This is a genomic window from Mesorhizobium sp. WSM4983 (genome assembly GCF_029625765.1).
Classification (GTDB): domain Bacteria; phylum Pseudomonadota; class Alphaproteobacteria; order Rhizobiales; family Rhizobiaceae; genus Mesorhizobium.
The window spans coordinates 228402-342202 of sequence record NZ_JARTVM010000003.1; the positions used below are offsets into that span (position 1 = coordinate 228402).

At 64.9% G+C, this 113801-nt stretch carries 107 protein-coding genes and 1 tRNA gene (2 of these 108 cut by a window edge); 41 read left to right on the top strand and 67 right to left on the bottom strand.

The window, feature by feature from the left end; genetic code table 11:
* The 11 genes from P9254_RS11985 to P9254_RS12035 form a co-directional block, all read left to right on the top strand.
* A protein-coding gene (locus tag P9254_RS11985) for an HD domain-containing protein (protein ID WP_066996070.1) crosses the window boundary here: on the top strand, positions 1–87 show its 3' portion. 537 nt of this gene lie to the left of the window's left edge; 87 of the gene's 624 nt are visible here — the last part of the coding sequence; its start codon lies beyond the left edge, outside the window; it ends in the stop codon at positions 85–87.
* Between the two features lie 2 nt (positions 88–89).
* Positions 90–1217, top strand: coding sequence for a carnitine 3-dehydrogenase (locus tag P9254_RS11990; protein ID WP_127242082.1), 1128 nt, complete (start codon positions 90–92; stop codon positions 1215–1217).
* Between the two features lie 4 nt (positions 1218–1221).
* On the top strand, positions 1222–2385 hold the full coding sequence (locus P9254_RS11995; protein ID WP_278054922.1) for an acyl-CoA dehydrogenase family protein: 1164 nt from the start codon (positions 1222–1224) through the stop codon (positions 2383–2385).
* A gap of 64 nt (positions 2386–2449) precedes the next feature.
* Entirely contained in the window at positions 2450–4528 is a 2079-nt protein-coding gene (locus P9254_RS12000; protein ID WP_278054923.1) for an acetate--CoA ligase family protein, read from the top strand.
* Complete coding sequence (locus P9254_RS12005) at positions 4521–5303, top strand: carnitinyl-CoA dehydratase (RefSeq protein ID WP_278054925.1); 783 nt, start codon at positions 4521–4523, stop codon at positions 5301–5303. Before P9254_RS12000 ends, P9254_RS12005 begins: the two co-directional genes overlap by 8 nt.
* A gap of 216 nt (positions 5304–5519) precedes the next feature.
* Complete coding sequence (locus P9254_RS12010) at positions 5520–6461, top strand: alpha/beta hydrolase (protein WP_278054926.1); 942 nt, start codon at positions 5520–5522, stop codon at positions 6459–6461.
* A gap of 278 nt (positions 6462–6739) precedes the next feature.
* A complete protein-coding gene (locus P9254_RS12015; RefSeq protein WP_442920309.1) occupies positions 6740–9010 on the top strand; it encodes a hypothetical protein in 2271 nt (756 codons plus the stop codon).
* Positions 9007–12735, top strand: coding sequence for a DUF7929 domain-containing protein (locus tag P9254_RS12020; RefSeq protein WP_278054930.1), 3729 nt, complete (start codon positions 9007–9009; stop codon positions 12733–12735). The genes P9254_RS12015 and P9254_RS12020 overlap by 4 nt, the downstream gene beginning before the upstream one ends.
* A 200-nt stretch (positions 12736–12935) precedes the next feature.
* On the top strand, positions 12936–13649 hold the full coding sequence (rpe, locus tag P9254_RS12025; RefSeq protein WP_067324053.1) for a ribulose-phosphate 3-epimerase: 714 nt from the start codon (positions 12936–12938) through the stop codon (positions 13647–13649).
* Between the two features lie 221 nt (positions 13650–13870).
* A complete protein-coding gene (locus tag P9254_RS12030; RefSeq protein ID WP_067324052.1) occupies positions 13871–14614 on the top strand; it encodes a GntR family transcriptional regulator in 744 nt (247 codons plus the stop codon).
* Positions 14615–14675: 61 nt separating this feature from the next.
* Positions 14676–16202, top strand: coding sequence for a malonate--CoA ligase (locus tag P9254_RS12035; RefSeq protein ID WP_278052345.1), 1527 nt, complete (start codon positions 14676–14678; stop codon positions 16200–16202).
* A gap of 192 nt (positions 16203–16394) precedes the next feature.
* On the opposite strand, the gene nagA is transcribed toward P9254_RS12035, so the two are convergent.
* From nagA to P9254_RS12055, 4 genes are read right to left on the bottom strand one after another with little or no spacing between them, the layout of a single operon-like run.
* Positions 16395–17555: an N-acetylglucosamine-6-phosphate deacetylase gene (gene nagA / locus P9254_RS12040; protein ID WP_278052344.1), complete on the bottom strand. Its 1161-nt coding sequence runs from the start codon at positions 17553–17555 to the stop codon at positions 16395–16397.
* The gene (locus P9254_RS12045) at positions 17552–18583 is read right to left on the bottom strand and encodes an SIS domain-containing protein (RefSeq protein WP_278052343.1); all 1032 of its coding nucleotides are present in this window, start codon (positions 18581–18583) and stop codon (positions 17552–17554) included. Before P9254_RS12045 ends, nagA begins: the two co-directional genes overlap by 4 nt.
* On the bottom strand, positions 18580–19359 hold the full coding sequence (locus P9254_RS12050; protein WP_095799128.1) for a GntR family transcriptional regulator: 780 nt from the start codon (positions 19357–19359) through the stop codon (positions 18580–18582). Before P9254_RS12050 ends, P9254_RS12045 begins: the two co-directional genes overlap by 4 nt.
* Before the next feature lie 43 nt (positions 19360–19402).
* Complete coding sequence (locus tag P9254_RS12055) at positions 19403–20284, bottom strand: N-acetylglucosamine kinase (RefSeq protein WP_095799127.1); 882 nt, start codon at positions 20282–20284, stop codon at positions 19403–19405.
* A 201-nt stretch (positions 20285–20485) separates the two neighbouring features.
* Here P9254_RS12055 and P9254_RS12060 point away from each other — a divergent pair, with 201 nt between their 5' ends.
* From P9254_RS12060 to P9254_RS12085, 6 genes are all read left to right on the top strand, one after another.
* Entirely contained in the window at positions 20486–21394 is a 909-nt protein-coding gene (locus P9254_RS12060) for an N-acetylmuramic acid 6-phosphate etherase (RefSeq protein WP_278054935.1), read from the top strand.
* A 52-nt stretch (positions 21395–21446) separates the two neighbouring features.
* The gene (locus P9254_RS12065; RefSeq protein WP_067324040.1) at positions 21447–22706 is read left to right on the top strand and encodes an ABC transporter substrate-binding protein; all 1260 of its coding nucleotides are present in this window, start codon (positions 21447–21449) and stop codon (positions 22704–22706) included.
* A 229-nt stretch (positions 22707–22935) separates the two neighbouring features.
* On the top strand, positions 22936–23865 hold the full coding sequence (locus P9254_RS12070) for a carbohydrate ABC transporter permease (protein WP_095799125.1): 930 nt from the start codon (positions 22936–22938) through the stop codon (positions 23863–23865).
* An 8-nt stretch (positions 23866–23873) separates the two neighbouring features.
* Complete coding sequence (locus P9254_RS12075) at positions 23874–24713, top strand: carbohydrate ABC transporter permease (RefSeq protein ID WP_066996124.1); 840 nt, start codon at positions 23874–23876, stop codon at positions 24711–24713.
* Complete coding sequence (locus P9254_RS12080) at positions 24710–25771, top strand: Gfo/Idh/MocA family protein (RefSeq protein WP_278054937.1); 1062 nt, start codon at positions 24710–24712, stop codon at positions 25769–25771. Before P9254_RS12075 ends, P9254_RS12080 begins: the two co-directional genes overlap by 4 nt.
* Before the next feature lie 15 nt (positions 25772–25786).
* Positions 25787–26785 (top strand): ABC transporter ATP-binding protein, encoded by a 999-nt coding sequence (locus tag P9254_RS12085; protein ID WP_066996130.1) that lies wholly within the window; start codon positions 25787–25789, stop codon positions 26783–26785.
* 180 nt (positions 26786–26965) lie between these two features.
* Here P9254_RS12085 and P9254_RS12090 read toward each other — a convergent pair whose 3' ends face one another.
* The 5 genes from P9254_RS12090 to P9254_RS12110 form a co-directional block, all read right to left on the bottom strand.
* Entirely contained in the window at positions 26966–27811 is an 846-nt protein-coding gene (locus P9254_RS12090; RefSeq protein ID WP_095799123.1) for a fumarylacetoacetate hydrolase family protein, read from the bottom strand.
* A gap of 239 nt (positions 27812–28050) precedes the next feature.
* Complete coding sequence (locus tag P9254_RS12095; RefSeq protein ID WP_127240432.1) at positions 28051–28782, bottom strand: SDR family oxidoreductase; 732 nt, start codon at positions 28780–28782, stop codon at positions 28051–28053.
* Between the two features lie 201 nt (positions 28783–28983).
* Positions 28984–31359, bottom strand: a complete 2376-nt coding sequence (locus P9254_RS12100; RefSeq protein WP_127243147.1) for an aldehyde dehydrogenase family protein — start codon at positions 31357–31359, stop codon at positions 28984–28986.
* A gap of 166 nt (positions 31360–31525) precedes the next feature.
* Complete coding sequence (gene deoC, locus P9254_RS12105) at positions 31526–32575, bottom strand: deoxyribose-phosphate aldolase (RefSeq protein ID WP_095782195.1); 1050 nt, start codon at positions 32573–32575, stop codon at positions 31526–31528.
* A 140-nt stretch (positions 32576–32715) separates the two neighbouring features.
* A complete protein-coding gene (locus tag P9254_RS12110; RefSeq protein WP_095782194.1) occupies positions 32716–33543 on the bottom strand; it encodes a ferredoxin--NADP reductase in 828 nt (275 codons plus the stop codon).
* 219 nt (positions 33544–33762) lie between these two features.
* On the opposite strand from P9254_RS12110, the gene P9254_RS12115 reads away from it, so the two are divergent.
* Positions 33763–35835, top strand: a complete 2073-nt coding sequence (locus P9254_RS12115; protein ID WP_278052333.1) for a hydantoinase/oxoprolinase family protein — start codon at positions 33763–33765, stop codon at positions 35833–35835.
* A 2-nt stretch (positions 35836–35837) separates the two neighbouring features.
* Positions 35838–37544, top strand: coding sequence for a hydantoinase B/oxoprolinase family protein (locus P9254_RS12120; RefSeq protein ID WP_278054940.1), 1707 nt, complete (start codon positions 35838–35840; stop codon positions 37542–37544).
* Here P9254_RS12120 and P9254_RS12125 read toward each other — a convergent pair whose 3' ends face one another.
* From P9254_RS12125 to P9254_RS12150, 6 genes are read right to left on the bottom strand one after another with little or no spacing between them, the layout of a single operon-like run.
* Positions 37545–38006 carry a MarR family winged helix-turn-helix transcriptional regulator gene (locus P9254_RS12125; RefSeq protein WP_095825566.1) on the bottom strand — a complete coding sequence of 154 codons (462 nt, stop codon included), beginning with the start codon at positions 38004–38006 and terminating at the stop codon, positions 37545–37547.
* On the bottom strand, positions 38003–38587 hold the full coding sequence (locus tag P9254_RS12130) for an amino acid synthesis family protein (RefSeq protein WP_067324021.1): 585 nt from the start codon (positions 38585–38587) through the stop codon (positions 38003–38005). Before P9254_RS12130 ends, P9254_RS12125 begins: the two co-directional genes overlap by 4 nt.
* Positions 38580–39461: a UPF0280 family protein gene (locus P9254_RS12135; protein ID WP_278052328.1), complete on the bottom strand. Its 882-nt coding sequence runs from the start codon at positions 39459–39461 to the stop codon at positions 38580–38582. Before P9254_RS12135 ends, P9254_RS12130 begins: the two co-directional genes overlap by 8 nt.
* Positions 39461–41002 (bottom strand): 6-hydroxynicotinate reductase, encoded by a 1542-nt coding sequence (locus tag P9254_RS12140; RefSeq protein ID WP_278052327.1) that lies wholly within the window; start codon positions 41000–41002, stop codon positions 39461–39463. Before P9254_RS12140 ends, P9254_RS12135 begins: the two co-directional genes overlap by 1 nt.
* Positions 40999–43752 (bottom strand): molybdopterin-dependent oxidoreductase, encoded by a 2754-nt coding sequence (locus P9254_RS12145; RefSeq protein WP_278054943.1) that lies wholly within the window; start codon positions 43750–43752, stop codon positions 40999–41001. Before P9254_RS12145 ends, P9254_RS12140 begins: the two co-directional genes overlap by 4 nt.
* On the bottom strand, positions 43749–44606 hold the full coding sequence (locus P9254_RS12150) for an FAD binding domain-containing protein (RefSeq protein ID WP_278054945.1): 858 nt from the start codon (positions 44604–44606) through the stop codon (positions 43749–43751). The genes P9254_RS12145 and P9254_RS12150 overlap by 4 nt, the downstream gene beginning before the upstream one ends.
* 224 nt (positions 44607–44830) lie before the next feature.
* Here P9254_RS12150 and pncA point away from each other — a divergent pair, with 224 nt between their 5' ends.
* On the top strand, positions 44831–45445 hold the full coding sequence (pncA, locus tag P9254_RS12155) for a bifunctional nicotinamidase/pyrazinamidase (protein WP_095776932.1): 615 nt from the start codon (positions 44831–44833) through the stop codon (positions 45443–45445).
* A 58-nt stretch (positions 45446–45503) separates the two neighbouring features.
* Positions 45504–46904 (top strand): sodium:proton antiporter, encoded by a 1401-nt coding sequence (locus P9254_RS12160; RefSeq protein WP_278054947.1) that lies wholly within the window; start codon positions 45504–45506, stop codon positions 46902–46904.
* A gap of 90 nt (positions 46905–46994) precedes the next feature.
* Here the strand turns inward: P9254_RS12160 and P9254_RS12165 are convergent, their stop codons facing one another.
* The 8 genes from P9254_RS12165 to gcvA (P9254_RS12200) form a co-directional block, all read right to left on the bottom strand.
* Positions 46995–47723 (bottom strand): ABC transporter ATP-binding protein, encoded by a 729-nt coding sequence (locus tag P9254_RS12165; protein WP_278054949.1) that lies wholly within the window; start codon positions 47721–47723, stop codon positions 46995–46997.
* The gene (locus tag P9254_RS12170) at positions 47716–48444 is read right to left on the bottom strand and encodes an ABC transporter ATP-binding protein (protein ID WP_278054950.1); all 729 of its coding nucleotides are present in this window, start codon (positions 48442–48444) and stop codon (positions 47716–47718) included. The genes P9254_RS12165 and P9254_RS12170 overlap by 8 nt, the downstream gene beginning before the upstream one ends.
* Positions 48441–49403 carry a branched-chain amino acid ABC transporter permease gene (locus tag P9254_RS12175; RefSeq protein WP_095799110.1) on the bottom strand — a complete coding sequence of 321 codons (963 nt, stop codon included), beginning with the start codon at positions 49401–49403 and terminating at the stop codon, positions 48441–48443. Before P9254_RS12175 ends, P9254_RS12170 begins: the two co-directional genes overlap by 4 nt.
* Entirely contained in the window at positions 49400–50281 is an 882-nt protein-coding gene (locus P9254_RS12180) for a branched-chain amino acid ABC transporter permease (protein WP_127239957.1), read from the bottom strand. Before P9254_RS12180 ends, P9254_RS12175 begins: the two co-directional genes overlap by 4 nt.
* Before the next feature lie 107 nt (positions 50282–50388).
* Positions 50389–51693: an ABC transporter substrate-binding protein gene (locus P9254_RS12185; protein ID WP_278054953.1), complete on the bottom strand. Its 1305-nt coding sequence runs from the start codon at positions 51691–51693 to the stop codon at positions 50389–50391.
* A gap of 176 nt (positions 51694–51869) precedes the next feature.
* Positions 51870–53255, bottom strand: coding sequence for a hypothetical protein (locus tag P9254_RS12190; protein WP_442920310.1), 1386 nt, complete (start codon positions 53253–53255; stop codon positions 51870–51872).
* Positions 53256–53513: 258 nt separating this feature from the next.
* Positions 53514–54818 (bottom strand): nicotinate phosphoribosyltransferase, encoded by a 1305-nt coding sequence (pncB, locus tag P9254_RS12195; RefSeq protein WP_127216546.1) that lies wholly within the window; start codon positions 54816–54818, stop codon positions 53514–53516.
* A 294-nt stretch (positions 54819–55112) separates the two neighbouring features.
* Entirely contained in the window at positions 55113–56096 is a 984-nt protein-coding gene (gcvA, locus tag P9254_RS12200) for a transcriptional regulator GcvA (RefSeq protein WP_127216547.1), read from the bottom strand.
* A gap of 214 nt (positions 56097–56310) precedes the next feature.
* Between gcvA (P9254_RS12200) and speB the strand changes: the two genes are divergently transcribed.
* The 4 genes from speB (at position 56311) to P9254_RS12220 (ending at position 59753) form a co-directional block, all read left to right on the top strand.
* Positions 56311–57366 carry an agmatinase gene (gene speB, locus P9254_RS12205; protein ID WP_095782179.1) on the top strand — a complete coding sequence of 352 codons (1056 nt, stop codon included), beginning with the start codon at positions 56311–56313 and terminating at the stop codon, positions 57364–57366.
* Between the two features lie 188 nt (positions 57367–57554).
* A complete protein-coding gene (locus P9254_RS12210; RefSeq protein WP_278054955.1) occupies positions 57555–58355 on the top strand; it encodes a transporter substrate-binding domain-containing protein in 801 nt (266 codons plus the stop codon).
* A gap of 88 nt (positions 58356–58443) precedes the next feature.
* Positions 58444–59112 (top strand): amino acid ABC transporter permease, encoded by a 669-nt coding sequence (locus tag P9254_RS12215; RefSeq protein ID WP_067323995.1) that lies wholly within the window; start codon positions 58444–58446, stop codon positions 59110–59112.
* Positions 59109–59753: an amino acid ABC transporter permease gene (locus P9254_RS12220; protein ID WP_066999193.1), complete on the top strand. Its 645-nt coding sequence runs from the start codon at positions 59109–59111 to the stop codon at positions 59751–59753. Before P9254_RS12215 ends, P9254_RS12220 begins: the two co-directional genes overlap by 4 nt.
* Before the next feature lie 40 nt (positions 59754–59793).
* Here P9254_RS12220 and P9254_RS12225 read toward each other — a convergent pair whose 3' ends face one another.
* The 10 genes from P9254_RS12225 to gcvA (P9254_RS12270) all read right to left on the bottom strand — a co-directional run bounded on the left by P9254_RS12225 (position 59794) and on the right by gcvA (P9254_RS12270) (position 71514).
* The gene (locus tag P9254_RS12225) at positions 59794–61197 is read right to left on the bottom strand and encodes an MATE family efflux transporter (protein WP_278054960.1); all 1404 of its coding nucleotides are present in this window, start codon (positions 61195–61197) and stop codon (positions 59794–59796) included.
* 165 nt (positions 61198–61362) lie between these two features.
* A complete protein-coding gene (locus tag P9254_RS12230; RefSeq protein ID WP_095825551.1) occupies positions 61363–62949 on the bottom strand; it encodes an FGGY-family carbohydrate kinase in 1587 nt (528 codons plus the stop codon).
* Positions 62943–63626, bottom strand: a complete 684-nt coding sequence (locus P9254_RS12235) for an HAD family hydrolase (RefSeq protein ID WP_278054961.1) — start codon at positions 63624–63626, stop codon at positions 62943–62945. The genes P9254_RS12230 and P9254_RS12235 overlap by 7 nt, the downstream gene beginning before the upstream one ends.
* A 21-nt stretch (positions 63627–63647) precedes the next feature.
* Positions 63648–65126 (bottom strand): mannitol dehydrogenase family protein, encoded by a 1479-nt coding sequence (locus P9254_RS12240; RefSeq protein ID WP_278054962.1) that lies wholly within the window; start codon positions 65124–65126, stop codon positions 63648–63650.
* Between the two features lie 155 nt (positions 65127–65281).
* Complete coding sequence (locus P9254_RS12245; protein WP_278054963.1) at positions 65282–66052, bottom strand: L-iditol 2-dehydrogenase; 771 nt, start codon at positions 66050–66052, stop codon at positions 65282–65284.
* A complete protein-coding gene (locus P9254_RS12250; protein ID WP_066999175.1) occupies positions 66049–67053 on the bottom strand; it encodes an ABC transporter ATP-binding protein in 1005 nt (334 codons plus the stop codon). Before P9254_RS12250 ends, P9254_RS12245 begins: the two co-directional genes overlap by 4 nt.
* 35 nt (positions 67054–67088) lie before the next feature.
* Entirely contained in the window at positions 67089–67913 is an 825-nt protein-coding gene (locus tag P9254_RS12255) for a carbohydrate ABC transporter permease (protein WP_067323984.1), read from the bottom strand.
* Positions 67914–68122: 209 nt separating this feature from the next.
* Complete coding sequence (locus P9254_RS12260) at positions 68123–68995, bottom strand: carbohydrate ABC transporter permease (protein WP_067324684.1); 873 nt, start codon at positions 68993–68995, stop codon at positions 68123–68125.
* Positions 68996–69132: 137 nt separating this feature from the next.
* Positions 69133–70443 carry an ABC transporter substrate-binding protein gene (locus tag P9254_RS12265; protein WP_066999167.1) on the bottom strand — a complete coding sequence of 437 codons (1311 nt, stop codon included), beginning with the start codon at positions 70441–70443 and terminating at the stop codon, positions 69133–69135.
* Between the two features lie 162 nt (positions 70444–70605).
* The gene (gene gcvA, locus P9254_RS12270) at positions 70606–71514 is read right to left on the bottom strand and encodes a transcriptional regulator GcvA (RefSeq protein WP_066999164.1); all 909 of its coding nucleotides are present in this window, start codon (positions 71512–71514) and stop codon (positions 70606–70608) included.
* Positions 71515–71624: 110 nt separating this feature from the next.
* On the opposite strand from gcvA (P9254_RS12270), the gene P9254_RS12275 reads away from it, so the two are divergent.
* Positions 71625–71810, top strand: coding sequence for a hypothetical protein (locus P9254_RS12275; protein ID WP_095782167.1), 186 nt, complete (start codon positions 71625–71627; stop codon positions 71808–71810).
* Between the two features lie 63 nt (positions 71811–71873).
* Here P9254_RS12275 and P9254_RS12280 read toward each other — a convergent pair whose 3' ends face one another.
* A complete protein-coding gene (locus P9254_RS12280; RefSeq protein WP_095825547.1) occupies positions 71874–72833 on the bottom strand; it encodes a sugar-binding transcriptional regulator in 960 nt (319 codons plus the stop codon).
* A gap of 202 nt (positions 72834–73035) precedes the next feature.
* Between P9254_RS12280 and P9254_RS12285 the strand changes: the two genes are divergently transcribed.
* The gene (locus P9254_RS12285; RefSeq protein WP_278054967.1) at positions 73036–73668 is read left to right on the top strand and encodes an HAD family hydrolase; all 633 of its coding nucleotides are present in this window, start codon (positions 73036–73038) and stop codon (positions 73666–73668) included.
* Between the two features lie 196 nt (positions 73669–73864).
* Here the strand turns inward: P9254_RS12285 and P9254_RS12290 are convergent, their stop codons facing one another.
* The 7 genes from P9254_RS12290 to ureC form a co-directional block, all read right to left on the bottom strand.
* Positions 73865–74632, bottom strand: a complete 768-nt coding sequence (locus P9254_RS12290) for a class II aldolase and adducin N-terminal domain-containing protein (protein WP_127215806.1) — start codon at positions 74630–74632, stop codon at positions 73865–73867.
* Positions 74633–74698: 66 nt separating this feature from the next.
* Positions 74699–75331: an urease accessory protein UreG gene (gene ureG / locus P9254_RS12295; protein ID WP_127215807.1), complete on the bottom strand. Its 633-nt coding sequence runs from the start codon at positions 75329–75331 to the stop codon at positions 74699–74701.
* On the bottom strand, positions 75328–75768 hold the full coding sequence (locus P9254_RS12300; protein WP_127215808.1) for a DUF3995 domain-containing protein: 441 nt from the start codon (positions 75766–75768) through the stop codon (positions 75328–75330). Before P9254_RS12300 ends, ureG begins: the two co-directional genes overlap by 4 nt.
* Entirely contained in the window at positions 75765–76478 is a 714-nt protein-coding gene (locus P9254_RS12305; RefSeq protein ID WP_442920313.1) for an urease accessory protein UreF, read from the bottom strand. Before P9254_RS12305 ends, P9254_RS12300 begins: the two co-directional genes overlap by 4 nt.
* The gene (gene ureE / locus P9254_RS12310) at positions 76429–76998 is read right to left on the bottom strand and encodes an urease accessory protein UreE (protein WP_278054968.1); all 570 of its coding nucleotides are present in this window, start codon (positions 76996–76998) and stop codon (positions 76429–76431) included. The genes P9254_RS12305 and ureE overlap by 50 nt, the downstream gene beginning before the upstream one ends.
* Positions 76995–77600 (bottom strand): glutathione S-transferase family protein, encoded by a 606-nt coding sequence (locus tag P9254_RS12315; RefSeq protein ID WP_278054969.1) that lies wholly within the window; start codon positions 77598–77600, stop codon positions 76995–76997. The genes ureE and P9254_RS12315 overlap by 4 nt, the downstream gene beginning before the upstream one ends.
* A 107-nt stretch (positions 77601–77707) precedes the next feature.
* Positions 77708–79420 carry an urease subunit alpha gene (gene ureC, locus P9254_RS12320; RefSeq protein WP_442920311.1) on the bottom strand — a complete coding sequence of 571 codons (1713 nt, stop codon included), beginning with the start codon at positions 79418–79420 and terminating at the stop codon, positions 77708–77710.
* 167 nt (positions 79421–79587) lie between these two features.
* On the opposite strand from ureC, the gene P9254_RS12325 reads away from it, so the two are divergent.
* Positions 79588–79959, top strand: coding sequence for a hypothetical protein (locus P9254_RS12325; protein WP_278054970.1), 372 nt, complete (start codon positions 79588–79590; stop codon positions 79957–79959).
* 183 nt (positions 79960–80142) lie between these two features.
* On the top strand, positions 80143–80595 hold the full coding sequence (locus P9254_RS12330; protein WP_442920314.1) for a hypothetical protein: 453 nt from the start codon (positions 80143–80145) through the stop codon (positions 80593–80595).
* 20 nt (positions 80596–80615) lie between these two features.
* Here the strand turns inward: P9254_RS12330 and P9254_RS12335 are convergent, their stop codons facing one another.
* The 5 genes from P9254_RS12335 to P9254_RS12355 are packed head-to-tail and all read right to left on the bottom strand — an operon-like array spanning position 80616 to position 82996.
* On the bottom strand, positions 80616–80921 hold the full coding sequence (locus P9254_RS12335; protein WP_127247901.1) for an urease subunit beta: 306 nt from the start codon (positions 80919–80921) through the stop codon (positions 80616–80618).
* Between the two features lie 7 nt (positions 80922–80928).
* Positions 80929–81522, bottom strand: coding sequence for a HupE/UreJ family protein (locus P9254_RS12340; RefSeq protein ID WP_278054975.1), 594 nt, complete (start codon positions 81520–81522; stop codon positions 80929–80931).
* Positions 81523–81548: 26 nt separating this feature from the next.
* On the bottom strand, positions 81549–81803 hold the full coding sequence (locus P9254_RS12345; protein WP_066999128.1) for a DUF1272 domain-containing protein: 255 nt from the start codon (positions 81801–81803) through the stop codon (positions 81549–81551).
* A 10-nt stretch (positions 81804–81813) separates the two neighbouring features.
* Entirely contained in the window at positions 81814–82116 is a 303-nt protein-coding gene (locus P9254_RS12350) for an urease subunit gamma (protein WP_067323957.1), read from the bottom strand.
* Positions 82117–82153: 37 nt separating this feature from the next.
* Positions 82154–82996 (bottom strand): urease accessory protein UreD, encoded by an 843-nt coding sequence (locus tag P9254_RS12355; RefSeq protein WP_067324678.1) that lies wholly within the window; start codon positions 82994–82996, stop codon positions 82154–82156.
* 197 nt (positions 82997–83193) lie between these two features.
* On the opposite strand from P9254_RS12355, the gene P9254_RS12360 reads away from it, so the two are divergent.
* The 3 genes from P9254_RS12360 (at position 83194) to P9254_RS12370 (ending at position 85561) form a co-directional block, all read left to right on the top strand.
* Positions 83194–83448, top strand: a complete 255-nt coding sequence (locus P9254_RS12360) for an acyl carrier protein (RefSeq protein WP_040975089.1) — start codon at positions 83194–83196, stop codon at positions 83446–83448.
* A 4-nt stretch (positions 83449–83452) separates the two neighbouring features.
* Positions 83453–84661: a beta-ketoacyl-[acyl-carrier-protein] synthase family protein gene (locus tag P9254_RS12365; RefSeq protein ID WP_278054977.1), complete on the top strand. Its 1209-nt coding sequence runs from the start codon at positions 83453–83455 to the stop codon at positions 84659–84661.
* 195 nt (positions 84662–84856) lie between these two features.
* Positions 84857–85561 (top strand): glutathione S-transferase family protein, encoded by a 705-nt coding sequence (locus tag P9254_RS12370; RefSeq protein ID WP_095831909.1) that lies wholly within the window; start codon positions 84857–84859, stop codon positions 85559–85561.
* A 6-nt stretch (positions 85562–85567) separates the two neighbouring features.
* On the opposite strand, the gene P9254_RS12375 is transcribed toward P9254_RS12370, so the two are convergent.
* From P9254_RS12375 to P9254_RS12385, 3 genes are all read right to left on the bottom strand, one after another.
* Positions 85568–85873: a hypothetical protein gene (locus P9254_RS12375; protein ID WP_278054978.1), complete on the bottom strand. Its 306-nt coding sequence runs from the start codon at positions 85871–85873 to the stop codon at positions 85568–85570.
* 144 nt (positions 85874–86017) lie between these two features.
* The gene (locus P9254_RS12380) at positions 86018–86629 is read right to left on the bottom strand and encodes a nucleoside triphosphate hydrolase (RefSeq protein ID WP_095799084.1); all 612 of its coding nucleotides are present in this window, start codon (positions 86627–86629) and stop codon (positions 86018–86020) included.
* Positions 86630–86753: 124 nt separating this feature from the next.
* Positions 86754–87860: a hypothetical protein gene (locus P9254_RS12385; RefSeq protein WP_278054982.1), complete on the bottom strand. Its 1107-nt coding sequence runs from the start codon at positions 87858–87860 to the stop codon at positions 86754–86756.
* A gap of 283 nt (positions 87861–88143) precedes the next feature.
* Between P9254_RS12385 and P9254_RS12390 the strand changes: the two genes are divergently transcribed.
* The 3 genes from P9254_RS12390 (at position 88144) to P9254_RS12400 (ending at position 90841) form a co-directional block, all read left to right on the top strand.
* A complete protein-coding gene (locus P9254_RS12390) occupies positions 88144–89067 on the top strand; it encodes a D-alanyl-D-alanine carboxypeptidase family protein (RefSeq protein ID WP_278055209.1) in 924 nt (307 codons plus the stop codon).
* A gap of 515 nt (positions 89068–89582) precedes the next feature.
* Positions 89583–90509 carry a DUF1003 domain-containing protein gene (locus P9254_RS12395; RefSeq protein WP_095827255.1) on the top strand — a complete coding sequence of 309 codons (927 nt, stop codon included), beginning with the start codon at positions 89583–89585 and terminating at the stop codon, positions 90507–90509.
* Between the two features lie 255 nt (positions 90510–90764).
* A tRNA-Arg gene (locus P9254_RS12400) sits at positions 90765–90841 on the top strand.
* A 91-nt stretch (positions 90842–90932) separates the two neighbouring features.
* Here the strand turns inward: P9254_RS12400 and P9254_RS12405 are convergent.
* Positions 90933–91733 carry a class I SAM-dependent methyltransferase gene (locus P9254_RS12405; protein ID WP_278052264.1) on the bottom strand — a complete coding sequence of 267 codons (801 nt, stop codon included), beginning with the start codon at positions 91731–91733 and terminating at the stop codon, positions 90933–90935.
* A gap of 109 nt (positions 91734–91842) precedes the next feature.
* Between P9254_RS12405 and P9254_RS12410 the strand changes: the two genes are divergently transcribed.
* Positions 91843–92013 carry a hypothetical protein gene (locus P9254_RS12410; RefSeq protein ID WP_164746699.1) on the top strand — a complete coding sequence of 57 codons (171 nt, stop codon included), beginning with the start codon at positions 91843–91845 and terminating at the stop codon, positions 92011–92013.
* 197 nt (positions 92014–92210) lie between these two features.
* Here P9254_RS12410 and P9254_RS12415 read toward each other — a convergent pair whose 3' ends face one another.
* Both P9254_RS12415 and P9254_RS12420 read right to left on the bottom strand, forming a co-directional pair.
* Complete coding sequence (locus P9254_RS12415) at positions 92211–93341, bottom strand: NAD(P)H-dependent flavin oxidoreductase (protein WP_278054983.1); 1131 nt, start codon at positions 93339–93341, stop codon at positions 92211–92213.
* A gap of 20 nt (positions 93342–93361) precedes the next feature.
* Complete coding sequence (locus P9254_RS12420) at positions 93362–94477, bottom strand: LacI family DNA-binding transcriptional regulator (protein WP_067323938.1); 1116 nt, start codon at positions 94475–94477, stop codon at positions 93362–93364.
* Positions 94478–95019: 542 nt separating this feature from the next.
* On the opposite strand from P9254_RS12420, the gene P9254_RS12425 reads away from it, so the two are divergent.
* The 3 genes from P9254_RS12425 to P9254_RS12435 all read left to right on the top strand — a co-directional run bounded on the left by P9254_RS12425 (position 95020) and on the right by P9254_RS12435 (position 98661).
* Positions 95020–95982, top strand: coding sequence for a sugar-binding protein (locus tag P9254_RS12425; protein WP_067323936.1), 963 nt, complete (start codon positions 95020–95022; stop codon positions 95980–95982).
* A gap of 121 nt (positions 95983–96103) precedes the next feature.
* A complete protein-coding gene (locus tag P9254_RS12430) occupies positions 96104–97669 on the top strand; it encodes a sugar ABC transporter ATP-binding protein (RefSeq protein ID WP_278055210.1) in 1566 nt (521 codons plus the stop codon).
* Positions 97666–98661, top strand: coding sequence for an ABC transporter permease (locus P9254_RS12435; RefSeq protein WP_067323934.1), 996 nt, complete (start codon positions 97666–97668; stop codon positions 98659–98661). Before P9254_RS12430 ends, P9254_RS12435 begins: the two co-directional genes overlap by 4 nt.
* 142 nt (positions 98662–98803) lie before the next feature.
* Here P9254_RS12435 and phnN read toward each other — a convergent pair whose 3' ends face one another.
* The 9 genes from phnN to P9254_RS12480 form a co-directional block, all read right to left on the bottom strand.
* Complete coding sequence (phnN, locus tag P9254_RS12440; RefSeq protein WP_176478990.1) at positions 98804–99430, bottom strand: phosphonate metabolism protein/1,5-bisphosphokinase (PRPP-forming) PhnN; 627 nt, start codon at positions 99428–99430, stop codon at positions 98804–98806.
* Entirely contained in the window at positions 99427–100566 is a 1140-nt protein-coding gene (locus tag P9254_RS12445; protein WP_127324197.1) for an alpha-D-ribose 1-methylphosphonate 5-triphosphate diphosphatase, read from the bottom strand. Before P9254_RS12445 ends, phnN begins: the two co-directional genes overlap by 4 nt.
* A gap of 30 nt (positions 100567–100596) precedes the next feature.
* Positions 100597–101304: a DUF1045 domain-containing protein gene (locus P9254_RS12450; RefSeq protein WP_127240031.1), complete on the bottom strand. Its 708-nt coding sequence runs from the start codon at positions 101302–101304 to the stop codon at positions 100597–100599.
* 150 nt (positions 101305–101454) lie between these two features.
* Complete coding sequence (gene iolB, locus P9254_RS12455) at positions 101455–102267, bottom strand: 5-deoxy-glucuronate isomerase (RefSeq protein ID WP_127240032.1); 813 nt, start codon at positions 102265–102267, stop codon at positions 101455–101457.
* Positions 102268–102281: 14 nt separating this feature from the next.
* Positions 102282–102494: a hypothetical protein gene (locus tag P9254_RS12460; protein WP_067003268.1), complete on the bottom strand. Its 213-nt coding sequence runs from the start codon at positions 102492–102494 to the stop codon at positions 102282–102284.
* Between the two features lie 64 nt (positions 102495–102558).
* Positions 102559–103473, bottom strand: a complete 915-nt coding sequence (gene iolE / locus P9254_RS12465; RefSeq protein WP_095799076.1) for a myo-inosose-2 dehydratase — start codon at positions 103471–103473, stop codon at positions 102559–102561.
* Positions 103474–103647: 174 nt separating this feature from the next.
* On the bottom strand, positions 103648–105498 hold the full coding sequence (gene iolD / locus P9254_RS12470) for a 3D-(3,5/4)-trihydroxycyclohexane-1,2-dione acylhydrolase (decyclizing) (protein WP_278054985.1): 1851 nt from the start codon (positions 105496–105498) through the stop codon (positions 103648–103650).
* 51 nt (positions 105499–105549) lie between these two features.
* The gene (locus P9254_RS12475; RefSeq protein WP_278054986.1) at positions 105550–107484 is read right to left on the bottom strand and encodes a bifunctional 5-dehydro-2-deoxygluconokinase/5-dehydro-2-deoxyphosphogluconate aldolase; all 1935 of its coding nucleotides are present in this window, start codon (positions 107482–107484) and stop codon (positions 105550–105552) included.
* 155 nt (positions 107485–107639) lie between these two features.
* Positions 107640–108485 carry a MurR/RpiR family transcriptional regulator gene (locus P9254_RS12480; protein ID WP_067323921.1) on the bottom strand — a complete coding sequence of 282 codons (846 nt, stop codon included), beginning with the start codon at positions 108483–108485 and terminating at the stop codon, positions 107640–107642.
* A gap of 158 nt (positions 108486–108643) precedes the next feature.
* Here P9254_RS12480 and P9254_RS12485 point away from each other — a divergent pair, with 158 nt between their 5' ends.
* Complete coding sequence (locus tag P9254_RS12485; protein ID WP_278054987.1) at positions 108644–109753, top strand: Gfo/Idh/MocA family protein; 1110 nt, start codon at positions 108644–108646, stop codon at positions 109751–109753.
* Positions 109754–109765: 12 nt separating this feature from the next.
* On the opposite strand, the gene P9254_RS12490 is transcribed toward P9254_RS12485, so the two are convergent.
* Positions 109766–110467, bottom strand: coding sequence for a helix-turn-helix transcriptional regulator (locus P9254_RS12490; protein WP_095782142.1), 702 nt, complete (start codon positions 110465–110467; stop codon positions 109766–109768).
* A 127-nt stretch (positions 110468–110594) separates the two neighbouring features.
* Between P9254_RS12490 and P9254_RS12495 the strand changes: the two genes are divergently transcribed.
* The gene (locus P9254_RS12495; protein WP_278054988.1) at positions 110595–111230 is read left to right on the top strand and encodes a LysE family translocator; all 636 of its coding nucleotides are present in this window, start codon (positions 110595–110597) and stop codon (positions 111228–111230) included.
* A gap of 21 nt (positions 111231–111251) precedes the next feature.
* Here the strand turns inward: P9254_RS12495 and P9254_RS12500 are convergent, their stop codons facing one another.
* From P9254_RS12500 to P9254_RS12520, 5 genes are all read right to left on the bottom strand, one after another.
* Positions 111252–112343, bottom strand: coding sequence for a 3-deoxy-7-phosphoheptulonate synthase (locus tag P9254_RS12500; RefSeq protein WP_127240036.1), 1092 nt, complete (start codon positions 112341–112343; stop codon positions 111252–111254).
* A gap of 87 nt (positions 112344–112430) precedes the next feature.
* Positions 112431–112613: a hypothetical protein gene (locus P9254_RS12505; RefSeq protein WP_127240037.1), complete on the bottom strand. Its 183-nt coding sequence runs from the start codon at positions 112611–112613 to the stop codon at positions 112431–112433.
* 15 nt (positions 112614–112628) lie between these two features.
* On the bottom strand, positions 112629–113051 hold the full coding sequence (locus tag P9254_RS12510; RefSeq protein ID WP_127240038.1) for a type II toxin-antitoxin system VapC family toxin: 423 nt from the start codon (positions 113049–113051) through the stop codon (positions 112629–112631).
* On the bottom strand, positions 113048–113314 hold the full coding sequence (locus tag P9254_RS12515; protein WP_067323907.1) for a type II toxin-antitoxin system Phd/YefM family antitoxin: 267 nt from the start codon (positions 113312–113314) through the stop codon (positions 113048–113050). The genes P9254_RS12510 and P9254_RS12515 overlap by 4 nt, the downstream gene beginning before the upstream one ends.
* Positions 113315–113469: 155 nt before the next feature.
* Positions 113470–113801, bottom strand: the final stretch of a protein-coding gene (locus tag P9254_RS12520; RefSeq protein WP_095825527.1) for an SDR family oxidoreductase. It continues 463 nt past the right edge of the window; 332 of the gene's 795 nt are visible here — the last part of the coding sequence; its start codon lies beyond the right edge, outside the window; the stop codon is at positions 113470–113472.

Sequence of the window (113801 nt, forward strand, 5' to 3'; positions counted from 1 at the left end):
AAAGCTTACGACCCGGCCGTGATCCGCGCCGGCGAGCGCGTGCCGCTTTCCGATCCCGAAACAGCCAAGACCAGAACCGGAGCCTGACCATGAGCATCATCAACAAGGCGGCCGCCATCGGCGGCGGCGTCATCGGCGCCGGCTGGGTGGCGCGCCTGCTCTTGAACGGCATCGATGTTTCGATCTTCGATCCCGATCCCGAGGCGTCGCGCAAAGTCGGCGAGGTGATGAAGGGCGCACGCCGCGCCTACAAGCAGATGCTGCCCGGCGGCCTGCCCAAAGAAGGCAAGCTCACCTTCGCCAAGACGATCGGCGACGCAGTGGCGGATGCCGACTTCATCCAGGAGAGCGTGCCGGAGCGGCTCGACCTCAAGCACAAAGTGCTGGCCGAGATCGACGCCCATGCGCCGGCCAACTCCATAATCGGCTCCTCGACCTCCGGCATCAAGCCGACCGATATGCAGGTGGCGATGAAGAAGCACCCGGAGCGGCTGGTCGTCGGGCACCCGTTCAACCCGGTCTATCTTCTGCCTCTGGTCGAGATCGTCGGCGGCCAGCAGACTTTTCCCGAGGCGATCGAGGTCGCCAAGGAGATCTACGCCTCGATCGGCATGAAGCCGGTGGTGGTGCGCAAGGAAATCGAAGCCTTCGTCGGCGATCGCCTCCTGGAGGCCGCGTGGCGCGAGGCGCTGTGGCTGGTCAAGGACGGCATCTGCACCGTCGAGGAACTCGACGACATCATGCGCTATTCCTTCGGCCTGCGCTGGGCTCAAATGGGAATGTTCCAGGTCTACCGCGTCGCCGGCGGCGAAGCCGGCATGCGCCACTTCATGGCGCAGTTCGGACCTTGCCTGAAATGGCCGTGGACCAAGCTGATGGACGTGCCGGAGTTCAACGACGAGCTGGTCGACCTGATCGCCACGCAATCGGACGAGCAGGCAAACGGCCTGTCGATCCGCGAGCTGGAAAAGATCCGCGACGACAATCTGGTCGCCATTATGGAAGCGCTGTCGAAGCAGAACAAAGGCAAGGGCTGGGGCGCCGGCGCGCTTCACAAGGACTATACCAGGCAGCTGGCCAAGCTGGCGGCGAAGCCGGCCGCCAAGGCAGGCGACAAGGCAAAAGCCGCCAAGCCGGCGAAGAAGATGGCGAAGCCCGCAAAGGCCGAGAAGCCCACGAAGGCCGACAAGGCGAAAACAAGCAAGAAGAAGGGCTGAGGCGATGCATTTCGGTCTTTCAGAAGAACAAAAACTGATCGTCGAGACGACGCGTGCCTTCGTCGAGAACGAGCTTTACCCGCATGAGCGCGAGGTGGAACGCACCGGCGAACTGCGCCGCGAGCTGATCGACGAATTGAAGGCAAAGGCGATCGCGGCCGGGCTCTACGCCGCCAACATGCCGGCCGATGTCGGCGGCGCGGGCCTCGATACGGTGAGCTGGCTGCTGTACGAGAAGGAGCTTGGCCGCGCCAATTACGCGCTGCACTGGACCTGCGTGGCGCGTCCCTCGAACATCCTGCTCGCCGGAACGCCGGAGCAGCGTGACAAATATCTCTTCCCTTGCATCCGCGGCGAGAAGTGGGACTGCCTGGCGATGACCGAGCCCGGCGCCGGCTCCGACCTGCGCGGCATGAAGGCGACCGCGGTTCAGGACGGCTCGGACTGGGTGCTCAACGGCACCAAGCACTTCATCAGCCACGCCGACATCGCCGACTTTGCCATCGTATTCATGGCTTCGGGCGAAGAGGATTCGCCGCGCGGCAAGCGCAAGAAGATCACCGCCTTCTTCGTCGACAAGGGCACCAAAGGGTTCACGGTGCGCGACGGCTACCGCAACGTCTCGCATCGCGGCTACACCAACTCGATCCTCGAATTCGACGACTGCCGGCTGCCGGCTTCCCAGGTGCTCGGCGAAGTGCACAAGGGCTTCGAGGTGGCGAATTCATGGCTCGGCGCCACGCGCCTGCAGGTCGGCGCCACCTGCCTCGGCCGCGCAGAGCGCGCGCTTTCGCATGCCATCGAATATGCCGCGCAGCGCCAGCAGTTCGGCCAGCAGATCGGCAAATTCCAGGGTGTGTCGTTCAAGCTCGCCGATATGGCGACGGAATTGAAGGCCGCCGACCTGATGGTGTTCGAAGCCGGCTGGAAGTACGATCAGGGCACCGTCACCGATCAGGACATGGCGATGGCCAAGCTGAAGGCTACCGAGATGCTGGCTTTCGTCGCCGACGAGGCGATCCAGATCCATGGCGGCATGGGGCTGATGGACGACCTGCCGCTGGAGCGCATCTGGCGCGACGCGCGCGTCGAGCGCATCTGGGAAGGCACTTCGGAGATTCAGCGACATATTATTTCGCGGGCGTTGCTGCGCCCGTTCGGGGCTTAGAGCATGATCCGCCAAAACCGGGATCCGGTTTTGGCAACGATCGTGCTCAAATGAAAAGATGACCATGCATAAACTCGAACGTCTCCTGCGCCCGAAATCGATCGCCGTGTTCGGCGGGGCGCAGGCCGCCGCCGTCGTCGCGCAATCGATCAAGATGGGCTTTGCCGGCGAAATCTGGCCGGTGCACCCGACTAAAGACGAGGTCGCAGGCCGCAAGGCCTACCGTTCCGTCGCCGACTTGCCCGGCGCGCCGGACGCCGCCTTTGTCGGGGTCAACCGGCATCTCACCATCGAAGTGGTCAAGGCATTGGCCGAGCGCGGCGCCGGCGGCGCCGTCTGCTTTGCCGCCGGCTTCCTCGAGACCGAGGCCTATGACGAGGACGGCGAGCGGCTGCAGGCCGAGCTGGTCGCCGCCGCGGGTGAGATGCCGATCATCGGCCCGAACTGCTATGGCCTGATCAACTATGCCGACGGCGCGCTTTTGTGGCCCGATCAGCATGGCGGGATCAGACTGGCCGAGGGCGGCAAGGGCGTCGCCATCATCACTCAGTCGTCCAACATCGCCATCAACATGACGATGCAGAAGCGCGGTCTGCCGATCGCGTTCCTGATGACGGCCGGCAACCAGGCGCAGACCGGCCTTTCAGAAATGGCGCTCGGTCTGATCGAGGACGAGCGCGTCACGTCGCTTGGCCTGCACATCGAGGCCTTCGATTCCGTGGCCGGCTTCGAGCGATTGGCGGCGAGAGCCCGCGAGCTGAAGAAGCCGATCATCGCCATGAAGGTCGGCCGCTCGGAACAGGCGCGGCAGGCGACGGTTTCCCATACCGCGTCGCTTGCCGGTTCGGATGCCGCCTCGGGCGCGTTCCTGAAGCGGCTGGGCATCGCGCGCGTCGATTCCATACCGGCCTTCATCGAGGCGTTGAAGCTCTTGCACATCACCGGGCCGCTGCCCGGCTACAGACTGTCGTCGATGAGCTGCTCGGGCGGCGAAGCCTCCGTGATGGCCGACAGCGCGGAAGGACGCTGGGTGCATTTCCCGACGCTAAGCGCCGAGCATCGCGCGCATGTCAAATCGACGCTCGGGCCGCTGGTCGCGGTCGCCAATCCGCTCGACTACCACACCTTCATCTGGAACAACGAGCCGGCGATGACGGCCACCTTCACTGCCATGGTGTCGGGCGGCTTCGACCTCAACATGCTGGTGCTCGACTTCCCGCGCCCCGACCGCTGCTCGGACACCGACTGGTGGGCGACGCTGCGTGCCTTCGAGGCGGCGCTGAAGACCAACAGGGCGCAGGGCGCGATCGTCTCCTCGCTGCCGGAAAACCTGCCGGAGGAATATACCGCCGGGCTGATGGCGCGCGGCATGGTGCCCTTGTTCGGCATTTCGGAAGCGATGGACGCCGCCCAGGCCGCCGCCTTCATCGGCTGGGCCTGGCGCGAGCCGCAGGCGCAGCCGGTCGACACCACGGCGGCGGGCGCTTCCGACGGCGACCACGTCACGCCGGACGAAGCCGAGGCCAAAGCGCGTCTGATCGAGGCCGGGCTGCCGGTGCCGAAGGGCGAGCGAGCCTCGAACGCGGTCGAGGCGGTGATTGCGTCCATGGCGCTTGGTTTCCCGGTGGCGCTGAAGACGCTCGGCGTGACGCACAAGTCGGAGGTCGGCGCCGTGCGGCTGAACCTCAAGGACGCCGAATCCGTCAGCAATGCCGCGCATGACCTGTTGCCGCTCGGCACCGGGCTCTATGCCGAGCGCATGGTGCGCGACGGCATCGCCGAACTGATCGTCGGCTTCACCCGCGACCCGATGTTCGGCGCGGTGATGACGCTCGGCACCGGCGGCGTGCTGGTCGAGCTGCTGCGCGACAGCGTGACCCTGATGCTGCCGGCGACGCGCGACGACATCGAGGCGGCGCTGCGCGGCCTGAAGCTCTATCCGCTGCTGGAGGGCTATCGCGGCCGGCCCAAGGCCGACGTCCAGGCCGCCATCGACGCCATCGCCGGCATTGCCGACTTCGTGCAGAAGAATGAAGGCGAAATCGAAGAGCTCGACATCAACCCGCTGATCGTCTGCGCCGAAGGCAAGGGCGCCTGGATCGCCGACGCACTGCTGGTGCTTGGAGAAAAGAAGAATGGCTGACGTCATCACCACTCGCCGCGAAGGCACGATCCTGCAAGTCACGCTCGACCGGCCCAAGGCCAATGCCATCGACCTCAAGACCTCACGGCTGATGGGCGAGACGTTCAAGGCGTTCCGCGACGATCCCGGCTTGCGCGTCGCCATCGTCAAGACGGCCGGAGACAAGTTCTTCTGCGCCGGCTGGGACCTGAAGGCGGCTGCGGCCGGCGACGCGGTCGACGGCGACTACGGCGTCGGCGGCTTTGCCGGGCTGCAGGAACTGCGTGACCTCAACAAGCCGGTGATCGCCTGCGTCAACGGCATGGCGGTGGGCGGCGGCTTCGAGCTGGCGCTGTCCTGCGACCTGATCTACGCCTCTGACCATTCTTCCTTCGCGCTGCCCGAGATCCGCGCCGGCACGCTGGCCGACGCCGCGACGATCAAGCTGCCGAAACGCATTCCCTACCATATCGCCATGGACCTTCTCCTCACCGGCCGTTGGATGGATGTGGCGGAAGCGCATCGCTGGGGCCTGGTCAACGAGGTGCTGCCCAAGGAGAAGCTGGAGGACCGCGTCTGGGAAATCGCGCGGCTTTTGGCCAGCGGCCCGCCGCTGGTCTTCGCCGCGATCAAGGAGACGGCGCGCGTGGCCGAGGCGCTGACCTTCCAGGAGGCCATGAACAAGGTGACGCGCAGGCAACTGCCGACGGTCGATATCCTCTACGGCTCGGAGGACAATATGGAAGGCTTCCGCGCCTTTGCGGAGAAGCGCGATCCGGTGTGGAAGGGTAGATAGGCCGCAGACGATGGCGTTCCGTCACACCCCCCTCTGCCCTGCCGGGCATCTCCCCCGCAAGGGGGGAGATCGGATGTCACGGTCGCTTTCGCCAATTGCCAGCGTCGCAGGTGGATCGCCGGCGCCCAAGCTGCCAATCTCTCCCCCTGCGGGGGAGATGTCCGGCAGGACAGAGGGGGGTGCTCAGGCTCGACCTTCGCGATCGGCCCAAGCGCTATGACCGACTACAAGACCCTCATCGACGCCGAGACCTGGGCTTTCATCGAGAAGACCAATTCCTATTACCCGCCCGACACGATCGACTACACGATCGCAGAGCAGCGGGCGATCTACGACCGGATGTGCCGCGAGTTCTTCGCCGGCTATCCGCAAGGCGTGACGGTCGAAACGTCCGCCATCGCCACGCCGACCGCCAGCATCCCGATCCGCATCTATAGCAACGCGGAATCGAACAGCGCCGCAATGGTGCTCTATGTTCATGGCGGCGGATTCATCCTCGGCGGGCTGGACAGCCATGACGATGTCTGCGCCGAGCTGTGCGCCCGCACCGGCTACGAGGTGGTCTCGGTCGATTACCGGCTGGCGCCGGAACATCTGCATCCGGCCGCCTTCGACGACGTGCTAAGCGCCTTTGAATGGGCCGCCAAGACCTATGATTGCCCTGTCCTGCTTTGCGGCGACAGCGCCGGCGGAAACCTCTGCGCCGCCGTTGCCCACGCAACGCGCGGTCACATCAAGAAGCCGGCCGGCCAGGTGCTGATCTATCCCAGCCTCGGGGGCGACCGCTCGCGCGGCTCCTATGTGGCGCATGCTGACGCGCCGATGCTGACCCTGCGCGATATCGAATTCTACCTGAACATTCGCACCGGCGGCGTGGACCGGACCGGCGACATCACGCTGTCGCCGCTCGCCGACGCCGATTTCGCCTATCTCCCGGCGACGGTGCTGATCACTGCCCAATGCGACCCGCTGTCCTCAGACGGCGAGGCCTATCGCGACCGCGTCGTCGCGGCCGGCGGGTATGCCTACTGGTTCGAAGAACAGGGGCTGGTGCACAGCTATTTGAGAGCCCGGCATACGGTCGGTCGTGCTCGCGCGAGCTTCACCCGCATCGTCGAGGCGGTCTCCGTGCTCGGCAGAGGCGAGTGGATCTGGTGATTTTGCCAAAGCGCGTGGCGTCGAGAATTCAAGCGCCGCGCTTCGGGGCTGATGCCAAAATCGCTGCTCTCTTTTCGGCGACTTGCATGAGACGGGCAAAGACAGCTCTACCAGCCGGACGCCTAGAGCATTTCACCGTTTCACGGAAACGACGAAATGCTCGGGCTTGTTTGTTCTGACGCAATTCCGGACGGAAAACCGCTCACACTTTTTCTCGAATTGCTCTAGACCGGATTGAACCTTTCCGACTCAGCCTGCGACTGACGGCCAGGCGCCGCATGGCGCGGGCCGGAAAGGGAGCCCGTATGATCAGAAATCCAGAGCCGCGGTGGTCCGGGGAAGCAACAGGAGCTCGGCGCGATCATCGGCTTCGGGATGGAGACGACGCGCTCGGCTTTCGGCTGATTCCGTTGACCCTGCCAGGCACCCGGCGTATCGTGAACAGGCGGAAAACAGACAATTCTATCAGGGACGAACGAGCCGGAACGCTGCGACTTACCTTGTTTTGCGCGGCGAAATCGGAGGGTTCTTCCGACGACTTCGGGGGGAGCTCAATGTCTCGCGACCGCGGCTCGTTCGTGGCTTTTCGCGGCGGCGGTTTGCGCCGCGCGATCGTGACCACCAGCGGAATTCTTGCCCTGGCACTGGCCGCCGGCTTTTGCCTCGGCGGTGCGGCAAAGGCTCAGGAAGCCCAGATCACCTATCCGGGCTCGATGGCGGTGACCGGCTTCCCCGGCACGATCATCCCGGATTTCGGCTCTCCCGATTCCGAAAAGGGCGGCCTGCCGCCCGGCGTCGACCCGGTCGACGAAACCTTCATCGACACTTCGCAGGCCTCGTTGCGCATTTTCAACGTCTCGCAACTCGGCGGCCCAGCTTCGGGCCAGCTCGTCTACACGCCGCCGCCCTTCGAGGTGACAGCCGGCCAGATCGGCGAGGTCTTCGGCCTCACTTATGACGACGGCGTGCGCGATGGCGTGCCGTCGGGCATTCCGAACCTCTATACGGCGGCGACCTCGCTGCACGGCATCGAGATCGTCACGCCGGACGCCGACGAGGACGGGCGGCCTGAGCGACAGCGCCGCGGCGCCGCCGGCGCTGTCTTCATGAACGGCCAGTTCGGCATCGAAAATGGCGGCGGACCGGGCACCATCTGGAAGATCGACGGTATCTCGGGCGCCGTCTCGAAATTCGCCGACATCGACACCAACAGCGGGCCCGGCATCGGCAACCTCGCCTTCGATCCGACCCATCGTGAGTTCTTCGCTTCGGATCTCGATACCGGGCTCATCCACCGCATCGATATCGAGGGCAATCTGATCGACAGCTTCGACCATGGCGTTGCCGGGCGTCCCGCGCATGGGCTGGCCCCGGTCGCCGACGACGGCGCCGTGATGGACATCCACGATACTGCCTTCGATTCGGAAGACCCCCGAACCTGGGGCTATACGCAGGATGCGCGCCGCGTCTGGGCCGTCGCCTACCATGGCGGGCGGCTCTACTATTCCGTAGGCGAGAAAACCGAAATCTGGTCGGTCGGCATTGCAAGCGACGGGGGTTTTGGCCGCGATCCGCGCTGGGAACTGACGGTCAAGGCCGACCAAGATTATGCCGTCACCGATATCGCCTTCGACAATCAGGGTTTCATGTATCTTGCCCAGCGCGGCCCGGTCGAGAACCGCTACGATTACAGCCGCTTCGCCGATACCGGCAAAGGCGAGGTGATCCGCTACCAGCGCGAGGATCCGGACGATCCGGCAACGGAATCGGTCTGGGCCGAGGTGCCGCAGGAATATGCGGTCGGCTTCCCGCAGGGCAACCGGCAGTCGGCAGGCGGCGTCGACCTGCAATACCGCTACGACCCCGAAGGCAATCTTGACACCTCGGTCTGCACCGACACGGTCGTGAACACCGGCGACAAATTGCGCGACAATCCGGAGCTTGCCGAGCGCCTCGCCGCCGGCGGGCCGCTTGCCGTGCATGGCGTCCAGCTCACGCCAAGCAAGCTGGTCAAGCCGGTAAACGTGCCGCCCTTCGGCTCCTGGGTCGTCGACTTCGACGGCTATTTCGAAGACCCTGACGTCCAGGGCCATGTCGGCGACGTCAGGGTCTGGCGCCCCTGCGAGGGCCGCGCCGGCTATTATGAGGAAATCCCCGGCGGCTTCCTGCCTCCCGTCTATCCGCCGGACTTCCCTCCGCCCGGCAACCTGCCCCCATGCCTCGATGTCGAGGACGTGCAGTATTTCTGCACACCCCGCGGCCTCCGGGCCGACCTCTATCTCGATGACCACGCCGGCTTTGGCGGCGATTCGATCAAGGCTTTGTCCAAGACACCGGGCGTCGGGGTGACCTCACCCATGTCGCATGCGCCGGGCAAGCCCTACACGATCGGCATCATCGGCCATAATCCGGGCGACACCGTCAATGTCGGGCTCTGCTTCTACCGGAAGTCCGACCGGGACAAAGGCGGCTACTATCCTTGCTGCAAGGTGACGCTGCCGCTGAGGACGCCGGCCGTCGAGTGCGAAGTGCCGAGGAGGGACAGATGAGCGGTCTCGTCCTTTCCCGCCCTGCCCCGCGCAAAGCCGTCATGGGCACGATCATGAAACCCCTGTCATACGCCAGGCGCGGCGCGCGCTGGCTGATGGCGGCCGGTGTCGCGCTCGCCATGATGCCGGCAGTGCCGGCGCTTGCGCAGGACAAGGCACCGGCCGGCCAGATCGCCAACCCGGAAATCACGGCTGGATCGCGCGGCATCAATCCGGAGCTCGGGCGGATCATACCCTTCTTCACCAAGAAGGGTGGCCTAAGGGGCTGCGATAGTGTCGAATACGTCTTGAGCTTCGGCATCCATGGCGACCCGCAGGACTTCGACCGGCCAAGCGTGGCGGCCCTTCTGAAGGCGACAAGGCTCGACTTCAAGGACCAGTTGCCGCACGGCTTGCAGATCGTGAGCGTCGACCTCGTCGGCGACGGCACGGGCGCTTCCGGCGGACCGCTGCCCGCTGCTTCGATCAGCACATCGGCCGGCCCAAATGATACGGCAAGCGTTTCCAATTTCCGGATCAGCGCTTCGAACCTCGACGGCGTCGGCGCTGCCGACGAACGCGTGATCACTTTCCGGATCACGGCCAAGATAGACCATGCCGCCTTCGCCGCGCCGGCAACGGTCGATAACCAGGGTGAGATGAAGGTGGCCTTCAGGGGCGGCCCGGCAACCACGATCCCCTCGCAGGATCCGGACAAGCCCGACGACGCCGATTTCCTCACCGGCGTGAAGACCTCGATCACGATCGACCTGAGCAAGTGCAACCCGCCGCCTCCGCCTCCCAGCAAGGAATGCTTCAAGGTCGAACGCGGCACGGTCGACTGCGTGCCCGGCGGCGGCGCCTTCATCTATCACATGCCGGTCGGTCCGGAGATGGCCGGCAAATGGGTGCAGCTGTCGACGACGACACCCGGCATCACCATCGCCACCGACACCCAGCAGGTACCTGCCGGCGGCGGCGTGTTGAACTGGAAGATCATCGGCGCCTCGCCGGGCGAGGCCATCCATCTCGTCGTCACCGGCATCGACACCTATGCCGGGCCGAAGGAAGGCTGGGGACTTTGCTGCACGCAGGAGATCGACATCGACATTCCGCGTGATCTCAGGTGCCCGCCCCAAAAGCAGCCCGACCTCAAGGTGGAGAAGTGGGCAGAGGTGCCGCGCTGCACGATGTCCGGCGGCTGCGACTTCACCATCACGGTCACCAATGTCGGCGATGCGCCCTATAACGGCAAGATCGTGCTCGACGAGGTGACATTGCCGGCCGGGTCGGCGCTGTCGTCGGGACCGAACCCACCCTGGGTCTGCGCGCCCGGGACGACGCCGATGACCTGCACCCATCCGGCAACCACGCTCAACCCGGGCGCCTCCGCCGTCCTCAAGCTCGGCTTCAAGCCGGCCGGCGGCTGGCAGGGCAGCGTGCTGCGCAATTGCGCCGCCTATGACTACCAGGCGAGCGGCAAGCCGCTGTTCGGCAGCCAGCAGAACGATCGCGGCTGCGCCTCGATCCCGGTCTGCCGCCGTGGCGATCGCGATCCGCAATGCCAGCCTGCGGTCGAGAAGAAGGTCGACCTGCTGCTGAAGAAGCGCGCCCGCATGCCGGTCTGCACGCCGGACGGCATCTGCAGCTTCGTGATCGATATCATCAACAACGGCACCAGCACCTATCACGGGCCGCTGACCGTGATCGACACCTATCCGGGCGACGCGCCGACCTCCTCGGCCTTCGGGCCCAGCCCGCCATGGACCTGCTTGCCGAACGGCCCCGGCCAGTTCCGCTGCGACAATGCCGGCATCTCGCTGCCGCCGGGCGCCTCGACGCCCATCGTGGTCAAGGCGGTCATGCCGGCAAACTACCGGCCGGACACGGTCGAGAACTGCGCCGAGGTGAAGGCCATTGCCGGCGAGGTCGACCTCGCGAACAACAAGGCGTGCGCGACCGAGCGCATCCGCCGTCCGAATGGCGCCAAGCCCGGCCTGCGCATCACCAAGGCGTGCGAGAGCTCGCTGGCCGGTGCGTCTTCGGTATCCTGCCGCATCACCGTGACCAATGCCGGCACTGCTGCCCCCACCGGTCCGGTGCGGGTCAACGATGCCGCCACGCTGGTGTCGGGCGGCGCGCCGGTCGCTGTCCGGACCCTGACCCCGGACGGCGCCGACTGGAACTGCGGGCCAGTGCCCGCCAACATGCTGTCTTGCCAGATTGCCGGCGCCGTCATGACGCCCGGAACCAGCCGGCACTTCGACGTGACGGTCGGCGGCAATGACGCGTTCGAGAACTGCGCGCGCGGCTCTTTTGGGCCGGCGCCCCGCGACGACATCGTCTATCCGATCGGCCAGGCTTGCGCGAAGGGCGGTGGGGCCTCCATGATCCGCGTCGAGAAGACCGGCGACAGCGAATGCCAGCCAGGCGCGCCCTGCTCGTTCGAGATCACCATCACGAATGGGGGGCCGAATGCCTTCTCCGGTCCGGTCCGCATCGGCGATGCGGTCGGCATCGACGGTCTCGGCAGGCTGGAGGGTGTCAAGATCACCGCGATCGACCCGCCTTTCGGCTGCTCGCCGGAGCCGGCGACGCTGCCGGCGTCCTGCATCGCCAATCTGACGCTGGGCGCCGGCGAAAGCCATACGCATCATGTCACAGTGGTCCTTCCCGACGACGCGCGCCTTGCCACTCTGCGGGGTACGGTCAGCGGACAGAACTGCGTTGGGGTGCTCTCGCCAAACACGCCGGTGCAGGGCGGCGGCGATGTGCTGTCGCGCGCCCCAGCCAACGCGCAAGGCGACCGCGGCAGGGCCTATGCATGCCACCCCTTCACAATCAAGCGTGAGGTCAAGAACCAGTGTTCGGGCGGCATGGTGCTCAACTCGGCCGGCCGCTGCGCCTGCCCGGACGGCACCACATTCCGCAACGGTCAGTGCTCGTCCGGCGGCACCAAGCTTCTGCCGCTGCCAGTGCCGCAGCGCTGCGTCCTACCCAAGGGCCAGATCCGGACCGAGGACGGGCGCTGCGTCTGCCCGCGAGGCGCCGAGCTGGAAAACGGCAGATGCGTTCAGAGCGAGCAGCCGCAGGAGCCGCAGTGCACGCTGCGTCCCGGCCAGTACCGCGACCAGGACGGCAATTGCGTATGCCGGCGCGGCGAGCTGGTGAACGGCGTCTGCCGCGTCGCTCCGCCGAAATGCACTATCCGCGGCGCCGTGCCGACACCGGATGGCTGCGCCTGTCCCAAGGACACGCATGTCGACCGCGCCGCCAAGGCTTGCGTGCCCGACAGGCAGCAGCCGCCCAGCCAGTGCCGCATTCGTGGCCAGGTGCGCAATGCCGATGGCGATTGCGTCTGCCCGAGGGGGACGGCGTTGAAGGGCAAAGCCTGCGTGCCGGTCAGGAAGCCGCAAGCATGCTCCATCCGCGGCCAGTTCCTCAACAAACGCGGCGTCTGCGTGTGTCCACGCGGCACCGAAGTGATCGAAGGTAGATGCGGCAGGTTCGAAGACGCTGTATGCGCGCCGGGCTCGGAGATGATCGATGGCATGTGCCAGCCGATCATCAGGCGGCGCTGCCCGGTCGGAACGGCCGGCCGGTATCCGGATTGCTTCCCGATCCGCAGGCGGCCAGGCGTGGAGATCGATCCGGACCTGCTGCTCAATCCGAATATCCTGCAGCAGTTGGTGCCAAGAAGCCAACCAAGGCTGCAGCGGAACCCGGCGACTGACAACCTTCAGTAAGGCAGCCCATCACTACCGCGCCCGCGAACCCGCCGGAAAAATCCAGCGGGTTCTCTCCTTCCCGCATCGCAGCTCGCGTTTTGCGTGCCCGTCGAGCGAAGCGGAAAACACGCTTCCCCTTGGCCGGACGATGGTCTAGGCAGACCCGCGTGCCAGCGCGCAGCACAGAGCGCCGATGAGGATGCCGGGAGAAGCCTTTCATGAGCAAGAAGACCCTGATCGCACCATCGGTGCTGGCGTCGGACTTTTCGAAGCTCGGCGATGAGGTCGAAGCGGTCGCGGCGGCCGGAGCCGATTGGATCCATCTCGACGTGATGGACGGCCATTTCGTGCCCAACATCACTTTCGGCCCACCGGTGATCAAGGCGATCCGCAACCGGACAAAAACCTTCTTCGACTGCCATCTCATGATCGCGCCTGCCGACCCCTACCTGGCGGCCTTTGCCGAGGCCGGCTGCGACGGCATAACGGTCCATGCCGAGGCCGGCCCGCATCTCGACCGTTCGCTGCAAACCATCAAAGGTCTCGGCAAGAAGGCCGGTGTCTCGCTCAACCCGGCGACGCCGGAAACGGCGATCGAATATGTGCTCGACCGGCTCGACCTCATCCTGATCATGACCGTCAATCCCGGCTTCGGCGGCCAGGCTTTCATCCCGGCGATCGTCGACAAGGTGCGAAAGGTCAAGGCGCTGATCGGCGAGCGCCCGATCCGCATCGAGGTCGACGGCGGCATCTCGCCAGAAACGGCGCCGCTGGTGACGGCCGCCGGCGCCGGCGTGCTGGTGGCCGGCGCGGCCATTTTCAAAGGCGGCACAGTGGAAACCTATCGGGCAAATATCGAAGCGATCCGCTCAGCCGCCGACAAGGCCGTTAAAGACGTCGACAGTGCGTTCCTAGCAAAGCCGCCTCGCTAACTAAGGGCTGTTCAGTATACCGAGTTATGTCAAGTCTCCCACTGACGTCAGCCTTTTTTCAAGTGGATTTTACTTTATTCGATAATTGACCCCGCCTTGTCTTAAAGTACGAATATCGCCATCATACGTTTTTAGGCGGCAGTGCTCGGCTGTAAGATACATCGTATGAAATTGCTTGGCCGAGGGACCCTGCAAAACAGGGGCCGGCAACAGGAGTCAAATTGCCATACGGGAACGCCGATACGGGCGAAGGCAAGGGTGCCAAGAGCACGCTGGCCAGTTCGGTCTACCATCAGCTCCGCGAGGACTTGCTGCGGGGAGCTTTGGAAGCCGAGGGCAAGCTGCGCGTCGAATGGGTCGTTTCCCGGTATGGCGCCGGCGCTTCGCCGGTGCGCGAGGCGCTGAACCGTCTGGCCGCCGAGGGATTGCTCGGCCGCCACGACCAGCGCGGCTTCTTCGTGATGCCGGTCAACGCGGCCGAGCTGGAGGAGCTCACCCGCACGCGGTGCTGGCTGGAAGAACGCGCATTACGCGAATCCATTGCGCACCGAACGGCGGAATGGGAAGAACAGCTGGTGCTCGCCCTGCACCGCCTGGCGCGCGCCGAACGCCGCCGGCCCGATGACCCGGCAACCAACAATCCGGAATGGGAGAAGCTGCACCGCGCCTTTCATCGCGCGCTGATCTGCGCCTGCCGCTCGCATTGGCTGATCGGCTTTTGCGACCAGCTTTCCGACCAGGCCTCCCGCTACCGGCTGATCTCGCAGCGCGGCCCCGGCTCCGAACGCGACGACTTCGGCGAGCACCGGACGATTGCCGAGCGGACCATGGACGGCGACGCCGACGGCGCGGTCGAGGCCTTGCTCAGTCACTACCGCCTGACGGCGGAGATGTGCATGGCGCAGCTCAGCCCAGGCGACGGTCCGCGGGCTCGCGCAGGCAAGGCCGCGCGCGGTCGCAAATAGCTGCCCATCGCTGACAAATCTGATATTCGCTCTGGCCGAGCTTTCGACGCCAGGGGACGACATGACCAATCACCTGTTCGACGCGTTTCGCGCCAGCATGCCGGCGCCTGGCCAAGTGCTGATGGAGACGGGTGACGGGCGTTCGATTTCCTATGCCGACATGCTGGCGTGGTCCGCGCGGTTTGCGCACGCGCTGGTCGCCGCTGGTGTGCTGCCCGGCGATCGCGTCGCGGTGCAGGTGGAGAAGACCCCTGAAGCTTTGCTCCTCTATCTCGCCTGTCTGCGCGCCGGCGCCGTCTTCCTGCCGCTCAACACCGCCTATACGCTGCCGGAGCTCGACTATTTCTTCCGCGACGCGGAGCCGCGGCTGGTCGTGTGCGATCCGGAAAAGGTGAAGGATGTGCAACCGCTTGCCGCATCGGCGGCGGCGGCAACGCTGACGCTAGGCCGCGACGGACAGGGCACGCTTGCGGACCGTGCGGCGCTGCAGCCGGCGGATTTTGCGGATCTGGAGCGCGGCCCCGACGATCTTGCCGCCATCCTTTACACGTCTGGCACGACGGGCCGCTCCAAGGGCGCCATGCTCAGCCACGAGAACCTCGCCTCCAACGCGCGCGTGCTGGTGGATTACTGGCGCTTCAGCGGCGATGATGTGCTCATCCACGCGCTGCCGATCTTCCACACGCACGGCCTGTTCGTCGCGACCAACGTCATCCTGATGGCCGGCGCAAAAATGCTGTTCGAGCGGAAGTTCGACCCGGCCCGTGTGATTTCGCTTCTGCCGCGCGCGACCGCGCTGATGGGCGTGCCGACCTTCTATGTGCGGCTCCTGCAGCAGCAGGGCCTGACGAAGGATGCGGCCAGCCGCATGCGGCTGTTCATCTCTGGTTCGGCGCCGTTGCTTAGCGAGACGCATAATGCCTGGCGCGAGCGCACCGGCCACGCCATCCTCGAACGCTACGGCATGACCGAAACCAACATGAACACCTCCAACCCCTATGACGGCGAACGGCGCGCGGGCACGGTCGGCTTTCCGCTGCCGGGTGTCTCGCTGCGTGTCGCCGACCCCGAAAGCGGCAAGCCGCTAGCCCAGGGCGAGATCGGCATGATCGAGGTGAAGGGCCCGAACGTCTTTGCCGGCTATTGGCGGATGCCAGAGAAAACCAAGGCCGAATTCCGCGACGACGGCTTCTTCATCACCGGCGACCTCGGCCTGATCGATACCGGCGGCTATGTCCACATCGTCGGCCGCGGCAAGGACCTGATCATCTCGGGCGGCTACAACGTCTATCCCAAGGAAATCGAGAGCGAGATCGACGCGCTTGCCGGCGTTGCCGAAAGCGCGGTGATCGGGGTTGCGCATCCCGACTTCGGCGAAGGCGTCACGGCCGTCGTGGTGCGCAAGCCGGGCTCGGCAATCAGCGCAGCCGATATCGCCGACGCCATCGCCGGGCGGCTGGCCAAATACAAGCATCCAAAGCAGGTGATCTTCGTCGACGAATTGCCGCGCAACACGATGGGCAAGGTGCAGAAGAACGTTTTGCGCGAGGCGTTTAAGGATATCTACCAATCCAGGCCGCAGAGCTAGGACCAGTGCAAACGCCCGGTAGCTTCGCCATTTTGGGGCGGAGCAAGGAGCGAAGCGACGCGGGAAGACCCTAGGATCCATGCCTTAACGCCCAACGTTGCAACAATTACAGAATTCTGCACCGTTGCGCCCCACGGCAGAGGTCACGACAAGGATCCTCGGGTCAAGGCCGAGGATGACGAAGGAAGAGGCCTACGCCGCAAACACCTTCTCGCCGCCGATCCAGACATTCTTGACGTCCAGGTCTTCCGACAGCCCGACAATGTCCGCTGCGGTGCCGTTGGCGAAGCGGCCGAGGCGATGCGCCTGGCCGATCGCTTCGGCGGGATAGAGCGAGGCCATGCGGAGCGCCTCGTCGAGATCGAGCCCGACCACGCGATGGACAAAGCGCACGGCGGAAATCATGTCTAGATCGGCGCCGGCCAGCGTGCCGTCGGCAAGCCTGAGACTCCCGTCCTTGCGGTAGATGGTACGGCCGTTGAGGGTGAAGGATGTCATGTCGGTGCCGATCGTCGCCATGGCGTCGGTGACCAAAAGGATCTTGCCCGGGCCTTTCTTGGCATTGAGTGCAAGCGTCATGGTGCCGGGATGGACATGGATACCGTCCGCGATGATGCCAGCGTAGAAGCTGCCGGTGTCGATCGCCGCTCCGGCCAGTCCCGGCTCGCGATTGCCGATCTGGCTCATGGCATTGAAGAGATGGGTGACGACCGTGGCGCCGGCCTCGGCGAAGGCCGTTGCCGTGGCATAGCCGGTGTCGGAGTGGCCGAGGCTGACAACGATGCCGGCCGCGGCCAGCGCCGTGACCCGGGCCGGCTGGACCGATTCCGGTGCGACCGTGGTGAGCAGCACCGGCAAGCCCTGACGCGCCGCGACCAGCGCAGCCTGGTCAGCGTCCGTCATTGGCCGGATAAGAGCCGGATCATGCGCGCCCTTGCGCGCGACGGACAGATGCGGGCCTTCGAGATGCAGCCCAAGAAAAGCCGGCACCTTCTTCCGGGCGGCCTCGGCGCCGGCGTCGACCGCCGCGGCGGTGATCGCCGGCGTGTCGGTGATCAGCGTCGGCAGGAGCGCCGTGGTGCCGAAGGGCGCGTGCGCCCGGCAGATGGTCTCGATCGAGGCGACATCGGGATGGTCGTTGAGCATAACGCCTCCACCGCCATTGACCTGGATGTCGACGAAGCCGGGAACCAAGAGGCCGCCACCGGTCTCGACATGGGAGACGCCTGACGGCACGGCGCCGGCGGGCAGAATGGCCTCGACCACGCCGTCCTTGACGACAAGGGCCGTATCGTCGTGCCAGTCGGCCCCGTCGAAGATACGGGCGCCGGTGAGGGCGAAACGGTCGCTCATACGGTTTCCGTCACCTTGCGCAGATTGCGTGGCGCATCCGGATCGAGACCGCGATGGCGAGCGAAGGCCTCGACGAAGCCATAGAAGGACACGATCAGCGGCAGCGGATCGGTTAACGGATGGCCGGTTGCGACATACGACAGCAGCCCGGCTGCCTTCGCATTATCGGAGGTGACGAAAGCGGCCGCGCCTTTGGCCGTCAAGCTATCGGCGGCCTCGGTCACCGAAGGCTCCGACGCGTCCCGGGCAGCAAGCGCCAGGACCGGGAAGCCCGGCCCGACCAGCGCCAGCGGCCCATGCATGACCTCGGCGGCGCTATAGGCCTCGGCATGCATGGCGCAAGTTTCCTTGAATTTTAGCGCCGCCTCGCTGGCGATCGCGAAGGATGGGCCGCGGCCGAGGATGAACAGCGAGCGCGGCGTCTCGAGCGCCGTGGCGAGCGCCATCCAGTCGCAGGCGATCGCCTTGTCGAAATGCTCCGGCAGGCGGGCGAGCGCAGCAAGCAGCGCCTCATCGCCAGTGCTGTGCGCCATCAGCGCCAGGGCCGCGACGGCCGAATTGACGAAGGTCTTGGTGGCCGCGACGCTGCGCTCCGGGCCGGCGAGAATGTCGATGGCGTAATCCGAGGCGCGCGCCAGTGGCGAGTCGGCGGTGTTGGTGATGGCGACGGTGAGCGCGCCGCCGGTTCTCGCGGTTTCGGCCATAGCGACGATGTCGGGACTCTTGCCCGACTGCGAGATCGCCAGGCAAGCCGAGCCGCGCAGCCTCAGCTTCGCGCCATAGATGGAAGCGATCGACGGGCCGACGGAAGCGACGGCGAGGCCGGCCGTCAGCTCCACGGCATATTTCATGAAGGTGGCGGCATGGTCGGACGAGCCGCGCGCCACGGTGACGACGAAATGCGGATCGCGCTCGCGAAGGCCGCGGCCGGCCTCGGCCAGCACCTTGGCTGAGCCGTCCAGCAGGCGGGCGGTGGCCTGCGGGATCTCCTCGATCTCGCGCCGCATGTGGGTGGCGGTTGCGCTCATGGCCGGCTCTCCTCTCCCGGCCCGGTCAGCCGGAGTTCCGCGACGAAGTCATAGGCGTCGCCCCTGTAGATCGAGCGCGTGAACTCGATCACCTTGCCGCTCGCCAGATAGGAAATACGTTCGATGTGCAGGCCGGCAACCCCCGGCGGCACTTCGAGAAGGCGCGCGTCGCCGTCGCCGAGATTGGCGGCCGAAATGCGCTGCACGGCCCGCATCGGGCGGTTGCCGGTCAGTTCCAGCGCCGCGTAGAGCGAGGAGCCGATCGCTTCGGGGTCGGGAAGCACGCTCGCCGAAATCGCGGCGCGCTCGATCGCCAGCGGCGTGTCGTTGGCGATGCGCAGGCGCGCCACGCGCGCCACCAGCTCGCTCGACGACAGGCCGAGCACCATCATCTCGTCCGGCGAGGGCGCATAGAGGCCGCGGTCGAGCCAGGCCGAGCGCACGACCATGCCGCGGCGCGCCATATCCTCGGTGAAGGAGGTGAGCCGCGACAGCGACTGCTCGACACGTTCCATGCGCGGGGCGACAAAGGTGCCGGAGCCATGGCGCTGGACGAGGATGCCGCCCTTGACGAGATCCTGCACGGCCTTGCGCACAGTGACGCGCGAAATGTCGGCCTTGCTGGCTATATCGCGCTCTGAAGGCAGCGCGTCACCCGGCCCGATCAGGCCGCGATTGACCGCTTCCTCGATGCTTTTTCTCAGCTGCAGGTAAAGCGGCGCTCCGCTTTGCGAGGATTCTTTCAGCATAGCGAAGATCTGGTCGGCGGCGCTCATCGCGGCGCCTCCGGCAGCATGGCGAAGATCCGGTCGACGGCGCTCATCGGGCGCCTCCGGACTTGCCCGCGAAGATGCGCGCGGCCATCTGCACCGCGCCGCCGAGCGCGTCGTCAAGCGGGGCCTTCAGCAGCGCCTGATAGCGCCCCGACAGCCGCGGCGCGTAGAGCGGCGCCAGGCCGCCGAGCAGGCATAGCGGAGCATCGTCGGCGAGTTCGAGCGCGCCCAGCGAAGCCTCGACATCGGCAACCGCCTTATCGAGGATCCAATTGGCGACGAGATCGCCCTTTTCGGCATGCTCGAAGACTTTTGGGGCGAAACCGCCGAAGTCGCCGGGCTTGGCGTTGGTGGTGAACTCGACCACGTCCTCGGGATTGTTGCGGAAGACGGCAAGCATGGCATCCGTCAGCGGCGAGCCGGGGCGGATGCCGTCATAGGCAAGGAGCGTCTGCTCGAGCAGGTCGCGGCCGATACGGGCGCCGCTGCCCTGGTCGCCGACCTGGAAACCCCAGCCGCCGATGGCGCGCGACTTGCCCGCTTTGCGCGCCATATAGGCGGTGCCGGTGCCCAGGATCGCCATGGCGCCGTCGCCGGAGCCGACGGCGCCTTCGAGCGCGATCTCGGCATCGGTCTCGACGCGGCTTTTGCTGAACGGCAGGATCGCTTCCAGCTGCTGCCTGTAGGTGCCGACATTGGCTCCGGCGAGGCCGAGAATGGCAGGCGTCTCGGGGATCAGCTCCGGATCTTCACCGGCGGCCACGAAAGCCTGCCTTGCCGCCTCGACGATGTTTGCGCGCGCACCGGTAAGGTCGGTGCGGATATTGGCCGCGCCGCTCTTGGCGCGGCCAACGACAGCGCCGTCGGCGGTCGCAAGGGCCGCCCTGCAGCTTGTGCCGCCGCCATCGATGCCAAGCACGAATTTCACGCGATTTTCTCCTCGTCGCGGATAATACCAATAAAATACCAACAGCCAAGCGTTAATTTCGGGCTCAAAAAAGATTAAGGCGTATTTGATTGAAAGGACATGGAAATTTGTTCCCGACGCGCTCCGGAGCATGAAAACGCAATGAGAGATGTGGACAAGTGGTATTTTTTTGGTATTGTTCGATCAGTTGGAGGAAAGCGGATGGCCGAGACGCGCACGGAAGCGCTTCATCAGAACGCCGCGGGGCTGGATGTCCAGGCCCCGGACGCCATCCTTTCGTTCCTCGCCAATGCGCAAATCGAGGCCGCCAGGGCCGTGCACGGCGCCATTCCGGCCATTGCCGAGGCCGCCGAGCTTGTCGCCAGACAATTGAAGGGTGGAGGCAGGCTCGCCTACGCGGCAGCCGGCAGTTCCGGCCTCATGGCTGTCGCCGATGCGCTGGAACTTCCCGGCACATTCGGTATAGCGCGGGACCGCATCGCCATCCTGATCGCCGGCGGCGACGAGGCGTTCCGCACGCTTGCCGGCGGACCGGAAGACGATACCGAGGAAGCCGCGGCAGCCGTCGCGAATGCCAATATCGGCAAGGGCGACTGCCTGATCGCCATCTCGGCCAGTGGCTCGACGCCCTATGCCGTCCAGGCGATCGGCGATGCCCGGCGCCGGGGCGCGGCGACGATCGCGATCGCCAACAACAAGGGCGCGACGCTGTTCGGCGAGGCCGACGTCGCCATCCTGCTCGAGACGCCGCCGGAGCTGATCGCCGGCTCGACGCGCATGGGCGCGGGAACAGCACAGAAGATCGCGCTCAACATGCTCTCGACGCTCGCTGCCGTCCATCTCGGCCATGTGCATGACGGCTACATGGTCAACCTTGCCGCCGACAACATCAAGCTGCGTGACCGCGCGGTGCGCATGGTGGCCGCCATCAGCGGACGCAGCCGCGAAGACGCGGCGCGCCTGCTCGAAGAGAGCGGTGGCGGCGTCAAGACTGCCATTCTGCTCGCCGCGGGTGCTGCCAATGCCGATGCGGCCGAGAAGATACTGGAAAAAGCCGGCCAGAAGCTCAGGCCGGCGCTTTCCGCGATCGAGGGGAGCAAGGCGCGCTAGCCGCTGTTCTCATCAAAACCGAACCTGAAAAAGGTCAACAGGGAGACTGGACATGACGACCAAACTACTGACGGCACTTCTCATCGGCACGAGCATTCTCGGCACCACCGGGATGGCCCTCGCCGAAGACGTCACGCTCAATATCGAGAGCTGGCGCGGCGACGACCTGACCATCTGGAAGGACAAGCTGATCCCGGCCTTCGAAGCCAAGAACCCCGGCATCAAGGTGGTGTTCGCGCCCTCGGCGCCGACCGAGTATGACGCGGCACTCGGCGCCAAGCTCTCTGCCGGCTCGGCGGGCGACCTGATCACCTGCCGCCCCTTCGACAAGTCGCTTGAGCTGTTCAAGAAGGGCAACCTCGCCGACCTCTCGTCGCTGCCCGGCATGGACAACTTCTCTCCGGTCGCCAAGGCCGCCTGGCAGACCGACGACGGAAAGTCGAGCTTCTGCGTGCCGATGGCTTCGGTCATCCACGGCTTCATCTACAACAAGGACGCCTTCGACAAGCTCGGCCTCAAGGTGCCGACGACGAATGAAGAGTTCTACGCCGTGCTGGACAAGATCAAGGCGGACGGCACCTATATCCCGATGGCGATGGGCACGAAGGACCTCTGGGAAGCCGCGACCATGGGCTACCAGAACATCGGCCCGAACTACTGGAAGGGCGAGGAAGGGCGTCAGGCGCTGATCAAGGGCGAGCAGAAGCTGACCGATCCGCAGTGGGTTGAACCCTACAAGGAACTGGCCAAGTGGAAGCCCTATCTCGGCGACGGTTTCGAGGCGCAGACCTATCCGGACAGCCAGAACCTGTTCACGCTCGGCCGCGCCGCCATCTACCCGGCTGGCTCCTGGGAGATCGGCCTGTTCAACACCCAGGCGCAGTTCAAGATGGGCGCCTTCCCGCCGCCCGTGCAGAAGGCCGGTGACACCTGCTACATCTCCGACCACACCGATATCGGCATGGGCCTGAACGCAGCCTCGAAGCACCCGGAAGAAGCCAAGAAGTTCCTGTCCTGGGTCGCTTCGCCGGACTTCGCCAACATCTACGCCAATGCGTTGCCGGGCTTCTTCAGCCTGAACAACACCCCGGTGAAGATGGAGGACCCGCTGGCACAGGAATTCGTCTCCTGGCGCGGCAAGTGCAAGTCGACGATCCGCTCGACCTACCAGATCCTGTCGCGCGGCACGCCAAACCTCGAGAACGAGACCTGGGTCGAATCGGCCAACGTGATCAACGGCACCGACACGCCGGAAGCCGCGGCCAAGAAGCTGCAGGACGGCCTCGACAGCTGGTACAAGCCGGCGAAGTAAGACTTTAGCCATTCGAACCGGCCGGGCAGCTGCCCGGCCGGCCTTCGGACAGATCTAGATAGCGATTGTCGGCGCCGCCTCTCGGTCTTACCCTCACCCTTGCGGGAAGACGAAGCCGCACTGTCGCTGGCCTTGTCCCCCGCATCATGGGGACAGTCAGGCCGCCGTGCATCGAGGCATCAGCCAAGCACCATCGACCTGGAACCGAGAGACGGCGGGGACCGAACTCATGGCCGCACAAACACGACCCAAGAAACCGATCCGCTGGCATATCGGCGTCTTCCTGGCGCCGGCGGTGCTGGTCTACACGGCAGTCATGATCCTGCCGCTGTTCGGCACCCTGCAGCTTTCTCTGTTCCGCAACATCAACCAGGCGCAAGTGTTCGTCGGGTTCGACAATTTCCACAAGCTGTTCGGCGATCCCAACTGGTCGGTGAATTTCTGGAATGCGCTCAGGAACAATGTCTGGTTCTTCATCATCCACATGCTGGTGCAGAATCCGATCGGCATCCTCTTGGCGGCGCTGCTGTCCAGCCCGAGACTGCGGTTTGCCGCCTTCTATCGCACCGCGATCTTCGTGCCGACGATCCTGTCCTTCGTCATCGTCGGCTTCGCCTGGAAGCTGATCCTGTCGCCGATCTGGGGCGTGGCGCCGCACCTGCTCGACTTCGTTGGGCTGAAGAGCCTGTTCACGCCGTGGCTCGGCAAAGAGCAATATGCGCTCACCGCGCTCAGCCTCGTCTCGGTCTGGCAGTTCGTCGGCATCCCGATGATGCTGATCTATGCAGCACTTCTGTCGATCCCGGACGAGGTGATCGAGGCCGCCGAATGCGACGGCGTCACCGGTATGGCGCAGTTCTGGAAGATCAAGCTGCCGCTGATCCTGCCTTCGATCGGCATCATCTCGATCCTGACCTTCGTGGGCAATTTCAACGCTTTCGACCTGATCTACACCGCGCAAGGGGCGCTCGCCGGTCCGAATTATTCGACCGACATTCTCGGCACCTTCCTCTACCGCGCCTTCTTCGGTTTTCAGCTGCAGGTCGGCGATCCCAACATGGGTGCCGCGATCGCCACGATCATGTTCCTGATCATCCTCGCCGGCGTCTGCGTCTACCTGTTCCTCGTCCAGACGCGCCTGCGTCGCTATCAGTTCTGAGGCGAGCCATGAGCACCGCAACACATTCGCTTCCCCGCACCATCGGCGCCCATGCGGTCCTTTTGACCTACACGGTGATCGCGCTGTTCCCGGTGATCCTGGTCATCATGAACTCGTTCAAGTCGCGCGCCGGCATTTTTGGCGCGCCGCTGACGCCGCCAACGCCGAAAACCTTCGACCTGATCGGCTACACCACCGTGTTCGGCCAGGGCGACTTTCTGCATTATTTCCAGAACAGCCTCGTCGTCACGGTCGCCTCGCTGTTCTTCGTGCTTCTGTTCGGCGCCATGGCCGCTTTCGCACTGTCGGAATACCGCTTCCGCGGCAACACGATGATGGGGCTCTATCTCGCGCTCGGCATCATGATTCCGATCCGCCTCGGCACCGTCGCCATCCTGCAGCTGATGGTGGCGAGCGGGCTGGTCAACACGCTGACGGCGCTGATCCTGGTCTACACGGCGCAAGGCCTGCCGCTCGCCATCTTTATCCTGTCGGAGTTCATGAAGCAGGTGTCCGACGACCTGAAGAACGCCGGCAGGATCGACGGGCTGTCGGAGTACACGATCTTCTTCCGGCTGGTGCTGCCGCTGGTGCGCCCGTCGATGGCGACGGTCGCCGTCTTCACCATGATCCCGATCTGGAACGACCTGTGGTTCCCGCTGATCCTGGCGCCGTCGGAAGAGACCAAGACGGTGACGCTCGGCGCGCAGCTCTTCCTGGGCCAGTTCGTCACCAACTGGAACGCGATCCTGGCGGCGCTCTCGCTGGCGATCCTGCCGGTGCTGATCCTCTACGTCATCTTCTCGCGGCAGCTGATCCGCGGCATCACGTCAGGAGCCGTCAAGTGAGTGCAGAACAGCCTCTTCGCGTCGTCGTCGCCGGCCTTGGCAATATGGGCCGCAGCCATGCGCTGGCCTATCACACCAATCCGGGCTTCGAGATCGCCGCGCTCGTCAACCGTTCCGAGGTGCCGCTGCCGGATGGGCTCGCGGGCTATCGCATCAGGCGCTCCTTCGAGGATGTGCTGCGCGACGAGAAACCGGACGTCGCCGCCATCGCTACTTATTCCGACAGCCACGCCGACTATGCGGTGCGGGCGTTCGAGGCCGGCTGCCATGTCTTCGTCGAGAAGCCGCTGGCGACCACGGTGGCGGACGCCAGGCGCGTCGTCGATGCCGCCAAAGCCAACGGCAGGAAGCTGGTGATCGGCTATATCCTGCGCCACCATCCGTCCTGGATGCGGCTGATCGCCGAGGCGCGCAAGCTCGGCGGGCCATACGTATTCCGCATGAACCTCAACCAGCAGTCCTCCGGCCACAGCTGGGAAACGCACAAGCAGTTGATGCAGACCACCTCGCCGATCGTCGATTGCGGCGTGCATTATCTCGACGTGATGCTGCAGATCACCGACGCCAGACCGGTCGAGGTGCGCGGCATGGGCGTGCGGCTCAGCGATGAAGTGGCGCCCTCGATGTATAATTACGGTCACCTGCAGGTGCTGTTCGAAGACGGCTCGGTCGGCTGGTACGAGGCCGGCTGGGGACCGATGGTTTCGGAGACCGCCTTCTTCGTGAAGGACGTGATGTCGCCCAAAGGCTCTGTGTCGATCGTCATGAAGGAGGGCGTGAAGTCCGACGACATCGACACGCACACCAAGACGTCGACCATCCGCCTGCACAGCGCCGCGACCGGGCCGGACGGAAAGTTCATCAAAGAGGACGAGTTGCTGTCGATGGAAGGCGAGCCGGGGCACCAGGAACTCTGCGATCTTGAACAAGCCTTCCTGCTCAAGGCCATCCGCGAGGACATCGACTTGACCCGCCACATGGAGGACGCGGTGAAGTCGCTCGCCGTCTGCCTCGCCGCCGACCAGAGCGTGCACACCGGCGCGCCAATCAAACTCTAGAACAAGGACGAAGCCGTGGGCTCGCTGAACATCGAGAACGTGAAGAAGGCATTCGGGCCGGTCGAGGTGCTGAAGGGCATCGACCTCGAGGTCAATGACGGCGAATTCGTCGTCTTCGTCGGCCCGTCCGGCTGCGGAAAGTCGACGCTGCTGCGCGTGATCGCAGGGCTAGAGGATTCGACCTCCGGGCGCGTGGTGATCGACGGCGACGACGTCTCCGTCACGCCGCCGGCAAAACGCGGCATCGCCATGGTGTTCCAGACCTACGCGCTCTATCCGCATCTGACGGTGAAGAACAATATGGGGCTCGGCCTGAAACAGGCCGGCACGCCTTCGGCCGAGATCGAGCGCCGCATCAAGATCGCTTCCGCGATGCTGTCGCTCGAGCCCTATCTCGAGCGGCGGCCGGCGGAGCTGTCGGGCGGGCAGCGCCAGCGCGTCGCGATCGGCCGCGCCGTGGTGCGCGAGCCGAAGCTGTTTCTGTTCGACGAGCCGCTGTCCAATCTCGACGCGGCACTGCGCGTCAACACCAGGCTGGAGATCGCGCAGCTGCACCGACGGCTAAAGGCAACGATGATCTACGTCACGCACGACCAGGTCGAAGCGATGACGCTGGCCGACAAGATCGTCGTGCTCAATGCCGGCCGCATCGAGCAGATCGGCAGCCCGATGGAGCTCTACAATGCGCCGGCCAATGAATTCGTTGCCGGCTTCATCGGCTCGCCGAAGATGAATTTCATCGACGGCGCCAAGCTTGGCGAGACGGCGAAGACCGTCGGCGTGCGCCCGGAACATCTGACCGTCGATGCAAAATCCGGCGCCTGGAAGGGCACGGTGGTGCATGCAGAGCATCTCGGCGCCGACACCAATCTCTATCTCGACTGCGAGAAGGCCGGGCTGCTCACCGTGCGGATCTTCGGCGTCTACAATGCCGAACCGGGCGCGACGCTCTATGCAACGCCGGATCCGGCGAAGACGTATCGGTTCGGGGCAGATGGAAGGGTGTTGAAGTAGCGCCGGCCTCCCCTTCTCCCCTTGCGGGAGAAGGTGGATCGGGGCGCAGCGCCGAGACGGATGAGGGGTGCTCCAGCGGAGTGCGACGCTTACTTCTGCAACGCAGAGATCGTTCCAACACCCCTCATCGGCCGCTTCGCGGCCACCTTCTCCCACAAGGGGAGAAGGCGAGGTCTGCGCTTACTCGTCCGCCTTGAAGGTCTGCTTCTGCTGGCCCATGCCCTCGATGCCGAGCTCGACGACGTCGCCGGCCTTCAGGAACACCGGCGGCTTCATGCCCAGCCCGACGCCGGGCGGCGTTCCGGTGGAGATGATGTCGCCGGGATGCAGCGACATGAACTGGCTGAGATAGGAAACCAGATATTTCACGCCGTAGACCATCGTCTTGGTCGAGCCGTTCTGCATGGTCTTGCCGTTGACCGTCAGCCACATTTTGAGGTTCTGCGGGTCGGCGATCTCGTCCGTGGTCACCAGCCAGGGGCCGATCGGGCCAAAAGTGTCGCAGGACTTGCCCTTGGTCCACTGGCCTTGGCGCTCGGCCTGGAAGGCTCGCTCGGAAACGTCGTGCGCGACGCAATAGCCGGCAACATAATCCAGCGCGTCGTCCTCGCTGACATACTTCGCCGTCTTGCCGATGACGACGCCGAGCTCGACCTCCCAGTCGGTCTTGACCGAGCCGCGCGGGATGAGCACGTCGTCATCCGGCCCGACGATAGCCGAACTCGCCTTCATGAAGATGATCGGCTCCGGCGGCACGGTGGCGCCGGTCTCGGCAGCGTGGTCGGAATAGTTGAGGCCGATGCAGATGAATTTCCCCGTGCCGGCCACGCAGGCTCCGATGCGTGGGCTACCGGAAACAGCCGGCAGCGATTTCGGATCGAGCTTCGACAGCATCTCCAGCGAAGCCGGATGCAGCGCCGTGCCGGCGATGTCGGCGACATAGGCCGAAAGGTCGCGGATCGTGCCATCCTGATCGAGCAGGCCGGGACGCTCGCTTCCCATCTCGCCATAGCGCAGCAACTTCATCTTTTCTCTCCACCTTGCGGCCAAAGACCGATTTGCAAAACTTTCCGCCACGACCTCATGCGAAAATCGGGCGGACCCTAGCCATCAGCCTGGTACCCCGCAAGCGCGGACTCCACGCAGTAGGTCGGCAGGCTGGATTTTTCAGACTTTTCGATGCTTCCGATGAACGCGTAGCCCCGATCCGATCTTCCTGTTCGCCCACTAGCACTGCGAACCGCCCCCAATTTTCGAAACGGGCGTCAGATCGACCAGCCGCCATCAATATTGTAGGCCTGCCCCGAAGTGTAGGTGGCGCCCGCCAGATAGACGGCGAGATCGGCGATTTCTTCCGGCGTGCCCAGCCTTCCCATCGGCTGGCGGGCGATGAAGGCGGCGCGCGCCGCCTCATAATCGCCCTGCGCATGCATGCGGTCCTGCAGCGACGGGCTCTCGACCGTGCCCGGACAGATGGCGTTGCAGCGGATGCCCTTAGCCACATAGTCGGCGGCGACCGCCTTGGTCAGGCCGACGACCGCGGCCTTGGTCAGACCGTAGACGAAACGGTTCGGCACGCCCTTCTGCGAACTCGCCAGCGATGCCATGTTGATGATCGAGCCGTCGCCGCGCTCCAGCATGCCGGGCAGCACGGCGCGGATGGTGCGGATCATAGAGCGGACATTGAGATTCAGGGCGAAGTCGAGATCGACATCCGTCATTTCGAGGATCGAGCCCGAATGGACGAAGCCGGCGCAATTGAACAGAACATCGACCGGGCCGATCTCGGCGAAGGCCGATGTCACGGCTGCGTCATCGAGCACGTCGAGTTTGCGGGTTTTTATGCCGGAAGTCTTGCCGAGTTGGGCCAAAAGCTGCTCGTTGATGTCGGTGGCATGAACGGTGGCGCCGGCCTTGGTGAAAGCCAGCGCGCTCGCCCGCCCAATGCCTTGCGCCGCCGCGGTGATGACGACCACTTTGCCTGCCAGATCCGCCATGCTTCCCTCCGGTGTCGCAAGCTTTCTTAGTGGCGGCCAGACGGGATGCAATGTGCCAGGCGAGCCTGACCGCTATTCCGCAGGCCAATTGTTTTTTCTGGTTAAAGAACACATGCCGATGCGTCAAGCCTGGAAGCCTGCGGCAAACGCGCCGAATTTGCGGCGCGAGTGTCGTCAAACCAGACCCGGTCTGGAACGCGCTTAGTCGCCGTAAGGCACCCAGACGTTCTTGACCTCGATGGCGCGGCGCAGGACGGCCTCGCCAGCCGCCTCGCTCGATGTCCAGTCGAGGCTGCGGCCATTGCCGGTCCAGACGCGCTTGAGGTTGCCGATGGAATCGGCCTCCGCCTTGGCGCAGGTGTCGGCATCGGCAAACACCCAGAGCCCATCGACGTCGTCGTGCTTGGCCAGAACGCCGCAGAGCTCGGCGCTGCGGCCGGTGACGATATTGATGGCGCCGGCCGGAATGTCGGAATATTCGATGATCTGGTAGAGATCCGTGGCTAAAAGCGGGTGACGCTCGGACGGCACGGCCACCACGGCGTTGCCCATGGCGAGCGCCGGCGCCACCAGCGAGACGAAGTTGAGGAGCGGCTGATTGTCCGGCGCAACGATGCCGACGACGCCGACAGGCTCGTGCAGCGCAAGCGTCACGGCGCGGGCCGGCGGCTGGTGGACGCGGCCCTCGAACTTGTCGGTGAGGCCGGCATAGAGGAACAGCCGCTCGATGGACTGCTCTACCTCCTCGCGCGCTGCCTTCGCCGTCACGCCGGTGAGTTGGACAAGGCGTGCAGCGAACTCATCGGCACGGCCCGAAAGGTTTTCCGCGAAGTAGTAGAGCACCTGGCTGCGGTTGAAGGCCGTCGCGTCCGGCCAGGCCTTGCAGGCGCGCGCGGCGGCGACCGCGTCGCGGATATCCTTGCGGTTGCCAAGGCCGACTTCGCCGGCAAGCTTGCCCTTGGCGGTGGCGACGGTCAGCGAGTAGTTGCCGTCCGGACGCACCTGCTTGCCACCGATGAACAGCTTTGCCGTGCGGTCGATGGCCATACCGTCAGCCTGCTCGACGACCTGCGCCGAGCCGACTGCGGCCGGCTTGATGGCGGGGCCGACCGGCAGCTTGGCGGCAAGATATTCGAACATCCCTTCCCGTCCGCCTTCGCGACCGAAGCCGCTTTCGCGATAGCCGCCGAAGCCGCAGGCCGCATCGAACATGTTGGTGCCGTTGACCCAGACGACGCCCGCCTTCAATTGCGGCGCGACATGCAAAGCGAGATTGACGTTCTCGCTCCACACCGAAGCGGCAAGACCGTAACGCGTGTTGTTGGCTAGCTCGATCGCCTCCTCGGTGTTACGGAAGCTCATCGTCGCCAGCACCGGCCCGAACACCTCCTCCTGCGCCAGGATATTAGCCGGCGAAACAGAGGTGGCGAGCGTCGGCAAGTGATAGTAGCCCGTCGTCGGCAAGGCAGCGTCCGGCTGCCAGCAAGCGGCGCCCTGCCTGGCGCCCTCGGCGATCAGGCCCTTGACGCGGTCGAGCTGCGTGCGGTCGACCAGCGGCCCGATGTCGGTGTTCTTGTCGAGCGGGCTGCCGACGCGCAGGCGGCTCATCCTGACCTTGACCTTGGCGATGAAGGCCTCCGCGATGCCTTCCTGCACCAGGAGCCGCGAGCCGGCGCAGCAGACCTGGCCCTGGTTGAACCAAATGCCGTCGACCAGTCCCTCGACGGCGCTGTCGAGGTCGGCATCCTCGAAAACGACGAAGGCCGATTTGCCGCCGAGCTCCAGCGACAGCTTCTTGCCCGATCCGGCGGTTGCCTTGCGGATGATCTTGCCGACCTCGGAGGAACCGGTGAAGGCGATCTTCTGCACGCCCGGATGGTTGACGATGGCGGCACCCGCCTCCGGTCCGCCCTGAACGATGTTGACGACGCCTTTCGGCACGCCGGCGCGCTCGCAGATCTCGGCGAACAGTATGGCGGTGAGCGGCGTGAATTCGGCCGGCTTCAGCACCACCGTACAGCCGGCCGCGAGCGCGGGCGCGATCTTCCAGGCCAGCATCAGCAGCGGGAAGTTCCACGGAATGACCTGGCCGACGACGCCGACCGGCTTGTGGCCGGGAAAATCCTTCTCGAGCGTCTGCGCCCAGCCGGCATGATGGATGAAGTGGCGGATCGCCAGCGGCACGTCGATGTCGCGGCTCTCGCGGATCGGCTTGCCGTTGTCGATCGATTCCAACACCGCGAACAGGCGCTGATGGCGCTGCATGGCGCGGCCGATGGCATAGAGCACTTTGGCTCTGGCGTAGCCCGAGGATGCCGACCATTTCGGCAGCGCCTTTGCGGCCGCCGCAACCGCGGCGTCGATGTCGCCGGCGCCGGCATCCGAGATCTTCGCCAGCAGCTTGCCGGAGGACGGCTCGCTGGTATCGAAAGTCTTGCCGCTTGCCGCCGCCTTCCAGGCGCCGTCGATGAACAGCGCCCTGGAAAAATCGCGGCCGGCGAGCCAGGCGTCGGCCTCGTTGCGGGCTTCCGGCGCCGGGCCGTACTCCATGGCGCGATAACGTTCTAGGATGTTCATGGGGTCGCTCCTTTACCCTTCCCCGTGTGGGGAGGGTCGATCGGCGAAGCCGATCGGGGTGGGGGTAAATGGCTAATGGTTTGGTGCATGGATCAGGCAGATTTGTTTTTCGACCCCCACCCCGCCGCTTCGCGGCGACCCTCCCCGCAAGGGGGAGGGGGGTGGCTCACGCCATCGCGTGGCGATGGTTGGCCGAATAGTGGCCGGTCAAATGATGTTCGAGCTGGCGCTCGATGTCGGTGAGCAGGCTGGAGGCGCCGAAGCGGAACAGCTGCGGCTCGAGCCAGGGCCGGCCAAGCTCTTCCTTCATCAGCACCAGCCAGTCGAGCGAGACCTTCGCGGTGGAAATGCCGCCCGCCGGCTTGAAGCCGATCAGATAGCCGGTCTCCTCGAAATAGGCGCGGATGGCGCGCACCATGGCAAGCCCGACGGGAAGCGTGGCGTTGACGCTTTCCTTGCCGGTCGAGGTTTTTATGAAATCGGCGCCCGCCATCATCGCCACCATCGAGGCCAGCATGACGTTGCGCAGGGTGGCGAGATCGCCCGTGCCTAGGATGACCTTGAGATGGGCTTCGCCGCAGGCGGCGCGCATGGCGACGATCTCGTTGAACAGTTCGCGCCATTTGGCGCCGTAGACCAGCCCGCGCGGGATGACGACGTCGATCTCGTCGGCCCCGTCCTTCACCGAGGCCTCGATCTCCTGCAGGCGGGTCGAGAGCGGCGCAAGGCCGTGCGGGAACGCTGTGGAGACGGCCGCGACATGGATGCCTGTGCCACGCACCGCATCCACGGCCGTGGCCACGAAGGGATGGTAAACACAAACCGCCGCGGGGCGGATCGTTTCGTCGGCGATGCCGAGGCCCTCGACGATGTCCCGGCGCAGCGGATTGATCGCTTTGGCGCAGAGCCGGCGCACACGCTCGTCGGTGTCGTTGGAATTCAGCGTGGTCAGGTCCATGCAGGCGATCGCGCGCAGCAGCCAGGCGGCCTGGTTGTCGGCCTTGATCGAGCGCCGCTTGGTGAGGGTCGCGACGCGGCGCTCCAGCGCCGAGCGGTTGACGCTGCGCACGGATTCGAGGAAGCCGAGGTCCAGCTTCATGCCAGGATTGCGAGCAATGCCGTGCTCCAGCGGCATCGGCGTGTTGGCGGCGGCACGCGCCGGCAGCGGCATGATCTTGGACGCGCCTGCGCCGGCCTCGCGGATGGTGCTGCTCATCTCCTGCCCTTTCATTCAGCGACGTGCACTGAAGATAGCCCGCGAAGTTGTCCTTCACGAGTCCTTCAGTGGCTCATAGCGGAAAAAGGCGGCAAAAGCAGTAGGTTTTTGACCGCATGGTCAAAACACTAGGAGATGCCTCAGCCGACGAAGGCGCGCTCGACGACGAAGCTGGCGGGATGGCTGAGCGAGCCCTCCTCGAAGCCGAGGCTTTCGGCGAGCTCCTTGACGTCCTTCAGCATGTGCATCGAGCCGCAGATCATGATGCGGTCGGTCTCCGGATTGAGTTTGTCGATGCCGAGGTCGGAGTAAAACTTGCCCGAGCCGATCAGAGCCGTGATCCGGCCCATGCGCGCCGACTCCTCGCGGGTCGTCGAATTGTAGAGCGTGACACGCCCGCCGGTCAGCTCGCCGATCAGCGGATCGGTCTCGAGCGCAGCCACCAGTTCCTGGCCGTAGGTGAGCTCGGCGTTGTCGCGGCAGGTGTGGGTGAGGATCACCTGATCGAACTTCTCATAGGTGTCGGGGTCGCGCAGCAGGCTGGCGAAAGGCGCGATGCCGGTGCCGGTCGAGATCATGAACACGCGCTTTGCAGGCGTCAGCGCGTCGAGCACCAGCGTGCCGGTCGACTTCTGGCGCATGATGACGGTATCGCCGACCTCAATCTTCTGCAGCTCGGAGGTCAGAGGACCGTCCGGGACCTTGATCGAGAAGAATTCCAGCTCGTCGTCCCAGGCGGGGCTGGCAACGGAATAGGCGCGGAAGATCGGCTTCTCGGCATTGGGCAGACCGATCATGACGAACTCGCCGGAGCGGAAGCGCAGCGACTGCGGGCGGGTGATGCGGAACGAGAACAGGCGGTCGGTGTAATGCTTCACCGATACCACGGTCTCGGCATAGACATTGGCCGGGATCGGGAACTGCAGCGGCTTTGCGCCGGCAAGGTTCAACGCGGATGTCGTGTTCATCAACCCAACTTTCCGGCGCGGACGCGAGGCGCTGGCGCCAAACTTTCTCGTGCGCGCCCGAACGGTCAGGTTCCGACGTGCTCTCTGCACACTGCCAAGCGGTAAGCTCTTGTGTCCGGAATTTATTAGTATACAAATGATCTTCAGGTCAAGATGGCAGCGTAAAACGGCTTTCCAAACCGAGGCATATCCGTAGTCCTGGCATTTCGGGTTTCGGCAATGAATGAGAAATTTTCGGCGTCGGCGGGAAGCGTGGTTGCCGGCATCGATGTTGGGGGAACCTTCACCGATCTGCTTCTGATCGACGGCAAGGCCGGCGGCAAGGTGCACATCGCCAAGACCCCGACGACGGTGGAAAATCAGGCCTTCGGCGTGGTCGCCGCACTTGGCGCGACCGGCTTTCCGGTCGAGGGCATCGACCTCATCGTGCACGGCACGACGACCACCACAAATGCCGTGCTGGAGCGCCGGCTGGCCAGGACCGGCATGATCACGACGCGCGGCTTCCGCGACGTGATCGAGCTTGGACGGCGCACGCGGCCGCAAGCCTATGGCATGACGGGCACCTTCGTGCCGGTCATTCCGCGCGATCTGCGGCTCGAAGTTTCGGAGCGCGTCGAGGCGTCCGGCGCGGTTCGCCTGCCGCTCGACGCGGCCGAAATGCGCGATGCCGTGAAAAAGCTGCTCGACGCCGGCTGCGAGTCGCTCGTCATCCATTTCCTGCATTCCTACGCCAACCCCTCGCACGAGCGGCGCGCGGCCGAAATCGCGGCGGAGCTCTGGCCGAACGGCCACATCACGACCGGCCATGCGCTGCTTTCGGAGGCGCGCGAATTCGAACGCGGCGTGACGGCGGCGGTCAACGCCTCGGTGCAGCCGATCCTGGAGCGCTATGTCGAGCGGCTGCGCAAGGAGCTCGCGGCGAAAGGCTATGCGCGCGACTTCCTGATCATGAACGGCAATGGCGGCATGATCTCGGCCCGCTTCGTCACGCAGGAATCGGCAAAGACCGTCATGTCCGGTCCGGCTTCCGGCGTCATCGCCGCCGCTTACACGGGAAAGCGTGCTGGCTTCGCCAACTTGGTGACCTACGATATGGGCGGCACCTCGACCGACGTGGCGCTGATCCGCAACGCCGAGCCCGCGGTCTCGAACGAGATCGAGATCGAATATGCGATGCCGATCCATGTGCCGATGGTGGCGGTGCACACCGTCGGCGCCGGCGGCGGCTCGATCGCGCGCGTCGACGCCGCCGGCCTGATCCAGATCGGTCCGGAAAGCGCCGGTGCCAATCCCGGCCCGATCTGCTACGGGCGCGGCGGCACGGAACCCACCATCACGGATGCCAATCTGGTGCTCGGGCGGCTGGCGCCGAAGAAGCTGCTTGCGGTCGACAATCCGGTCACTGTCGAGCGCGTCACCGCAATCTTCGAAGACAGAATCGGCAGGCACACGGGCCTTTCCGGCGTCGAGGCGGCCGGTGCCATCTTGAGGCTCGGCAACATGAAGATGGCGGGCGCCATCCGCATGGTTTCGGTGTCGCGCGGTCACGACCCGCGCGATTTCGCGCTGTTCGCCTTCGGCGGCGCCGGCCCACTGCACGCGACGGCGCTGGCCCGAGAACTCGGCCTGCCGAAGGTAGTGGTGCCGGCACGCCCCGGCATTACCAACGCGCTCGGCTGCGTCGTCGCCGACCTCAGGCACGACTTCGTCAATACGGTCAACCAGCCGGTAGCGAGCCTCGACGAAGCAAAGCTTCGCGAGTTGTTGGAACGGCACCGAAACGAAGGCGAGGCGCTGATCGGCAAGGAAGCGGTGAAGCCCGATGCAATCCGCGTCACCCACTCCGCCGACATGCAATTCGTCGGCCAGACGCACATCATCAACGTGCCGCTGCCCTCATCCTCGGTTTCACGGGCGACGCTGCAGCAGCTGTTCGAAAAAGCCTATTTCGCGCGTTTCAAGGTCGAACTGCCGGAGATCCGCGCCAATCTCGTCAACCTCAACACCTCGGTGACGGGCGTGCGGCCGCAGATCGACCTGTCTCAGCTGATCGACCCGGCAGGACGCGCGGCGACGCTGGAGGAGGCGCGGCGCGAGATCCGGCCGGTCTGGTACAGCGGGCGCTGGCACGACACGCCGGTCTATGCGCGCGAAAGGCTGCCGCTCGACGCAGCAATCGAAGGGCCGGCGATCCTCGAGCAGATGGACGCCACCACCGTGCTTGAGCCCGGCGATCATGCGCGTTCGGACGCCGACGGCAACATCATCATCGACATCGGCGAGGCCTGACAATGGCAGTCGAAGGTGCAAAGCTCGACACGATCACGCTTTCGGTGCTGCAGGCCGCCTTGCAGCAAGTTTGCGACGAGATGGATTTGACGTTTTCCCGCGCCGCTTTCTCGCCGGTGATCGCCGAGGCCAATGACCGCTCCGACGGCATCTATTCCGCCGCCGACGGCTCGCTCATCGCGCAAGGCGGCCAGGGCCTGCCGGTATTCGTCGGCGTCATGCAGTATTCGACCAAGACGGTGATCGAGATGATCGCCGACGGGCGCTGCCTGGCCCCCGAGCCCGGCGACATCTACATCGTCAACGACCCCTATCTCGGCGGCACGCATCTGATGGACGTGCGCTTCGTCATGCCGGTCTACCGCGACGGCAAAATCTTCTGCTGGCTGTCCAACACCGGCCATTGGCCGGATATCGGCGGCGCGGTGCCTGGCGGCTTCTCGGCCTCGGCCACCGCCGTCGAACAGGAAGGTCTGCGGCTACCGCCGGTGAAGCTGTTCAAGAAAGGCCTGCTCGATCCCGAGATCTACGCCATCATCTGCTCCAACATCCGCGTCGCCGACCAGCGCATCGGCGACATCCGTGCGCAGGCTGCGGCACTGCTGATCGGCCAGGACAGGCTCAATGAAATCCTCGATCGTTACGGCGACGAAACCGTTATTGAGGCCATCGCCGAACTGCGCCGCCGCGCCGCCGAACAGATGCGCGCCTCGATCGCCGTCATCCCCGACGGCGTCTACCGCTCACAGGCTTTTGTCGATTCCGACGGCGTGGTGAACGAGCCGCTGACCATCAATCTCGCCGTCGAGAAGAGGGGCGACAGCCTGACCTTCGATTTCGCCGGCTCGTCAAAGCCCTGCGCGGGCCCGATGAACAGCGTGCTGGCGACGACGCTGTCGTCAGTCTACCTCGCCATGCGCCATATCTTCCCCGAAGTGCCGATCAGCGCCGGCGCGTTCGAGCCGCTCAATGTCAAGCGGCCGGAAGATACCTTCCTCGACGCCAAATATCCGCGGCCGGTCTCGGGCTGCGCGGCGGAGGTTTCGCAGCGCATCGCCGAGGCCGTGTTCGCGGCGATGGTGCAGGCCTTGCCGGAGAAGGTCACGGCGGCGCCCGCCGGTTCCAGCGGCAATTTCGCGCTCGGCGGCAACGACCCGGCGCGCGGCCGCGACTATGTCATGTACCAGATTTCGGGCGGCGGCTATGGCGGCAATGCGGGCCATGACGGCTTGAGCAATGGATGCTCGACCATCGGCATTTCGAAATCGCCGCCGGTCGAAATCATGGAGCAGGCGTTCCCGGTGCTCTACCGCCATTACGCGCTGCGCGAAGGCTCCGGCGGCGCCGGCAAACATCGCGGCGGCTTCGGGCTCGCCTACGAGGTCGAGATCCTGCGCGGTGAAGCCCGCGCGTCCTTCGTCATGGACCATGGCCGTTTCGGGCCGCAGGGCGCGCTTGGCGGCAGGGATGGCGCGCCAAACAGCGTGACCGTGTTCCGGGGCGGCGAAGCGCATGTGCCGCCGCATCTGTCGAAAGAGCAGGATATCGCGCTCAAGGCCGGCGACCGCGTGCGTGTCGGCACGCCCGGCGGCGGCGGCTATGGCGATCCGCGCGAGCGCGATCCGAAGCAGGTCGCCGAAGATGTCCGGCTCGGCTACTACACGGCCGAGCAGGCGCGGGAGATGTTCGGGGCCGATCCGGAGGTTTGATCAGGCCAACTTTGCCAGCAGCCGCAAGAAGGTCGCAGCCTCCTTGGCCGTGAGCGGCGCCAGCGTTTCCTCGGTGATGGTGCGCGCAAGCGGGATCAGCCGCTCGATCGCCTCGCGGCCTTCAGCCGTCAGATTGACCAGCAGCCGCCTCTTGTCCACCTCGTGCTTGGAAAGCTCGACCAGCCCGCGCGCCTTCAGCCGGTCGATGACGCCCTTTACGGTCGCGGCATCCATGGCGATCAGCGTGCCGAGCTGGTTCTGCGAGGTCTCGCCGATGTCGTAGAGCTTGGCGAGAGCGGCGAATTGCGGCGGCGTCAGATCGCCAATGTGGGAGGCGAAGATCGCCACATGGCGCTGATGCGCCTTGCGCAGGATGAAGCCGACCTGGTCCTGCAGATGGTAGTTGTTCTCGTCCAGCTCTTCGGCCTCGACCAGCCGCAGCAGATTGTCCTCGCCGCTCATCTCAAGCCGTCCCAAGCCTTGATGTCTCCGGCCGCAAGGCCGCCCATGCGGTTGTGGACGCGCGGGCCGCAGGTCATGGCGAGGCAGAACAAGATCTCGTCGAGACGCGGGCCGTCGCTGATGCCGACTTCCATCGCGTCGAAATGGCTGCGCACATAGGCAGCGTTGATGTGGCCGAGCGGAACATCGAGCCGTGCGCCGAAGGCGCCGACCTTCTTCGCCGACGGCACGATCGCCTTGGCGTCGCCGAGCCGCTCGCGCATGGCGTAGCCGCCGGGCACGTGCCAGAGCGCGCCGTGCTCCAGTTCGCCGGCACTGCCGACGATGGCGCCCTTGCCGTAACCGTCGATCTTTTTCACATCGCCGCCAAGCGCGGCGATCAGCCTGTCGGAAAGCAACAGCCCGAGCGGCTTCAGGTCCTCCATCGCGCCCTGCAGGTCCTCGACATAGCGACCGGCAAACGGGTTCTTGACCACGGCGAGAGCCGCGGCGCGCAGGCGCGGCTCCTTCGCCGCTGGGCCGCCGTCGTGGAAGATCTCTTCGGTCAGCACCGCGACCTTGCGGATCGGGAATTCAGGCATGGGCAGTTTCCTTCGCTTTATGCTTGTTGGGCGCAGCGAGCGCCACGGAGCCACTGATGCGGGTTTGGCCGGCAAGGAACAGCGCCGACGCGGCGATCAGGCCGCGCCGACGAAAATCTTCGGCGACGGCAAGGCCGTTATCCAGCGCCCGGGCCGCCTCGCCGGGCGCTAGCCCGCCGACGTCCTGCGTCACCAGCCGTTCGCCGAGATCGCTGTCGGGCGAAAGGTCCCGCGCGGGCACGCGATGAACCGCTGGATGCCCAGGCAGGTCGACCGCGTTGGCAATCAGCGTCGCCGCGGCATCCGCCTCGGCGCCGGTCCGCGCCAGCACGGTTACCGCGTCGGCGATGCCCAGCGAAAAGGAGCGGCCGCGCCAGCCACTGGTGGCGACACCGCGCACGCCGTCTTCGGCGCGGATCGTGATGCGGTCGGCCATGCCGTGCCCGGTGCCGGCGATCGCCAGCGTTATCGTGCCGCCCTTGCCGAGATGAATGGCGCTGTCGCCGCCATTGTTGACGTAGGCGCGCTCGAGCCGGCGTCCGGCGAGAAGCGCGGCCAGAACTTCGTCGGCTACCGAACCGGCAACGGCGGCCATCGGCGTGATGAAGCTTTCCGCGAGCGGTGCGACCGCGGCCTCCATGCGCCGCGCGGTCGGACCTGCAAAAACGCTCGGCGTCAAAGACGCCGGACGGCGCAATTCGGGAAGCTCCTCGACCAGTTCGGTCAGGATTGTCTGGAAGCGCGCGACGGCCTGCGCGCAGGCGGCGCGGCGTTCAGCTGCATCGCCAAAGGCCTCGACGATGAGGTCGATCGGCCCGTGATTGAGATGAAGCCGCCTGCCGTCGGCGAGCCAATGCGCCTGCGGACCGTTCATCAGTCGGCCCCATTGGCCGGGGTGCGGCGCAATTGCGCCAACGGCGGCCAGGGATTGCCGGCCGGCGCGCCGGCATTGCTGCGCGGATTAAGGTACTCGCCGCCTTTGGCGAGGATATCCTCGACGCTGCGGATTTCGTTCTCATAACCGCCGAGCCGGACGTAGTCGTCGCGGCGCATGGTGAATTCGATCGGCGCGACCAGCGCCGGCGTCGGCACATAGCCGAATGCGCCTTCCGGCACGCGGGTGACATCGACCATCAGGGTGATGCCGCCGCCCGGCCAGACATAGACCGGCGCGCCGCCGACCGTGACATAGGTCTTCAGGCCCTGAACCGAGCGGGTGAGATTGACCGGGTTTTCGGTGACGCCGGCGCGCAGCGAGCCGCCGGCGCCGCCGATGAAGAGCACGGTGCACAGGGCCGGCTCGCAATTGTCCTCGATCAGGCCGACGGATTTCTGCAGCCGCTCCGGGAACGGTTTTTCGACCGGTTTCAACTGATCGTCCAGTTCGTAGTAAGCGAACTGTTCGCCCGTGGTCGAGACCATCAGCAGCGACAGGCCGGGGCGAGCACCCTTCTTGGCGTTCCAATCGCCCAGGATCGACAGCGGATCGGAGATCGTCGTGCCGCCCCAGCCGAGACCGGGCTCCGAAACCTTGAAGTAGCGGCCGGGCGTCGAGCGGCGGCCGATGATCTTTATCCCGGTATCCTCCCAGCCCAATACCTTGCCGGCCTGATGTTCCGACACGACGCCGGTGATATGGTCGTCAACCACCACAACCTCGTCGACGAGCCCGCGCCATTGCGTGGCGAACATGCCGATGGTGGCCGAACCGCAGCCGACGCGCATGCGATGCTCGATCTTGCCGTCGATGACCGGCGCCTTGCCAGCCTCGACAATGACCGTCGCACCGCCGTCGATGGTGAGCTCGACCGGCTTCCTGTTGCAGAGGTTGAGAAGCGCGTGGCAAGTCGCGCGGCCTTCAGCCTTGGAGCCGCCGGTCAAGTGATGCACGCCGCCAAGCGACAGCATCTGCGAGCCATATTCGCCAGTGGTGACGTGGCCGATCGCCTCGCCTTCCGAGCGCACAGTCGCCGTCTCGTCGCCGATGTGGCGGTCCGTATCGATCTTCACCTTGACGCCGCAATAGGAGAAGATGCCCTCGGTGACGACGGTGACGAGATCGACGCCCTCGACCTCCTGGCTGACGATGAAAGGTGCGGGCTTGTAATCCGGGTAGGTGGTGCCGGCGCCGATCGCGGTGACAAAGCGGCGGCCGGTGTTGACCAGCTCGCCACCCCACTCCTCGCCCTCGGCGACGAATGGCACGACCGCGCCGCCGGTCTCGGCCGCGTGGTCGAGGATGGTCAGGGGATCCATGCGCACGATGCGCCCGCCGACATTGCCGTAGCGGTCGCAGGCGCCGGTGCGGCCGTCGGCGATGTAGCACATCACCGGACAGGCATCGCAGCGGATCTTCTCCGCCACCTGCTTCTCACCGGGATCGTGGGTTTCGAAACGTTCGGCAAGCTCGCTCATCGGCGCGCCTCCTTTTCGCGGATCGCCGCCAGGATGCGGCTCGGCGTCGCCGGGACTTTAGTGACCAGCACGCCGGTGGCATGTCGGATGGCGTTGAGGATCGCCGGCGCGGTCGGGATCAGCACATGTTCCCCCAAACCCTTGGCGCCGAAAGGTCCTTCCGGGTCCGGAACTTCCACCAATATGTGCTCAACCGGCGGCACGTCGCCGATGGTCGGGATGAGGTAGTCGTGCAGGTTCTCGGTGCGGCCGGGGATATATTCCTCCATCAGCGCCATGCCGATGCCTTGCGCGATGCCGCCCTCGATCTGCCCCTCGACCAGTACCGGGTTGATGGCCTTGCCGACATCATGCGCGGCGGTGATCTTGAGCAGCTTCACCGTGCCCAGCTTGAGATCGACCTCAAGCTCGGCGATCTGGGCGCCATAACCATAGACGGCGTAGGGCTTGCCCTGGCCCTTGGCGTCGAGCGGCAGCGTGGGCGGATCGTAGGTCTCTTCCGCGACGAACACCAAGCCATCGGCATCGATCTTCAGTGTACGCAGATCGATGCGTCGCGTCGCATCCCCCTCGCGGATGGAGATGCTTGCGCCGTCGAGCGCGATCGTTGCTTGATCGGACACATTGGCGAAACGCAGGATCTTTTCGCGCAGCGCGCGGCCCGCCTTCTCCGCCGCCTTGCCGGTGACAAAAGTCTGGCGCGAGGCGGATGTCTTGCCGGCGTCGGGCGTGATGGCGGTGTCGGCGCTCTTCAGCCTGAACTTGTCCAGCGGCAGGCCGAGCGCATCGGCACAGATCTGGGTGATTACCGTGTTCGAGCCTTGGCCGATGTCGACGGCGCCCTGGTGGAGCACGACATCTCCGGAGGCAGAGATGCCGACCTTGATCGTCGAAGGATTGGGCAGCGAAGTGTTGCCGCAGCCATACCAGCAAGAGGCGACACCGACGCCGCGCTTGCTTGCGGTGTTGACGGCGTTGAAGGCTTCCGCCTCGCCAAGCGCGCGCGCCCAATGCGGTTGAAGCAACTCCAGGCATTCACCGATGCCCACGCCCGATTCCAGGCGCTGGCCAGTGACCGTTTCGCACCCGTTCCGAAGGCAGTTCTTTAGCCGGAAATCGAGCCGATCCATGCCAAGCTTGCCGGCGAGCTCGTCGTAGAGGGTTTCCTGCATGATGGTCGCTTGCGGCACGCCGAAGCCGCGGAAGGCGCCGGCGATCGGGCCGTTGGTGTGGATGGCCCTGCCCGTCGCCCGGTAGTGTGGCGTCTGATAGGGGCCGGAGGCATGCACCGGCACGCGGTTTGCAACCGTCGGGCCCCAGCTTGCATAGGCGCCGGTGTTGAAGTCACCCTCAAAGATCATGCCGGTGACGCGGCACTCGGAATCGGCACCGATGGTCGCCTCCATCTCGGCCGGATGACGCTTGGTGGTCGACATCATGGATTCGTTGCGCGTGTAGGCGAGTGCCGCCGGCCTGCCGGTCTTCATCGCCACAAGGCCGATCAGAGGCTGCAGCGAGACATCGAGCTTGGAGCCGAAGCCGCCGCCAGTGGCGGTCGGCACGATGCGCACCTTTTCGACCGGGAGGCCGAGCACCTTGGCCGTGTCGTCGCGATCCATGTAAGGCGCCTGCGTGCAGGCAACGACAACGAGCGTGTCGCCATCCATGTAAGCGAAGCCGGCTTCCGGCTCGATGTAGGCATGCTCGACGAAGGAAGTCTCGATGGCGCCGGAGACGGTGACAGCAGCGGCGGCAAGGGCACCGTCGGGATCGCCACGCTCGACATAGCCGGAGGTGAGCAGGTTCGCCGGGCGATGCCGGTGGATCAGCGCCGCGCCGTCGGCTTTCGCCTCGCGGGGCTGCAGCACATGCGGCAGCTCCGTCCAGGCGATCGGAAAATCCGTCAGGTCGAGGTCGAGGATGGCTTCGCGCTCGCCCGCCACCAGCGCGATCGCCTCGCCGCGAAGGCGCGCGAAACCTTCGGCAAGGGCCGGCTGATCAGCAAAGGGGCCGATGACCCCGAAGCAGTTCTTGCCCGGAATGTCGGCGGCGGTGAAGACGCCGGCAATGCCGGGATGCTCTTTGGCCCAGGCGTCGATATCTCCGAAGCTGAAACCGGCGTGATAGTAGGGCGAGCGGACGACCAGCACCGACAGCGCGTCGTCCGGAAAGGAATCGCCGCCGAATTTTTCGTCGCCGGTAACCTTTGGCACGCCGTCGAGCCGGATCGGCGAGGCGCCGACGGCGCGGCCGACCTCCGGCAGGCGACGGTCGAAACCATCCATATGCTGCGAGGCATGCATCACCGCCGCGACGATTTTCCGGTACCCCGTGCAGCGGCAGAGCACGCCGCCGAGCGCATCCTGCGTCTCGGCCTCACTCGGCGTTGGGTTGCGCTCCAGCAGCGCGGTAGCCGCCACCAGCAGCCCCGGCGTGCAGATGCCGCATTGCGCGGCGCCGTGTTCGAGAAATGAGGCCTGCAAGGCCGACAACCTGCCGTTGGCGAGGCCCTCGACCGTGATGACGGCCGCGCCGGAGACCGAGGCCGCCGGCACAAGGCAGGCGCAGACGGGATTGCCGTCGACCAGCACGGTGCAGGCGCCGCAATCGCCGGCGTCGCAGCCGACCTTGGTGCCGGTCAGCCGCAACTCGTCGCGCAGAACCTGCGAGAGCCGCCGCACCGGCGGCACCGACACGCTGACAGCCGCGTCGTTGACCTCGAAGGCAATGTCGGTGCGCTCCATTGTCATGCGGCCACCTTGCCTTCGCCCAGGCTGGTCGCAGCGCACACCGCTCGGACAACGATCTCGCGCGCCGCATGCTCCCGGTATTCGGCGCTGCCGCGCACATCGGCGATTGGCGACAGTTCGTCGGTCGGCGCGGACAGCACCGCATCGGCGAGCGCGGCGGTAACCGGCTGGCCGCGCAGGGCCGCCTCGACGCCGGCAAGACGACGGGCGACGGCGGAGCAGGCGCCGACAGCGATAGCAGCATCGGCGACCACGCCATCTTCGATCACGAGACGCGCCGCCGCCATGGCGATCGAGATCACGAGATAGCGCCGCGCGCCAAGCTTGACGAAGGCGGACGAGCCGACAGCCGAACGTTTCGGCACACGAATGGCGGTAACCATCTCGTCTGGCTGCAGCGCCGTGCGGCGATTGCCGAGAATGAACCCGCCAAGCGGCAGGTAGCGCGTGGCTTTCGCCGACCGCAATTCGACTTCGGCATCGACCACCTGCAGCGCCGGCACGCCGTCGGCGGCGGGCGATGCGTTGCAGAGATTACCGGCGACCGACGCGACGTTCTGGATCTGGACCGAGCCGACTTCGCACGCGGCCGCCTTCAGCGCATCGAACGCCCTGGGCAGCTTGTGGCGCACGACGTCGGTCCAGGTGGTGCGGGCGCCGATCCGCCAATAGTCGTCCGTCTCGGCGATGCCGCGCAGCGCGGCGAGACCATTGATGTCGAGAATGTTGTCGCGGAATGGTTTCGCGCCCTGCGCCGGATAGAAATCGGTGCCGCCGGCCAGAATGCGCCAGCGGTCCTCGCCAAGCAGAGCGAGCGCCTCGTCGACCGTGGTGGGTTTCGCGTAACGGATCACGCTTTGCCTTCCCAGAAAGGGGCCTTTCCGAGGGAATCTGCCGCCGTCCAGCCGGGCAAATTCATTCGTATGCAAATGATATCAACTTCGCCGCGATTGTCAAAGCGAAGTGGTCGGCCACGGCTTTGTTATGCCTGTGGAGGTTGACGCAGCCGGCCATCTGGTCAAGGTTCCGTGTCCGGTCGCGTCAACTGGAGCCCAAGCCGAGGAAGAAGGGAGGCCGCATGGCCGACGAAGCGCTCATCGTCATCGACCTGCAGAACGACTTTTGCCCCGGCGGCGCGCTGGCCGTGGCCGGGGGCGACGAGATCGTGCCGCTGGTCAACGACCTGATCCGGCGGACCGATCACGTGATCCTCACGCAGGACTGGCATCCGGCCGGCCATTCGAGCTTCGCTTCCAGCCATCCAGGCAAGCAGCCCTTCGAAGCGATCGAGATGCCCTACGGGCCGCAGACGCTTTGGCCGGATCACTGCATCCAGGGCAGCCTTGGGTCCGATTTCCATTCCGGGCTCGCCTGGACCAAAGCGGAACTGGTCATCCGCAAGGGTTTCCGCACCGCGATCGACTCGTATTCGGCTTTCTTCGAGAACGACCACACGACCCCAACCGGCCTTGCCGGCTATCTCAAGGAGCGCGGCATCGACACCATCACCTTGGTCGGCCTGGCCACCGATTTCTGCGTCGCCTTCTCGGCACTCGATGCCGCCAAGCAAGGTTTCAAGACGACGGTGCGGCTGGATGCCTGCCGCGGCATCGATCTCAACGGCTCGGTCGGCACGATGCTGAAACGGATGCGCGAGGCCGGGGTGGTGCTCGAAGATCACCTTTCGGACTGACCGCGCCGTGAGGCATCGAGGGGGCTTTGCGACATTGGCGAAGGTGTTGGCGGCAACCATGACGGCCGCACTCCTTCTCGCCTTTCCACAAGCGGTTTTCGCAGCCGAGGCGCATGAGCTGCCCGGCGCGGCGATGTCGCTCTGGTGGGCGCTGCCCTTTGCCGGCCTGTTGCTGTCGATCGCGACCGGGCCGCTGCTGTTCCATCATGTCTGGGAGCATCATTACGGCAAGATCGCCGCCGCGTGGGCGGCACTTGCCGTGGTTCCGCTGGCGATCGCTTTCGGCATGCCGGCGGCAAGCGAGGCGGTGCTGCACACGCTGCTCACCGAATATCTGTCCTTCATCATCCTTTTGTTCGCGCTGTTCACCATTTCCGGCGGCATCCTGGTCGCCGGCAACATCCACGGCACGCCGCTGGTCAATTCCGGCCTGCTGCTGATCGGCGCAATCCTCGCCTCGGTCATCGGCACGACGGGCGCCTCGATGATCCTGATCCGGCCGATGCTGCGCGCCAACGACAACCGGCCGTTCAACGCGCATGTGGTGATCTTCTTCATCTTCCTGGTTTCGAACATCGGCGGCTCGCTGACCCCGCTCGGCGACCCGCCGCTCTTCGTCGGCTTCCTGCGGGGGGTCGACTTCTTCTGGACGACCGCGAACCTCTGGCGCGAGACGCTGTTCACCGGCGGGCTGGTGCTGATCATCTTCCTGGCGCTCGACATCGTGCTGCATCGCCGCGAGGGCGGCTTGCCGAAGATCAAGGACCCGACACCGGACACGAAGGTGCGCCTGCGCGGCCTCGCCAACCTGCCGCTGCTGGCCGGCGTGATCGGTGCGATCCTGCTTTCCGCCAGCTGGAAGCCGGGCATCAGCATCCCGATCCTCAGCATCGGCCTTGAACTGCAGAACCTGCTCCGCGACGCGATCATCCTGGCGCTGGCCTTTCTGTCGCTCAAAGTCTCGTACAAAAACCACAGGGAAGCGAACGGCTTCAGTTGGGGGCCCATCGCCGAGGTGGCGAAACTGTTTGCCGGCATCTTCATCTGCATCGTGCCGGTTATCGCCATCCTGAGAGCCGGGCACGATGGCGCGCTGGCGCCGCTGGTTTCGCTGGTCACCTCGGCGGACGGCCAGCCCGACGATCTCGCCTATTTCTGGCTGACCGGAGCGCTGTCGTCCTTCCTCGACAACGCGCCGACCTATCTGGTGTTCTTCGAGCTTGCCGGCGGCGACGCCAGGCACCTGATGACGGAGGCGGCCTCCACGCTCGCCGCGATCTCGGCCGGCGCCGTGTTCATGGGCGCCAACACTTATATCGGCAATGCGCCGAACTTCATGGTCTTTGCTATCGCCAGACATCGCGGCTTCAAGGTGCCGGGCTTCTTCGGCTACATGGCGTGGTCCGGCCTGGTGCTGATCCCGACGTTTTTGATCGCGGGGTTTTTGTTTTTTAGGTGAAGCGGTGCAGAGCTTTACCTCCCCTTGTGGGGAGGTCGGGCCAGGTCCGGGTGGGGCTCGGCGCCAGCTCCCGCTGCTTCGCAGTGACCTTCAGCCCACGCCCACATAGCGCCGAACCGCGGAGGGGTCGGCGCGCAGTTCCTCGACATCGACGGTCTCGCGGTTGCGGCCGTTCTCGATGAATGAGATGCGGTCGGCGACCGACAGCACGGCGTCGACGCGCTGCTCGACCAGGATCGTCGAGACGCCCAGATCGCGCAGCTTCGCCACCGTCTCGCGGATCTTGGCGATCATCGACGGCATCAGCCCTTCGGTGGGTTCGTCGAGAAGAAGCACCTGCGGCTCGAGGCAGAGCGCACGCGCCATGGCAAGCATTTGCTGCTCGCCTCCGGAAAGCGTGCCGGAGCGTTGCTTCAAGCGCTCTCGCAACAGCGGGAAAAGGCCGAGGACGCGTTCCCGCGTCGCCTTGCCCTTGCCGCGGGCCATCAGGCCGATCTCGACGTTTTCCGCCACCGTCATGTCGGCGAATAATCGCCGGCCCTGCGGCACATAAGCGACGCCCGTCTTCGGCACGTCATGCGCGGCAAGCCCGGTCAGCTCCTTGCCTGCCAGTCTGATCGAACCGGCAGCGGCCGGAACCAGCCCCATGATCGCCTTCAGCGTCGTCGTCTTGCCGGCGCCGTTGCGGCCGAACAGGCAAAGCACTTCGCCCTTGTTGAGGACAAGGTCGAGCCCGTAGAGCACCTGCACCTCGCCGTAAAAACAGTCGAGGCCGGAAATGGCGAGCAGCCCGCTCTCGGTGCCGAGGAGATCAGCCATGGGTCGCTCCGAGATAGGCATCCTGCACCTCGGCATTGGCGCGGATCTGCTCGGGCGTGCCCTCAGCGAGAATCTTTCCCGAATTGAAGACGGTGATGCGGTCGGCAAGCTGCATGACCACCGGCATGTTGTGCTCGATGAGCAGCACGGTGGCATCCTTGGCGATCTCGCGCACCAGTAGGACGAAATTGTCGATCTCGCTGTCGGCCAGCCCTTGCGTCGGCTCGTCAAGGATCAACAGGCGCGGCCTCAGCGCCAGGCCCATTGCCACCTCCAGCAGGCGCTGGTGGCCGTAGGAAAGCTGGCCGGCCGGCGTGCCGGCGCGGTCGGCGAGGCCGGTGCGTTCCAGCGCCGCCATGACGCCGCTCCTCACCTGCCCCTTCGAGCGGCCGTCGGTCAGCGTGCGCTGCACCGGCAACGCGACATTGTCGTAGGCCGTGAGATTGGCGAAGACGCTGGTGATCTGGAAGGTGTAGGCAACGCCGAGGCGAACCCTTTTGTAAGCCGGCATGGTCGTGATGTCGGCGCCGTCGAAGACGATCATGCCGGAGGACGGCTGGATGCGGCCGCTGAGCAGACTGACGAAAGTTGTCTTACCGGCGCCATTGGGGCCGATGATGGCGCGGATTTCGCCCGGCATCAGCGCGAAATCGACGCCGTCGACGGCGCGCAAGCCCCCGAAACGGCGCGAAAGACCCTTGGTGGTGAGCAGCGGCATCACGGCAACCATCCGAGCCAGCGCTGGCGGACGCTGCCCAGAACGCCCTTCGGAAAGAAGAGCACCAGCACGATCAGCGCCACGCCGACGATCAAAAGATAGGCGGAGGTGAAGCCGCTGGTGATGTCGGTGACATAATACATGAACAGCGTGCCGATGAGCGGCCCGAGAATGGTCGCGGCGCCGCCGAGCAGCACCCAGAGCAGTGGCAGGATCGAATACTGCACCGACGCGAAGCTCGATCCAATATAGCCGAACAGCAGCGCGTAAGCCGCACCGGACGCGGCGCAGATGGCGCCCGAGGCAATGACGGCGACGAGCTTGTTGGCGACGGTGTCGTAGCCCAGCATCTTCGTGCGCTCCTCATTCTCGCGAATGGCGACCAGCACGCGGCCGAAGCGGGAGCGAACGACGGCAAGCGTGATGAGCAGCACGACCGAGAACAGCGCCAGAGCGCTCATGTAGCGCACAGTCGGATTGGTCAGGTCGAGCGATGCGCCGCCGATCGCGATTATTCTCGACGGCTGCTGGATGACAAGGCCCTGGTCGCCGCCGGTCCAGGCGGCGAAATAAAGGATGAGCAGATAGAAGACCTGCGCGAACATCATGGTGACGATCATGAAGGCCACACCCGATGTGCGCAGCGCGAGCAGGCCGATGACCAAGGCAAGCAGGGCGCCGCAGGCAACCCCGGCGACGAAGGCTTCCGGCACGCCCCAGCCCAATTGATAGACAGCCAGCCCGGCACCATAGAGGCCGGCCGAGAAGAACATGGCGTGACCGAGGCTGAGCAGGCCGACATAGCCGAAGAGCAGGTTGTAGCCCATGGCGAAGACGGCAAGCGCCATGATGCGCGCGAACAGGCCCTGATGATAATCGGGCAGGACGAAATTCAGCGCGAACAGGAGCGCGATGACGCCGATATGCAGCGCGTAGGTCTTCGCGGGGGAAGCATCCTTCATCGTGCCGTCGTCCCGAACAGGCCTTGCGGCCGGAACACCAGCACCATGGCGACCACCAGCGTGGCGATGATCTTGGCCAAGGTCGGCGAGAAGAACACCGAGACAATGCCGTCGGAGAGGCCGATCAGAATGGCGGCGACCACCGTGCCGCGCAATGAGCCGAGGCCGCCGATGATGACGACGATGAAGGACAACAGCAGCGGGTCCTGCCCCATCAGGTAGTGCGCCTGGCTGATCGGCACGATCAGCACCGCCGCGATTGCCGCCAGCATGGCGCCGATGGCGAACACGCCGGCATAGACACGCTCGACGGGGATGCCGAAGGCCTGCGCCGTCTCGCGGTCATACTGGGTGGCGCGCATGATCAGGCCGATTTTCGTCCGTGTCAGCACCAGCCAGGTGATCACCAGCAGAACCGCGGAGGCGGCAATGACCGAGAGCTTGTAGCCTGAATAGCCGAACCACGGCAGCAGGATGCGGTAGTTGAAGGGCGGCTCGACCGGGCGCGCTTCCGGGCCGTAGAAGGTCAGCGCCAGCTGCTGGATGATATAGAGCATGCCGATGGTGGCGACGATGGTGCCTTCTGGATTGTAGTTCAGCCGGCGCAGCACCAGCCATTCGGCAAGAAACGCGACCAGCCCGACCAGCAACGGCGCGATCACCAGCGCGGCGACGAAGCCGATCGCGGGATGGCCGGAAATCGCCGTCGAGATCGCCCAGGCAAGCACTGCGCCCAACATGAAGAACTCGCCATGCGCGACATTGACGATGCGCATGACGCCGAACACCAGCGACAGGCCAAGCGCCGTCAGCGCCAGCACGGCGGACGTGACGAGGCCTTCCAGGGCGGCGAGCAGGAGGTGGGGTCCGAAGTGCATGGGCTAGATACCGGCGGATGCGCGAGGCACCCCCCACTGCCCTGCCGGACTGTCCGGCAGGACAGAGGGGGGTGGCTTGGCGCTCACGCTCGGTGAAACGTCGACGCTCACAACGCTTGCGTCGTGTAATCCCCTTCCGGCTCGTAGAGGCCGTCCTCGATCTTGGTCTTATGGACGACCTTCAGCTTGCCGCCTTCGACCTTGGAGATGTTCTGGATGCCGAAGCATTGGTGGATCTTGCCGTTAAAGGTTTTCGGACCCTGCGGATGCTCCGGCCCTTCGGCGAATTCCTTCAGCGCTTCGGTTGCCTCGACCAGCTTGGCGCGGTCTTCCGGCCCCTTATAGCCGGCATCCTCCATCGCCTTCTTGACGACATAGAGCGTCTCCCAGCAGCCGAACATGTGGGCAGCGGTGGAGACGTCCTTGGGATCGCCGACGGCGGCGCCATTGTCGTCGATGCCGACGGCGGCGCGATAGGCCTTCTGCGCGGCCGAGTCATCGGGCTGCGCGTAGCGCGGCGAGCCTTCCCAGAAATGGCTGCCGTCGAGGAATTCGAGGCCGGGGCTGTTGATGTCGACGGCTTCGAGGGAGTCGATGAAGCCGAAGAGCTGCGGCCTTTGCGAGCCGTAGAACTCGCCGAGCTCCTTGACGAAGGTGAGCACGGCCGGACCCACCATGACGTGGTAGATCACCTCGGTCTCGGCCGGGATCTGCGGGAAGTATTTGGTGAAGGACGACTCCGTCGGCGGGATGGCGATCTGCGCGATCACGTCGGCGCCTTGCGCCTTCAACGCCGGCGGCAGGTAGTCGCGATGGTCGTAGCCGAAGGCGAAGTCGGGGAAGATCTGCGTCACCTTCTTGCCGGCATTCGCCGCGATCCACGGCGCCATCGACTGGATCTGGCTCTTCACGTCGGTGATGCCGGGCTGGAAGACGTAGCGGTTGAGCTTGGTCGAGGCGACGTGGTGGCCTTCGCTGACCACGAAATAGGGGATCTTGTTTTCGCCGGCGGCGGGCGCCGAGCCGATCACCACATGCGAGAACAGCGTGCCGAAGATGATGTCGGTCTTATGCTGCGTGGCGAACTTGCCGACCACCTCGGCGCCGCGGGCAGGATCGGTGCCATCATCTTCGATCACCAGCTCGACCTTGCGGCCGCTGATACCGCCGGCATCGTTGATCGCCTTGACGGCGGCAGCGCTCGTCTTCTCGTACCAGCGGCCGTAGGCGGCGCCGATGCCGGTGCGGTGCGACTGGAAGCCGATCTTGATCGGCGCCGAACTCTGCGCCTGGCTGTAGCGAACGAAGCCGGGCGCGAGCGCCAGGCCGGCGCCGGCGGCGATGCCTTTCAGCGCTGTGCGGCGGGAAAGCGTGCTTTTGGAGAGGTCGAAAAATCCGTTCTTGTCAGCCATGTCCGTTCCCCTGTTTTCAGTTTTTTGACCAGCGATAAGGCGGCTCGATCCTCCGCGCTCGGAGGACGCGAAAATTGCATGTGTACAAACTAAATCACCAAAGCTGTGACGTGGCAAGCGAGCTTCCACCCGACCCGATTTTCGGGGCCATGCGCGCGTCATGACGGGCCCTTGTCTCATCCCGCCGTCGGCGTGGCAAGCAGCCATAGGCCGAATATGGTGTAGGCGATCATCAGAAGCGTCAGCGGCAGCTGGCTGAGCGCCGCGCGCGACGGCTGCGGGTGGAGTCGCCAGGCTAGGCCGTGTGCGATCAAGACCGCCAGCACATGGCCGACGATGATGACGCCGGCCTGCAGATTCCAGAGCCACCAGGCCGACTCGGCGCCGGCGACAACGCCCGCCTCGACCATCCTGTCGGCGGTGCCGAACAGGTTCCAGCCGAGCGCGAACGGGTCGGACAAAGCGACCAGCGCGTATTGGCCGTCGACGAGCAGCGCCGTGAGGTAGTGGGCGATGTGGTAGGCGAGCGCGATCGGCACGATCGACCAAATCAGGAGGCCGGCGGCTTTCTCGAAGGCTTGCCCGTCGCCGGCAAGGCGCTGGCCGAGTGAAACGGCAAGCGCGAACACGGCCGCCAACAAGATGAATGTCAGCACCAAGCCAAAGCTGCCGATGCCGATCAACGCGGTGCGGCCGGGAAATTCCAGCGGATTGACGCCGAACAGGCCGAGCCAGAAGAAGGTTTTGGAAAGACCGTCGAAGGATACGGACGAGAGCGCCAACAGCAGGAACGCCGTGCCGCTTGCCGGCAGCGACGAGGCGGAAAGCAGCTTCGCACCGGGCCAGCCGAGGTCGAGCCGGCCTTTTTCGCGCTGGACCGGCGCGAAGCGGGCGACCATGGAGAAAAAGACGGTCAGGAATTCGCCGCGCCGACTCCAGTCTTCGTAGCCGAAGACGCATATGGCGGCGAAACTGAGCAGCCAGTAGATGCCGGCGGCGAAGGCCAGGCGCGACGGATCGTCGGGCGCGGGATCGATGAGCTCGAACCAGGCGAAGCCGAAGAACAGGACGAACGCCGGCCAGTAGCCGAGCCATTTGGGAAGGCGCGATGGCTCGGCTTCGTCAGTGCGAAGGTTGAAGACGCGAGATGCAACGCGCCAGGGGCCGTACCACGGGTTGAGCCAGGACCAGAGATCGCCGAATACCCCCTGCAGCAGCGTGAAACCGGCCCAGAGCAGCGTCCAGATCATCAGAGGCAAGGGGTTGGAGAGTGGATCACGGCTGCCGAACAGGCCGGTGGCGATGAGAAGCACGAAGCCGGCAAAGGAAAGCAAGCTGAGGACGGTGCGCGGGTGGTCGCTGACAGTGAACAAAGAGAGGCGTCGGCGCCAGAAGCGGTCAAGAGCGGCGGGCGGCAGCAGCGCCAGCGTCAGAAAGCTGACAGCCACCGCCAGCGCGCCACCAGCGATGTAGTAGCCCGTGGGAAGAAGCAGGACATGGCCGCGGTCAGAGGCGTGGGCGAAGGCGGGGGTGGGGAGGAGAGGTATGAATGAGGCCGCCATTGCGAAGGACGTATTTCGAAGCCGTCGATTTCCACCGACGTGCTCCTTCGCACCCCCCTCTGTCCTGCCGGACATCTCCCCCGCAAGGGGGGAGATCGGATGTCGCGCGCGATTTCGCCAATTTTGACCGCCGCAGAAAGAGGCAGATTGCGCGAAACTGCCAATCTCCCCCCTTGCGGGGGAGATGTCCGGCAGGACAGAGGGGGGTGGGCGGGAACTCAAGTTATCCGGTTATCCGAAATTCTATTCGAGCAGTCCTCACACCTTGACCAGCTGCTCCACCCGCCCCTTCTCGCCGAAGATGCGCAAATAACGCTTGATCTCCTTCTCATCGCCGGTCGACTTGGCGGGGTTGTCGGAGAGCTTGACCGCCGGCCGGCCATTGGCTTCGCTGACCTTGCAGACCAGCGAGATGGCGTCGAGGCTGTTGGTCTCGGTCGGCGCGCAGCCTTCGAAATCATTGGTGAGGTTGGTGCCCCAGCCGAAGGACATGCGCACCTTGCCGCGGAAATGCTTGTAGGTCTCCTCGATGGTCTCGACCTCGAGCCCGTCGGAGAAGATGAGCAGCTTCTGTTTCGGATCCTTGCCCTTCTCGCGCCACCAGGAGAGGATCTTCTCGCCGCCTTCGATCGGCGGCGCGCTGTCGGGGCGGAAGCCGGTCCAGTCGGCGATCCAGTCCGGCGCGTCGCGCAGGAAAGCGGCGGTGCCGAACGTATCGGGCAGCACGATCAGCAGATTGCCGCCATAATAGCGCTGCCAGTCCTGCAGCACCTTGTAGGGCGCCTGCCTCAGCTCCTCAACGGAGTTGGCGAGTGCCGCAAACACCATAGGCAGTTCGTGCGCATTGGTGCCGAGCGCCTCGAGGTCGTTGTCCATGGCCAGAAGCACGTTCGACGTGCCGGTGAAAGCCTCGCCGATGCCTTCCTTCAGCGCCTCGACGCACCAGCGCTGCCACAGGAAGGAGTGGCGGCGGCGGGTGCCGAAATCGGAAATGCGGATGCCGGGCAGTGCCTTCAGCCGCTCGGTCTTGGCCCACATCTTGGCCTTGGCGCGGGCGTAGAGCACGTCGAGCGCAAACTGGCCGAAGGAGCGCATGGCGGCGCGCGAGCGCAGCTCGTTGATGATGGCGAGCGCCGGTATCTCCCACAGCGTGGTGTACATCCAGGGACCGGGGAAGGACAGTTCGTACTGGCCGTCGCGCTTGGTGAGTTCATAGTCGGGAAGGCGGAAATCCTCCAGCCAGGCGAGGAATTCCGGCTCGAAGATCTGCTTACGGCCATAGAAGGTGTTGCCGCCGAGCCAGATCATCTCCTTCTTGGTGAAGCGCAAGGTGCGAGCGTGGTCGAGCTGCTCGCGCAGTTCGCCTTCGTCGATCTCGTCGGCGAGCCGCACCGAGGTCGTGCGATTGATCAGCGTGAAGGTGGCGTCGACCTTGGGGTACATGCCCCAGATCATCTGCAGCATCAGCAGCTTGTAGAAATCGGTGTCCAGCAGGCTGCGGACGATGGGGTCCAGCTTCCAGGTGTGGTTGTAGACGCGCCGCGCTATATCGGTTCGTGCCATATCTGCTCACCCAAAAAGCGCGTCGCGCTTGCGTGATTCCAAGCGCGGCGCCTCAAGTCCCTGTTATGAAGCACTCCGGACGGAAAACCGCCGCGCAGCTCCCAGAATTTGTTAACCAGCTGCGGTCTTAGCATTGTATTTTTGAAAGCGCTTCCTGCTTTGCAAGCTGGCCCGACAAAAACCAGCTATGCAAGTCCAGCGATCATGACGCTGCGCCAGAGCATTCCACCGTTGCACGGCAACCGCGAAATGCTCTTGGCTTTTTTTGACGGGAATTTCCGGACGGAAAACCGCTCACACTTTTCCTGGAATCGCTCTAGCCCCGATCACCTTGAGCGCCGGGCGCTTCCTGCGGCTCGGCACACGGCCGGCGACCGGCGCATCGGCGCGGCCCTCGTCCTGCTCCTTTTCGGCAAAGAGCCAGTCGATGAAAAGCTGGACGATCGGCGCCGAGCGCATCTCGTTGCGGCAGACGACATAGAAGTCATCGACCGCCGGCACCGACAAAGCGAAGGGCGCGACGAGCATGCCCCTGGCGAGCAGGGCGCGCGCGGTCACGGAATCGCCGAGCGCCACGCCGTGGCCGTGGACGGCGGCCTCCACCGCTATGCGCGCGTCGCCGAGGTGATGGCGGCGGCCGCGCTCCAGATCGAGCGCGTCGGCGGCGGCCAGCCAGGTGTGCCACTCGCGGCCGTCGTCGCCATGCAGGAAAACGTGGTCGGCAAGGTCGCGCACGCTGCGGATCGGGCGGTTGTTGATCAGCGTCGGGCTGACCACCGGAAACAGCTCAAGACCCGACCATTTGCGTATCCAGCAGTCGCTCCAGCTGCCATCGCCATAATGCACGCAGACGTCGATGTGCGGCGCGCGGATGTCCCTGGCGTCGTTGGAGGGGATCAGCGTCAGCTGGATGTCGGGATATTGCGCGGTGAAGGAGCCGAGCCGCGGCGTCATCCACAACAAGAGCAGCGCCGGCACGCAGGACACCGACAGCACACCGGTGCTTGCGGGGCGTGTCATGCGCTGCGTGGCGGCGGCGATGCCGTCGAAGGCCGCCGAAACCGCCGGCAGGAACTCAGCGCCGTGCGGCGAAAGCTTCACGCGCTGACCCGCGCGCTGGAAAAGCTTTACGCCGAGCGATTGCTCGAGCGCCTTGATCTGATGGCTGACCGCGCCATGCGTGACATTGAGCTCGCCCGCCGCCTTGGTCAGCGAGGCATGTCGCGCCGTCGCCTCGAAAGCGCGCAACGGGTTCAACGGCGGCAAGCGCTTGGCCAAGGACAGCTCCCGACTTTGTGAGATTTTCTCACAGCAAAGACCCTAACAATATCAATTGATTTTTCAATACAGTTGCCCGACACTTTTGCCCGGAACAGCTCAACAGACGTAGATTTCGCAGGCGCCGGCGGGCAACGATCAGCCGGATGACTGCTGGCTTGGCAGCCGTCGGTGCAGCCGCCGCGCTGCAAGCAGTCTCGGAGGAGTACCGGACATGGGTTACGATCGCGGCAAGCTCGAAGCGTTGCGCCGCAAATATGGCGAGAGCCATGGCGGCGAGATGTTCGACCCGAAATTCCGCAAGGTCGCCGACAAGATCTTCAGCAAAAGCGGCACCCGGCTAGCGCCCTATTCCGGCATCCCGACCTTCCTTGCCGCGCCGTACCGGCAGGTGGCGGCCGACAATCCGGATTTCGGCGACTTGCAAGTGGCGATGATCGGCGTGCCGATGGACCTTGGCGTCACCAACCGGCCGGGCTCACGCTTCGGGCCGCGGGCGCTGCGCGCCATCGAGCGCATCGGCCCCTACAATCACGTGCTGGAATGCGCGCCGACGCATGAGCTGCGCGTCGCCGACATCGGCGACACGCCGTTCCGCAGCCGTTACCGGCTGGAGATCAGCCACGAGGACATCGAAAAGCGCACCAACCAGATCGTCGACGCCGGTGTGCTGCCGCTTTCGGTCGGCGGCGACCACTCGATCAGCCATCCGATCCTGAAGGCGGTCGGTAAGCAGGCTCCGGTCGGCATGATCCATATCGACGCCCATTGCGACACCAGCGGGCTGTTCGACATGACCAAGTTCCACCACGGCGGACCGTTCCGCAACGCGGTCCTGGACGGCGTGCTCGATCCCACCCGCACGATCCAGATCGGCATTCGCGGCTCGGCCGAGTATCTGTGGGAGTTCACCTATGAATCCGGCATGACGGTGGTCCATGCCGAGGAGGTGACCGGCCTCGGCATACCCGCCATCATCGAGAAGGCGCGGAAGATCGTCGGCGACGGCCCGACCTACATCTCCTTCGACGTCGACAGCATCGATCCGGCCTTCGCCCCGGGCACCGGCACGCCTGAAGTCGGTGGGCTGACGACGCGCGAGGTGCTCGAGCTGCTGCGCGGCCTGAAGGGCCTCAACATCGTCGGCGGCGACGTCGTCGAGGTGGCGCCGCAATATGACGCGACCACCAACACCGCCCATGTCGGCGCGCAAGTCCTGTTCGAGATCCTGAGCCTGATGGTGTTCAGCCCGGCAATCAAGAAGGGCTGACACGAGAGCGTTTCACCGCTTCATGGAAACGGCGAACCGCTTCGTTTTTACGCAATTCCGGACGGAAGCTATGCGAAGTCGCCAAGCGTAGACCGCTTCCCGCTTTTCCTGGAATTGCTAACCAGTACGGCCGTCGCGCTGGAGCCGGCGGCCGGTTTCAACAACAAGCTTCCAGCAGGGGAACTAAAATGATTGTTCGCAACACACTGAAATCCGCACTTGCGGCACTCATCATGCTCGGCGCCGCCGGTCTTGCCTCGCAGGCCAAGGCCGACGCCATCGACGACATCACCAAGGCCGGGGCCATCAATGTCGGCATCTTCTCCGACTTCCCGCCTTTTTCCTCGGCCAGCGCCGACATGAGCATCAAGGGCTATGACATCGACGTCGCGCAGGCGATCGCCGATTCCTTGAAGGTGAAGCTGAACCTCGTCAGCGTCACCGGCCAGAATCGCATCCCGTATCTCACCGACAAGCGCGTCGATATCTTGATGAGCGTCGGCTATTCGAAGGAGCGCGAGCAGGTGATCGATTTCGCCGCCGCCTACGCGCCCTATTACATCGCCGTCATCGGCCCGGCCGAGCTTGCCGTCAAAGGCAAGGACGACCTTGCCGACAAGTCGATCGCCGTCAATCGCGGCACGCTGGAGGATACCTCGCTCACCCAGGCGGCGCCCGCCTCGGCCGACATCCGCCGCTTCGACAACTACAATTCCGTCATCCAGGCCTTCATCTCCGGACAGACGCAGCTCATGGTGGTCGGCAACGATGTCGGCGCGCAGGTGCTGGCCAAGCAGGTTGCATTGAAGCCCGAGCAGAAGTTCCAGCTGCTGACCTCGCCCTCGCATATCGGCCTCAACAAGAACGAGGACAGGCTGAAGAAGGCGGTGAACGATGCGGTCGCCAAGATGCTGGCGGACGGCAAGCTGGACGAGAGCTCGAAGGCCTGGCTGAAGACGCCGCTCAATCCCGACAACCTCAAGGATTGATCCCCGGAGCGGTTCAGCGCGCATGAAGCGCTGAACCGCTCCCGTACTTGCTTCTTGCGCTACACGCTTTCCAACAGGGCCAATCGCGATGGGCTACAGCCTCGACTTCGGCTGGCTTGCGGGTGCAGCGGGCGCGATCGCGCGCGGCGCGGCGATGACGCTGCTTCTGATCGTCGTCACCACGCTCGCCGGCACTTTCCTCAGCATCCTGGGCGCCGCCGGCCGCCGGAACGGCCCGAGGCCGCTCAAGCTGGCGATCGGCTGGTATGTCGAGGTGATGCGCAACACGCCGTTCCTGGTGCAGCTGTTCTTCATCTTCTTCGGCCTGCCCAGCCTCGGCATCCGACTCGATCCGATCCTGGCCGCCATGCTGGCGATGACGCTCAACATGGCGGCCTACACGATCGAGATCGTCGGCGCGGGTCTGGACGCGGTGCCGCGCGGGCAGACGGAGGCAGCGCTTGCGCTCGGGCTCAGGCCCAGACAGGTGTTCATCAAGATCGTGCTGCCGCAGGCGCTGACAGTGATCTATCCGGCGCTGACCAGCCAGATCGTCATCATGATGCTGGAATCGGCGGTGGTGTCGCAGATCGCGGTGCGTGAACTGACCTACGAGGCCGACATGCTGCAGGCGCGCACCTTCCGCGCCTTCGAAACCTATCTGGTGGTGACCATGGTCTATCTCGGCCTGTCGATGGGGCTGCGCCGGCTGCTGGTCAGCGGCGGACGCCGCGCACTCGGAGCCGGCGTGTCATGATCGAATTCACCCTCTGGGACATATTGCGCAACCTTCTGCTCGCCGCGCGCTGGACGGTGCTGCTGTCGCTTGCGGCCTTCGTCGGCGGCGCGCTGGTCGGGCTGGTCGTGCTGTTCTTCCGCATAGCCAAGAACAAATGGATCAAGCGGATCGCTTCCGGCTATATCGCGCTGTTCCAGGGCACGCCGCTCCTCATGCAGCTTTTCCTGATGTTCTTCGGCCTGCCGATGTTGGGGCTGCGTATCGAGCCATGGACCGCCGCGGCGCTCGGCCTCACCTTCTTTGCCAGCGCCTATCTCGCCGAGATCTGGCGCAGCGGTGTCGATGCGCTGCCGCGCGGCCAGTGGGACGCCGGCGCCAGTCTCGGACTGCATTATCTGCAGGAACTCAGGCTGATCATCCTGCCGCAGGCCTTCGCCATCACGCGCGCCCCGACCGTCGGCTTCCTGGTGCAGCTGATCAAATCGACGGCGCTGACCTCGATCATCGGTTTCGAGGAGTTGGTCAGGACCTCCAACGCCATCAACAACGCGACCTTCGAACCCTTCACCGTCTACGGGCTGGTGGCGCTGATCTTCTTCGTGATGTGCTTCCCGCTGACGCAATATGCGCGGCGGCTTGAGCGTGTCGCCGCACACTGAAGGTCGACGAGGGCCGCCGCCTGACCGGCGGCCGCTCTTCTCAATGGCTGAACGACAGCGCCGGCGCGATGCGATCGCGCCGCAGCCAACGGACGAGCAGGAGCACCGCCACCACCGCCAGGCCTGACGAAAGGCCGATCCAGATGCCGACGCCGTTGGAGCCGAAATGGAAGGCGAGCAGCACGCCGAGCGGAAGGCCGACCCCCCAATAGCCGATCGCGGCATAGATCATCGGCACCTTGGTATCGTGCAGGCCGCGCAGCATGCCGGCGGCCACCGCCTGCGCGCCGTCGAAGATCTGGAACAGCGCGGCAAACACCAGGAAGGACACGGCAAGCATGATCACCCTGGCATTGGCCGGATCGGCGAGATCGATGAAGGCGCTGATCAAAAGATGCGGCCATAGGATCATCACCAGCCCCATCAGCGCCATGAAGGAGACGCCGATGACAAAGCTGGTCCAGCCGGCGCGCGAGACGCCCTCGGGATTGCCGGCGCCATGTGCCAGGCCGACGCGCACGGTGACCGCCTGGTTGAGGCCGAGCGGCACCATGAAGGAGATCGAGGCGATCTGGATGGCAATCGCGTGGGCTGCCAGCGAATCCGCGTCGATCAGACCCATCAGCAGGGCTGCCGCATTGAAGATCGTCACCTCGAAGGCGAGGATGCCGGCGATCGGCAGGCCGAGCCTCAGCAGGCCGCGGAAGCGCGGCCAGTCGGAGCGCCAGAAGCGGCCGAAGAGGTGATAGCGGCGGAATTTTTTCTCCAGCACCACCACGGCCGCCAGTCCAACAAACATCAGCATGCTGGAAAGCGAGGTGGCGAGGCCCGAGCCGGCGATGCCCATCGGGCGGACGCCGAGGTTGCCGAACATGAAGACCCAGTTGAAGAAGGCGTTGCAGGCGACGGCGACGAAAACGATGATCAGCGCCCAGCCGGGCCGCTCCAGCGCCGAGATGAAGGAGCGCAGCACGATATAACCGTAAAAAGGCAGCACCGCCCATTGCAGCCAGTGCAGGTAGATGCCTGCCTGGTGCGCGAGGTCCGGCTTCTGCCCCATGGCCAAAAGCACTTCTTCGCCATGCCAGAGGAACAGCCAGATCGGGATCGAGACGAGGACCGCCAGCCAGAGTCCTTGGCGCACGGTGCGGCGCAGGTCGCGCACCGAATGGCGTCGGCGGCCGAGCTCGGTCGCCATCATCGGCGAGGTGGCGAGCATCAGGCCAAGCCCGAAGATCAGCGGCATGAAATAGAGGTTGGAGCCGAGCGCGCCGGCGGCCAGCGTGTCGGGTCCCAAACGGCCCATCATCATGACGTCGGTCGCGGTCATGGCGGTCTGGCCGAGATTGGTGAGCACCATCGGCCAGGCAAGCGACAATGTCGCCCTGATTTCCTGACGCCAAAAATTTTCCGGCGCGCGAGCGCCGGCTTCGATCGCAGACATTTTCCGCTCTTCAGACCACGGCGCGTCGGGACAACGCCCGGAAGCCGCACGCAAACGGCGCAAAATGGCGCCGTTTGCGCCGTCTTGTGAACGAAATGCGACATATTGGCAAGGAGGAGGAGCGGCGACCTATTGAGCCAGCGGGAAGCGCAAGAGCCGAGCCTTCTATTGGATGGTGTCGAGCGCCTGCCGCTGGCGGTGCATTTCGAGGAAGATGCGATAGTCGCGGTCGAAGCGAGCGCCGGCGGCCGGATTCGGGGGCCGCGTCCTGCCGCCCTGCTGCATGGCCACGCAAGCGGCGTTCAGGTCGGGGTAAAGCCCAGCGGCGGTCGCAGCGACCATTCCGGTGCCGAGCAGCACTGCCTCGTCGGCCAGCGGCTCGATGACGGTGCAGCCGGTGGCATCGGCATAGAGTTCCATCAAGAGCGGGTTCTTGGTGTGGCCGCCGGTGACGTGCAGCGTGTCGATCAAATAGCCGTTCTCGTTCAGCGCCTCGAGCACATGGCGCACGCCGAGCGCGATGCCGACGGCGGTGCGCCAGTAGAGCTTGCACAGGCTGTCGAAGGAGGAATCGAGTGTCAGCCCGCTGACGACGCCAACCGCGTGCGGGTCGGCGAGCGGCGAGCGATTGCCGTGGAAATCCGGCAGCACATGCAGCCGCGCCGCCAGCGCGTCGCCCTCGGCGGCGCGCAGTTCGGCGACGCGCTTGGCGATCCTGGCATGCATTGCCGCATCCGGCTCGCCGCCGGCGCCGTGCCAGCGGATGATGTGGTCGAGCAGAGCGCCGGTCGCCGACTGACCGCCTTCCGACAGCCAGAGCTTTGGCAACGCCGCGCCATAATACGGGCCCCAGACGCCGGCGAAGGGCTGCGGATCCTGCGACATCGCCATGACGCAGGACGAGGTGCCGGCAATCAGCGCCAGGTGCCGGCTGATGTCCTTCTCGTCGCCGGCGAAGCCGCCGAGCACGCCGAGCGCGCCGGCATAGGCGTCGATGACCCCGGCGCCGACCCGGCATTTTTCCGTGAGGCCGAGATCTGCCGCCGCATCGGCCGTGAGTTGCCCGATATCGGTGCCGACGGGGCTCGCCTTGTCCGGAAGATTGCCATGTTCGAAGAGATCGCCGATGCCGACGAGCTTGAAGAAATCGCGCCGCCAGCCCGTCTCCTCATGCGCGAGATACGTCCATTTGGCCGTCAGCGTGCATTGCGAGCGGGCGAGAGATCCGGTCGCTTTCCAGGTCAGGAAATCGGCGAGATCGAACAGATAGCCGGCTTCATTCCAGGTGGCGGGCAGGTTGCGCTTCAGCCACATCAGCTTCGGCGTTTCCATTTCCGGCGACATCACCCCGCCGATATAGTCGAGCACCGCATGGCCGCTTCTGGTGCATTCGTCAGCTTCGGCGATGGCGCGATGGTCGAGCCAGACAATGGTGTCCCAGCGCTTCTCGCCGGTGACCGAGACGCTCAGCTGATCGCCCCGCCTGCCGCGCACCACCAGCGAGCAGGTGGCGTCAAAGGAGATGCCGACAATATCCGATGCGGCGACGTTCGTCTTCTCGCGCGCGGCCCGCACGGCGGCGCAGACTGCCGACCAGATATTTTCCGAATCGTGCTCCGCGTGATCGGGCTTAGGCTGGTGCATGGCAATCGGCCGCTCGGCGCGGCCGAGCAGGTTGCCATGCGAGTCGAGAATGCCCGCGCGAGCGCTCCCGGTGCCGACATCGACCGCGCAAACGAAACTCGTCAAGATGCTTTTACTCTCGCTCCCAGGTCTGCAATCAGGTCGGGCAATTGCAGCATGTCAGCGAATATAAAGTGCGGTTCGGTCGACGCAAGCCGCGCCTTGAGCGCGGGGTTGTTTGCATGCGATCCGCCGGTGAAGGCAAAGACGCGCATCCCCGCCGCCCGCGCCGCGGCGATGCCGGCCGGGCTGTCCTCGATGACAAGGCATTTGCCCGGGTCAGCGCGCATCGCGGCGGCGGCATGGAGGAACAGGTCCGGCGCCGGCTTGCCGCGCTTGACCATGGCGGCGCTGAAGAGGTGCGGCTCCAGCAGGTCCAGCAGGCGGGTGACCTCGAGCGCGTAGCGGATGCGCTCCAGCGTGCCGGAAGAGGCGACGCAATGGGGCAGGCCAAGCTTCGGCAGGATCTCCTTGATGCCGGGGATCGGCTTCAGCTCCTCGCGGAACTTGCGCATCAGCTCGACGCGCATGGCGGTGAGATGCTGGTCGCTGATCTCCAGGCCGAAATCGCTGCCGAGGATCTCGCGCACGCTCTTCATGCTCTTGCCGAGGAAATGCTCGTAGGCGGCGTCCTCCGAAACCGTGCCGCCGGCGAGCTCGATCATGCCCAGCAACGCGGAAACCGAAAGCGCCTCGCTGTCGACCAGCACGCCGTCACAGTCGAAGATGACCAGCTCGGGCGTCATTGCGGCTGCGTCCAAAGAGCTTCAGAGCTTATCGGCGAGATAGCGCGTCAAGGTTTCGCGCGCGCCGTTCGCCCACAATTCGTTCAGCGCATGGGCGAAGGCTTCGGCAAAGACGGCGGAGCGGCCGACATCGCCATAGATGTCGTCCATCGCCAGCCAGGCCTCGGGCGAGTTCTTCGCCGCTTTGGCGGTCGCCTGCATCCGGTTCCAGTTCGGATCGTTCGGCTCGATGACGGCGCCGCTGTCGGTGGTGCCGAAGCAGTAGCGGCACCAGAGCGCGGACTCCAGAGCCAGGCCGGCAATACCTTTCCCCGCCTTCAGCCGGTCCGCGGCGGTCGGAATTATGAATTTCGGCTGGCGGTTGGAACCGTCGAGGCAAAGCCTTCGGATGGTGTCGCCGATCTTGGGGTTGGAGAAGCGGCGCTCGATGAGTTGGTAGTAATCCTCGAGCACCGTGTCCGGCACCGGCGGCACGGTGGGGATGATCTCGTCGCGCTCCAGCTTGGCGAGGAAGCCGCGCACCAGCGGCTCCTGCATCGCCTCATGCACGAAATGGATGTCCATCAGGCCCGCCGGATAGGCGATTGCTGCGTGGCCGCCGTTCAAGATGCGGATCTTCATCAGCTCGTAAGGCGAGACATCCTTGACGAACTGGACGCCGGCCCGTTCCAGCGGCGGCCGGCCGGCGGTGAAATGATCTTCCAGCACCCACTGTTTGAACGGTTCGCAGAAGACCGGCCAATTGTCCTCCAGCCCGAAATCATTGGCCAGAATGCTGCGCTCGCGATCGGTGGTGGCCGGCGTGATGCGGTCGACCATGCCGTTCGGGAAAGCGACGTTGTCCCTCACCCAGTTGGCCAGAGCCTCGTCGATCAGCCGGGCAAGGCCGATGACGCCGTCGGAGGTGACGTGGCCATTGTGGGGGATGTTGTCGCAGGACATGACCGTGAACGGCACGATGCCGTCGGCGCGCCGGCGCACCAGTCCGGCAAGAATGATGCCGAAGACCGTCTTCGGTGCCGCACCGGGCTGGGCATCGGCAACAATGTCGGGATGGGCCGGATTGAACTTTCCGGAGGCCGGATCGATGAAATAGCCGCCCTCGGTGATGGTCAGCGACACAATCTTGATCGCGGGGTCGGCGAGTTGCTCGACGATCGCCTCAGCATCGCCCGGCATCAGGAAATCGACCATGGCGCCGGTGACGCGGGCGCTCATATGGCCCTGGTCCTGCTCGACCACGGTGGTCAGCCAGTCCTGCTCCTGCAGCCTGGCGCGGCCGGCCTTCTCGCCCTCGAACACGCCGGCGCCGATCAGCGCCCAGTCATGGCCGAGGCCGGAATTGAACAGGTCGTCGAGATAGACAGCCTGGTGCGAGCGGTGGAAGTTGCCGACGCCGAAATGCACGATGCCGGCCTTCAGCGCGGCGCGATCGTATTTCGGACCGGAAACCTTCGACGGAAGCTTGGCGAGGTTCGAGAAAGAGAGTTTCACGGTCATCTTACTTACCCTTTGGCCGATATGCAGCCCGACAATCCAACCCCCAATTCACCCGCTTGGGGCGAGCGGTGAGGGGCAGCGTCCGTTTGCCGGTATGCGCCCCTCACCTGCCCCGCGACGCGTCCTCCCCGGAGGAAGAGAGGCGCGCTTCCCCCTCAACTCATCCATTGACCGCCATCGACGTTGTAGGTTTGGGCGACAATGTATTCGGCTTCGTCACTGGCGAGGAAAACCGCCATGCCAGTCAGATCTTCGGCTCGACCCATGCGGCCATAGGGCACGCTTTCGCCGACGAGCCTCTTCTTCTCGCCCTTCGGCCGGTTCTCATATTTGGCGAACAGCGAATCGACGTGATCCCAATGCTCGCCGTCGACGACGCCCGGTGCGATGGCGTTGACGTTGATGCGGTGCTTGATCAGGTCGAGTCCGGCCGACTGGGTAAGCGAGATGACGGCGGCCTTGGTGGCGCAATAGACCGCGACCAGGGGCTCGCCGCGGCGCCCGGCTTGGCTCGCCATGTTGATGATCTTGCCGCCCCGGCCAGCAGCGATCATCGAGCGGGCCGCCGCCTGCAGCATGAACAGCGTGCCGGCGACATTGACGGAGAAGAGCTTGTCGTAGCTCGCGCGGCTGATCTCGACGATGGGCGCAAGGTCGAACAAGGCGGCATTGTTGATCAGGATGTCGAGGCCGCCGGCGTTCGCTTCGACGGCTTTCACGCCGGCCTCGATCGAGGACTGGTTGGTGACGTCGAGCCGGATCGCGTAAGCGGCAGAGCCGATATCCTTTGCCGTCGCTTCCGCCGCTTCGAGATTGATGTCGGCAATCGCCACCCTGGCGCCTTCGCGAACATAGGCTTCGGCGAAGGCCCTGCCGATGCCGCGCGCCGATCCGGTGATCAGCGCCGATTTGCCTTTGAGCCTCACTGCGCCAGCGCCTTGCCGTCGGCGCCGAAGCGATGGAGCTTGGCCTTGTCGGGCGTCAGGTAGACGGTGTCGCCGTGCTTGACGGCAACCTCGCCGTCGGCGCGCACATTGATCGTGCCGATGCCATCGGTCTGGACATGCAGGAAGGTGTCGGAGCCGAGATGCTCGGCAACGCCGACCGTCGCCTTCCAGTCGCCGGCCGTGGTCGAGATGTTGATGTGCTCGGGCCGGATGCCGATGGTCTTGGCGCCATATTTGTCGGCCGGCGCGCCTTCGATCAAGTTCATCTTCGGCGAGCCGATGAAGCCGGCGACGAACAGGTTCTTCGGCGTTTTGTAGAGTTCCATCGGCGAGCCGACCTGCTCGATGTTGCCGGCATTGAGCACGACGATCTTGTCGGCCATGGTCATGGCCTCGACCTGGTCGTGGGTGACATAGATCATCGTCGTCTTCAGCTGATGATGCAGTTCGCTGATCTCCAGCCGCATGGTGCCGCGAAGGGCTGCGTCGAGGTTGGACAGCGGCTCGTCGAACAGGAAGGCCGATGGCTGGCGCACGATGGCGCGGCCGATGGCGACGCGCTGGCGCTGGCCGCCGGAGAGCTGGCCCGGGCGCCGCTCGAGATAGTTGGTGAGGTTCAAGACGCGCGCCGCGTCCTTGACCTTCTTGTCGATGGTCGCCTGGTCCTCGCCGGCCATCTTCAGCGGGAAGGCGATGTTCTTGGCGACCGTCATATGCGGGTAGAGCGCGTAGGATTGGAAGACCATGGCAAGCTTGCGCTTGGCCGGCGCCTCGCGGGTGACGTCGCGGCCATCGATGCTGATGGTGCCGCCGCTGGTGTCCTCCAGCCCGGCGATCAGCCTGAGCAGCGTTGACTTGCCGCAACCCGAGGGGCCGACGAACACGACGAACTCGCCGTCCTCGATGGCGAGGTCGATGTTCGGAATGATCGTCGTCGACCCGAAGGACTTGGAGACGTTCTTGAGCGTGATGTTTCCCATGGTTTCCTCCCCGGATTTCGCCCGCCGCTTACGGTTTACTTCACGGCGCCAAAGGTCAGGCCGCGCACCAGCTGCTTCTGGCTGAACCAGCCCATGATCAGAATCGGCGCGATCGCCAATGTCGAGGCGGCCGAGAGCTTGGCCCAGAACAGGCCCTGCGGACTGGAGAAGGAGCTGATGAAGGCGGTGAGCGGTGCGGCCTCGGTGGTGGTCAGGCGGATCGTCCAGAACGCCTCGTTCCAGGCCAGGATGATGTTCAAGAGCATGGTCGAGGCAATGCCGGGAACGGCCATGGGCGTCAGCACATAGATGATCTCGTTCCACAGCGAGGCGCCGTCCATGCGCGCCGCTTCGAGGATCTCGCCCGGGATCTCGCGGAAATAGGTGTAGAGCATCCAGACCACGATCGGCAGGTTGATCAGCATCAGCATGATGGTGAGGCCGATGCGGCTGTCGAGCAGGCCGGTGTCGCGGAAGATCAGATAGATCGGGAACAGCACGGCGACGGCCGGCATCATCTTGGTGGAGAGCATCCACATCAGGATGTCCTTGGTCCGCTTGGTCGGCGAGAAGGCCATCGACCAGGCCGCCGGCACGGCGACGATGAGCGCAAGGACGGTCGAGCCGACCGACAGGATCACCGAATTGAGGAAGAACTTGAAATAGCCGCTCTGCGCCTGCACCTCGGAGTAGCTTTCGGTGGTGCCCGACGGGATCAGGGCGAAGCCCTGGATCGCCTCCTGCTCCGACTTGAAGGATGTGATGATCGTATAAAGGATCGGGAAGAAGATCAGCAGGGCGACGACCCAGGCCGCGACTGTTGCGATCGTCTTGTGCTGGGTGGTGACTGCGCGTGCCATGTCAGGTCCTCCCGTATCGGCGATGTTGGCGGCAGGGTCGACGACCCCCACTCCGGTTTGCTGCGCAAACCACCTCTCCCCCGATCGACGGGGTAGAGGAAGCGCGGGGCTTCGATGCAGGCGTTTCCTCTCCCCCGGGCAGGGGGAGAGGTGTCCCGCGCAGCGGGACGGAGTGGGGGTGGTTCAGCGCAAGTGGCATCGTCTTGCCCCTACTTGTCCAGGTTCCTGCCGACCGCGCGCATGACGAAGAAGGCGACGATGTTGGCGAGAATGACCGCGATGACGCCGCCTGCCGACGCCTGGCCGATTTTGAATTCCAAGAGCGCCTTCTGGTAGACGAGGAACGGCAGGTTGGTGGAGGCGTAGCCGGGACCGCCATTGGTGGTGACCAGGATCTCGGCATAGACCGAGAGCAGGAAGATGGTCTGGATCAGGATGACGACGGTGATGGCGCGCGACATGTGCGGCAGCGTCAGATACCAGAAGCGGCTGAGGAAGCCGGCGCCATCCATCTCGGCCGCCTCTTTCTGCTCACCGTCAAGCGATTGGAGCGAGGTGAGCAGGATCAGCGTCGCGAAGGGCAGCCATTGCCAGGCGACGATCAGGATGACGGCGGTCAGCGGGTGCTGACCGAACCAGTCGATCGGGTTGGCGCCGAAGAAGCGGGCAATATCGGCAAAGACGCCGTATTGCGGGTGCATGATCATGTTCTTCCAGACAAGCGCCGCCACCGGCGGCATGACGAAGAACGGCGAGATGACCAGGATGCGCACGAAGCCCTGACCCCAGATCGGCTGGTCGAGCAGCAGCGCCAAAAGGATGCCGCCAATCACGGTGATCGCCAGGACACTGACGACGATGGTCAGTGTGTTGATGATCGACTGCAGGAAGGCGGGGTTGGAGTAGAAGAGCTTGTAATTGGCGAACCAGACGAACCCATCGCGGATCGGATTGAGCGGGTTGTACTGGAGGAACGAGAACCACAGCGTAAAGACCAGTGGCACGATCATCCAGACGAACAACAGGATCACCGACGGCGCCATCATGAAACGGGCAAGCGAACGGGTTTGCTGAGTAGCCATGACGGTCACCCTCCCAAGGTCAGCCGGATTTAGACTTGTGCCAGAATTCCTGATTGCAAAGGTGGCCGCCCGAACTGGGTTTCGGGCGGCCTATGCCGGTCATGATCCGCTACCGGCGTTCGGCACCGGGAGGAGCCTTACTTGAGGTAGCCGCCTTCGGTCATCGCGGCAGTCGCCGCGTCCTGGGCCTGCTTCAGCGCATCATCGACGCTCGACTGGCCGGCAAGGGCGGCGGAGAAGAGCTGGCCGACGGTGGTGCCGAGGCCCTGGAATTCCGGAATGGCCACGAACTGCACGCCGACATAGGGCACCGGCTTGACGGTCGGATGCGTCGGGTCGGCGGCATTGATGGAGTCCAGCGTCATCTTCGCGAAGGGCGCTGCCTTCTGGTACTCCGGATTGTTGTAGAGCGAGGTCCGCGTTCCGGGCGGAACGTTGGCCCAGCCTTCCTTCGAAGCCACCAGTTCGAGGTAGTGTTTCGAGGTCGCCCAGGAGACGAACTTCTCGGCGGCGTCCGCCTTCTTGGTGCCGGCCGGGATGGCGAGAGACCATGCCCACAGCCAGTTGCCGCGCTTGCCGAGACCCTTGTCGGGCGCCAGCGCATAGCCGACCTTGTCGGCGACCTGCGAGGCCTTCGGGTCGGAGACGAAGGACGCGGCGACGGTGGCATCGATCCACATGCCGCACTTGCCCTGCTGGAAGAGCGCAAGATTCTCGTTGAAGCCGTTGGAGGACGCGCCCTCAGGACCGTCTGCCTTCATCAGGTCGACATAGAACTGCAGCGTGTTCTTCCATTCCGGCTGGTCGAATTGCGGCTTCCAGTTCTCATCGAACCAGCGGGCGCCGAAGGAGTTCGACATGGCGGTCAGGAAGGCCATGTTCTCGCCCCAGCCGGCCTTGCCGCGCAGGCAGATGCCGTTCACGCCATTGGCCCGATCGGTCATCTTGTCGGCGGCCTCCTTGATGAAGTCCCAGGTCGGCGCGTCGGGCATTTTGAGCCCCGCCTTCTCCATCAGGTCCTTGCGGTACATGACGAAGGAGCTCTCGCCGTAGAAGGGCGCGGCATAGAGCTTGCCGTCGACCGAAAGGCCGCCGGCAATGGCCGGGATGATGTCCTTGACGTCGTAGTCGTCGCCGAGCTTCTCGAGCGGCAAGAGCCAGCTCTGCTTGGCCCAGATCGGAACCTCGTAGGTGCCGATAGTCAAGACGTCGTACTGGCCACCCTTGGTGGCGATGTCGGTGGTGACGCGCTCGCGCAGCACGTTCTCTTCGAGCGTGACCCAGTTGAGCTGGATGTCGGGATTGGCCTTCGTGAAGTCGTCCGTCAGCTTCTGCATGCGGACCATGTCGCCGTTGTTGACGGTGGCGATGGTGATGGATTCGGCATGCGCGGCGAATGCAAGGGCGCTGGCCGACAACAGGCCCAGGGTGAGCGTGCGAAGTTTCATCAATTCCTCCCTAAAACCAAGATGAGCATTTGCCTTGGCTGTGGGCAATTACTCACTAAGTGTGAATTATGTCAAGCCGGAATCGGTGCTGCAGCGCAGCACAAATCGATGCCGCGCCCGTCTGGGCGATGCGTAGCGGAGACGGCAGGCTGTGATGCCGGCCTACTGACAGGCGATCTCGGCGAGAATCCAATCGCGGAAGGCGCGGATCTTCGGCACGTTGCGCCGGGCAGTGGGATAGACCAGCCAGTAGGCGTGGCCGTCGTCGCCGACGAGGTCGAAGGGCTGGATCAGCCGGCCGTCGGCAAGCTCGTTCTTGAACAGGGCGCTGGTGACGATCGCAACACCTTGCCCGGCCATCGCGGCATTGGCCTCATAGGCCTGCGCGCCCATGCTGGTGCCGGGACGGCTGGCGAGTTCCTCCGCGGGCAGACCGGCGAGCGCGAACCATTCCTGCCACCAGATGTCGCCGGGATCGAGGATGGGGAGCTTGAGCAGGTCGGCCGGCTCCTTGACGCCGCCGATGCTCGCCGCAAGCCTAGGGCTGAGCACCGGGGTGAAGTCGGCCCTGAACAGCATATGCGTTTCCACGCCCGGCCACTTGCCGCCGCCGGAGCGGATGGCGATGTCGACGTCCTCACGGGCGAAGTCGACGACTCGGTTCGAGGTGTCGACGCGCACGGCAAGCGAGGGGTGCGCGACCTGAAAGGATCCCAGATGCTGCGCCAGCCAGTTCGAGGCGAAGGTGAGCAGGGTGGAAACGCAAAGCACGCCGTCGGCGCCGGCTCGTGCGGCCGCATAGGCGCCGCTCAGCAGCGCGAATGCCTCGCTGACAGCCGGCGCAAGACGCTGGCCGGGTTCGGTCAGCTCGATCTGCCGTGGACGGCGCAGGAACAGCGGCGCGCCGATGCGCTCTTCCAGAAGCTTGATCTGATAGCTCGCGGCGGCCTGGGTCATGCCGAGCTCCTCGGCGGCCTTGGTGAAGGAGAGGTGTCTGGCCACGGCCTCGAACACCCGAATCGCCTGCAGGGGCGGGAGCTGGACATTCTGCCGGGAGCTCAGATCGGGCATAAGGCCTCTTTATGGGTCATGATCGACGTTTGATTGGAAGCACGTGCCGATCAGCCCGATATTTGGGGTCGACGATCACTCCAGTTCAAGCATAGCGAAGGCTGACGATCATGACCCCGATGCAGGAAAAACTCGATTCGACCCCGATACATGGATGGATTTCGCTGCTGGCGCGGGAATTCTCGTGGTTCGCCAGCCGCAGGCGCGGCTATGTCGATGTCCGAGAACTGTCGGAGCACCTGCAGCGGGACATGGGCTTCCTCGATGGCAACGATCCGCATGGACGCTACAAATAGCCGGGTTTCTTTTTATCGCCAACGGCTCGTCGCGTCAGATTCGGCCCGAGCCCAGCATCACGATCACGCGCCGCCGAGCAGGGCGGTGGCTGTCCGTTCATCAGTGATGAGGCCATTGACCAAACGACGGTTCACGGCGGCGAGAATGCCCGGCAGCTTGCGCTCGCCCATGGCAAGCGCGATGACCAAGGACTTCTCGCGTGACGGCAAGGCGGCGGACGAAACGCGGTCGTTGGTGATGCCTTCGATCATGCGGCCTTCGCGGTCGAAAACCCAGCCGACGATCTCGCCGACGCCGCCGGCTTTCTGCAGTGCCTTCAGTTCCCCCTCCGAGATGAAGCCGTCCTCGTAGAGCGGCGCCTTCGGGCCGAGATCGCCGATGCCGACGAATGTGACGTCGGCTTCCGCGGCCAGCGCCAGCGTCGGCTGGATCATCGGCTGGCTGAGCAGCATGTCGCGCTCTTCCGGCGAGGAGGCGATGACCGGCAGCGGCATCGGGAAGGAGCGCGCCTTGACCCGATCGGCCATGGTGAAGATGACGTTGTAGAAGGCGGCCGAGCCGTCGGGCGAGATGTTGCCGGTCAAGGACACCACCTTGTGCTGCGGGCACTCCATCGGCGGCAACAGCTCGATCGCCGCCTTCAGGGTGCGCCCGGTGCCGATGGCCATGACGATGGGGGCGGCGGAGCGCAGCCGCCGCTCGATTTCGGCAGCCGCCGCCTCGGCGACGCCGATCGTCGTCGAGGACGAGGTCGGATCGCTCGGCACCACCTCGACGAGATCGAGCGCGAAACGCGACTTCAGCCGCGCGGCAAGGTCGAGGCAATTGGCGATCGGATGATCGACGCGGACCTTGATCAGCCCTTCCGACATCGCCAGCGAGACGAGCCGCTGCGCCGTCTGCCTGGAAATACCGAGCTTGGCGGCGATCTGATCCTGGGTATTGCCGGCAACATAGTAGAGCCAGCCGGCGCGCGCGGCGTCGTCCAACCTGGTGCTGCCGGTTTCCTGTCGCGCGTTCACATTCTGCCTCCCCAAGCCCGACAATAGCGGGCCCTCTAGATTACAGCGAAAGCGGCCCTGCGCAATTGTCAATTGAAAGAGCAATTGCTTGCGCCCCTGCCGACCAAGGATGGCACCATTCGCGCTCGCCTCAACCATTTGCCGGGAGAGCGGTTTATCTCTGACCGGAAACCCATTAAGGGATCGGCAAAAGGAGCCTTGCATGACGCCGAAAGCGGTTTTCTGGGACATGGACGGCACGCTGGTCGACAGCGAGCCGCTGCACGAGGCAGCACTTGTGGCGGCTTTGCGCAGCGTCGGCATCACGCCGCCGACCGACCTGCACGAACGGGTGCTGGGCGTCGCGGCATGGCCGGTCTACGAAATGCTGCGCGACCAGTTCGGCCTCGACCTGCACTTCGATGACTGGATCGTGCGCAAATACGACCACTATCTGCCGATGGCCGAGACGCTCAAGCCGCGGCCCGGCGCGATCGAGGTGTTCAACGAATTGCGCGCGCTAGGCGTCGAGCAGGCGGTGGTGTCCAATTCGGACCGGCTGATCGTCGACGCCAATCTCGGCGCGGTCGGTCTCGTCTATCCCGGCATGCACACGGTGAGCCGAAACGACGTACGCCAAGGCAAGCCGCATGCGGAACCCTTCCTGCGCGCGGCTTATCTCGCCGGCGTCGATCCGGCCGACGCGGTCGCGGTCGACGACAGCCGCACCGGCTCGATGGCCGGCCTGGCTGCCGGCATGAAGACCATTTTCTGGCCGGAAGCGCCGATGGAAGGACCGCCCGGCGCAATCGTCATCAACAGCGCCGAGGAACTGCGGGCGCAATTGGGTCTCTAAGAAGACGTGCCAACGCCGGCGCTGCCCCTCATCCGCCTGCCGGCACCTTCTCCCGGTGACTACGGGGAGAAGGGACACGCTCCGACGCCGACGATCCTCCTCTCTCCGTGCTTCACGGGGAGAGTGTGAGGGGCAGCGCCCGGCTTCGAAAATAGGCGAAAGCCAAGCCTCCAGCGTCAACCCACAACCGCGGGGCTCAGTTCCTGTAGACCGGCTCTTCCTCGTCGAGGATTGCCTTCAGCTCCGCAAGGTGGCGCTCGGCCTGGCCGGGATAGTCGTCCATCTCGCTCGCCGTCTTTTCCGCGATCTCATCGGAGAGCGTGCGCAGCGGCCGACCGGTCCACAGCGCCTTGATGTAGGTCTCGGCGGCACGCTCGAAATAGAACATGCGATTGAAGGTGTCGGCGACAGAATCCCCGATGACCATCACGCCGTGATTGCCCATGACCATCACCTTGACCTTGGGATCGACGAGCAGTCTCGAGCAGCGCTCGCCCTCCTCTTCGAAGGCCAGCCCGCCATAATGAGGGTCCACGACATGACGGTTGAAGAACATGGCCGAGTTCTGGTCGATCGGAGGCAGGGTGGAGTCGGCCAGCGAGGCAAGCACCGTGGCGTGGATCGAATGCACATGCATGGCGCAGCGCGCATGCGGCACGTTGCGGTGGATGGCGCCGTGCAGGCCCCAAGCCGTGGGGTCGGGCGCGTTGGGGCCGGAGAGCGTGTCGGGATCGTTGGCGTCGATCAAAAGAAGATCGCTCGCCTTGATACGCGAGAAATGCACCTGGTTCGGGTTCATCAGGAACTTCGTGCCGTCCTCGTTGACCGACAGCGAGAAATGATTGGCGACCGCCTCATGCATGTTGAGCCGCGCCGTCCAGCGGAAGGCGGCGGCGAGATCGACCCGCTCCTGGTAATAAGGCAGGTTGGTCAGCGTTTCCTTCTGCAGACGGGCAAGGCTCATCGAAAATCCTCCGGTTTGGCCGAGCATGCCGTGCATGGCGGCTGCCAGCAACCGCAAACTGATGGGTCAGGCGGCAGGCCGTGCCGATTGCAGCCCGCCCAGCTCGACGATGAACTCGATCACCTCCTGCAGACCCTTGCCGCGCGACAGATCGGTGAAGCCGAATGGCCGCTTGCCGCGCATGCGGGCGGCGTCCGCCTGCATGACGTCGAGGTTGACGTTCACATAGGGCGCCAGATCGCTCTTGTTGATGACGAGGAAGTCTGAGCGGGTGATGGCCGGGCCGCCCTTGCGCGGTATCTCCTCGCCCTGGCAAACGGAAATGACATAGAGGGTCAGATCGGCAAGGTCCGGCGAGAAGGTGGCGGCGAGATTGTCGCCGCCGGATTCGATGAAGACGATGTCGAGGTCGGGGAATTTGCGGTGCAGCTCGGCGATCGCCCGCAAATTGATCGAGGCGTCCTCGCGGATGGCAGTGTGCGGACAGCCGCCGGTCTCCACGCCGACGATGCGCTCCTCCGGCAGCGCCTGCAGGCGCGCCAGCATCATGGCGTCTTCCTTGGTGTAGATGTCGTTTGTGACGACGGCGATCGAGAACCGGTCGCGCAGCGCCTTGCAGAGCTTTTCGGTGAGCGTCGTCTTGCCGGAACCGACGGGGCCGCCGATGCCGATGCGCAGGGGACCATTGGGTTGGCTCATGCCGGAAACTCCGTGATGGCGAGGATTGCGAAGCCCAGCCCGATCAACAGGCAGAGCGGCGAGTAGAGGCGCCGGTCGAGCCGGGCGAAGGGCTGCTCCGGCGTCAGCCCGCGCCACCAGGGGGTGAAGCCGGCGATGCCTCGCCCGAAGAAGACCATCCCAAAGAGCAGCGCCGTGGCGGCGAGGCCCTGCCTGGGAAAGGGCGAGGCGAAGACGCCTTCAAGGGCCAGCGGCCATAGCGTCGCAAGCGCCAGGCACGCGGCGACGGCAAAGCTCGCGACGGACGAGGGCATGTCGTCGACGCCGCGAAAGCCGACAACGGCGCGGGCGCAGGATTTCGCGTCCTTTCCCGGCCAGATGCCGCCTATGCCCCAATAGACATGCAGCGTGGTGATCAGCAGCAGGATGAGGGAGAGGACAAAGGCAAGTATGATCATGAGCGGAACAGACGCGAATATTGGGTTTCGTGCTTCATCGCCGCAATGTCGGATATCAAGGCCGAGCCGCCGAGGTCATCGAGCGTGGAGTTCGCGGCGCGAGCAGCTGTCGCGAGCGCCAACGGTTCGAAGCCGGCTAACAAAGCGGTGGCATCGACCTGTCCTACAACGCCGAGCCGGATAGCGGCCTGCACGAGGTTGGAGAAGAAGGCCTGCAGGAAGGCCGACAGCGCGTCCGCCAAGCCGATGCCATCGCTGCCAGCGATCGCGCCGACAGCGACGCAATAGGGGCAATCCGCAGGCAGGCGCTCGAGCGCATGACAAGGCCAGGCAGAGGCGGCTTTTTGGAAGGCGGCGCCTTGGAGCATGGTTTCCATGTGACGCTGCTGCGATCCGGCAAGCGCCTCGGCAAGCGCGGCGACTTCCGCGATATCGCCGCCGTCACGCGCGCGCCGCCAGCTTTCGGCAAAGAGCACCGCATCGTTCCAGCCCGAGCCCATCTCGACCAGCGTCTCCAGCCACTCGGCGAGATCCCCGCGATCGGCGACAAGTCCGTCATGCACGGCCCTTTCGAGGCCATGACTGTAGGAGAAGCCGCCGACCGGAAAGGACGGCGACAGCCAGGCCATCAGCCGCAGCAGTGCGGTACCGGACGGCTGGTCAGCCATGGTGATCGTGGTCGTGGTCATGATGGCCATGCGCGTGATCATGATCGTGATGGTCGTGGCCGTGATGATCATGCGCATGGCCATGGTCGTGGCCATGTCCGGAATAGGCGCCGCGCACGGGACTGAACGGTTCCAGCACCTCGCTGACCGTGGCGCCGAGCCCTTCCAGCATCGCCTTGATGACATGGTCGCGCAGGATGAGGATACGGTCCGCCTCGATTGCCGCCGCGAGGTGGCGGTTGCCGATATGCCAGGCAAGCTCGGTGAGATGCACGGTGTCGCGGGCGCGGATGTCGTAGACCTCTTCGGGCGCGGCGACGATCTCGAGCTGGCGGCCGTCCTCCAGCACCAGCCGGTCGCCATTGCCGAGAGCCACCGGCTCGGGCAGATCGACCAACAGCCTGTCGCCGCCGGCGGTTTCGATGGCGCGACGGCGCAAATGCCGCTCGTCATGCGGCAAGATGGCCTTGTCGAAAGGTGTCGCCGCTCCGCCCTCGCCGGCCGGGAGCACCGAGACGGCGCGCGGAAATTTGGTGAAATCGGTGTTGATGTTGAGCTTCATTTCATGGCTCCGCCATTGGCTTGCGCCCGCGCCCGGGCGGGTCGCGACAGCACGCGATCGAAATAGGCGTTGACGCGATCTGAGTCGACCGAGAACCGGCCGGCGCGCGCCCAACCACCCATATCGCCGAGCAGAACGTCGACGGCGGAAAAGCGGTCGCCGAGCGCAAAAGGCTTGTCGCCGAGCCGGCGGTCCAGCGCCTTCACTTCCGAAGCGAAATCATGGGCGGCGGCAGGGCCGACATCGACGCGCAGCTCCCTGGGCAGGATGAAGCGGTGGCGCAGCTTGTTCCACAGCGGCGCCTCGAACTCGCTCTGAGCAAAATGCATCCAGGAATCCATCTCGGCGCGGCCGGCGAGCCCGGGATCGGCGCCCATTCCCTTATCGGCATGCTTGTCCGCTAAATAGACGCAGATCGCCGCCGAATCAGTGATCGTCAGCTCGCCGTCGATCAGGATCGGCACCTTGCCGGAAGGGTTCAGTGCATAGGCCTCGAGCGAGCGCAGCTTCACCTCTACGAACTCATAGGATTGCCCGAGCTCCTCGAGCATCCAGAGCACGCGGCTGACCCGGGAACCTCGTGATCCGACGGCCTTGTACATGGTTCAAATCCTGCCTCTTCCCGGAGCCTAGACCATCCAAGCCATCAGCCCAATGGCGATCAGGCGATGAGGTCGAAGAGCCGCAGGACGAATGAAATGCGGTAGCGCTAAAACAGAAAATACCGTTGCGCCATCGGCAGCACGGTCGCCGGCGCGCAGGTCAAGTGCTCGCCGTCGGCGCGCACCTCATAGGTTTCCGGGTCGACCTCGACGTGCGGCGTGGCGTCGTTGAGCACCATCGAATGCTTGCCGATGCCGCCGCGCGTGTTCTCGACCGCGACCATCGCCTTCTCTACGCCAAGCCTGCCCTGCAAGCCGGCATCAAAAGCCGCCTTGGAGACGAAGGTGACCGCGGAGTTGGTCAGCGCCTTGCCGTAGGCGCCGAACATCGGCCGGTAGTGCATCGGCTGCGGCGTCGGGATCGATGCGTTGGGATCGCCCATCGGGGCAGCGGCGATTGTGCCGCCTACCAGCACCATCTCCGGCTTGACGCCGAAGAAGGCCGGGTTCCACAGCACGAGATCAGCGCGTTTCCCGGCCGTCACGGAGCCGATCTCCTTCGACAGGCCATGCGCGATGGCCGGATTGATGGTGTATTTGGCGATATAGCGGCGGACCCGGAAATTGTCGTTGTTGCCCGTCTCCTCAGCCAGCGCACCGCGCTGGCGCTTCATCTTGTCGGCGGTCTGCCAGCAGCGGATGGCCACCTCGCCGACGCGGCCCATGGCCTGGCTGTCGGACGAGATGATCGAGAAGGCGCCGATGTCGTGCAGGATGTCCTCGGCCGCGATCGTCTCCTTGCGGATGCGGCTTTCGGCAAAGGCGATGTCCTCGGGAATCGACGGCGACAAATGATGGCAAACCATCAGCATGTCGAGATGCTCGGCCAGGGTGTTGGCCGTGTAAGGCCGCGTCGGGTTGGTCGATGACGGGATGACGTTGGGCAGGCCGCAGACCTTGATGATATCGGGCGCATGGCCGCCGCCGGCGCCCTCGGTATGGAAGGCGTGGATGGTGCGGCCCTTGATCGCGGCAACCGTGTTCTCGACAAACCCGGACTCGTTCAGCGTGTCGGTGTGGATCATCACCTGCACGTCATAGTCGTCGGCGACCGAAAGGCAGCAGTCGATCGCGGCCGGCGTCGTGCCCCAATCCTCATGCAGCTTCAGCGAGCAGGCGCCGGCGAGCACCATTTCCTCCAGCGCTGCCGGCTTTGAGGCATTGCCCTTGCCGGACAGCCCGATATTCATCGGGAAAGCGTCGAAAGACTGGATCATGCGCGCCATGTGCCAGGGGCCGGGAGTGCAGGTGGTGGCCAAGGTGCCATGCGCCGGACCGGTGCCGCCGCCGAGCATCGTGGTGATGCCGCTCATCAGCGCTTCCTCGATCTGCTGCGGGCAGATGAAGTGGATATGCGCGTCGAAGCCGCCGGCCGTCAGGATCTTGCCTTCGCCGGCGATGATCTCGGTGCCCGGACCGATGATGATGGTGACGCCATCCTGGGTGTCCGGATTGCCTGCCTTGCCGATCGCGGCGATGCGACCGTCCTTCAGGCCGATATCGGCCTTGACGATCCCGGCGAGCGCATCGACGACCAGCGCGTTGGTGATGACGGTGTCGACGGCGCCGCCCGCCCTAGATACCTGGCTCTGGCCCATGCCGTCGCGGATGACCTTGCCGCCGCCGAATTTCACTTCCTCGCCATGGACGGTAAAATCCTTCTCGACCTCGATGAAGAGTTGGGTGTCGGCAAGCCGCACCTTGTCGCCGACCGTGGGGCCGTACATCTGCGCATAGGCGGCACGGGAAATTCTTGCCATCAGCGATTGCTCCCAAAAGCGAGTTTGTGTGGGCGCGGAGCGCACATTGTCGCCATCCAATGGTCATGCAATGACCCGCTCGACGACACCTTCCGATCCCATTTGGCGGTTGAGGTGACCGAGTCAGCCCAAAACGACCGTTTTCCAAACCGAGGGAAGGAATATCCATGCGAAAGACGATACTTTTGGCGGCCGCCGCCAGCTTGATGATGGCGGGTGCGGCCGGCGCGCAGCAGCAGCCCGCGCCGCAGCCGAGCCCGGCGCCTGCGGCACCTGCTGCCGCCGCACCCAAGGCGCCGGCGATCGAGAGCGTCAGCATCGTCGATATTACGGAACTGCCAAAGGACACGCAGATGCAGGTCAATCAGATCGTCGCCCAACGCGGCGACGCCGGCCTGCAGACCCTGCGCAAATCGATCGACGCGACACCCAAGGTGAAGTCCGCGCTCGAAGCCAAGGGAATGAGCTCGGCGCAGGTGATCGCCGCCAGCCTGCAGCCCAATGGCGCGCTGACGCTGATCACCAAGAAGGCGAGCTGACGACCAATGCTGGCGGGCCGGTTGCAGGCCCGTCAGCATCATCGCGAACGGAACCTCCCGCAAACAAGACTCGTTTCGCCTTTTTCGCCCCGCCACAAGTTCAACCAGGAGCGAGCGATGGCGAGCGCCCCGTGCCCCGGAACAGGATTTCCAGCCCTTGTCTTTCCAGCCCTTGTGGTGGCCATGCTTCTCGTGGCCGCCGCCCCAGCGTTCCCCGCGCAGCCAGCGGACGGCAAGCCGCCACTGGACAGCACCAAGCCGGGCGCGACGATCGTCGATTCCGACGTCCGGCAGGAGGAGGCGCTGTCGAAGACTGAGGCCGGCAACGTCATCACCGCCATTGACCGCACGCGCGACAATATCGGCACCGTGCGCAAGACGACCAAGCTGGATACCGTCGATATCGTTTTCCTGACGGATGCCGCGCGCAGCGAAGGCGGGCCGCCGCCTGCGATCGAGAACAAGGTAAAGCAGCATCAGGAAGACGTCGCGGAGCTGCGGCAGGAGATCGAAGCGAACGCCCTGCTCTTCAACGCCATCGATTCGCGGCGCGTGCAGGCCGAGGACGTGCTTGCCGTCGAGTTCGACAATCCCGGGAAGGTCGTCATCTACGCGGCCGCCAAGCCACCGAAGTGATTTGAGCGCGCCGCCACGCCTCACAGCTTGCCCATCACCTTCTGTTGAAATCCATAGACCTCGCGCCTGCCGCCGAGCGGCACCAGCGTGACGTCACGTTCCTGGCCCGGCTCGAAGCGCATGGCCGTGCCGGCGGCGATGTCGAGCCGCATGCCGCGGGCGCGTTCGCGGTCGAATTTCAGGCCCTCATTGGTCTCGAAGAAATGATAGTGGCTGCCGACCTGGATCGGACGGTCGCCGCTGTTGGCGACCTTGAGCATCACCGTCGGCAGGCCCTTGTTCAGCTCGATGTCGCCCTTTGCCGTGATGACTTCGCCGGGGATCATCGCAGCCTCACAGCACGCCGAAGGCAAGGCCCGCGCCGACCGTCGCGCAGGCGGCGCCGGCAAGACGCGCCAGGGCGCGGAAGCGGAGCCCAAGTCCGAGCGCGGCCGCGATGCCGATGCCATGAAGAAGCGCCGTCGCCACGGCGAAACCCGCCATATATTCGAGGCCGCCGGCATTCTCCGGCACTTCAGTGCCATGCGCATGGCCGTGGAACAGGGCGAACAGGCCGATGATGGCCACACCCGCCGAGACCGGCAGGTCGACCGCCAGCGCCACCAGCAACCCGAGGGCAACGACCGAAGCGAGGATACCCGGCTCGACGAAAGGCACCGGCACCTGCAGCATGCCGAGTGCTGCGCCCGCCACCATCGCGCCGACAAAGGCGAGCGGCCATGCCCACACCGCCTTGCCGCCTTTCATCGCCGCCCACAGGCCGACCGCGATCATGACGGTCATATGGTCGAGGCCCGACAGCGGGTGCATGAAGCCCGCCGTGAGGGACGAGGTCGTGCCGACGCCGACATGGGCGTAAGCCGGCATCGCCGCCGCCAGGAAGAGGATCGCGGCAAGCGCGGTGCGTTTCGTCGAAGCGGAAGTCATGGGCGGGTCCTTTTCGAATTGCCGACTCAGGCGGCCTTGCGGGGGCCGCAGCCCCCGGCCTTGAGCACGCGTTTGGTCGAGGCCGGGTATTTCTTCAACTTTGCCGCCGGCCGGATCGGCCGCGGCGCGAAATTGCCGCCGCAGTTCGGGCAGACGCCGCCGAGAACATCTTGCGCACAATCGGCGCAGAAGGTGCATTCGAAGGTGCAGATCAGCGCATCCGCCGCCTCGGGCGGCAGATCCTTGTCGCAGCATTCGCAATTGGGTCTGAGTTCCAGCATCGGATCCTGCTCACCGGATCGGTTCGTGCACGGTCACCAGCTTGGTGCCGTCGGGAAATGTCGCCTCGACCTGGACGTCGTGGATCATCTCGGCAATGCCGTCCATGACCTGGGCGCGCGTGACGACATGGGCGCCGGCCTCCATCAGCTCGGCCACCGAGCGGCCGTCGCGGGCGCCCTCGACGACGAAATCGGTGATCAGCGCGATCGCCTCGGGGTGGTTGAGCTTGACGCCGCGTTCCAGTCGTCTGCGCGCCACGATCGCCGCCATGGCGATCAGCAGCTTATCCTTTTCACGCGGCGTCAGGTTCATGCGTCTTCTCGGTACTCAAGATCAAAGTATTCGAAGGTCAAAGTGACCATAATTTGGGCAGGCCAGCCCGTCCGTTGAGCAGCTCGACGAGCGGAATCAGCCGCTTGCGGAGCTGGTAGCCGTCGCCGGCGGTGAGCCTCGCAAGAAGCTTGCCAGATTGCCCGACGCTCCAGAAACTGGCGCCACCCTGATCACCGATGATCGCGCGGGCAGGTTCCAGCAGGGTTTCCGCACGCGGGGAGACGAGAAGCATCGTTGCACTTGCAAGCGCGCCGCCGGTCACGGCCTGGCGCTGGAGGCCGGCCGCGATATCCGGGCCGATGCGAAAGTCCTCGGCGTGGATGAGCCTGCCACCCTGGCAAACCCGCCAGCGGTCATGGAAATTGCCCAGGACCGTCCGTTCGCCCATCGCAAGCCGGCCGAACAGCGTCGCCTCCAGGAGCAGCGCCTCGGCGCCGACCGCCAGCTCGACATGCAGCGCGCGGGCAAAGGCCGCGCGGTTGAAAACGATGGTTTCCTGCGGCAGCCAGGCAATGCTGCCGCCGGCGCCAACCGTGAGGCTGACCTTCGTCTCGGCCCGGTCGGATGCGGCGCGATAGATCTTCTCGCAGGCCTGGGTGGTGATCGATGCCGAGGCGCCCTCGCCGACCTCGATCTCCCAGCCAAGCCGGTCGCCGCCGGTCAGCCCACCGGCCGTGTTGATCAGCACGGCCTCGAGCGGGTCGCCTTGCACCGCCGGCATGCGAATCTTCGCCGATCCGTCCTGATAGAGACGTTGAAGGCGGGTCCTGCCGCCGCTCTTGCCGCAGAAAAGCCTGCCTCGCCCGGCAACACGTTGCGCGGCAGGCAGAGAAATCAGGATATCCTCGATCATGTCCACGGCGCCAACGTTAAGCACTCCACCGGCTTTGTCGATATATAGCTTGTTGCTTGACATCGTTTCGGTTTCTATAGAGGGAGCCACCTTGGAGCGGTCACACGGATTCCTGGCGAGGTAAGGGGCGACGACGTTTGTGAATCCGGGGACACAGGGGCGCTGATCAGTTGGCGTCGGAAAACGACAGGGGAAGGAACCGAATGGCTGACCAGCTGACGACCGAAATCATCGAAAAGATCAAAGCGCATGCCGAACCTGGCGGCGAAGAAATCACGCCGAGCACGGATCTCAACACGCTGGGGATCCATTCGCTGGAATTGACCGAGATCATCTTCGATCTCGAGGAGAAGTACGGCATCGAGATCGAGATGAACACGGTCGACGCCTGGAGCAACCTCAAGAACGTCGGCGACATGGTCGAGGCGGTTCGCGAACTGATCGCGAAAAAAGCCTGACTGCATGCTCAAGCGCGTCGTCATCACCGGCATTGGCGGAATATGCGGGCTCGGCACCGATGTGCCGGCGATCTGGGACGCCATGCGCGCCGGCCGTTCGGCAATCGGCCCGATCGACAATCCTTCGCTGCATGACCTGAAGGTCAAGGTCGGCTCCGAAATCAAGGCGTTGCCCGATCACGGCATCGACCGCAAGCAGGTGGTGTCGATGGACCGCTTCAGCCTGCTGGCGGTGATCGCGGCGCGCGAAGCGATGCGGCAGTCCGGACTGGTCGCGCATACCGACAACACCTATCGGATGGGTGCCGTTGTCGGCGTTGGCGTCGCCGGCTTCGAAACGATCGAGGAGAATTACCGCGTGATCCTGATCGAGGGGCGCAACCGCGCCGCTATCTTCACCGTGCCGAAGGTTATGCCAGGCGCGGCCGCCGGCCAGGTCAGCATGAGTCTCGGCCTGCGCGGACCCGTGTTCGGCGTCACTTCGGCCTGCGCGTCGGCCAATCATGCCATCGCCTCGGCCGTCGACCAGATCCGGCTCGGCCGCGCCGACGTCATGGTCGCCGGCGGCACCGAGGCGCCGCTGGTCTGGGGCGTGCTCAAGGGCTGGGAGGCGCTGCGCGTGCTCTCGCCCGACACCTGCCGGCCGTTCTCTGCCGACCGCCAGGGCCTGTCGCTCGGCGAAGGCGCCGGCATGGCGGTGCTGGAAAGCTACGACCACGCAATGGCGCGCGGCGCCACCATCCTTGCCGAGATCGCCGGCGCGGGCCTCTCGGCCGATGCCTCCGACATCGTCGCGCCGACCGTCGAGGGACCGGAAGCGGCGATGCGCTTCTGCCTGGTGGATGCAGGGCTCAATCCCGAGGACGTCGACTATCTCAATGCGCATGGCACCGGCACCAAGGCCAACGACCAGATCGAGACCGCGGCGATCAAACGCGTCTTCGGCGAGCATGTGAGCGCACTCTCGGTCTCCTCGACCAAGTCGATGCATGCGCATTGCCTTGGCGCCTCGGGCGGGCTGGAGATGATCGCCTGCGTCATGGCGATCCGCGACGGCATCGTGCCGCCGACTGCCAATTTCCGCGAGCCCGACCCCGAATGCGATCTCGACGTGACGCCGAATGTGGCGCGCGAGCGCAAGGTGCGCGCAGCACTGAGCAACAGTTTTGCCTTCGGCGGCACCAATGCCGTGCTGGCCTTCAAGGCGATCTGAGACGGGCGATCTGAGATGGGCGAGCCGACGCGGGCGCTCGCCGGCGCCGGACGCGTTCCCATCCTTGCGGGTGCCGGTTGACTGACCGTCCATGGGGGGCGATTGGCGGCCATATTGATCCCAGAGGGCCGGGGTCCTAAGTCTTGCCCACCCGCCACGCGCGCCGCCACGCGCCCATCCGCATCCGGAGCCCCGATGACCGACCTGTCCGCCTTTCCGATCGCCAAGCGCTGGCCGGCCAAGCATCCCGACCGCCTGCAACTCTATTCATGGCCGACGCCCAACGGCGTGAAGATTTCGATCGCGCTGGAGGAGATCGGCCTGCCTTATGAGCCGCATCCGGTCGACATCGGCAAGAACGAGAGCTGGACGCCGGAATTCCTGTCGCTCAACCCGAATGGCAAGATACCGGCGATCATCGATCCGAATGGGCCCGGCGGCAAGCCGATCGGGCTGTTCGAATCCGGCGCCATCCTGCTCTACCTCAGCGACAAGACCGGCAAGCTGATCCCGGCCGATCCCATCCGGCGCTACGAGACGATCCAGTGGGTGTTCTTCCAGATGGCCGCGATCGGCCCGATCTTCGGACAGGTCGGCTTCTTCAACAAATTCGCCGGGCGCGAGATCGCCGACAAGCGGCCGCTGGAGCGTTATCGCGACGAGTCGCGGCGCCTCATCGGCGTCCTGGAAACGCGGCTCAAGGGCCGGCAATGGATCATGGATGACGAGTTCACGATCGCCGACGTCGCGACGCTCGGCTGGGTGCGCAATCTGATCGGCTTCTACGAAGCGCGCGATCTGGTCGGCTTCGACGATTTCCCCGGTGTCGCGGCATGGCTGGAGCGCGGCCTCGCACGGCCCGCCGTGCAGAGGGGCCTGACCATCCCGGCCAGGGGCTGAGTCGCTCTATTTGGGCTTGGCTTTGGCGCCGCCCCGGCCGAGCACCGATGCCGCAAGCCGCGCCGTGGCGACCACCGCGCCGGTCGCCACGCTTGCCACAGTGCGGATCGGCCCCGACCTTGCCGCCGGCTTATGAGGCTTCGCGGCCTTCGCGGGAGCCTTGTGCGCCGTGCTGGGCACGACCTTCTTGGGCGCCGCCTTGCCGAAGCTCGGCTTGGCGTCCTTGGAGCGCTCGGCGGTCGCCGGAGCGGCACCAGCTCTGGATTGATTGGCTCTGCTTCTTGCAGGCGGTTTTCTGGTCCTGGTTGCCATAAGACGGTTCCCTGTTTTTCGCGCAATTCCGGAAACCGTTACACACTTTCCTGGAATCGCGTCAGTGCCGGACAATTCGGGTCATGGAAATAACGACCTGTAAATCTTAAGGTTCCCGCCCGAAAATGGTGAAAATTGAGCAGGTTAACCAATCACCAGGTCGGCCTCCCTGCGGCGCGCCAGCACGCGCTCGATATTGGGCATGTCGTTGGAGGCGATCCAGGCGCGGGCGTCCTCGTCGGACTTGCCATGGCCGCGCCAGCGCTCCATCAGCCGGCGCTCGAGCTCGTCGCGCGGGACATCGACGAAAATGGTGAAATCGAACAGCTCTGCCAGCCGCGACCACGGCTCCTCGTCGAGCAGCAGATAGTTGCCCTCGACCAGGATGAACTTGGTGTCGGCGGAAATGATCTCGGCGGCGGCGCGCGAGAGTTCGATGGTGCGGTCGAAGACCGGAATGGCAATGTCCGGCTCGCCGGAGCGGATCCGCTTCAAAAGCGTCTCGAAGCCGGCAAAATCGAAGGTTTCCGGCGCCCCTTTTCGCGCGCGCAGGCCGCGCCGGTTGAGCACGATGTCGTCATAGTGGAAGCCGTCCATCGGCACGACTTCGGACGTGCCCTCCGGCAGCAATTCATGCAGCCTGCCCGATATGGTCGACTTGCCGGCTCCCGGCGGGCCGGCAATGGCAACGACGAAACGCTTGGCCTTGCCGGCGCGCTTGAAGATGGCGGCAGTGATATGGGCTAAGTCGGACATCAGCGCCTCTTCGCTAGCGACTCCGGCCGCATCTTGGCGGCACTGGGGAGAAATTTCAAACGGTTATAAAGCCGCTGCCGCACGCCCTTGAGATCGGTCGTCATCCTATGGCGGAGCAAGGGTTTCAGGCGGGCACGGAACGGCTGATGCGCAGGAAGTCGCCGTCGAACGGTATCTCCTTCGCTGAACCATTCTGGGCAAGGATGCGCAGTCGATCGGTCGCTTGTTCCAGGCCGCTTGGCGGTTCGACGTCGGCTGCCGGAACCGCGCCGATGACATGGCGGAAGGAGACGCTGCGCCCTTCGGCAAGCGCGAAGGCCGTCGCCACGCCTTCATGCTTCAGCCAGTTGTCGCCGAGCGAGGCGGCGTGGCCGACCGCGGCGCGGCCGTCCTCGATGCCAAGCACGCCGACATGGCGGCCGCTCCAGGGCGCGTAGTCGCGCCCGCCATTGCTGAACCACAGCATGGTGACCGGCAGCTCGGCCGGATTCTTCAGCACCAGCACCAGATCCTGCTCGGCGCGGCGGGCGAGCGCCGTCCAGCCCGGCCCGCCATGATCGGCCTCGACCAGGGTGATGAAATCCTCGCGCTGGTCTTCCATGCGGTAGTCGGCGAGATCGGCGGTGCCGCCGGCCGCGAGCGGGAAACGGGTAAGGTCGGTGGTGCGGGCGGGATAGGCCAGGCGAAACCGGCCGCGCGCCGGATCGGGCTCCAGCGGCGTCGCCGGCGTGACCGCCAGGCGCTTCGGCGAGAAGGCGAGCCGGCCGCCGTCCTGCATTGCCGTCATCGGATGGTGGGCGACGGAAATGGCGCCGGAACCGGCGGAGAAGATGTGTTCCTGGTAGAGGAAGGGATGGTTGTCGCGGAGCGTGAAGACCTTGTCGACGGAAGCACCCATCACCTTGCGGCGCAAGCGGAAGACGGCGCGCCAGCCGCCGGCGATGGCACTGCTTTCGACGACATCCCACTCGCTGTTGGCCGTCCAACCGTGGAGGGGAGCAGCTTCGACATCGCTGGTGGAGAACGGCGCGCAGAGGAAGTCGCCGGACAGGCGCACCGTGCCTTCGGGGAGGTTTTGCGGCAACGTCGCGCGCGGCGAGCCGACCCAGGGCGCGCGGTGCAGCGGTTTTAGGCGGCGGCCATCGGCCTCGATTTCCAGGGCGGCGATGTGGCCGACGGCGAGATCGAGGGAGACTGAGATGCCTTTTGCGTTGATGCTGAGGGTGTCCATTGCCAAACCTCGAATCTTCGGTGACAACAAAGCCTGACCGGCGGCAGCGGCGCAAGCAGGGCGATAGGCATTTTGCATCAGGCGAATGCCACCAATTGTCGAACTCGGCGCTGCCGACCTTGAAGGCAATTCAACCTCCTGCAAACCGCCAAAAGCTGGGCAAATGCCTCATTCCCGACGTTAACCAGTTGGACGGAGCGGATGCGGTACGCTAGCTTCGCCGCATCTCAGCAACCGTTTTTGAACAATCTTGTCCACTCCGCTTTCGCTCCTCCAGAAATTGATGACCGCGCTGGTGCTGCTGCTCCTCATTGCCGGCTGCACCACCGCCGCGCCGCCGGAAACCGTGCTGGCCGTGCCGGCGCAGCCGCAGAAATATGCCGCGATCGTGGTCGACGCTTCGACCGGCAAGACGCTGTTCGAGGTCAATTCGACGGCGCAGCGCTATCCCGCGTCGCTGACCAAGATGATGACGCTCTACATGCTGTTCGAGGCGCTGGAGAGCGGCCGGGTGAGCAAGGAAACGCAGATCCCGGTATCCAACCACGCCGCCTCGCAGCCGCCGACGAAGCTGCGCTTCAGGCGCGGCGAGACGATCGACGTCGATTCCGCCATCCGCGCCATGGTGGTGAAGTCGGCTAACGACGTGGCGGTGGCGGTGGGCGAATATCTCGGCGGCGGCAGCGAGGAGCAGTTCGCCGCCATGATGACCGCCAAGGCGCGCCAGCTCGGCATGACCAGCACCAATTTCCGCAACGCCTGCGGCCTGCCCGACGACGGCCAGGTGACGACGGCGCGCGACATGGCGGTGCTGGGCATCGCGCTCCAGCGCCGCTTCCCGCAGCATTTCCACTATTTCTCCGAAAGCGATTTCATGTTCCGCGGCCGGCTGGTGCGCGGCCATAACGACATGCTGGGACGGGTGCGCGGCGTCGACGGCATCAAGACCGGCTATATCCGCGCTTCCGGCTACAACATCGTCACCTCCTACAATGCCGACGGCAGGCATCTGATCGTGGTGGTGATGGGCGCCCAAAGCGCGCGCCAGCGCAACGACCATGTCGAGGCGCTGATCCAGCGCAGCTTGTCGCCGATGAGCGCCGATGCCCAGACGCGGCTGATGTATGCCGGCCAGCAGCCGGCCGCTTCGGCACTTCCGGGTTTGCCCGCGCCAAGTTCGTCGCTGCCCGGTTTGCCGGCGCAGTAGCGAAGCCCGAGTGGCGGCGGCCTGTTCAAGCGACCGCCTTGGCCCTGATGCGGTTTGGCGGGGCGGCCGCCCACAGGGCCAGGATAGGCCAGCCGGCGGTGACCATTGGCGCCAGTGAGGCAGGATTAATGCTTTCGACGGTGGCGCTGCCCCTCACCTGCCTGCCGGCATCCTCTCCCCGTAAGTGACGGGGAGAGAGGCGCTCTCATCGCCGGTTTCGCCAATCTCCAGCGTTGCAGGAAAGCGCCGAGCTTGCGGCCAGCCTCTTCTCCCCGTCGGATACGGGAGAAGGTGCCGGCAGGCGGATGAGGGGCGGCGCTGCCCCCAGAGATTTGCTGTTGCTCAGCAAGCCCTTTCAACCAAATCTCCCTGAATTGGATCTATGTCCTGTGCGCGCCGAAAGCGCGTCCATCCATCACAACAACTTGTTCGGTCACACCAGCTTCACAGTCGCGATGGATATGCCGCGCCGGCTCGGCGTATCGTATCGAAGCCCGAGAAGAGGAGCACTGAGCATGGCCGGCGACCCAAAGGCATCCGCGCAGACAATAGCCGACAACGAAAACGACTCGGGCGGCGAATACCTCGAGGCGGCCACCGTGCCGGAAGATCAGCATGAGGCGGCGGACGAGATCCTCGAAGCGCCGGAGGTGCCGGATTCGGAGCCGCACCTGCCCGGCGCGGCGCGCGCAAAGCCCAAGAAAAAACCGTCGGCGATCAGCGGCCGGAAGTTCCGCAAGCGCGACCTGGTGCGCGTCGACGACCTGAGGCCGAGCCTCGCCGACCGCATCCGCTCCGACCATCCCGACCTGCCGCGCGGCGCCCGCATCAGCCGCGAGGAGCTCGCCCGCTACCGCATGCGCTACATGGAGGAATTGCTGCAGCAGGAGCATGGCGAATTCTCCGAGCTCGACCGCCAGGTGGTGGAATCGATCGCCAGACAGGACACGATCTCGGAGAACTCGGAAGAAGAGTTCGAGGAGCGCCGCTCCTTCGCCGACCGCGTCTCGGACGACATGGCGGCCTTCGGCGGCAGCTGGTGGTTCCTGATCTCGTTCGCGGCGGTGCTTCTGATCTGGATCGGCCTCAACCTCTTCGAGGGCGCGGCCGCCGCCTTTGATCCCTACCCATTCATCCTGCTCAACCTGCTCTTATCCTGCATCGCCGCCATCCAGGCGCCGATCATCATGATGAGCCAGAAGCGGCAGGAAGCGAAGGACCGGCTGCGCTCCTTCAACGACTACCGGGTGAACCTCAAGGCCGAGCTCGAAGTGCGGCATCTGCACGAAAAGCTCGACTACCTGATCTCACGCCAATGGCAGCGCCTGGCCGAGATGCAGCAGATGCAGCTTGATGCCATGCACGAGCTGACCGCGAAGAAGCAGAAGCGGGCGACGCGCGGGGTGCAGCGGAGGGTGGCGAAGAGCGAGGTGGAGGGGTGAGGCTGGCGAGAGCTTGCGCCTGAACAACGCTCGGAAGTCGCGAAGCATTGCCGAAGTGGGGCCGCCGGCCTCCGAGCCTACATCAGTTGGGACCGCTCGCTCTCGACTCCAGCACCTCCATCGGACGAATGCGAGCCTGTCCGCTACGGCGAATATTCCGCCAAGCCAATTGCCCGTTGAAGCCGGCACGCGCTTCCGCTAAGAAGCCGTGGCTGGCCGGCTCACCGGCTGGTTCGTTTTCCGGTTTCCCGGGAAGCACCCGTAGCTCAGCTGGATAGAGCGCTGCCCTCCGAAGGCAGAGGTCACAGGTTCGAATCCTGTCGGGTGCGCCATCTATTGGCACCGCAGGCTGCCGGCACTGGCCGGCTAGGCGACCGCAGTTCCCGCGACGCCGTCCGCGCGCAGCTCGGATCGCGTTGAAGGTCAGCGCACGATGCCGCGGCAGGCCCAGGCGACGCTGGCGAAAGACCTCGGCCCATCGGCACGACCGGCCTCATAGGCATCGCGTACTGCAGCCTCCGTGCGGGTCCGCTCGGCTGCGTCGAGCGTGGTCATATATTTGCCGAGCGGGCCTTCGCCGGCGGCAATCGGCGCCCAGTAGTCGTCGAAATTCTGGTAATCCATGCGGATCATCAGCTCGGTTTCGGTGACGTCGGTCAGGCCCTGTTCGACAAAGGTCCGCTTCATTTCGCCGGGCTGCATCATCGGCTGGAAACAGTAGCGATTGCGCATCTGGCGGCCGCTTTCGCTGAGCGCGGCAACGGTGTCGATCATCATGCGCATGGCCGGCATGCCGCCGAGGTGATCCCACACCACGGCCGCGACCACGCCGCCAGGCCGCGTTACGCGGCGCATCTCGGCCACCGCCTTGCCGGTCTCCGGCACGAAGTGAAGGACCAGCAGCGCCAGCGCACGGTCGAACACATTGTCCTCGAAAGGCAGCGCCGTGGCGTCCGCCTGCTCAATAGTGATGCGCGGATCGGTGTTCCTCTCCTTGGCCGCCGCGACGAAGACGGCTGAGAAGTCGATGGCCTGGATTTCGGCGAGATCGCGCGACTTCGCCAGTTCGAAGGTCAGGCTGCCGGTGCCGCAGCCGACGTCGAGGATCTTCTCGCCGCCGGCCAGGCCGACGAAGTCGATGAACTTGGGCGCGAGCCTGCGGCTCCAGCGGCCCATGAGCTGCTCATAGCCGGATGCCGCGTGAACGGTGAAGCTTGATGTCATCCCGCCCTCCCTTGCTGGTTTCAGCCTAGACCCACGCAGGGACCATGCCAAGCAACGAAACCAGCCGATCGTCCCGAGATCGCACAGGTGGCGTTGGCAGGAGCATACGATGCCGAGACCGAGCGCCAGTCCGCTCTATCGCAACCAGATTGCCGCCGAGCGAGCCCGGATCGCCGAGATGAACGCGCTGGTGAGGGCCTTCCTGTTCCGCCGCCGAATCCAGTCATGGCCCGGCTTTTCGCCGCCGCAAGCGAGGATGCCGCCGTGTTCCGCGGCGTGATCGGATCGCCATGTGCGTTTCGCAGCCGCAGATTACCCAGACCGCATATCGCGGCAAAACTGGCCGAGCTGGGCGGTCGCCCCTTGCCGCCGAATGCCGGCATCATCGATCGCGCGGATGGCATGCCTGCCTGCCGGCCGATCTTGTCGCAGTCCGGATTGGGACTTGTCCGGGACGTCAACGAGCGGAGACTTCGCTCACGCGGGCATCGTTTTGCCGGTCGAAAGCGCTTCGAACACCTCACCGGTTTCGGCCACGAGCGTCTGCATCAATTCGCCCGCAGGAAGCTCCCGGTTCAAGGCGGCCGCCTGCCCATAGAGATGGAAGGCGAAATCTCCTTTTGCACCGGCCTCGCCGAGCGGAGCGCTGAGCGCAACCATTTGCGGGAAGTCGGGGAGGCGCGCCCGGTTCACCTCCATCTCCAAGGCGAAGCGGGTGCGTCTTGCCCGCGCCGCGCGGCCGGTGAAGGCATCGGTGACCATCGTGTCCATGTCCGTGGCGGCGCGGATCAGGGCTCGGCGCGGTCCGTCCGTGCCGGCCTCGTCGCAAGACAGGAAGCCGGTGCCGATCTGCACGCCGCTGGCGCCAAGCGCGAAGGCGGCCGCTATGCCGCGGCCGTCGGCGATGCCTCCGGCGGCAATGACCGGCAGCTTGACGGCATCCACGACCTGGGGAACCAGCGCCAGAGTTCCCACGCCGTCACCGGGACGGTTGGGAGCGTGCGATCCCCGGTGGCCGCCTGCCTCCCAGCCCTGAGCTATGACCGCGTCGGCTCCGCTGTCGGCGAGTTGGCGCGCTTCGGCGACATTCGTCGCGGTGCTGATAACCACGATCCCGGACTCCTTCAACTTGGCGACCGCGGCCGCGTCCGGAATGCCGAAATGGAAGCTGACGACCGGTGGCCGGATCTCGAGCAGCAGTTCAAGCTTTTCATCGTCAAAACCCGGGCCGATCGGCGGAAGCCTCCGCGAGGGTTCGTCGAGCGACAGCTCCTTGTAGTAGGGCCGCAACCTGTCGATGACCTGGGTCAGTACGGCGTCGCTGGTGTCCGGTCTGGGAAAAACAAAGAAATTGAGGTTGAAAGGACGCTCGGTCGAGGCGCGCAGCTGGCGCGCAGCGGTGCGCAAGCCGTCCGGCAGCATCGATGCGCAGCCGAGCGATCCCAGCCCGCCGGCATTGCTCACCGCGGCGGCGAGTTCCGGAGTCGCCGAGCCGGCCATCGGAGCCTGGATGATGGGATGTTCGATCTTTAGGAGATCGCATAAACGACGGTTCGGCCACACGAGCGTTTTTCCTGTGTCGGGAAAGGAACACGCGCAGTCCATCATAGGCCTGGATCAAGACGGGGTCACCGGAATTGTGCGAGGCACGCTCCCACGCTCTCCCGCTCCACCAAGGGGCATTCAAGCTTGGTGATGGGATAGCGGCCGCGGCCGGGCGTCGGCGGTGCCTCCAATTGCTCGATCGCCCACTGGCCCATCGCCAGATGCGGCAGGATCGATGTGGTCAGCGGCGGGAAGAGGTGGCGGGCGATCTCCTCGTCGTCATAGCCGATCACGGAAATGTCGCCGGGGATATGCAGGCCCGCCTCCTTCAGCGCTTCGTAACAGCCGATTGCCGTGCGGTCGTTCTGGCAGAAGATGGCGGTCGGGCGGTCCTTCAGCGCAAGCAGCTTCACCGTCGCGGCATAACCGGCGCTGGCCGACCAGTCGCCCTCCACCACCAGGTCCGGATCGAAGGGGATGTCGGCGGTGGCCAAAGCGCGGCGATAGCCCTTCAGCCGATCCTGCGCCGCCTGCATCCAGGGCTCGCCGGTGATGGTGGCGATGCGGCGGTGGCCGCGGCTGATCAGATGCCGGGTGGAGCTCTGGCCGCCGGCGATCTCGGAAGGCACCACGGCCGGGAAGGCATAATCGGCGGTGTAGCAGTTGAGCAGGATGACCGGAATGTCGAGGCTGTAGAGGAACTCGGGCGCGGTGATCTCGCGGGTGAAGATGGTCATGTAGATCAGCGCCGAGAGGCCGCGCCGGGTGAGCGCCTGGATGGCACGCGGCTCCATGACGGCGTCACCCATGGTCTGCGCCACCAAGAGCACGTTGCCGGCATTCCACGAGGCCTGGCGCGCGCCCTCGATGGCCACAACCGCCTCGGGGCTGGTGGCGAGCTGGTCGACGGCAAAGCCGATGACGCCATCCAGCCCTTCGAAGGGCGTGACGGGCGGACGCAACGCTGAAAAGACCGGCGGCGAATAGCCCAGCGCTCTAGCTGCCTCGATCACGCGGTCGCGCGTCTGCTGCGACAGCCTGATGCCCGGCGAATTGTTGAGCACGAAAGAGACCGTCGCCTGCGAGCAGCCGGCGGCTCTCGCTATATCGGTCATGGTGACCCGGCCCTTGGGCTTGGCCGATGGCTTGCGGCGTCTGGACGTTTGCCGTGGATCGCGCAGTTGCGTCGGTTCGCTCATGGTCGTTCCCAAACCTGCCGGGCTGTTCCGCAAAGCCCGCCACCGAGCGGGTATGCTTATAACTATTACCACTAAAAAGGGCGTTGGCACCAGCCACGGCACGCGGCGACAAAATGGCCAAAAAGGTCAGCAAAGCTGTCAGTTTTCCCGAGTTTTGCCGACCCGACCAGCGCAAATCCTGCTTCCGCCGGCGCCCACCGCGGCACCCGGTTCGCCGTGGCTGGGGCGCCGGTCCGATCCCGCGACTAATACTATTTACTAATATCGGTAAGCGATCTACTGTCAACGCGTCGCCGGGCGAGCCGCGGCGACGGCATCTGGGAGGAGCGCAGGTTCGCTGCCCGGCAATTTGCCGGAAGAGGGCTGCCCTCATCCTCACGAAAATGTCAGACAAATCGGACTATTTACGAACGTCAAATCTGTGTCTAGTGTTTCGGTCGCGGCTGGATCGGCCCCGGACTTAGGTGCCAGACCCTTGAGGAGGAGGGCGTCCAGGCCGCAGCCGAGACAGCAGCGATGAGTTTCAAAAGGGAGGTTGAAGCATGAAATCCATGATACGCAACGCGTCCGTCGCCGCGGCGGCATTGGCTATTGGCCTGACGGCCAGCGCAGCCGTGCGCGCCGACGACAAGCCGACGCTGGCCTTCGTCGTCAACGGCGCGTCAGACTTCTGGAAGGCGGCGGAAGCCGGCGTGAAGAAGGCGCAGGGCGAACTGCCCGACTACAATCTCGAGCTGAAATATCCCGAGCAGTCGTCGGTCGCCATCCAGCAGCGGCTGATGGACGACCTGGTGACGGCCGGCGTGAAGGGCATCATGGTGTCGGCAGTCGACCCCAAGACCTCGACCGACGGGCTGAACAAGATCGCGTCCCAGACCGCTCTGTTCACCACCGATAGCGACGCCCCGCAGACCAAGCGCGTCGCTTATATCGGCTCGTCCAACGTCGATGCCGGCAAGCAGGCGGCCGAGATCGCCAAGAAGGCGATGCCGAACGGCGGCAAGTGCCTGGGCTTCGTCGGCCTGCTCGGCGCCGACAATGCCAAGGAGCGCATCGAGGGCATGAAGGAGGGGCTTGCCGGCAGCAAGATCGAGCTGGTGGACGTGCGGGGCGACGACATCGACCAGGCACGGGCCAAGAAGAATGTCGAGGACGCGCTGGTCGCCAGCCCCGACATCACCTGCATGGTCGGCTTCTACTCATACAATACGCCGCGCATCTATGAGGCGCTTCGCGACGCCGGCAAGCTCGGCCAGATCACCGTCGTCGGCTTCGACGACGATCCGATCACGCTGGGCGGCGTCAAGGAAGGCACGGTGGCCGCGACCGTGGTGCAGCAGCCCTTCGAATGGGCCTATCAGGGCATGAAGCTGATGGCCGCCTACCTCAAGGGCGACAAGTCGGGCATTCCGGCCAACGGCCTGATCATCGTGCCGACCAAGATCATCGGCAAGGACGATGTCGACGCCTATGCCGCCAACCTGAAGGCGATGGCCGGCAAGTAATCGATGCACAGTTGCGCCGGCCCAAGCTTCGCCTTGAGCCGGCGTCCGTATTGACGGGCCGCATGCGGCCCGTCAGTCTGCAGCCCACCGGCTGCCGATAAGCGCGATGAACAATGGCGTGATGAACTATTCCGACCCATCCATCGTCCAGTCCGCTCCGTTCCTGAGCCTCGCGGCCGTGCGCAAGACCTATCCCGGCGTCGTGGCGCTGGACGGGTTCTCGATGGAGGTCAGGCCGGGCGAGGTGATCGGGCTGGTCGGCGAAAACGGCGCCGGCAAATCGACATTGATGAAGATCCTCGGCGGCGTGACGCGGCCGGACAGCGGCACCGTCACCGTCGACGGCGTCGCGCATGACGGCTTGACCGTGGAAGCCAGCATCGGCTCCGGCATCGCCTTCGTGCATCAGGAACTCAACCTGTTCGAAAACCTCGACGTCGCCGCCAACATCTTCTTCGGCCGCGAGCCGCTGAAGGCCGGGCCGCTGAGGCTGGTCGACCGCGCCAAGCTGCGCGAGATGGTGGCGCCGCTCCTGAAACGCGTCGGCGCCAATTTCTCGGCCGACGCGCCGGTCGCCTCGCTGTCGCTGGCGCAGCAGCAGATGGTCGAGATCGCCAAGGCGCTGTCGATCAAGGCGCGGCTGGTGATCCTCGACGAGCCGACCTCCAGCCTGCCGATCGCCGAGACCGAAAAGCTGCTCGACGTGATCAAGGGACTGCGGGCGGAAGGCATCAGCGTCATCTTCATCTCGCACCGCCTGCACGAGGTCGAGCGCGTCGCCGACCGCGTCGTGGTGCTGCGCGACGGCATGCTGGCCGGCACGCTGCCGAAGAGCGACATCAATCACGACCAGATGGTCAAGCTGATGATCGGGCGCATGCTTAAGGAGCGCGAGAAAGCAGCGGAGGCCGGGCGCGCGCCCGGCGGCGTCGCGCTTTCGGCGACAGCGGTGCGCACCAGCGTCTATCCCGACCACCCGGTCGACCTGGCGCTTCGGCGCGGCGAAATCCTCGGGCTTGCCGGCTTGGTCGGCTCCGGCCGCACGGAGCTCGCGCGCGTCCTGTTCGGCATCGACGAGCGGCTCGGCGGCAGTGTCGCGCTGGACGGCAAGGCGCTCAATGTCGGATCGGCCGCCGACGCGGTGGCGAGCGGCATCTTCCTGGTGCCGGAAGACCGCAAGCTGACCGGCATCCTGCTCGATCTCTCGATCGCGCAGAACATTTCGCTACCCAATCTGCCGGCGCATGCGAAGCGCTCGCTGGTGTCGACCAGCGCGGAGCTCGCCACCGCCGAGAAGCAGAAGAGGGATCTCGGCATCAAGGCGCCATCGGTCCTGACCCGCACCGGCACGCTGTCCGGCGGCAACCAGCAGAAGGTGGTTCTGGCCAAATGGCTGGCGATGAACCCCAAGGTGATGATCCTCGACGAGCCGACGCGCGGCATCGATATCGGTGCCAAGGCCGAGATCTACGCGCTGATGCGGGCGCTGGCCGATGCCGGCGTCGCGGTGCTGATGATCTCCAGCGACATGGAAGAGGTGATCGGCGTCTCGGACCGCATCGCGGTCATGCATGAGGGGCAGATCTCCGGCATTCTCGACCGGGACGATTTCAGCCAGGAGAACGTGCTGTTGCTCGCGGTGGGCAAGAAGCCGAAGCTGGCGCAAGCCGCGGGAGGAGCGCAATGAGCAAGAAAGACCTCGGCCTGCTGGTCCTGATCCTGGTGGTCGGTGCGGTGGTCACGGCTATAAATCCGCGCTTCCTGTCGACGATCAATCTCGCCAACACCTCCAACCTGGTCGCGCTGTTCGGCATCCTTTCGATCGGCCAGGCCTTCGTCATTATCACCGGCGGCATCGAGCTTTCGGTCGGTTCGCTGATCGCGCTGCTCGGCACGCTGTTCATCGACTTCATCGCCGTGCGCGAGATGGACTGGCCGTTGGCCTTCGTGCTGATCATCGTGCTCGGCGCCATCATCGGCTTCGTGCATGGCTGGCTGATCACGCGGCTCAAGATGCAGCCCTTCGTGGTGACGCTTTGCGGCCTGCTGATCTACCGCGGCGTCGCCCGCTTCTACACCGCCGACGGCACGGCGGGCTTCGCTTTCGGCCAGAATTTCCCGGATCTCGAATTTCTGACCGCCGGCCGCTCCGGCGGGTTGCCGAATTCCTTCATCGCGCTGATCGTGATCGCCATCGTCATGTGGGTGGTGCTGCACCGCTCGGTGTTCGGACGCTATCTCTATGCCATCGGCAAAAATGAGGAAGCGGCGAAGTATTCGGGCATCCGCACCGGGCGCGTGGTGATCGCGGCATACGTGATCTGCGGTGTGCTGACGGCGCTGTCGGCGATCTACTTCGCCATGTACACGCGCTCGATCTCGCCGGCGAGTCACGGACAGTTCTATGAGCTCTACGCCATCGCCGCGGCGGTGCTTGGCGGCTTCTCGCTGCGCGGCGGCGAGGGCTCGCTGGTAGGCGTCATCCTCGGCACCGTGCTGCTGCAGGAACTGCAAAACCTCGTCAATCTGCTCGGCATCCCGTCCTCCCTGAACTTCGCGGTGATGGGCGGCGTGATCCTGATCGGCGTGCTGGTCGACCAGCAGTGGGGTGTGTTCCGCGCCCGGCGCCGGATGATGGAGGCGTCGCGCCGGAATGTCGCCGGCGCGCCGGCGGAGTAGCTTCCCTCGTCCGATCTCGGCAGGCAGCGGCGCAAATTTCAACTTCGCGTGCTGCACACATTTTTTGGACGTTGGCGCCGACATCAACAAGTCTCGGCTCAACCTCCCACTCGCAAGCCGGCATCACCTGAATCAATACACCTCAGATCATGTCCGAAAGGTCCGAGAACGCCATCGCCTTGCGCAGCACCTCGGCGAAACGCTCGCCGGCGATCTCTCTGGCGCCGCTGTTGTCGATGGAGGTGACGTCCGGCCCGGAAAGCGTCACGCTGGTGCTGCGCGCCAGACGCGCCAGCACCTCGCCGCGCGATTCACGGCCGCGCGCCGCCAGCCGCTCGGCGAGGATCTCCGGCGCCGCGGTGATCTCGACCACCGCCAGGTTTGCATAGCGCTCACGCAGCGCCGGGATGACGGCACGGGAGACGTTGGCCACCGCGACATGACCATTGGCGATCGCCCAATCGACATCGGCCGGCAGGCCATAGCGCAGGCCGTGCGCGTCCCAGCAGATGGCGAAGGCGCCGTCCGCTTCCGCCTCGGCGAAGGCGGCGTCGGCCAGCGTATCGTGGTCCTCACTGGCGGAGTCGCTCGGACGGGTGATGACGCGGCGGACGAACTCCAGCCGCGTCTCGCCGGCAAAATGCGCCTTGGCGTAGCCGATCACCGTGTCCTTGCCGGCGCCGCTCGGCCCGACCACCGCGACGAACACGCCGTTGCGGATCGGAAGGGTCTCGGTGAGCTCGCGTTCGATCAGCGCAGAAACCATCATGCGACGCGCCTGCCCTGACGCCAGACGTTGCGCACGACCGGCACATGCTGGTCGACGCGCACGCGCACGAGGTCGGCGCGCCGGCCGGGCTCGATGACACCGCGATCGCTAAGGCCGACCGCTTCCGCTGGGTTCTTCGAGACCATGGCGACCGCCTGCGGCAGCGAAATGCCTTCCACGACATCGCCGAGGAAGAAGGCGGACTGGATCAGGCTGAAGGGGATATAGTCGGACGACAGGATGTCGAGCAAACCGTCGCCGGCAAGCGAGCGCGCCGACACATTGCCCGAATGCGAGGAGCCGCGCATGACGTTGGGCGCGCCCATCAGCACGCCGAGGCCTGCCGCCTTCGAGGCCCTCGCCGCCTCCTCGGTGGTCGGGAATTCGGCAACGCGCACGCCTTGCTCCACCGCCTCGTCGACATGGCCGGCCGTCGCATCGTCGTGGCTGGCAAGCACGATGCCGCGCTCGCGGCAGGCGGCGGAAATGAAGACGCGGTTCGGCCCGGAATTCTTGGCCGATTCGGCCATACGCTTCGCGCAGAATTTCTGGAAGTCGCGGTCGGTGAGCTTCAGCTTGCGCTGGTAGTAATAGGCGTAGGTCTCGAGATCGACGAACTGGCGCTGGCCCGGCGCATGGTCCATCAGCGAGGCGAGCTTCAACCTGTCGTCGGTCTCAAAATTGGCGAAGGCCTCGAGGCAGTCCGGCGCCGAGACCTCGCAGCGCAGATGGATGAAGTGGTCGGCCCTGAGCCGATCCTGGCGCATGCTGTCCTCGATCGCGTCGGCGAGCTTGCGCACGTCGTCGGACTTCAGGTCGGCATCCTCGTCCATGCCGACACGCAGGGCGTCGAGCACCGTGGTGATGCCGGCGGTCGCCACCTGCGCATCATGGGCGAGCACGGCGGCGATCGGGTTCCAGCGCACTTTCGGACGCGGCGCGTAATGGCCTTCGAGGTGATCGGTGTGCAGCTCGACGAGGCCCGGGATGATGTAGTCGCCGCCCATGTCCTCGCCGGTGCGGGCCGCACCCGGCTCGATCGCGGCGATCAGTCCATCGCGCAGCAGCAGCGAGCCCGCGACGATCTCGTCGGGCAGCACGATGCGGGCATTGTTCAAAACGGTCTCGGCGGTCATTTCAGCAGTCCTATCTGAGGCGGGCGGACATCAGGCGGTTTTTCTGGCCGGGCCGCGTCCAAGCACGTGGTGCGAGAGCACCATGAATGGCGCGCCCGGTTCGGTTTCGACGAACAGCGTCAGCGCATCCACCGGCACCGGACGCGGCAGCACATCCGCGAACAGGCTGTCGATTGCAGCGCGAAGGCGCGGGCTTTCCTGTGGCCCGACCCGTCCGGAGAGCGTCATGTGGAAGCGGAACGTCTCGAAGACGTAGGGATAACCCCACTGGCAGAGGTTGCGAAACTCATCCGGCTTCAGCGAGTCTGGGCTGCGGCGCTCGATCTCGGCCTCGGTCAGCGGCGCGCGGAAGCGGTCGAAAGCGCGCACGACCTCGCCGGCGAAACTGTTGAGCGGCTTGAAAGGACTTTCCGGCACCAGCGCGAAAAAGCCGTCGATCTGGCCGACGACCAGACGCGGGATGACGACTGGTGGCGTGGCCTCGGCGAAATCGTCGAGCGCCGCCCGCAGCGAGGCTTCCGTTTCGCTCGGCGCCAGCCGGAACGGCGCCTTCAGCGTCGCGTGGAAGCCATAGCGCCGTGCCGAGGCGGTGTGGAAGGCAACTTCCGCCGCCGACAGGTCACCCACACCCTCGACCGGCCGCGTCGGCGCGCCGAACGGGTCGCGCCCCAGCCAGTTGGCGGCGATCCGCGCCAGCGGCTCATCCTGCCTCGGGGTAAAGTAAATGGCATAGCGCATCGAAAATCCTCGTCAGACCCGCTGCCATAGGTGGTTTCCATGACGGATTGACGAAGCTTTCATGGGTTTTCGAAGGCAACCCAGGCTCCGGCGGTCCTTAGCCGACGATTTTCCCGAACTGGACCAACAGGTTGAGCGCTATGAAAAATCTCACGCCTTCATCAGCCACTCATGCTCGGCGGCGTTGTGGAATTTCCATGTCCGCTTCGGGCCGGCCATGACGTTGAGATAATAGAGATCGTAGCCGTGGCAGGCCGCACACGGGTGGTAGCCCTTCGGCACCAGCACGACATCGCCGTCCTCGATCGCCATCGCCTCGTCCAGATCGCGCACTCCATTCCTGTCGGCGTCGGTGTAGACGCGCTGGAAGGCGAAACCCTGCGGCGGGTTGAGGCGGTGGTAATAGGTCTCCTCGAGATAGGACTCGGCCGGCAGATTGTCCTGGTCGTGTTTGTGCGGCGGATAGCTGGAGGTATGGCCGCCGGGCGTGATGACCTCGACCACCAGCAGCGAGTCGGCCGGCTTGCCCTCGGGCAGGATGTTGGTGACGTAACGGGTATTGGTGCCCTTGCCGCGCACTTCCTGACCGAGATCGTCGGGCGCAATGACGCGGGCGGGCAGGCCGCCGCCAAGACCGGGCGCCGAGCAGACCGCAAGCTCCAGTTCGGTGTCGGCGGTCACCGACCAGTCGGAGCCTTGCGGCACATAGACCGACCAGGGTTTGCCCTCGAAGGGCGACATGCGCTCACCGAGCAGGCCGAGATCCTTGCCGCCGGCCGCAGCCTGGCCCTTGCCGGTGACGAACACCAGGCAGACCTCGCGCTCGCCCGTCTTGCCGGCGGCCGTCTCGCCCGGCCGCAAGCGGTGGAGATCGAAACCCACGTAAGTCCAGCCCGCGCTTTGCGGGGTGACGTGGGCGACGTGGCCGTGGCCCTTGTCGGCCTTGACGAGCAGTTTCGACATTTTTGTCTCCTGGGTCATTCCTTCGGCTCGGCCGGAGGCTTGGGCTCCTCGGCCGGCTTGTAGAGGTAGAAGAACTGCCACACCGCGTAACCGGCGAAGCCGAGCGCGATTACCCCCCAGAACGGCGTGCCGGAGGCGAATTCGATCACCGACCAGATTAGGCAGACGGCGACGACGGCAATGCGCCGCCACAGCGGTCGGAAGAAGGGGTGCTCATAGTCTTTCATCGCGCCAATCCGGGACTTGTCCAAACGCATCAGATAGACCGAGCGGCCGGACGAATCCACTCGTTTAGGCCGGGAAGCCCTGCGTCTCGACCGTATAGCCGGCGGCCGTCATCACCCGCATCAGCTCCTTATGGCCGACCTCAGCCATCCTCAGCGGCGGGTTCTTTTTCGGATCCTGCTCGGCCTCGACCACGAACCAGCCTTCATAGCCGTAGTCGGCGAAGCGCTGGACGATCGCGCCGAAATCGAGCGAGCCGTCGCCGGGCACGGTGAAGGCGCCGAGCGCGACGGCATCGAGGAAGGACTGTTTCGTGCGGTCGAGCCCGTCGATCACGTTCATGCGCACGTCCTTCACATGGACGTGGTTGATGCGCTTGTGGTGGTTGTCGATGGCGCGCAACACATCGCCGCCGGCGAAGGCGAGGTGGCCGGCATCGAGCAGCAGCGGGATGCCCTCGCCGGAATGATGCATGAAGGAATCGAGTTCCGGCTCGGTCTCGATCACGGCCGCCATGTGATGATGGTAGGAAAGCGGCATACCCTGGTCGGCGCACCATTCGCCGAATTCGGTGACGCGGCGGCCATAGGCCTTCATCTCGTCGCCGGAAAGCCGTGGCTTGGTGGCAAGAGGCTTGGAGCGGTCACCCTGGATGGAGCGGCCGACCTCGCCATAGACGATGCAGGGCGCGTTGACCGCCTTGAACAGGTCGATCATCGGCTGGATGCGATCCTTGTTGCTTGCCAGGTCCTCATCGACCAGCGTGCCGGAGAACCAGCCGCCGCAGAGCGTGACGTCGGCCTCTTTCAGGATCGGCAGCATCACCTTCGGGTCGTTGGGGAAGCGGCGGCCCATCTCCATGCCGGTGAAGCCGGCCGAGCGCGACTGGCGCAAACACTCCTCCAACGACACATCATCGCTCAATTCCACGAGATCGTCGTTCCACCACGCGATGGGAGACATGCCCAGTTTGGCTTTCAAGTCGTCACTCCAGGTTCGGATCGTTCAACTTTCGCTCGTCGGCGCTGCCCTCATCCGCCTGCCGGCACCTTCTCCCTGGAAATGACGGGGAGAAGGGACAGGCTTCAGCGGTGGCGGCCCCCTGCTCCCCGTTCTTCACGGGGAGCAGGGCAAGGGTGAGGGGCAGCGCCAGCTTCAATCACCTAAGCTCTGCATGAGCTTTTTCTCGTCATACGCCTTGCGCGCGGCGTTCACCTGCGGCCGCGACGAGACTTCCGGCACGGCAACATCCCACCAGTGGCCGCCGGCCTCGGTCGACACCAGCGGATCGGTGTCGATGACCAGCACGGTGGTCTTGTCGTGGCCCTTCGCCTTGGCTAGCGCCGTCTCGAGTTCAGCAATCGAGGCCACCTTCTCGGCGACGGCACCGAGGCTTGCCGCATGGGCGACGAAGTCGACGTCGGGCATCACCTCGTGGCGAGCGTCCTTCAAAAGATTGTTGAAGCTGGCGCCGCCGGTCGCCATCTGCAGCCGGTTGATGCAGCCATAGCCGCGATTGTCGAGCAACACGATGGTGAGTTTCAGGCCGAGCATCACCGACGTCGCGATCTCGGAGTTGAGCATCAGATAGGAGCCGTCGCCGACCATGACGACGACTTCCTGGTCGGGTTTCGCCATCTTGACGCCGAGTCCGCCGGCGATCTCGTAGCCCATGGTCGAGAAGCCGTATTCGGCGTGATAGGAACCGGGCGCGCCCGCTTGCCAGAGCTTGTGCAATTCGCCGGGCAGCCCGCCGGCGGCATGCAAAAGCGTGACGCCCGAGCCCATCACGCGTTGCACGGCGCCGATCACCTGCGCGTCGGAGGGATAGGCGGCGTTGGTCGAGGCCGTCACCTTGGCGGCGGCAGCCTGCCATTCCGTCTTGCCCTTCAGCGCATTGTCGGTCCAGGCGGTCGGCGCCTTCCAGCCCTTCAGCGCGGCGGAAAGCTCGGCGAGCCCTTCGGTGGCGTCGGCAACCAGCGGCAGCGCCCAGTGCTTGCCGGCATCGAAGACCTGGGTATTGAGCCCGATGATGGTGCGGCCGGCATTCTTGAACAGCGCCCAGGAGCCGGTGGTGAAGTCCTGCAGCCTGGTGCCGACGGCAAGAACCACATCGGCCTCTTCCGCCAGCCGGTTGGCCGCTGATGTGCCGGTGACGCCGACGGCCGCCATGTTGAGCGGATGATCGTCGGGCAGCGAGGATTTGCCGCCTTGCGTCTCGCAAACCGGAATGCCGGCGCCCTGCACCAGCTTGGCCAGCTCTCCGGAAGCCTGCGAATAGAGGACGCCGCCGCCGGCGATCACCAGCGGCTTCTTGGCGTTCTTCAGGGCCGCGACGGCGACGGCCAGTTCGTTGCGATCCGGGCGCAGCCCGCGCGGCGTCCAGACGCGCTCGGCAAACAGGCTTTCCGGATAATCATAGGCCTCCGCCTGCACGTCCTGGCAGAGCGAAAGCGTGACCGGGCCGCATTCGGCCGGATCGGTCAGCACCTGCATGGCGCGGTTCAGCGCCGGGATGATCTGCTCCGGCCGCGTGATGCGGTCGAAATAGCGCGAGACGGGGCGGAAACAGTCGTTGACGCTCGCCGTGCCGTCGGAGAAATCTTCGGCCTGCTGCAGCACCGGGTCGGGCAAGCGGTTGGCGAAGACATCGCCGGGAAGCAGCAGCACCGGTAGGCGATTGACGTGGGCGAGCGCCGCAGCCGTCACCATGTTGAGCGCGCCGGGGCCGATCGAGGTGGTCGCGGCCATGAAGCGGCGGCGGAAATTCGCCTTGCCGTAAGCAATCGCCGCATGCGCCATCGCCTGCTCGTTATGGGCGCGGAAGGTCGGCAGCTCGTCGCGGACCTGGTAGAGCGCCTCGCCGATGCCGGCGACATTGCCGTGGCCAAAGATCGCCCAGACGCCGCCGAAGATCGGCGCCTTCTTGCCGTCGATCTCGGTCATCTGGCGGCTGAGAAAGCGGGTCAGCGCCTGCGCCATCGTCAGGCGAACGGTGTTGGTCATTGTCGTTTCCTCCGGCTTTCCCTGTGCCGCCTAATATGCTGCCCGTTCTTCTTATGCTGCTTTGCGGCCGCGCGCTGCAAGCCATGCCTCGGTCAATTGCTCGAAGCGCGAGGCCATGTCGGCGACAGCCTCGTCATCCGAGATCTTGCCGGCCAGCCATTGTTCGGCGGCATTGACAAAGATGGTGCGACCGACCGCAAATCCCTTGACGACCGGCGCATTGGCCGTGGCGGCAAAGGCTGCGACCAGCTCGTCCTGCGGCGCCTCCAGACCGAGCAGCACGACGCCGCGGCACCACGGATCGTGCTTGACGATCACCTGCTCTATCCTGGCCCAGGCGCCTGCCGAGGCCTGCGGCTCGAGCTTCCACCAGTCGGGCTTGATGCCCAGCGCATAGAGTTCTTCAAGGGCGTGCGGAATGGTGGTGTCGTCGAGCGTGCCGTGCTTGCCGGCGATGATCTCGACGAGCAGTTCCCTGCCGACTTTCCGCGCCGCCTCGAACAGGGTCCGCAGTTTTTGCTGCTGCTCTGTCTTCAGCGCCTCCGGATCATCCGGATGATAGAAGCAGAGGCACTTGATGCAATGGTCGACCGGCCATTCGGTGAGCTGCGAGCCGATGTCCTGCGAAAACTCGAAGCGCAGCGGCCGCGATCCGGGCAGCTCGACCGGCCGACCTAACCAGGCAAAGGGATGGCGGGCGAACTCGAACATGGCATCGCGGCCGTATTTCTCATCGATCAGCATGCCGTAGCCGTCGCGGCCGGCGGCGACCTTGGCCGCCGCCTTGACGGTGAGCACCTTGAAGTCGGGGACGCGCGAGACATCTGCACCGACCCTGGCGGCGACATCTTCCAGCTGGACGCGATGGTCGCAAGCGAGCGCCATCAGCGAAGGGATGTCGCGCCGGCGCGTCGTCGCCCAGTGGATGTGGTTGATCGCCTCGTCCTTGCGCAGCGCCAGATGCTTGCTGCCGTGCTTCAGAAAGAACTGCAGCTCTTCGAAGGTGGGATATTCCGGCGCGCACAGCAGGCGCGACACGGCGAAGGCGCCGCAGGCATTGGCCCAGGTCGCCGCCGTGGCAAAGCTTTCGCCGCCGAGCCAGCCGCGCAGGAAGCCCGACATGAAGGCGTCGCCGGCGCCGAGCACGTTGTAGATCTCGATCGGGAAGCCCTCGCCGACGACGCCGTCCTCGAGGTCGTCGCTGATCGGCCCGTCATAGACGATGCAGCCTTTGGCACCGCGCTTGAGCACGATGGTAGCGGCCGACAGCGTGCGGATCGTCTTAAGCGCGCTCAGACAATCGTCGGCGCCGGAGGCGATCATGATTTCCTCCTCGGTGCCGACGATGAGGTCGCAATCGGGCAGCACCGTCTTCAGCTGCGCCGAGACCCGGTCCGACTTGACGTAGCGCTCGAAGCCCTCGGCATGGCCGGCGAGCCCCCAGAGGTTCGGGCGGTAGTCGATGTCGAACACGACCTTGCCGCCCTTGGCCTTCACCAAACGGATCGCCTTGCGCTGTGCGGCATCCGAGTTGGGACGCGAGAAATGGGTGCCGGTGACGACCACGGCGCGCGCCGAGGCGATGAAAGCCTCGTCGATGTCCGCTTCGGCGAGCGCCATATCGGCGCAATCCGAACGATAAAAAATCATCGGCGAGACGCCTTCGTCCTCGACGGAAAGCAGCACCAGCGCCGTCAGCCGTTCCTTGTCGGTCTTCAGGCCGTCGACCGAGACGCCCTCACGCCTGAGCTGCTCGCGGATGAAACGGCCCATCTGCTCGTCGCCGACGCGAGTGAGCAGCGCCGAGCGCAGGCCGAGCCTTGCCGTGCCGACGGAGATATTGGCCGGGCAGCCGCCGACCGACTTGGCGAAGGAGGTTATGTCCTCCAGACGCGAGAAGATCTGCTGGCCGTAGAGATCGACAGAGGCGCGGCCGATCGTGATGACGTCGAGCGGCGGATATTTCGCTTCCACGGCTTCGCTCATTCGAACCTCCCATCGGCTTTGTTGTGCAGAGCAGCGTCCTTTTGGGCAGCACGCGCGAACGGCGGCGTGACACCGTCAATATGAAATAATAATTCCAATCCATAGTCAATATGGAATGAGTGTTCCCTGATGGAAAAACGCCCGTTCGGGGCCGCTCAGGCCTTGCGCTTGCGGCCGGCGTCGCGCCGCTTTTCGCCGACGGCAACGGTCAGCGCCATGGCAAGCGCCATCGTTGCCGACAAAGAGCGGAAGCCGCCGAAATCGGATTCGGCCACCTCGAACCAGACCTTGGCGAATTGGGCGAGCGGCGAGAACGAGCTGTCGGTGATGGCGACGATGGGCACGCCCTGCTCGGCGATCGAGCGCGTCTCCTCGATGGTCGCAGGCGCGTAAGGCGAGAAGCTGATGGCGATGACGGCGTCGCGCGGCGTGGCGAAGCCGATCATCTCGGCATTCAAGCCCGCGGCCGACTCGATCAGTTGGTTGCGGATCTTGAGCTTGCCAAGCGCGTAGGCGATGTAGGAGGCGACCGGATAGGAGCGGCGCTTGGCCAGCACATAGATTGTCTCGGCCTTTGCCAGCAGCGTGATCGCCTGTTCGAAATGCGCATCGTTCAGCGCGCGCGAAATGTCGCTGAGCGAGGTGCTGGCGGCAGCCACGAAGCCGTCGAAGATCGCCCGGTGTCCAGCGCCTTCCTCGGCCTTGGCGCGCAGTGCCGCCAACCGCTCGTCATAGGAGGAATTGCGTTCGCGCAGCCGCTCGCGAAACACCTGCTGCAGGCTGGTGAAACCGTCGAAGCCGAGCTGCTGGGCGAAGCGGATCAGCGTCGAGGGCTGGACGCCGGCGGAAGCCGCGATACTCGCCGCCGTGCCGAAGGCGATGTCGTCGGGATTGTCCAGCGCATAGGCGGCGATCTGCGCGATGCGCTTGGGCAGACTGGTGCGCCGCTCCAGGATCGTCGTGCGCAAGGTCTCGAAATCGCGAGGCACCCGTCCGTCCATCGTCGCTCCGCCTACGGCCATGCTGGTGTTCCCTCTCCTGCCTCATCATAGCGGTTTCGCGCAAGAACACCATAAAAAATGATTTGGACGTTCCATTCTCGGCTGAAATGGATTAATTCATCCATGCGAATTCTTCCCCTTCAGCGGAGACAATCGACATGGTCGGAGTGGGCCTCATCGGCACGGGCTTCATGGGCAAGTGCCACGCCATTGCCTGGAACGCGGTCGGCACCGTCTTTCCCGATGTCGAGAAGGCGAGGCTGGTGCATCTGGGTGAGGTCAATGACGAGCTTGCAAAGCGCAAAGCGGCCGAGTTCGGCTTCACTCGAGGCTCGGGCGACTGGCGTGCCGTCGTCAACGATCCGGAGGTCGATGTCGTGTCGCTGACCACGCCCAATCAGTTCCATCCGGAAATGGCGATCGCCATCCTCGAAGCCGGCAAGCACCTGTGGTGCGAGAAGCCGATGGCACCGAGTTTTGCCGAGGCCGAGGCGATGGCAAAGGCAGCGACCAAAACCGGCAAGGCTGCCGTGCTCGGCTACAACTACATTCAGAACCCGGCCATCCGCCATATCGGCGCGTTGCTCGAGGAAAAGATCATCGGCGACGTCAATCTCGTTCGCATCGAGATGGACGAGGATTTCATGGCCGATCCCGAGGCGCTGTTCTTCTGGAAGCATGAGGCGGCTTCCGGTTATGGCGCGCTCGACGATTTCGCGGTGCATCCGCTGTCGCTGATCAAAGTGCTGTTCGGCCGCGTCGCTCGCGTCATGTGCGACATGGCGAAACCCTATGCCGACCGGCGCGTCGCCTCCGGCGGCCGCCGTGCGGTCGAGACCTACGATATCGCCAGTGTTCTGATGCATCTGGAGAACGGTGTCGCCGGTACGCTGCTGGTCAACCGCTCGGCCTGGGGCCGCAAGGGCCGTATCGCCCTCCAGATCTTCGGCTCGAAAGGCTCGATCCTCTACGACCAGGAGCGAATGAACGAGTTCCAACTTTATCTGACCGCCGACCGGCCGACCGAGCAGGGCTACCGCACGATCCTGCTGGCGCCGCACCACAAGCCCTACGATTCCTTCGTGCCGGCGCCCGGCCACGGCCTCGGCTTCAACGACCTTAAGATCATCGAATGCCGCGAGCTTTTGATGCGGATCGCCGGCAAGCCGGCGCGGACCATCGACTTCGACGAGGGGCTGGAGATCGAGCGGACCGTGCATGCGATGGCGCGTTCGTTCCAGGAACAGCGCTGGGTGGATGTGAGGTGAGCTGGCCCCCCTTCAGGTGCCGGCGGCGGCTGCTGCATTGATCTCCCAGCCGTCCACCCAAACCTGCCGCAGTTGATCGCCTTCGCCTTTGAACCATAGGCCGGTCGGCTGGCAATCCTCGATGCGGTCGCTGCGGAAATTGCGGATGGCCTGGCGCAGTTCGCACCAAGCGACGATGTTGGCGGTCTCGGCGTAGTAGATCAGCGCGATCGGACGGACGATACGCTGTGTGTCGCGGCCGGCTTCGTCGCGGTAGGCGAGGTCGAGCTTCTCCTCGTCGCGGATGGCGCGGCGCACCAGCGCCAGATCGACCGCCGCGGCCGCAGGCGAAAAACCCCAGGCATGAAGAGCGTTGGCGTCGAGCGTCTGGCGCAAGGGCGGTGGCACGGCGCCGGCGATCTTCGCGCCGACGCGCTTTGCCGCCTGCTTGAGCTCGTCGTCGCCGGTGCGTTCGAGCAGCGCCAGCGACAGCACGATCGCCTCCATCTCCTCGATCGAAAACATCAGCGGCGGCAGGTCGAAGCCGGGGCGCAGGATATAGCCTATGCCGCGCCCGCCCTCGATCGGCACCCGCATCGCCTGCAGCGCTGCGATATCGCGATAGACCGAGCGCACCGTCACTTCCAGCTGCTCGGCGATCGTCGCCGCGGTCACCGGCTTCTTGGCCAGCCGCAGGATCTGGATGATTTCGAACAGGCGCGAGGCCTTGCGCATTTTTCCACTCGATCGAAACGCAACTGACACACCCCCGTCAGTTGGGATGACCTATAGGGCCGCGCATCAGTTTGAAAATCAACAGATTCCTCAGCGTCCTTGGCGGGCGCTGCGACAGGCAACTGACATGAGTTACACGGAAAATCTCTGGCTATTCTTCATCCTGCTGTTCGGCATCATCGCCGTTCCAGGCATGGACATGCTGTTCGTGCTGACCAATGCGCTGACCGGGGGGCGCGACAGGGGGCTGGCGGCGACCGGCGGCATTATGCTCGGCGGCGTAGTGCATACGTTGAACGGGGCGATCGGCGTCGGGCTGCTGATTCATTTCGTGCCGGTCCTGTTCAAACCGCTGCTGATCGCCGGCGCCGCTTACATGGCCTATATCGGAATTTCGCTGATGCGCAGCTCGATCACCGTCAGCGATGACGGGCCCGCCGGCAGCCGCTCCGCCTGGAAAGCCTTTCGCCAGGGATTGGTCACCTGCCTGATCAACCCCAAGGCCTATCTGTTTATCCTTGCCGTCTATCCGCAGTTCCTGAAGCCGGTTTACGGTCCGATCTGGATGCAGGCGACCATCATGGGACTGCTGACTGTCGTCACACAAGCAGGAATCTACGGCGGCCTCGCCATCACCGCCGGGCGCAGCCGGGCGCTTCTGGTCGGCAATCCGCGGGCAACGGTCATTGCCGGCCGTGCGGCCGGGCTGCTTCTATTCGCGGTCTCGGTATTCACCGCATGGGAGGGGCTGGGGGCCGCGTGAACGCCGCCCTCGCCAGGGTTGTCAGGCGGCGCCCTGACGGGTGGCGAGCAGTTCGCGCTTCACCGACCGGCGCCACTCGACGGCGCCGGCAAGTCCGTGCAGCACCGTTTCGGTGGTCGCCCAATCGATGCAGCCGTCGGTGATGCTCTGGCCGTAGGTGAGCTGCTTGCTGGGCACGACGTCCTGACGGCCCGCGACGAGATTGCTCTCGATCATGACTCCGATGATGCGCTCGTCGCCCGCTGCGACCTGGCCCGCCACGTCGTGCGCGACTTTCGGCTGGTTCTCCGGCTTCTTGCCGCTGTTGGCGTGGCTGACATCGATCATCAGGCGCGGCGCGATGCCGATGCGGCCGAGCTCCGCGGCGGCCGCGTCGACGCTTGCCGTGTCGTAGTTCGGCGCTACGCCGCCACGCAGAATGACATGGCAGTCTTCGTTGCCGGTCGTCGCCGCGATCGCGCTGCGGCCGCCCTTGGTCACCGCCATGAAATGATGCGGCTGCGCAGCGGACTTCACCGCCTCGCCGGCGATTCTCAGATTGCCGTCGGTGCCGTTCTTGAAGCCGACCGGGCAAGAGAGGCCCGACGCCAGCTCGCGGTGGATCTGGCTTTCGGTCGTGCGCGCGCCGATGGCGCCCCAGGCGACGAGGTCGGCGATGTATTGCGGCGTCGTCATGTCGAGGAATTCGGTCGCCGCCGGCAGGCCGAGATTGTTGACGGCGGAAAGCACGTTGCGCGCCATCCGCAAGCCTTTGTCGATGTTGAAGCTGCCGTCGAGGTCGGGATCGTTGATCAGGCCCTTCCAGCCAACCGTGGTGCGCGGCTTCTCGAAATAGACGCGCATGACGATCTCGAGCCGGTCGGCCAGGGCCTCGCGCAGCGCCGCCAGACGGCTGGCGTAGTCCACGGCGGCGACCGGATCGTGGATGGAACAAGGGCCGACGATGACGACCAGTCGATCGTCGGCCCCGGTCAGGATGGAATGGATGGCGTTGCGTGACGCAGCAACGGTGCGCGTCGCCGTGAGCGAGCGCGGTATCTCGCGCATCACGTCGTCCGGCGTGCTCAGGACTTTGAGTTCCTTGACCCGTAGGTCGTCTGTGGTGGTCAACACGGCTTTCTGCTCCTGGTTAGGAGACCTGCCGGCTGAAACGAAAAAGCCGCCAGGTCTGGCGGCTTTTCGGATTAGATGCTGCAATCTTCAGATCGAGCGCAATCCTCCCGCCGCCAGCGAGCTACCGTAGCTAAAGTACCAAAACGAGGCGGTCAGGTGGATCATGCGGCTCATATAGTCGATGCCGAGGCGCTTGTCACGTCCCCATGAAGCTAAGCATTTGCTTGGTTTGCGCCGTGCTCCGTGGCCTCGGGAAAAATAGAGCATCATGCAGCGGTTCACGGTTCATGCAGACCATGGATCGAAAAGTTCGATTGCAAAGCCTTCGAAATCCTTCGAATTACGCGTTGCCAAGGTGAGCTGCTTCGCAATCGCGGTGGCGGCGATCAGACCGTCCATCGACGACAGACCGCGACCGCGGCGCTTGGCAATGCCCATCAGGTCGCCCCAGGCCAAGGCAACGGCTTCGTCCACCGGCAAAACCCTTTGCTCGAAGCGCTGCGGCAAATCTCGAGCGAGCCATTCGGCCAGTGCCTCTCGTTTGCGGCCCTCATCCATGAGGGAAACGCCGCGCCGGATCTCGGCGATCGACACGACGCTGATGAATGATCGATCCTCATCAAGCCCGTCCAGCCACTTTAGAACGCCTACATCCGGCGCCGGCCTCGTCACCTCTGACAGGACATTGGTATCGAGCAGAAGCCTCAAAGCGGCTGATCACGCGGTTCGTCGGGTTGACGCTCAAGGTCGAGATCGGCGCCGCGCAGCGGCGACTCCAGGAGGAACTCCGCAAGCGTTCCTTTGCGGGCGGTCTTCCGCCGCCATTCCTCTGCGGACACGACGACAACGCTTGGTTTGCCGTTACGGGTGATCGTCTGAGGCGAAGATTGCGCCCGATCTATTACCTCCGAGAGCCGGGCCTTTGCCCCAGCGACCGTCCAGCTCGTATCTTCTTTCGGTCCGGGCAGCATCTCAATCTCATGACTACTCTGACCATCTTGACTATACCGGAATAGCGATGCTGCGGCAACAGGGGCTCTCAGGGGCCGCGTACCTTTGGGCGCACGAGGCTGATCACATCTCCACCCATAGCTGGCCGGCTTCTGGCGTAAGGCTACTCGTGTCACTACTCCCCGATCACGCCAGCTATGTTTTGATCATAATCAACCAGCGAGCCGGTCATGACGCCGGCCTGCGGGCTGAGCATATAGGTGATCAGCCGGGCAAGCTGCGCCGGCTTGACCAACTGGCCCATCGGCTGCGCGGCCTCGGCCTTTTCCAGCCAGTCGTCCGGCGCATCGTGCCACTTCTTCTGCACGATCGCCTCGCCCTCGGTATCCATCCAGCCGGGCAGCACCGCGTTGCAGCGGATGCGGTTTTTCCGGTAGGAGCTGGCGACATTCTTGGTCAGCGTCATCAGCGCGCCCTTGCTGGTCGAATAGGGCGTCAGGAAGGACT

What these genes read in the sequence shown, in the direction of transcription:
- P9254_RS11990 (WP_127242082.1), top strand. Translation starts at nt 90, where the DNA reads ATGAGCATCATCAACAAGGCGGCCGCCATCGGCGGCGGCGTCATCGGC.
- P9254_RS11995 (WP_278054922.1), top strand. Translation starts at nt 1,222, where the DNA reads ATGCATTTCGGTCTTTCAGAAGAACAAAAACTGATCGTCGAGACGACG.
- P9254_RS12000 (WP_278054923.1), top strand. Translation starts at nt 2,450, where the DNA reads ATGCATAAACTCGAACGTCTCCTGCGCCCGAAATCGATCGCCGTGTTC.
- P9254_RS12005 (WP_278054925.1), top strand. Translation starts at nt 4,521, where the DNA reads ATGGCTGACGTCATCACCACTCGCCGCGAAGGCACGATCCTGCAAGTC.
- P9254_RS12010 (WP_278054926.1), top strand. Translation starts at nt 5,520, where the DNA reads ATGACCGACTACAAGACCCTCATCGACGCCGAGACCTGGGCTTTCATC.
- P9254_RS12015 (WP_442920309.1), top strand. Translation starts at nt 6,740, where the DNA reads ATGGCGCGGGCCGGAAAGGGAGCCCGTATGATCAGAAATCCAGAGCCG.
- P9254_RS12020 (WP_278054930.1), top strand. Translation starts at nt 9,007, where the DNA reads ATGAGCGGTCTCGTCCTTTCCCGCCCTGCCCCGCGCAAAGCCGTCATG.
- rpe (WP_067324053.1), top strand. Translation starts at nt 12,936, where the DNA reads ATGAGCAAGAAGACCCTGATCGCACCATCGGTGCTGGCGTCGGACTTT.
- P9254_RS12035 (WP_278052345.1), top strand. Translation starts at nt 14,676, where the DNA reads ATGACCAATCACCTGTTCGACGCGTTTCGCGCCAGCATGCCGGCGCCT.
- nagA (WP_278052344.1), bottom strand. Translation starts at nt 17,555, where the DNA reads ATGAGCGACCGTTTCGCCCTCACCGGCGCCCGTATCTTCGACGGGGCC.
- P9254_RS12045 (WP_278052343.1), bottom strand. Translation starts at nt 18,583, where the DNA reads ATGAGCGCAACCGCCACCCACATGCGGCGCGAGATCGAGGAGATCCCG.
- P9254_RS12050 (WP_095799128.1), bottom strand. Translation starts at nt 19,359, where the DNA reads ATGAGCGCCGCCGACCAGATCTTCGCTATGCTGAAAGAATCCTCGCAA.
- P9254_RS12060 (WP_278054935.1), top strand. Translation starts at nt 20,486, where the DNA reads ATGGCCGAGACGCGCACGGAAGCGCTTCATCAGAACGCCGCGGGGCTG.
- P9254_RS12065 (WP_067324040.1), top strand. Translation starts at nt 21,447, where the DNA reads ATGACGACCAAACTACTGACGGCACTTCTCATCGGCACGAGCATTCTC.
- P9254_RS12070 (WP_095799125.1), top strand. Translation starts at nt 22,936, where the DNA reads ATGGCCGCACAAACACGACCCAAGAAACCGATCCGCTGGCATATCGGC.
- P9254_RS12075 (WP_066996124.1), top strand. Translation starts at nt 23,874, where the DNA reads ATGAGCACCGCAACACATTCGCTTCCCCGCACCATCGGCGCCCATGCG.
- P9254_RS12090 (WP_095799123.1), bottom strand. Translation starts at nt 27,811, where the DNA reads ATGAAGTTGCTGCGCTATGGCGAGATGGGAAGCGAGCGTCCCGGCCTG.
- P9254_RS12095 (WP_127240432.1), bottom strand. Translation starts at nt 28,782, where the DNA reads ATGGCGGATCTGGCAGGCAAAGTGGTCGTCATCACCGCGGCGGCGCAA.
- P9254_RS12100 (WP_127243147.1), bottom strand. Translation starts at nt 31,359, where the DNA reads ATGAACATCCTAGAACGTTATCGCGCCATGGAGTACGGCCCGGCGCCG.
- deoC (WP_095782195.1), bottom strand. Translation starts at nt 32,575, where the DNA reads ATGAGCAGCACCATCCGCGAGGCCGGCGCAGGCGCGTCCAAGATCATG.
- P9254_RS12110 (WP_095782194.1), bottom strand. Translation starts at nt 33,543, where the DNA reads ATGAACACGACATCCGCGTTGAACCTTGCCGGCGCAAAGCCGCTGCAG.
- P9254_RS12115 (WP_278052333.1), top strand. Translation starts at nt 33,763, where the DNA reads ATGAATGAGAAATTTTCGGCGTCGGCGGGAAGCGTGGTTGCCGGCATC.
- P9254_RS12120 (WP_278054940.1), top strand. Translation starts at nt 35,838, where the DNA reads ATGGCAGTCGAAGGTGCAAAGCTCGACACGATCACGCTTTCGGTGCTG.
- P9254_RS12125 (WP_095825566.1), bottom strand. Translation starts at nt 38,006, where the DNA reads ATGAGCGGCGAGGACAATCTGCTGCGGCTGGTCGAGGCCGAAGAGCTG.
- P9254_RS12130 (WP_067324021.1), bottom strand. Translation starts at nt 38,587, where the DNA reads ATGCCTGAATTCCCGATCCGCAAGGTCGCGGTGCTGACCGAAGAGATC.
- P9254_RS12135 (WP_278052328.1), bottom strand. Translation starts at nt 39,461, where the DNA reads ATGAACGGTCCGCAGGCGCATTGGCTCGCCGACGGCAGGCGGCTTCAT.
- P9254_RS12140 (WP_278052327.1), bottom strand. Translation starts at nt 41,002, where the DNA reads ATGAGCGAGCTTGCCGAACGTTTCGAAACCCACGATCCCGGTGAGAAG.
- P9254_RS12145 (WP_278054943.1), bottom strand. Translation starts at nt 43,752, where the DNA reads ATGACAATGGAGCGCACCGACATTGCCTTCGAGGTCAACGACGCGGCT.
- pncA (WP_095776932.1), top strand. Translation starts at nt 44,831, where the DNA reads ATGGCCGACGAAGCGCTCATCGTCATCGACCTGCAGAACGACTTTTGC.
- P9254_RS12160 (WP_278054947.1), top strand. Translation starts at nt 45,504, where the DNA reads ATGACGGCCGCACTCCTTCTCGCCTTTCCACAAGCGGTTTTCGCAGCC.
- P9254_RS12165 (WP_278054949.1), bottom strand. Translation starts at nt 47,723, where the DNA reads ATGGCTGATCTCCTCGGCACCGAGAGCGGGCTGCTCGCCATTTCCGGC.
- P9254_RS12175 (WP_095799110.1), bottom strand. Translation starts at nt 49,403, where the DNA reads ATGAAGGATGCTTCCCCCGCGAAGACCTACGCGCTGCATATCGGCGTC.
- P9254_RS12180 (WP_127239957.1), bottom strand. Translation starts at nt 50,281, where the DNA reads ATGCACTTCGGACCCCACCTCCTGCTCGCCGCCCTGGAAGGCCTCGTC.
- P9254_RS12185 (WP_278054953.1), bottom strand. Translation starts at nt 51,693, where the DNA reads ATGGCTGACAAGAACGGATTTTTCGACCTCTCCAAAAGCACGCTTTCC.
- P9254_RS12190 (WP_442920310.1), bottom strand. Translation starts at nt 53,255, where the DNA reads ATGGCGGCCTCATTCATACCTCTCCTCCCCACCCCCGCCTTCGCCCAC.
- pncB (WP_127216546.1), bottom strand. Translation starts at nt 54,818, where the DNA reads ATGGCACGAACCGATATAGCGCGGCGCGTCTACAACCACACCTGGAAG.
- speB (WP_095782179.1), top strand. Translation starts at nt 56,311, where the DNA reads ATGGGTTACGATCGCGGCAAGCTCGAAGCGTTGCGCCGCAAATATGGC.
- P9254_RS12210 (WP_278054955.1), top strand. Translation starts at nt 57,555, where the DNA reads ATGATTGTTCGCAACACACTGAAATCCGCACTTGCGGCACTCATCATG.
- P9254_RS12215 (WP_067323995.1), top strand. Translation starts at nt 58,444, where the DNA reads ATGGGCTACAGCCTCGACTTCGGCTGGCTTGCGGGTGCAGCGGGCGCG.
- P9254_RS12220 (WP_066999193.1), top strand. Translation starts at nt 59,109, where the DNA reads ATGATCGAATTCACCCTCTGGGACATATTGCGCAACCTTCTGCTCGCC.
- P9254_RS12225 (WP_278054960.1), bottom strand. Translation starts at nt 61,197, where the DNA reads ATGTCTGCGATCGAAGCCGGCGCTCGCGCGCCGGAAAATTTTTGGCGT.
- P9254_RS12235 (WP_278054961.1), bottom strand. Translation starts at nt 63,626, where the DNA reads ATGACGCCCGAGCTGGTCATCTTCGACTGTGACGGCGTGCTGGTCGAC.
- P9254_RS12240 (WP_278054962.1), bottom strand. Translation starts at nt 65,126, where the DNA reads ATGACCGTGAAACTCTCTTTCTCGAACCTCGCCAAGCTTCCGTCGAAG.
- P9254_RS12250 (WP_066999175.1), bottom strand. Translation starts at nt 67,053, where the DNA reads ATGGGAAACATCACGCTCAAGAACGTCTCCAAGTCCTTCGGGTCGACG.
- P9254_RS12255 (WP_067323984.1), bottom strand. Translation starts at nt 67,913, where the DNA reads ATGGCACGCGCAGTCACCACCCAGCACAAGACGATCGCAACAGTCGCG.
- P9254_RS12260 (WP_067324684.1), bottom strand. Translation starts at nt 68,995, where the DNA reads ATGGCTACTCAGCAAACCCGTTCGCTTGCCCGTTTCATGATGGCGCCG.
- P9254_RS12265 (WP_066999167.1), bottom strand. Translation starts at nt 70,443, where the DNA reads ATGAAACTTCGCACGCTCACCCTGGGCCTGTTGTCGGCCAGCGCCCTT.
- gcvA (WP_066999164.1), bottom strand. Translation starts at nt 71,514, where the DNA reads ATGCCCGATCTGAGCTCCCGGCAGAATGTCCAGCTCCCGCCCCTGCAG.
- P9254_RS12275 (WP_095782167.1), top strand. Translation starts at nt 71,625, where the DNA reads ATGACCCCGATGCAGGAAAAACTCGATTCGACCCCGATACATGGATGG.
- P9254_RS12285 (WP_278054967.1), top strand. Translation starts at nt 73,036, where the DNA reads ATGACGCCGAAAGCGGTTTTCTGGGACATGGACGGCACGCTGGTCGAC.
- P9254_RS12290 (WP_127215806.1), bottom strand. Translation starts at nt 74,632, where the DNA reads ATGAGCCTTGCCCGTCTGCAGAAGGAAACGCTGACCAACCTGCCTTAT.
- ureG (WP_127215807.1), bottom strand. Translation starts at nt 75,331, where the DNA reads ATGAGCCAACCCAATGGTCCCCTGCGCATCGGCATCGGCGGCCCCGTC.
- P9254_RS12300 (WP_127215808.1), bottom strand. Translation starts at nt 75,768, where the DNA reads ATGATCATACTTGCCTTTGTCCTCTCCCTCATCCTGCTGCTGATCACC.
- P9254_RS12305 (WP_442920313.1), bottom strand. Translation starts at nt 76,478, where the DNA reads ATGATCACGCGCATGGCCATCATGACCACGACCACGATCACCATGGCT.
- ureE (WP_278054968.1), bottom strand. Translation starts at nt 76,998, where the DNA reads ATGAAGCTCAACATCAACACCGATTTCACCAAATTTCCGCGCGCCGTC.
- P9254_RS12315 (WP_278054969.1), bottom strand. Translation starts at nt 77,600, where the DNA reads ATGTACAAGGCCGTCGGATCACGAGGTTCCCGGGTCAGCCGCGTGCTC.
- ureC (WP_442920311.1), bottom strand. Translation starts at nt 79,420, where the DNA reads ATGGCAAGAATTTCCCGTGCCGCCTATGCGCAGATGTACGGCCCCACG.
- P9254_RS12325 (WP_278054970.1), top strand. Translation starts at nt 79,588, where the DNA reads ATGCGAAAGACGATACTTTTGGCGGCCGCCGCCAGCTTGATGATGGCG.
- P9254_RS12330 (WP_442920314.1), top strand. Translation starts at nt 80,143, where the DNA reads ATGCTTCTCGTGGCCGCCGCCCCAGCGTTCCCCGCGCAGCCAGCGGAC.
- P9254_RS12335 (WP_127247901.1), bottom strand. Translation starts at nt 80,921, where the DNA reads ATGATCCCCGGCGAAGTCATCACGGCAAAGGGCGACATCGAGCTGAAC.
- P9254_RS12340 (WP_278054975.1), bottom strand. Translation starts at nt 81,522, where the DNA reads ATGACTTCCGCTTCGACGAAACGCACCGCGCTTGCCGCGATCCTCTTC.
- P9254_RS12345 (WP_066999128.1), bottom strand. Translation starts at nt 81,803, where the DNA reads ATGCTGGAACTCAGACCCAATTGCGAATGCTGCGACAAGGATCTGCCG.
- P9254_RS12350 (WP_067323957.1), bottom strand. Translation starts at nt 82,116, where the DNA reads ATGAACCTGACGCCGCGTGAAAAGGATAAGCTGCTGATCGCCATGGCG.
- P9254_RS12360 (WP_040975089.1), top strand. Translation starts at nt 83,194, where the DNA reads ATGGCTGACCAGCTGACGACCGAAATCATCGAAAAGATCAAAGCGCAT.
- P9254_RS12365 (WP_278054977.1), top strand. Translation starts at nt 83,453, where the DNA reads ATGCTCAAGCGCGTCGTCATCACCGGCATTGGCGGAATATGCGGGCTC.
- P9254_RS12370 (WP_095831909.1), top strand. Translation starts at nt 84,857, where the DNA reads ATGACCGACCTGTCCGCCTTTCCGATCGCCAAGCGCTGGCCGGCCAAG.
- P9254_RS12375 (WP_278054978.1), bottom strand. Translation starts at nt 85,873, where the DNA reads ATGGCAACCAGGACCAGAAAACCGCCTGCAAGAAGCAGAGCCAATCAA.
- P9254_RS12380 (WP_095799084.1), bottom strand. Translation starts at nt 86,629, where the DNA reads ATGTCCGACTTAGCCCATATCACTGCCGCCATCTTCAAGCGCGCCGGC.
- P9254_RS12385 (WP_278054982.1), bottom strand. Translation starts at nt 87,860, where the DNA reads ATGGACACCCTCAGCATCAACGCAAAAGGCATCTCAGTCTCCCTCGAT.
- P9254_RS12390 (WP_278055209.1), top strand. Translation starts at nt 88,144, where the DNA reads ATGACCGCGCTGGTGCTGCTGCTCCTCATTGCCGGCTGCACCACCGCC.
- P9254_RS12395 (WP_095827255.1), top strand. Translation starts at nt 89,583, where the DNA reads ATGGCCGGCGACCCAAAGGCATCCGCGCAGACAATAGCCGACAACGAA.
- P9254_RS12405 (WP_278052264.1), bottom strand. Translation starts at nt 91,733, where the DNA reads ATGACATCAAGCTTCACCGTTCACGCGGCATCCGGCTATGAGCAGCTC.
- P9254_RS12410 (WP_164746699.1), top strand. Translation starts at nt 91,843, where the DNA reads ATGCCGAGACCGAGCGCCAGTCCGCTCTATCGCAACCAGATTGCCGCC.
- P9254_RS12415 (WP_278054983.1), bottom strand. Translation starts at nt 93,341, where the DNA reads ATGATGGACTGCGCGTGTTCCTTTCCCGACACAGGAAAAACGCTCGTG.
- P9254_RS12420 (WP_067323938.1), bottom strand. Translation starts at nt 94,477, where the DNA reads ATGAGCGAACCGACGCAACTGCGCGATCCACGGCAAACGTCCAGACGC.
- P9254_RS12425 (WP_067323936.1), top strand. Translation starts at nt 95,020, where the DNA reads ATGAAATCCATGATACGCAACGCGTCCGTCGCCGCGGCGGCATTGGCT.
- P9254_RS12430 (WP_278055210.1), top strand. Translation starts at nt 96,104, where the DNA reads ATGAACTATTCCGACCCATCCATCGTCCAGTCCGCTCCGTTCCTGAGC.
- P9254_RS12435 (WP_067323934.1), top strand. Translation starts at nt 97,666, where the DNA reads ATGAGCAAGAAAGACCTCGGCCTGCTGGTCCTGATCCTGGTGGTCGGT.
- phnN (WP_176478990.1), bottom strand. Translation starts at nt 99,430, where the DNA reads ATGATGGTTTCTGCGCTGATCGAACGCGAGCTCACCGAGACCCTTCCG.
- P9254_RS12445 (WP_127324197.1), bottom strand. Translation starts at nt 100,566, where the DNA reads ATGACCGCCGAGACCGTTTTGAACAATGCCCGCATCGTGCTGCCCGAC.
- P9254_RS12450 (WP_127240031.1), bottom strand. Translation starts at nt 101,304, where the DNA reads ATGCGCTATGCCATTTACTTTACCCCGAGGCAGGATGAGCCGCTGGCG.
- iolB (WP_127240032.1), bottom strand. Translation starts at nt 102,267, where the DNA reads ATGTCGAAACTGCTCGTCAAGGCCGACAAGGGCCACGGCCACGTCGCC.
- P9254_RS12460 (WP_067003268.1), bottom strand. Translation starts at nt 102,494, where the DNA reads ATGAAAGACTATGAGCACCCCTTCTTCCGACCGCTGTGGCGGCGCATT.
- iolD (WP_278054985.1), bottom strand. Translation starts at nt 105,498, where the DNA reads ATGACCAACACCGTTCGCCTGACGATGGCGCAGGCGCTGACCCGCTTT.
- P9254_RS12475 (WP_278054986.1), bottom strand. Translation starts at nt 107,484, where the DNA reads ATGAGCGAAGCCGTGGAAGCGAAATATCCGCCGCTCGACGTCATCACG.
- P9254_RS12480 (WP_067323921.1), bottom strand. Translation starts at nt 108,485, where the DNA reads ATGGACGGACGGGTGCCTCGCGATTTCGAGACCTTGCGCACGACGATC.
- P9254_RS12485 (WP_278054987.1), top strand. Translation starts at nt 108,644, where the DNA reads ATGGTCGGAGTGGGCCTCATCGGCACGGGCTTCATGGGCAAGTGCCAC.
- P9254_RS12490 (WP_095782142.1), bottom strand. Translation starts at nt 110,467, where the DNA reads ATGCGCAAGGCCTCGCGCCTGTTCGAAATCATCCAGATCCTGCGGCTG.
- P9254_RS12495 (WP_278054988.1), top strand. Translation starts at nt 110,595, where the DNA reads ATGAGTTACACGGAAAATCTCTGGCTATTCTTCATCCTGCTGTTCGGC.
- P9254_RS12505 (WP_127240037.1), bottom strand. Translation starts at nt 112,613, where the DNA reads ATGATGCTCTATTTTTCCCGAGGCCACGGAGCACGGCGCAAACCAAGC.
- P9254_RS12515 (WP_067323907.1), bottom strand. Translation starts at nt 113,314, where the DNA reads ATGCTGCCCGGACCGAAAGAAGATACGAGCTGGACGGTCGCTGGGGCA.